Source organism: Aquimarina algiphila, assembly GCF_007489275.1.
GTDB lineage: Bacteria > Bacteroidota > Bacteroidia > Flavobacteriales > Flavobacteriaceae > Aquimarina > Aquimarina algiphila.
Window position 1 is genome coordinate 1 of record NZ_VLNR01000012.1, and the last position, 108,435, is coordinate 108,435.

Annotated in this window: 92 protein-coding genes and 1 pseudogene; 60 read left to right on the forward strand and 33 right to left on the reverse strand. The window is 32.3% G+C overall.

What is annotated here, in order from left to right; genetic code table 11:
• A pseudogene (locus tag FOF46_RS07695) lies at positions 1 to 193 on the reverse strand (alginate export family protein); the annotation flags it as partial.
• A 316-nt stretch (positions 194 to 509) separates the two neighbouring features.
• Here FOF46_RS07695 and FOF46_RS07700 point away from each other — a divergent pair.
• Entirely contained in the window at positions 510 to 1,187 is a 678-nt protein-coding gene (locus FOF46_RS07700; protein WP_143916061.1) for a response regulator, read from the forward strand.
• Between the two features lie 17 nt (positions 1,188 to 1,204).
• On the opposite strand, the gene FOF46_RS07705 is transcribed toward FOF46_RS07700, so the two are convergent.
• The gene (locus FOF46_RS07705; protein ID WP_143916062.1) at positions 1,205 to 2,056 is read right to left on the reverse strand and encodes a type IV pili methyl-accepting chemotaxis transducer N-terminal domain-containing protein; all 852 of its coding nucleotides are present in this window, start codon (positions 2,054 to 2,056) and stop codon (positions 1,205 to 1,207) included.
• Between the two features lie 379 nt (positions 2,057 to 2,435).
• Here FOF46_RS07705 and FOF46_RS07710 point away from each other — a divergent pair, with 379 nt between their 5' ends.
• The 5 genes from FOF46_RS07710 to FOF46_RS07730 all read left to right on the forward strand — a co-directional run bounded on the left by FOF46_RS07710 (position 2,436) and on the right by FOF46_RS07730 (position 8,397).
• The gene (locus FOF46_RS07710) at positions 2,436 to 3,836 is read left to right on the forward strand and encodes a CmpA/NrtA family ABC transporter substrate-binding protein (RefSeq protein WP_109436474.1); all 1,401 of its coding nucleotides are present in this window, start codon (positions 2,436 to 2,438) and stop codon (positions 3,834 to 3,836) included.
• A 109-nt stretch (positions 3,837 to 3,945) separates the two neighbouring features.
• Positions 3,946 to 5,043 (forward strand): ABC transporter permease, encoded by a 1,098-nt coding sequence (locus tag FOF46_RS07715; protein WP_143916063.1) that lies wholly within the window; start codon positions 3,946 to 3,948, stop codon positions 5,041 to 5,043.
• A 9-nt stretch (positions 5,044 to 5,052) separates the two neighbouring features.
• Positions 5,053 to 5,916, forward strand: a complete 864-nt coding sequence (locus tag FOF46_RS07720) for an ABC transporter ATP-binding protein (protein WP_143916064.1) — start codon at positions 5,053 to 5,055, stop codon at positions 5,914 to 5,916.
• A 12-nt stretch (positions 5,917 to 5,928) separates the two neighbouring features.
• Positions 5,929 to 6,753 carry an ABC transporter ATP-binding protein gene (locus tag FOF46_RS07725; protein WP_109436477.1) on the forward strand — a complete coding sequence of 275 codons (825 nt, stop codon included), beginning with the start codon at positions 5,929 to 5,931 and terminating at the stop codon, positions 6,751 to 6,753.
• 243 nt (positions 6,754 to 6,996) lie between these two features.
• Positions 6,997 to 8,397, forward strand: a complete 1,401-nt coding sequence (locus FOF46_RS07730; protein WP_109436478.1) for an MFS transporter — start codon at positions 6,997 to 6,999, stop codon at positions 8,395 to 8,397.
• A 371-nt stretch (positions 8,398 to 8,768) separates the two neighbouring features.
• On the opposite strand, the gene FOF46_RS31440 is transcribed toward FOF46_RS07730, so the two are convergent.
• From FOF46_RS31440 to FOF46_RS07770, 9 genes are read right to left on the reverse strand one after another with little or no spacing between them, the layout of a single operon-like run.
• Positions 8,769 to 8,945, reverse strand: a complete 177-nt coding sequence (locus tag FOF46_RS31440) for a hypothetical protein (RefSeq protein WP_167571771.1) — start codon at positions 8,943 to 8,945, stop codon at positions 8,769 to 8,771.
• A gap of 34 nt (positions 8,946 to 8,979) precedes the next feature.
• A complete protein-coding gene (locus FOF46_RS07735; protein WP_143916065.1) occupies positions 8,980 to 10,548 on the reverse strand; it encodes a cytochrome c biogenesis protein in 1,569 nt (522 codons plus the stop codon).
• Complete coding sequence (locus tag FOF46_RS07740) at positions 10,545 to 11,930, reverse strand: cytochrome c biogenesis ResB family protein (protein WP_244299587.1); 1,386 nt, start codon at positions 11,928 to 11,930, stop codon at positions 10,545 to 10,547. Before FOF46_RS07740 ends, FOF46_RS07735 begins: the two co-directional genes overlap by 4 nt.
• 18 nt (positions 11,931 to 11,948) lie before the next feature.
• Positions 11,949 to 12,308 carry a hypothetical protein gene (locus tag FOF46_RS07745; protein WP_143916066.1) on the reverse strand — a complete coding sequence of 120 codons (360 nt, stop codon included), beginning with the start codon at positions 12,306 to 12,308 and terminating at the stop codon, positions 11,949 to 11,951.
• Positions 12,309 to 12,320: 12 nt separating this feature from the next.
• Entirely contained in the window at positions 12,321 to 13,043 is a 723-nt protein-coding gene (locus FOF46_RS07750) for a cytochrome c3 family protein (protein WP_143916067.1), read from the reverse strand.
• A gap of 8 nt (positions 13,044 to 13,051) precedes the next feature.
• Positions 13,052 to 14,092: a ferredoxin--NADP reductase gene (locus FOF46_RS07755; RefSeq protein ID WP_143916068.1), complete on the reverse strand. Its 1,041-nt coding sequence runs from the start codon at positions 14,090 to 14,092 to the stop codon at positions 13,052 to 13,054.
• A gap of 12 nt (positions 14,093 to 14,104) precedes the next feature.
• Entirely contained in the window at positions 14,105 to 14,584 is a 480-nt protein-coding gene (locus FOF46_RS07760) for a hypothetical protein (RefSeq protein WP_109436484.1), read from the reverse strand.
• Positions 14,585 to 14,598: 14 nt separating this feature from the next.
• Positions 14,599 to 15,459, reverse strand: coding sequence for a c-type heme family protein (locus FOF46_RS07765; protein WP_143916069.1), 861 nt, complete (start codon positions 15,457 to 15,459; stop codon positions 14,599 to 14,601).
• A gap of 57 nt (positions 15,460 to 15,516) precedes the next feature.
• Positions 15,517 to 15,945: a globin family protein gene (locus FOF46_RS07770; RefSeq protein ID WP_143916070.1), complete on the reverse strand. Its 429-nt coding sequence runs from the start codon at positions 15,943 to 15,945 to the stop codon at positions 15,517 to 15,519.
• A gap of 538 nt (positions 15,946 to 16,483) precedes the next feature.
• Between FOF46_RS07770 and FOF46_RS07775 the strand changes: the two genes are divergently transcribed.
• The 3 genes from FOF46_RS07775 to FOF46_RS07785 all read left to right on the forward strand — a co-directional run bounded on the left by FOF46_RS07775 (position 16,484) and on the right by FOF46_RS07785 (position 22,246).
• On the forward strand, positions 16,484 to 20,005 hold the full coding sequence (locus FOF46_RS07775) for a nitrate reductase (protein WP_143916071.1): 3,522 nt from the start codon (positions 16,484 to 16,486) through the stop codon (positions 20,003 to 20,005).
• Between the two features lie 38 nt (positions 20,006 to 20,043).
• Complete coding sequence (locus FOF46_RS07780; RefSeq protein WP_109436488.1) at positions 20,044 to 21,486, forward strand: rubredoxin; 1,443 nt, start codon at positions 20,044 to 20,046, stop codon at positions 21,484 to 21,486.
• Between the two features lie 430 nt (positions 21,487 to 21,916).
• A complete protein-coding gene (locus FOF46_RS07785) occupies positions 21,917 to 22,246 on the forward strand; it encodes a hypothetical protein (RefSeq protein ID WP_109436489.1) in 330 nt (109 codons plus the stop codon).
• 175 nt (positions 22,247 to 22,421) lie between these two features.
• Here FOF46_RS07785 and FOF46_RS07790 read toward each other — a convergent pair whose 3' ends face one another.
• Positions 22,422 to 22,934 carry a lipocalin family protein gene (locus tag FOF46_RS07790; protein ID WP_167571772.1) on the reverse strand — a complete coding sequence of 171 codons (513 nt, stop codon included), beginning with the start codon at positions 22,932 to 22,934 and terminating at the stop codon, positions 22,422 to 22,424.
• Positions 22,935 to 23,126: 192 nt separating this feature from the next.
• On the opposite strand from FOF46_RS07790, the gene FOF46_RS07795 reads away from it, so the two are divergent.
• Positions 23,127 to 23,315 (forward strand): hypothetical protein, encoded by a 189-nt coding sequence (locus FOF46_RS07795; protein ID WP_109436491.1) that lies wholly within the window; start codon positions 23,127 to 23,129, stop codon positions 23,313 to 23,315.
• 30 nt (positions 23,316 to 23,345) lie between these two features.
• On the opposite strand, the gene FOF46_RS07800 is transcribed toward FOF46_RS07795, so the two are convergent.
• The 4 genes from FOF46_RS07800 to FOF46_RS07815 form a co-directional block, all read right to left on the reverse strand.
• Entirely contained in the window at positions 23,346 to 24,800 is a 1,455-nt protein-coding gene (locus FOF46_RS07800; protein ID WP_143916073.1) for a S41 family peptidase, read from the reverse strand.
• 185 nt (positions 24,801 to 24,985) lie between these two features.
• Positions 24,986 to 26,287 carry a carboxypeptidase-like regulatory domain-containing protein gene (locus tag FOF46_RS07805; protein WP_109436493.1) on the reverse strand — a complete coding sequence of 434 codons (1,302 nt, stop codon included), beginning with the start codon at positions 26,285 to 26,287 and terminating at the stop codon, positions 24,986 to 24,988.
• 137 nt (positions 26,288 to 26,424) lie between these two features.
• On the reverse strand, positions 26,425 to 27,828 hold the full coding sequence (locus FOF46_RS07810) for an ATP-binding protein (protein WP_109436494.1): 1,404 nt from the start codon (positions 27,826 to 27,828) through the stop codon (positions 26,425 to 26,427).
• Positions 27,829 to 28,050: 222 nt separating this feature from the next.
• Complete coding sequence (locus FOF46_RS07815; protein WP_143916074.1) at positions 28,051 to 28,584, reverse strand: hypothetical protein; 534 nt, start codon at positions 28,582 to 28,584, stop codon at positions 28,051 to 28,053.
• Positions 28,585 to 29,071: 487 nt separating this feature from the next.
• Here FOF46_RS07815 and parS point away from each other — a divergent pair, with 487 nt between their 5' ends.
• The 3 genes from parS to FOF46_RS07830 all read left to right on the forward strand — a co-directional run bounded on the left by parS (position 29,072) and on the right by FOF46_RS07830 (position 32,254).
• Entirely contained in the window at positions 29,072 to 29,524 is a 453-nt protein-coding gene (gene parS, locus FOF46_RS07820) for a type II RES/Xre toxin-antitoxin system antitoxin (RefSeq protein ID WP_109436496.1), read from the forward strand.
• The gene (locus tag FOF46_RS07825; RefSeq protein ID WP_143916075.1) at positions 29,524 to 29,979 is read left to right on the forward strand and encodes an RES family NAD+ phosphorylase; all 456 of its coding nucleotides are present in this window, start codon (positions 29,524 to 29,526) and stop codon (positions 29,977 to 29,979) included. Before parS ends, FOF46_RS07825 begins: the two co-directional genes overlap by 1 nt.
• A 205-nt stretch (positions 29,980 to 30,184) precedes the next feature.
• Complete coding sequence (locus FOF46_RS07830; protein ID WP_109436498.1) at positions 30,185 to 32,254, forward strand: M13 family metallopeptidase; 2,070 nt, start codon at positions 30,185 to 30,187, stop codon at positions 32,252 to 32,254.
• Between the two features lie 58 nt (positions 32,255 to 32,312).
• Here the strand turns inward: FOF46_RS07830 and FOF46_RS07835 are convergent, their stop codons facing one another.
• Entirely contained in the window at positions 32,313 to 32,957 is a 645-nt protein-coding gene (locus tag FOF46_RS07835; protein WP_109436499.1) for a hypothetical protein, read from the reverse strand.
• A gap of 111 nt (positions 32,958 to 33,068) precedes the next feature.
• Here FOF46_RS07835 and FOF46_RS07840 point away from each other — a divergent pair, with 111 nt between their 5' ends.
• The 23 genes from FOF46_RS07840 to FOF46_RS07950 all read left to right on the forward strand — a co-directional run bounded on the left by FOF46_RS07840 (position 33,069) and on the right by FOF46_RS07950 (position 62,842).
• On the forward strand, positions 33,069 to 34,403 hold the full coding sequence (locus FOF46_RS07840; protein WP_109436500.1) for an aspartate kinase: 1,335 nt from the start codon (positions 33,069 to 33,071) through the stop codon (positions 34,401 to 34,403).
• Between the two features lie 522 nt (positions 34,404 to 34,925).
• Positions 34,926 to 35,663: a hypothetical protein gene (locus FOF46_RS07845; protein WP_109436501.1), complete on the forward strand. Its 738-nt coding sequence runs from the start codon at positions 34,926 to 34,928 to the stop codon at positions 35,661 to 35,663.
• A complete protein-coding gene (locus tag FOF46_RS07850; protein WP_143916076.1) occupies positions 35,660 to 38,422 on the forward strand; it encodes a carboxypeptidase-like regulatory domain-containing protein in 2,763 nt (920 codons plus the stop codon). Before FOF46_RS07845 ends, FOF46_RS07850 begins: the two co-directional genes overlap by 4 nt.
• Positions 38,423 to 38,444: 22 nt before the next feature.
• A complete protein-coding gene (locus FOF46_RS07855) occupies positions 38,445 to 39,641 on the forward strand; it encodes a DUF4249 domain-containing protein (RefSeq protein WP_160114183.1) in 1,197 nt (398 codons plus the stop codon).
• A 4-nt stretch (positions 39,642 to 39,645) separates the two neighbouring features.
• On the forward strand, positions 39,646 to 40,842 hold the full coding sequence (locus FOF46_RS07860; RefSeq protein WP_143916078.1) for a DUF4249 domain-containing protein: 1,197 nt from the start codon (positions 39,646 to 39,648) through the stop codon (positions 40,840 to 40,842).
• A 4-nt stretch (positions 40,843 to 40,846) separates the two neighbouring features.
• Positions 40,847 to 42,028, forward strand: coding sequence for a DUF4249 domain-containing protein (locus FOF46_RS07865; RefSeq protein ID WP_143916079.1), 1,182 nt, complete (start codon positions 40,847 to 40,849; stop codon positions 42,026 to 42,028).
• Positions 42,029 to 42,039: 11 nt separating this feature from the next.
• Complete coding sequence (locus FOF46_RS07870; protein WP_143916080.1) at positions 42,040 to 43,788, forward strand: hypothetical protein; 1,749 nt, start codon at positions 42,040 to 42,042, stop codon at positions 43,786 to 43,788.
• Positions 43,789 to 43,883: 95 nt separating this feature from the next.
• Complete coding sequence (locus FOF46_RS07875) at positions 43,884 to 45,422, forward strand: YifB family Mg chelatase-like AAA ATPase (protein WP_143916081.1); 1,539 nt, start codon at positions 43,884 to 43,886, stop codon at positions 45,420 to 45,422.
• Between the two features lie 131 nt (positions 45,423 to 45,553).
• On the forward strand, positions 45,554 to 46,684 hold the full coding sequence (locus tag FOF46_RS07880) for a DUF2891 domain-containing protein (RefSeq protein WP_143916082.1): 1,131 nt from the start codon (positions 45,554 to 45,556) through the stop codon (positions 46,682 to 46,684).
• Positions 46,685 to 46,706: 22 nt separating this feature from the next.
• Complete coding sequence (locus FOF46_RS07885) at positions 46,707 to 47,927, forward strand: Nramp family divalent metal transporter (RefSeq protein ID WP_109436509.1); 1,221 nt, start codon at positions 46,707 to 46,709, stop codon at positions 47,925 to 47,927.
• Between the two features lie 26 nt (positions 47,928 to 47,953).
• Positions 47,954 to 48,685 (forward strand): 5-oxoprolinase subunit PxpA, encoded by a 732-nt coding sequence (gene pxpA / locus FOF46_RS07890; RefSeq protein ID WP_143916083.1) that lies wholly within the window; start codon positions 47,954 to 47,956, stop codon positions 48,683 to 48,685.
• 4 nt (positions 48,686 to 48,689) lie between these two features.
• Positions 48,690 to 49,415, forward strand: a complete 726-nt coding sequence (pxpB, locus tag FOF46_RS07895) for a 5-oxoprolinase subunit PxpB (protein ID WP_143916084.1) — start codon at positions 48,690 to 48,692, stop codon at positions 49,413 to 49,415.
• Positions 49,412 to 50,263, forward strand: coding sequence for a 5-oxoprolinase subunit C family protein (locus FOF46_RS07900; RefSeq protein ID WP_143916085.1), 852 nt, complete (start codon positions 49,412 to 49,414; stop codon positions 50,261 to 50,263). The genes pxpB and FOF46_RS07900 overlap by 4 nt, the downstream gene beginning before the upstream one ends.
• A 660-nt stretch (positions 50,264 to 50,923) precedes the next feature.
• Entirely contained in the window at positions 50,924 to 51,319 is a 396-nt protein-coding gene (locus tag FOF46_RS07905; RefSeq protein ID WP_143916086.1) for a hypothetical protein, read from the forward strand.
• A 665-nt stretch (positions 51,320 to 51,984) separates the two neighbouring features.
• The gene (locus tag FOF46_RS07910; RefSeq protein ID WP_143916087.1) at positions 51,985 to 52,767 is read left to right on the forward strand and encodes a sensor histidine kinase; all 783 of its coding nucleotides are present in this window, start codon (positions 51,985 to 51,987) and stop codon (positions 52,765 to 52,767) included.
• Positions 52,768 to 53,003: 236 nt separating this feature from the next.
• Positions 53,004 to 53,651: a response regulator transcription factor gene (locus FOF46_RS07915; protein ID WP_109436696.1), complete on the forward strand. Its 648-nt coding sequence runs from the start codon at positions 53,004 to 53,006 to the stop codon at positions 53,649 to 53,651.
• 591 nt (positions 53,652 to 54,242) lie between these two features.
• Positions 54,243 to 55,919: a dihydroxy-acid dehydratase gene (gene ilvD / locus FOF46_RS07920; protein WP_109436516.1), complete on the forward strand. Its 1,677-nt coding sequence runs from the start codon at positions 54,243 to 54,245 to the stop codon at positions 55,917 to 55,919.
• A 126-nt stretch (positions 55,920 to 56,045) separates the two neighbouring features.
• Positions 56,046 to 57,779, forward strand: a complete 1,734-nt coding sequence (ilvB, locus tag FOF46_RS07925; RefSeq protein ID WP_109436517.1) for a biosynthetic-type acetolactate synthase large subunit — start codon at positions 56,046 to 56,048, stop codon at positions 57,777 to 57,779.
• 2 nt (positions 57,780 to 57,781) lie between these two features.
• Positions 57,782 to 58,315 (forward strand): acetolactate synthase small subunit, encoded by a 534-nt coding sequence (gene ilvN / locus FOF46_RS07930; RefSeq protein WP_109436518.1) that lies wholly within the window; start codon positions 57,782 to 57,784, stop codon positions 58,313 to 58,315.
• 140 nt (positions 58,316 to 58,455) lie between these two features.
• Positions 58,456 to 59,931, forward strand: coding sequence for a ketol-acid reductoisomerase (ilvC, locus tag FOF46_RS07935; RefSeq protein WP_143916088.1), 1,476 nt, complete (start codon positions 58,456 to 58,458; stop codon positions 59,929 to 59,931).
• Between the two features lie 107 nt (positions 59,932 to 60,038).
• Entirely contained in the window at positions 60,039 to 61,304 is a 1,266-nt protein-coding gene (gene ilvA, locus FOF46_RS07940; protein WP_143916089.1) for a threonine ammonia-lyase IlvA, read from the forward strand.
• Between the two features lie 168 nt (positions 61,305 to 61,472).
• The gene (locus tag FOF46_RS07945; protein WP_109436521.1) at positions 61,473 to 62,048 is read left to right on the forward strand and encodes a hypothetical protein; all 576 of its coding nucleotides are present in this window, start codon (positions 61,473 to 61,475) and stop codon (positions 62,046 to 62,048) included.
• A gap of 218 nt (positions 62,049 to 62,266) precedes the next feature.
• Entirely contained in the window at positions 62,267 to 62,842 is a 576-nt protein-coding gene (locus tag FOF46_RS07950; RefSeq protein WP_109436522.1) for an outer membrane beta-barrel protein, read from the forward strand.
• Between the two features lie 78 nt (positions 62,843 to 62,920).
• Here the strand turns inward: FOF46_RS07950 and FOF46_RS07955 are convergent, their stop codons facing one another.
• From FOF46_RS07955 to FOF46_RS08025, 15 genes are all read right to left on the reverse strand, one after another.
• Positions 62,921 to 63,601, reverse strand: coding sequence for a bifunctional 4-hydroxy-2-oxoglutarate aldolase/2-dehydro-3-deoxy-phosphogluconate aldolase (locus FOF46_RS07955; RefSeq protein ID WP_143916090.1), 681 nt, complete (start codon positions 63,599 to 63,601; stop codon positions 62,921 to 62,923).
• Positions 63,601 to 64,605, reverse strand: coding sequence for a sugar kinase (locus tag FOF46_RS07960; protein WP_143916091.1), 1,005 nt, complete (start codon positions 64,603 to 64,605; stop codon positions 63,601 to 63,603). Before FOF46_RS07960 ends, FOF46_RS07955 begins: the two co-directional genes overlap by 1 nt.
• A 118-nt stretch (positions 64,606 to 64,723) precedes the next feature.
• Entirely contained in the window at positions 64,724 to 65,485 is a 762-nt protein-coding gene (locus tag FOF46_RS07965; protein ID WP_143916092.1) for an SDR family NAD(P)-dependent oxidoreductase, read from the reverse strand.
• A gap of 45 nt (positions 65,486 to 65,530) precedes the next feature.
• Positions 65,531 to 66,832, reverse strand: a complete 1,302-nt coding sequence (locus tag FOF46_RS07970; RefSeq protein WP_109436526.1) for an MFS transporter — start codon at positions 66,830 to 66,832, stop codon at positions 65,531 to 65,533.
• A 244-nt stretch (positions 66,833 to 67,076) separates the two neighbouring features.
• Complete coding sequence (locus FOF46_RS07975) at positions 67,077 to 67,784, reverse strand: FadR/GntR family transcriptional regulator (protein ID WP_109436527.1); 708 nt, start codon at positions 67,782 to 67,784, stop codon at positions 67,077 to 67,079.
• Positions 67,785 to 68,033: 249 nt separating this feature from the next.
• Complete coding sequence (locus FOF46_RS07980) at positions 68,034 to 69,002, reverse strand: polysaccharide lyase family 7 protein (protein WP_143916093.1); 969 nt, start codon at positions 69,000 to 69,002, stop codon at positions 68,034 to 68,036.
• A gap of 3 nt (positions 69,003 to 69,005) precedes the next feature.
• On the reverse strand, positions 69,006 to 69,902 hold the full coding sequence (locus FOF46_RS07985) for a polysaccharide lyase family 7 protein (protein ID WP_109436529.1): 897 nt from the start codon (positions 69,900 to 69,902) through the stop codon (positions 69,006 to 69,008).
• An 8-nt stretch (positions 69,903 to 69,910) separates the two neighbouring features.
• Positions 69,911 to 70,915 (reverse strand): PKD domain-containing protein, encoded by a 1,005-nt coding sequence (locus tag FOF46_RS07990; protein ID WP_208746762.1) that lies wholly within the window; start codon positions 70,913 to 70,915, stop codon positions 69,911 to 69,913.
• 18 nt (positions 70,916 to 70,933) lie between these two features.
• Complete coding sequence (locus tag FOF46_RS07995) at positions 70,934 to 72,376, reverse strand: RagB/SusD family nutrient uptake outer membrane protein (RefSeq protein ID WP_109436697.1); 1,443 nt, start codon at positions 72,374 to 72,376, stop codon at positions 70,934 to 70,936.
• A 19-nt stretch (positions 72,377 to 72,395) separates the two neighbouring features.
• Positions 72,396 to 75,521 (reverse strand): SusC/RagA family TonB-linked outer membrane protein, encoded by a 3,126-nt coding sequence (locus FOF46_RS08000; protein WP_109436531.1) that lies wholly within the window; start codon positions 75,519 to 75,521, stop codon positions 72,396 to 72,398.
• A gap of 476 nt (positions 75,522 to 75,997) precedes the next feature.
• Positions 75,998 to 76,345, reverse strand: coding sequence for a cupin domain-containing protein (locus tag FOF46_RS08005; RefSeq protein WP_109436532.1), 348 nt, complete (start codon positions 76,343 to 76,345; stop codon positions 75,998 to 76,000).
• 24 nt (positions 76,346 to 76,369) lie between these two features.
• On the reverse strand, positions 76,370 to 78,646 hold the full coding sequence (locus FOF46_RS08010; RefSeq protein WP_143916094.1) for a heparinase II/III domain-containing protein: 2,277 nt from the start codon (positions 78,644 to 78,646) through the stop codon (positions 76,370 to 76,372).
• Between the two features lie 2 nt (positions 78,647 to 78,648).
• Entirely contained in the window at positions 78,649 to 80,985 is a 2,337-nt protein-coding gene (locus FOF46_RS08015; protein ID WP_143916095.1) for a polysaccharide lyase 6 family protein, read from the reverse strand.
• Positions 80,986 to 81,230: 245 nt separating this feature from the next.
• A complete protein-coding gene (locus FOF46_RS08020; protein ID WP_109436698.1) occupies positions 81,231 to 81,947 on the reverse strand; it encodes a FadR/GntR family transcriptional regulator in 717 nt (238 codons plus the stop codon).
• Positions 81,948 to 82,113: 166 nt separating this feature from the next.
• The gene (locus tag FOF46_RS08025) at positions 82,114 to 83,391 is read right to left on the reverse strand and encodes a polysaccharide lyase family 7 protein (RefSeq protein ID WP_143916096.1); all 1,278 of its coding nucleotides are present in this window, start codon (positions 83,389 to 83,391) and stop codon (positions 82,114 to 82,116) included.
• Positions 83,392 to 84,110: 719 nt separating this feature from the next.
• Between FOF46_RS08025 and FOF46_RS08030 the strand changes: the two genes are divergently transcribed.
• The 13 genes from FOF46_RS08030 to FOF46_RS08090 all read left to right on the forward strand — a co-directional run bounded on the left by FOF46_RS08030 (position 84,111) and on the right by FOF46_RS08090 (position 97,088).
• Positions 84,111 to 84,752 (forward strand): GNAT family N-acetyltransferase, encoded by a 642-nt coding sequence (locus FOF46_RS08030; RefSeq protein ID WP_143916097.1) that lies wholly within the window; start codon positions 84,111 to 84,113, stop codon positions 84,750 to 84,752.
• A complete protein-coding gene (locus tag FOF46_RS08035; protein WP_109436536.1) occupies positions 84,740 to 85,930 on the forward strand; it encodes an argininosuccinate synthase in 1,191 nt (396 codons plus the stop codon). Before FOF46_RS08030 ends, FOF46_RS08035 begins: the two co-directional genes overlap by 13 nt.
• Positions 85,927 to 86,904, forward strand: a complete 978-nt coding sequence (argC, locus tag FOF46_RS08040; RefSeq protein ID WP_143916098.1) for an N-acetyl-gamma-glutamyl-phosphate reductase — start codon at positions 85,927 to 85,929, stop codon at positions 86,902 to 86,904. The genes FOF46_RS08035 and argC overlap by 4 nt, the downstream gene beginning before the upstream one ends.
• A gap of 2 nt (positions 86,905 to 86,906) precedes the next feature.
• Positions 86,907 to 87,701 (forward strand): pyrroline-5-carboxylate reductase, encoded by a 795-nt coding sequence (gene proC / locus FOF46_RS08045; protein ID WP_143916099.1) that lies wholly within the window; start codon positions 86,907 to 86,909, stop codon positions 87,699 to 87,701.
• A 5-nt stretch (positions 87,702 to 87,706) separates the two neighbouring features.
• Positions 87,707 to 88,852 (forward strand): aspartate aminotransferase family protein, encoded by a 1,146-nt coding sequence (locus FOF46_RS08050; protein ID WP_143916100.1) that lies wholly within the window; start codon positions 87,707 to 87,709, stop codon positions 88,850 to 88,852.
• Complete coding sequence (locus FOF46_RS08055) at positions 88,849 to 90,048, forward strand: glutamate-5-semialdehyde dehydrogenase (RefSeq protein WP_109436540.1); 1,200 nt, start codon at positions 88,849 to 88,851, stop codon at positions 90,046 to 90,048. The genes FOF46_RS08050 and FOF46_RS08055 overlap by 4 nt, the downstream gene beginning before the upstream one ends.
• The gene (gene proB, locus FOF46_RS08060) at positions 90,032 to 90,820 is read left to right on the forward strand and encodes a glutamate 5-kinase (RefSeq protein WP_109436541.1); all 789 of its coding nucleotides are present in this window, start codon (positions 90,032 to 90,034) and stop codon (positions 90,818 to 90,820) included. The genes FOF46_RS08055 and proB overlap by 17 nt, the downstream gene beginning before the upstream one ends.
• Positions 90,813 to 91,760: an N-acetylornithine carbamoyltransferase gene (locus FOF46_RS08065; RefSeq protein WP_143916101.1), complete on the forward strand. Its 948-nt coding sequence runs from the start codon at positions 90,813 to 90,815 to the stop codon at positions 91,758 to 91,760. Before proB ends, FOF46_RS08065 begins: the two co-directional genes overlap by 8 nt.
• Before the next feature lie 46 nt (positions 91,761 to 91,806).
• The gene (gene argB / locus FOF46_RS08070) at positions 91,807 to 92,589 is read left to right on the forward strand and encodes an acetylglutamate kinase (RefSeq protein WP_143916102.1); all 783 of its coding nucleotides are present in this window, start codon (positions 91,807 to 91,809) and stop codon (positions 92,587 to 92,589) included.
• 3 nt (positions 92,590 to 92,592) lie between these two features.
• A complete protein-coding gene (locus FOF46_RS08075; protein WP_143916103.1) occupies positions 92,593 to 93,657 on the forward strand; it encodes a M20 family metallo-hydrolase in 1,065 nt (354 codons plus the stop codon).
• 106 nt (positions 93,658 to 93,763) lie between these two features.
• Complete coding sequence (gene argH / locus FOF46_RS08080) at positions 93,764 to 95,041, forward strand: argininosuccinate lyase (protein WP_143916104.1); 1,278 nt, start codon at positions 93,764 to 93,766, stop codon at positions 95,039 to 95,041.
• 192 nt (positions 95,042 to 95,233) lie between these two features.
• Entirely contained in the window at positions 95,234 to 96,124 is an 891-nt protein-coding gene (locus FOF46_RS08085; protein WP_143916105.1) for a carbohydrate kinase family protein, read from the forward strand.
• Positions 96,125 to 96,194: 70 nt separating this feature from the next.
• A complete protein-coding gene (locus tag FOF46_RS08090) occupies positions 96,195 to 97,088 on the forward strand; it encodes a hydroxypyruvate isomerase family protein (RefSeq protein ID WP_143916106.1) in 894 nt (297 codons plus the stop codon).
• Positions 97,089 to 97,097: 9 nt separating this feature from the next.
• On the opposite strand, the gene FOF46_RS08095 is transcribed toward FOF46_RS08090, so the two are convergent.
• Positions 97,098 to 97,460: a hypothetical protein gene (locus FOF46_RS08095; protein ID WP_109436547.1), complete on the reverse strand. Its 363-nt coding sequence runs from the start codon at positions 97,458 to 97,460 to the stop codon at positions 97,098 to 97,100.
• A 352-nt stretch (positions 97,461 to 97,812) separates the two neighbouring features.
• Here FOF46_RS08095 and FOF46_RS08100 point away from each other — a divergent pair, with 352 nt between their 5' ends.
• The 11 genes from FOF46_RS08100 (at position 97,813) to FOF46_RS08145 (ending at position 108,203) form a co-directional block, all read left to right on the forward strand.
• Positions 97,813 to 99,168, forward strand: coding sequence for a polysaccharide lyase 6 family protein (locus FOF46_RS08100; RefSeq protein ID WP_143916107.1), 1,356 nt, complete (start codon positions 97,813 to 97,815; stop codon positions 99,166 to 99,168).
• A gap of 252 nt (positions 99,169 to 99,420) precedes the next feature.
• Positions 99,421 to 101,106: a CBM96 family carbohydrate-binding protein gene (locus tag FOF46_RS08105; protein WP_143916108.1), complete on the forward strand. Its 1,686-nt coding sequence runs from the start codon at positions 99,421 to 99,423 to the stop codon at positions 101,104 to 101,106.
• 389 nt (positions 101,107 to 101,495) lie between these two features.
• Positions 101,496 to 102,236, forward strand: coding sequence for a DUF6503 family protein (locus FOF46_RS08110; RefSeq protein WP_143916109.1), 741 nt, complete (start codon positions 101,496 to 101,498; stop codon positions 102,234 to 102,236).
• Between the two features lie 45 nt (positions 102,237 to 102,281).
• Complete coding sequence (locus FOF46_RS08115) at positions 102,282 to 103,199, forward strand: hypothetical protein (protein WP_143916110.1); 918 nt, start codon at positions 102,282 to 102,284, stop codon at positions 103,197 to 103,199.
• A gap of 101 nt (positions 103,200 to 103,300) precedes the next feature.
• On the forward strand, positions 103,301 to 103,981 hold the full coding sequence (locus tag FOF46_RS08120; protein WP_143916111.1) for a 2'-5' RNA ligase family protein: 681 nt from the start codon (positions 103,301 to 103,303) through the stop codon (positions 103,979 to 103,981).
• Positions 103,982 to 103,991: 10 nt separating this feature from the next.
• On the forward strand, positions 103,992 to 104,534 hold the full coding sequence (locus tag FOF46_RS08125; RefSeq protein WP_167571773.1) for a GNAT family N-acetyltransferase: 543 nt from the start codon (positions 103,992 to 103,994) through the stop codon (positions 104,532 to 104,534).
• A gap of 125 nt (positions 104,535 to 104,659) precedes the next feature.
• Positions 104,660 to 105,877 (forward strand): DUF418 domain-containing protein, encoded by a 1,218-nt coding sequence (locus tag FOF46_RS08130; RefSeq protein WP_143916113.1) that lies wholly within the window; start codon positions 104,660 to 104,662, stop codon positions 105,875 to 105,877.
• Between the two features lie 75 nt (positions 105,878 to 105,952).
• Positions 105,953 to 106,294, forward strand: coding sequence for a Crp/Fnr family transcriptional regulator (locus FOF46_RS08135; RefSeq protein ID WP_143916114.1), 342 nt, complete (start codon positions 105,953 to 105,955; stop codon positions 106,292 to 106,294).
• A gap of 92 nt (positions 106,295 to 106,386) precedes the next feature.
• Entirely contained in the window at positions 106,387 to 106,530 is a 144-nt protein-coding gene (locus FOF46_RS31445; RefSeq protein ID WP_167571774.1) for a cyclic nucleotide-binding domain-containing protein, read from the forward strand.
• 76 nt (positions 106,531 to 106,606) lie between these two features.
• Positions 106,607 to 107,281, forward strand: a complete 675-nt coding sequence (locus FOF46_RS08140; RefSeq protein WP_143916115.1) for a hypothetical protein — start codon at positions 106,607 to 106,609, stop codon at positions 107,279 to 107,281.
• 169 nt (positions 107,282 to 107,450) lie between these two features.
• On the forward strand, positions 107,451 to 108,203 hold the full coding sequence (locus tag FOF46_RS08145; RefSeq protein ID WP_143916116.1) for a LysM peptidoglycan-binding domain-containing protein: 753 nt from the start codon (positions 107,451 to 107,453) through the stop codon (positions 108,201 to 108,203).
• The last annotated feature ends 232 nt before the right edge of the window (positions 108,204 to 108,435 follow it).

Below are 108,435 nucleotides of genomic sequence, written 5' to 3' on the forward strand. Positions count from 1 at the left end.
TATATCCAAATTTTAAACGCGAACGTTGTTGTACAAATAATCCTGCATCAACTCCATCTGGTAAAAGGCTTCCAAAACCATTTAAATATTCTAACCGAGGCCTGATATCTGCATCAATACTTAATTCTTGACTTTTTCCTCTAAAAGCAAATACTACAAACAGTAATGTTGTTATCAATAACTTGTTTTTCATTTCAATAATTTTAGATTAGTTTAAAAATAGAACCTTAGGAAGTTAATTTATGTTTTGATAAAAGTACCCCCTGATTTAAATGTAAATTATGACTGATATCATTTTGTATTCCTCTGATTGTATTATTAATGATAATGTCATTTACTGAAATCAAAAATAAGTATTAATACTTATTTTTTATTGTTTTTATATGTAAAAATACTTAGTTTTATTTTTCAAATTTATAAAATTACTTAAGCGTTTTTGAAATATTCATATATTTGGATGCAGAAGAAGTTGCATTTTATGCTACATTTTAAATAAATAATACGCGATTATGATAAAAATAGTATTGGTTGACGATCATTTTATGGTAAGAGATGGCATTCGTGCTATTCTGGAAGATGAGGAACAATACAGTGTAGTGGGAGAAGCGTCAAATGGTCCAGAGGCTATTGAATTAGTTCAGTCTTTGAGTCCTGATATTGTTATCTGTGATATAAGAATGCCTCAGATGTCAGGTATAGAGGTTGTTCAAAAAATAACAGCACTAGATAATTCAGTAAGAACTATCATGTTGTCAATGCATGATTCTGATGAGTACATATTACAATCCATTAATGCGGGGGCAGAAGGTTATTTACTTAAAGATGCTGGCAAGGAAGAATTTCTTAAGGCCATTTCTGTGGTTAGTAAAGGAGATAAATATTTTAGTGGAGATGTATCTTCTATTTTGGTTAGAAGTATAAAAGGTAGTGATTCTTCAAATATTTCTGCAATAGATACTAATGTTGCAAAGAAACAATCATCTAAAGATTTGTTTGAATTAACTAAAAGAGAAGCTCAGATACTGCGCCTTGCTGTTTCTGGAATGACAAATAAAGACATAGCGCAGGAACTTAATATAAGTAAAAGAACAACAGAAGTACATCGTTTTAATCTTATGAAAAAGATGGGAGTTAAAAATGTATTGGAGCTTAATAATAAAGCTAGGGAATATGGAATGATTCCCTAGCTTTTTGAAGTAAAGTTTCAGAGGCTTTTGGATATTATTTCATAAACCCCTGTTATTTTATTAAAACTTTTGGTTAAGCTGTTAGTGGTATTAAAAACATCTTCAAGTGAAAAAGTTCCATTAAGAAATCCTTTTTTGTTAGCTTGAAATTTTTCCCATGTTGCCATTACATTACCAAGTTCTTCTTCGATTTCAGTTGTATTATAGCTATTGATTAATAAATCTCCAATAACCGAATCAAACTCATCAAAAATTTTATTCATTACATTTTTGTGCTCGTTTTTTTGATCAGGAAACATTAAAGAAGCTGTATAGTATAAGCAAAGTCTCTGTGATAACATTCGTTGCTTACCAGAGACATTAATTGTATTTGCAAGATCTTGATTTTTATTTTTAAAGAATTGATTATTGTATTTAGAACTTGTCTCTATGCTTAAAACTAGTTCATGAGATTTGCTTAGTAATGATGTATTTAACTTCATAACCTCTTCTGAGTTCATATAATTAGGTGGGGAACTTATAACTCCTTTAAACTTCACCCATGACTTTTTCACATCTTTTATAGAGAGCTTGATTGCTGAACTAGGCGCATTTTTACTTAATATATCTAATTGTTTTTCAAAAATAAACTTACTCGAATTAAGTTCCTTTTTGATTTCTTCGCTATCAATTCCTTTAGAGATCAATAAAAATGCTTTAGACATTTTTTGTGATAACATTCGTTGTTTTCCTGATATGTTTATGGCTTTATTGTAGCTAATTGATCCATAATCTTGAGATTGAGAGAATGAATTAGAGGTAATTAATAATATCGTAAAAATAGAAATGAATAGGGTTTTTGGTTTTTTGAGTAAATATTTTAATGTCATATAGAATGATTTAGGTTTTAATATTTTTTAAGTAAATATACTTATTTTTTAATTCCTGTCAAATAATTATTTTTTTATTATTCATGAGAGTTTAGAAGGAGTAATCTGCTAGTGCTTATTTAAGACTTGTTTAACGGAAAAACCATGTTAAAAGTGGAAAAAGACCTTATTTTATTGATAGTTATGCTATTATTTTGGTAATGAGTATTGATCGATTTATAATTTTTTTCGACTCAAATTATCGAATACTCAATTTGTGATACCGAATATTTTGTAATAGATAATAATGAGTCAAATACGTGTTTTTTGTTATGTAAATTAAGTAATAATACTTAGTTTTGAATAATCCTATTTAATAAAATTCTCAAAACACAGAATTATGAAAAAAGTACATTTTAAAATTATAATAATTATTACCACTATGGCATTAATGTCTTGTGGGGGAGAAAAGAAAAAGGAAATAGCTTCAAGTGATTCTTCTGTAGAAGAATCATCAAAATTGCTTATAGAAAAGCCTCAATTGACTTTTGGTTTTATAAAATTAACCGATATGGCACCTCTTGCTATTGCAAAAGAAAAAGGTTTTTTTGAAGATGAAGGTTTATTTGTTTCTGTTGAAGCACAATCTAACTGGAAAAATGTATTAGACCGAGTGATCGATGGTCAATTGGATGGCTCTCATATGTTAGCGGGACAACCAATAGCAGCTGGTGCAGGATTTGGAAGGCAAGCTGAGTTGGTAACTCCATTTTCTATGGATTTAAATGGAAATGGTATTACTGTTTCTAATGATGTTTGGTCAAAAATGAAGCCTAATGTTCCTGTCGGAGAAGATGGTAAACCGATTCATCCGATATCGGCAACCGCTCTTAAACCAGTAATTGATTCTTATAAAGATGAAGGAAAAGCTTTTAAGATGGGAATGGTGTTTCCTGTATCAACTCATAATTATGAAATTAGATACTGGCTCGCGGCAGCCGGAATTAATCCAGGGATGTATTCTAAAGAAAATATACAAGGACAAATTGATGCTGAAGTGTTATTGTCTGTAACTCCACCACCACAAATGCCAGCTACACTTGAAGCGGGAACAATTTATGGATATTGTGTAGGTGAGCCTTGGAATCAACAAGCTGTTTTTAAGGGGATTGGTGTGCCTGTAACTACAAATTATGACATCTGGAAAAACAATCCGGAAAAAGTGTTTGTGATGACTAAGAAATTTATTGAGAAATACCCTAATACGGCTGTAGCAGTTACAAAAGCATTAATTAGAGCGGGAAAATGGCTGGATGCTCCTGGTAATCGTAAAGAAGCTGTTAAGATTTTATCTATGCCCGGATATGTAGGTGCAGATGAAGTAGTATTGGCTAATTCAATGACTGGTACATTTGAATTTGAGAAAGGTGATAAAAGAGAAATGCCAGATTTTAATGTATTCTATCGCTATGATGCAACATATCCTTTCTATTCTGATGGAATTTGGTTCTTGACTCAGATGAGAAGATGGGGGCAAATCCCAGAAAGTAAACCAGTAGAATGGTATGAGAAAACAATCAAAGATATTTACCGACCAGATATATGGAAAAAAGCTGCTAACCTATTAGTGTCAGAAGGGCATTTAGAAGCATCAGAATTGCCAGAAACAGATGGTTATAAACCAGCAACGACAGATTTTATTGATGGTAAAAAGTTTGATGCCAAAGATCCTATAGGGTATATAAACAGTTTTAATATAGGAAATAAAGAAAGTGAAGAAGGTGTTTCGAACATCGAATAATGAAATGATGCGTCACTAAAATATCAAATATAGCAATCGATCATTAAGTATCATATATAAACTTAATGGTTGATTGTTAGAAAATTTAAAAATATAAAAACGACAACAGATGAAAGATAGATCAATCCATGTCCTAAATTTTGTGGGATTAGGTTTTTTTGAACCAGCAATTAGATTGGCGACAGGTGAAGAAGTACAGAAAAATTTGGTCATATTGTTTAAGAAAGTGTTTTTGCCAATCTTATCGGTGGGATTATTTTTGATCGTGTGGCATTCTGGAGCAACGTATTTGTATAATATAGAAAAGGATGCACGTATAGAAAAGGCTCTCGTAGATAGAGGAGAAGCAGCGGCTAATGAAATGAGAGTATGTATCGAATCAGGAGATGTTAGTTGTCAGCCTAATACATTACCATCACCAACTCAGGTATGGACAGCTTATAAATCATTATTAGCAGATCATAGAATTATTGCAGAAAAGAAATCTGCTTTTGCTGATAAGGTCGCAGCTACTAATGAAAAAAGAGAAGCGCAAGGTCTCGATGCTATTAAATATACTGGTAGGCCATCATTTGTAGACCAGATTTTCACAAGTTTGAAAACCGTTTTTGCTGGATTTTTATTAGCTTTTTTTATAGCAGTTCCTATTGGGATTATGTTAGGATTAAGTGAGACATTAAGGTCTTCAGTGAATTGGTTGATACAGATTTTTAAACCTGTTTCTCCAGTGGTGTGGTTACTCTTGGTTTTCATGATCGTAAAAACGTTAACAAAAAACTCAGATACAGACAGCTCATTTATTATTTCATTTATTAGTGTAGGACTTTGTTCTATGTGGGCGACATTGGTAAATACCAGTATGGGGGTTTCGTCGGTGGATAAAGACTATATTAATGTTGCTAAGGTTCTTCAGCTTAGTGTTGGTCAAAAAGTATTTAAAATCATTTTACCATCTTCTTTTCCATTAATTTTTACTGGATTGCGAATTACATTATCTGTAGCTTGGATGGTGTTAATTGCTATAGAATTATTAGCACAAAGCCCGGGATTAGGATCATTTGTTTGGGAAGAGTTTCAGAATGGAGCAAACGATTCAAATTCTAAAATCATAGTAGCGATGTTCGTAATAGGTGTCATAGGATTCTTATTAGATAGAATTATGCTTACGATACAAAAATTCGTAACATTTACAGAAGAAACTGCTTAAGAAAAAAATATGGCATACATAGAATTAAGAAATGTATCAAAATCTTTTGGTACCGGAAAAAACAAGACACAGGTATTGTCTAATATCAATCTCGAAATCGAAGAAGGTGAGTTTGTGGCAATTGTCGGATTTACAGGAAGTGGAAAAACAACATTAATTAACATTATTTCCGGATTAATCATGCCAGATGAAGGTGAAGTGCTGTTTAAAGGTGAGCCTGTAACAGGACCTAGTCATGAACGTGGAGTGATTTTTCAGAATTATTCATTATTGCCTTGGCTTAATGTCAAAAATAATGTTGGTATGGCTGTAAAAGAAGCGTTTAAAAAAATGTCAAGAAAAGATAGGACTAAGCGTGTCGAAGAATATGTAGAGATGGTAAGCCTGTCTCCTGCAATTCATAAATTACCAAAAGAACTATCCGGGGGAATGCGTCAAAGGGTTTCGGTAACCAGAGCATTATCGATGAGTCCAGATGTGATCCTTATGGATGAACCTCTTAGTGCACTAGATGCTCTTACAAGGGGAAATCTACAGCAGGAAATCCTAAAAATTTGGAATAAAGATAAGAAGACAGCTTTGTTGATTACTAATGATGTAGATGAAGGAATTTTGATGGCTGATCGAATTATACCTCTTAAACCAGGGCCTAAAGCTACATTGGGACCAGAATATAAGGTTAATTTAGAACGCCCAAGGGATAAAACCGCATTAAATCATAATGAGGAGTATAAAAAATTGCGTAATAGTATTATGGAGTACTTGATACAAATAGGAGAACAACGTAACTCTAAAAAAGAGAATAATTATGTGTTACCCGATATCAAGCCTAGAATCAAACCAATACCTTTCAGAGGATTAATTTTTAATTAAAACACAACATATATGAAAGAAATACTGGAAAAACCTGTGATAAGAAGAACTGATAATGGGTTGTTTGAGGATAAATATATGATGGATATTTCTCAACTCACAAAAATCTATCCAACACCTAATGGAGATTATGTCGTCTTAGACGATTTGGATTTGAAAATTAAACATGAGGAATTCGTTTCTATAATAGGTCATTCAGGATGTGGTAAATCTACATTGCTCACTATGATTGCAGGACTTAATCCTATTTCCAGAGGTACAATTGTTGTAAATAATCAAACTATAAAAGGACCAGGTCCAGATAGAGGGGTGATTTTTCAATCTCCAAGTCTTTTACCTTGGATGACTGCTTATGAGAATGTAATGCTTGGTGTAAAGCAGGTTTTTTCGCATGGGACAAAAAGAGATAGAGATGATATTGTAAAGTACTATTTGGCCAAAGTTGGACTTGAAGATGCAATGTATAAAAAGGCAAAAGAACTCTCACAGGGTATGCAACAACGTGTGGGTATTGCAAGAGCATTTGCAATAAAGCCAAAGGTTTTGTTGTTGGATGAGCCTTTCGGGATGTTGGATTCTTTAACAAGAGGAGAATTGCAAGATGTATTGATCGAAGTTTGGAATCAGGAAAAAATTACAGCTATTATGATTACTCATGATGTTGATGAATCCATATTTTTGGCAGATAGAGTGATTATGATGACTAGTGGTCCAAGAGCAAAAGTGGGTGATATTCTGGAAATAGATTTTGAAAGACCACGACTTAGAAAAAATGTATTAGACCATCCTGACTACTATAAATATAGAGAGCATCTTATTAATTTTTTAGAACATTAATATGTATGGGTTTGAAATTTTTTGCAAATGAGTAATTACGATATTTGAAATATATAAACCTTATTATTTTGTTTCTTTTAAATTGTATCCTTAGTACTTATGAATATCATAATAATAGATAGTATTACGTAATTATAAGCCCTTCTAAATTTTTATTTTAAGTATTTGTACTTAGTTTTGATTTGAATTTGTTCATTTAATGCCTTTGATACGAAAAAATCAAAGAATCAAAACTAAGTAATCATGAATATCGAGAATAAGTCTACTACATTACAACTGTTAAATTTTAAAAGTCTACCGATCCGAACGTTTTGGATCACTTCAATTGCATTTTTTCTATGTTTCTTTGCATGGTTTGGTATTGTGCCATTTATGCCTGATGTAGTTAGAGATTTAGGATTGACTCCTGATCAAAAATGGAATTCTATAATTGTAGCCGTTTCTGGAACAGTGTTTGCCAGATTATTGATTGGTAAATTATGTGATAAATATGGTCCTCGAATTTGTTATACATGGCTGCTAACTTTGGGGGCTATACCGGTGATCTTACTTGGTTTTGTACAAACGCCTATACAATTTATTGTTTGTAGATTGTTTATAGGTTTTATTGGTGCTTCGTTTGTGATTACACAATTTCATACTTCTATAATGTTTGCACCAAATATTGTTGGTACAGCTAATGCTACATCGGCTGGATGGGGTAATTTGGGTGGTGGAGCTAATCGCTTGGGGATGCCTTTAATTGCAGCAGCTGTTGTGAGCTTTGGGATAGCAGAAACAGAGGCATGGAGGTATAGTATGATTGTTGCAGGAGTGGTATGTTTTTTAATGGGAATTGTGTATTTTTTCTTTACAAAAGATACGCCTAATGGTAACTATAAGGAGTTAAAGGCAAAAGGAGAAATACTACAGTCCAAAAAGGATGAAGTTCGTTTTTTGGAAGCAATAAAAGATTACCGAGTTTGGTTGCTTTTTTTGGTGTATGCTGCTTGTTTTGGGATGGAGTTAACAGTGTACGGTACTATGGATGATTATCTTCAAAATACATTTCAATTAGAAAGAATTACAGCAGGTAACTTAGTGATGTCGTTTGCACTAATGAATATTTTTGCCAGAACTTTAGGTGGTTTCTTCGGTGATAAGTTTGGTAAATTAAAAGGTTTGAAGGGAAGAGTTATATTTTTAGCAATTATTTTGGGAGTTGAAGGGCTTATGTTATCTTTGTTTTCGGGTATGACAGGACTGACCTTTGGGATTGTTTTTCTGGTTGGTTTTAGCTTGACAGTTCAAATGGCCGAGGGAGCTACTTTTTCAGTTGTTCCTTTTATTAATAAAAAAGCTATAGGTTCTATTTCTGGTATTGTAGGTGCTGGTGGAAATGTAGGTGCTTTTGTTGCCGCATTGGTGTTAAAGTCAAAATCTGCTTTTGCAGAAAAAGTTGCGATAGCAGAAAACCAAGATCTCGGAGTTGATGCTGTGAACGCAGCACAAGCGTTAGCTTCATCAGAGGCAGTTTCGAGTGGGTATTTTATTATAGGAATTTTTGTTGTGTTTACTGCTGTTATGACACTTGCAATTAAATTCTCAACAGAAGATGAAAAAGAAGTGCAAAAGGAAATGAAAAATATTCCTGCGTACAATTAAAGTATAAAAATTTAGTGTTGAAACCTTAAAGAATAAGTAGCTTTAAGTGTTTCTTGTGTTGCCGGTCACAGTTTGTTTGTGACCGGTTTTTTTGTTTGATGTATTTAGAGTTAATTGTGATCAAATCACTGTAATTCTTACATAAGAATATTATCTTGTTAATAACCTAACAAAAGGTTTTAACTTCAGTTTTAAATAGCTATTGTATCCTTCCTTTTTGAAATTAAAAACTGCTTCTAATGAATGGCTTTTCGTTAGTTTATTAATGCTTTATAATAATTACAAAATTTGTTTTGTCCTTAACAGAGTTGAAAATACGGTTATAGTTTTTAAGTTTGTTTTGTTTTGATTGTGTATTGTAGTTAACTTTTTTATTCATAGTTTACAAGAATCTCTTTCTTAACTACAGGTTTTTTAAGTAATGGAATAATGATAATTATAAGGATAATTGGAATTATGATATAAATCCATTTAGGGATAGGAAATGGATCACCTTTTGCATAAGAATGTAATCCTGATAGATAGTAATTTACTCCAAAAAAGGTCATAATAAGGCTACTTAATGCTAGCAGACTACAAACATTATATATATAGATAATTTTTAGGAATAATAATTCTGATGTGTAGTACAAACGAATATATGATTATACTTATTAAAGCCCAGGTTTCTTTAGGATCCCAACCCCAATATCTTCCCCAGGATTCGTTAGCCCAGACTCCTCCTAAGAAAGTTCCGATTGTAAGCAAGTATAAACCAATTGTGCTAGTAAGTTGATTGGTATTGGTTAATTCTTGAATTGTATTTTCTGTTTCTTGTTTATGTATTAACGTGCTAATACACATTATGAGCAAGGTAATTAATGAAAGTAAAGATCCTAATGCAAGAAACCCATAACTGGCTGTTATCACCGCTACGTGAATTAAAAGCCAATAAGATTTTAGAACAGGAACCAAGTTTGTAATTTCAGGGTTCATTAGACTACCATGTGCTATTCCAAGTAAGCATATTGCTAATATTGCTGCTGCTGCAGGAGTAAATGAGTTGTTTTTTGAAAAAATAAAACCTGCTAACATTCCTATCCAAGCAATAAAAATACTAGCTTCATACCCGTTACTCCACGGAGCATGACCTGATATATACCATCTTAATCCAATTCCAAGTGCATGTAAGATGAATACACTTATTAATAAAAAGATGACTACTTTAATAATTTTTTGGATTGTTGATTTATGTTTTTTTAATATTCTTACAAAACACAATAGCATCAGTATACTGCCAAAGCAAGTATATCCTATAAGAGACCATAAAAAGATATGATTTTTGTTGAACCAAATTTCTGTATTTACCTTTTTTTCGGATAGTAAAATAGCTTTTCCATTTTTTTGCTGAAAACTTTTTATCAGTTCGATGACTTCATTTGCTTTTTGCCAATTTCCTTTTTCAATTCCTAAATCCAGGTAAGAAAAATAAGTAGGAATTATTTTACTAATAAAATGTTTATCGTCTTTGTTAAATTCAATTTCAGAAGCTACAGGGGAATACCAGGTTAAGTCTGGATCATCTATTTTTGGAAAAATTTTTAAGAATTGACCATTAAAAATACTCCAAACAATATTTAGTCTTTCGTCTATTTTAATGATATCCTTATCAAATATTGTTCTTTTTCCGGGAGGTTTAGCATAGGCAGAAGAAACTAATGATTTCAATTTATATATTCCTTTGAAATCAAAAAATTGCGAAGCACTAACATGTCCGGACGGATTGATTTTTATTAAATCTTTTAAAGCAGGGATCGCTTTTTTTTCAATTTTAATAAAATCTAATAACTGCCAGGAATCTGGTTTATATTGCATTCCGATGAACACTTGTATGGGGGTCAATTGCTTTTTTTGATTTTCTTTATCAACATAGATAAAACTATTTTTTCCATGTATTTTTCTTATTAATTCTAGGGCTAATGTGCTGATAGGTTTGATTCGACCTTGAAAATCCTGAACCTGGATCGCTGCAAATTTTTCAGAATGCTGGGTGTCAATATATTGTCTATTGACAAGCTCATATGGTTTTAGCCTATGCAATTGTTGTCCCTGTAGAGTGTTTAATGTTGCTAAAATTAAACTTATGATGCTATATATAATGGTTTTTTTCAACGTAGTAGTTTTAGTGTTAATCCGAAATGAGAATTTTTCCAGAATAGACTTAATAGCATACCAAAGGCTAATAAACTATAACCTATATAGGTAATAAATGTTCCCCAATAATCACGATTTACAGAAAGGATAGTACCACTTTCGTCGGGTAAATATGCAGATTGAAAAAATCTATAACCTTTATAATTCAAAACGTTATTCATAAATATTGAATAATTCAACAACTTGTTTTTTTCTTGAATTTCTATATCGCTATAAAATGCTGATGGACTATTTGATCCCGGATAACGTTCTAGCTTGAAATCTTTTAAAAAAATTGAAAAAGGAAGTTTAATGGGTTTGGCACCATATCTTAGCTTTAGATGAATACCATTAATGAAAAAAGTATTGAAGGGGTTCATATAACCGGGACCACCAAATAATGTAATTTCTTTATGGTCGGCTCCAGATGTTGCAGAAATAATAATAGCAGCCTCAGGATTCTTTATTTTTGAGTTTTTTTCCTTGGAAACAATGATTCGAACTTTGTTTTCGACTATTTCATTAAATACAACGGGAGTGTTGTTTATCTGGCTGAGTGCTTTAAATTGAATAGGAGTAAGTTGATCTTTTGGGTAAGAATCGATTTTATTAGTCAACATGGAAAAATAATCGGTAACCTCTGGAAAAGAGGCGTGCCAAATTTCCTTTTTTTTGGTAACGAGAATATCAGTTTTGAGTTTGTTTTGTGTATTAAAGGCAATAGATATTCCATAAATGGTTTCACGAGTTCCCTCCTGGATATAAAAATCTTTTCTATTTTCGTTTTCAGCAATTACAATATGTAAATAGGTATGCCCAGAGATTGTGTCTTTCAGTTCATATTTAGCTCTGGGAATATATTTTTTTAATTTGAGTTCGATTTTTTTTTCTTCAAGATCAATACTTTCTGTTATATTGTTAAAGCCTAATTCGCTCATTAGTATTGGTTTGCTGATGTGATTTTTATTTATAGTACCATTACCGGCAATTACCTGAAGATAATTATCAATAGAGATCATTCTGTCATTAGATTCTCCTTCTTTGATAGTAATTAATGCCTCATAACCTCTATAACGAGTAATTCCGGCTCCCAAGATGATGATTATAAAAGCAAGATGAAATAGTAATATTGGAGCTTTTTGTACACTAAAAAGATTATATTTTGTGATATTACCTATAAAATTGATTACCAATAGAAGCAATAATATTTCGAACCATTTAGCATGATATACCAAAGCTTTTGCAGTTTCTGTGTTATAATCGTTTTCTAGAAAAGTAGCTATAGCCATTGATATTGCGAATATGAGTAGTAATAACCCACTAAATCGACTAGAAAAAAGAGTATTTAATATGTATTTCAATTAATTCGTAATTAGTTGTTAATTGTGCATTCCTGTTTGTACCCATTTCTTGATGAGTTCAATATTGCAGCTATCTATTTTGACACCTTTTTTATAAGGCATGGCGATATAACCTGTGGCATGGGTAATAGACCCAATAAGAACTCCAGACTCCCCCATTTTTTTTAGACTTTCGTAGTCAAATATTTTATTTCTGGAAGCTTTTGTTTTATAAACATCCTGGGCATGACATAAAAAACAATCTGTTTCTATAATAGTTTTGATCTGTTTTGTATAAGTGATTTTTTCTGGAATCTGGCAAGAAACTTTTTCTTTACAAGAGTTTAGAATCGATATAGTTAAAAAAAGATAAAGAAAAATGACTTTTTTTGAGTTCATAATAACATGCTTTTATTTTGAATTGGTATACTTGGTTTTTATTTTTAACCATTCATCTTCACTAAGAGGTAAATGCTTTTTTTTCGAAGAAAAAGGATCTTTTCCTCCTTTCAGATAATTTTGTATTTCTTGTAGTGGAATAGTATCTTCTATTTTTTCTGCTAATTTGTATAGGTGATTACCATGAAAGTCATGACATTGTAAACAGGTATTCCACTGTTTATTAGAGATAAGAGTACTGTGAGGAACATCTATGGGGTCATTTTTGACTTCTAAATCGTAGTGGCAATTGATACAAAAGTTAGCCTCGGCAAGAACAACTCTTGTGTCATTGTGCTCTCTATGGCAAGTTTCGCATTGTGTGGCGTCAATATTGGCAATGGCATCTTTGAATTTGGGTTCTAGAAATCGATGTGTTGGGTGTCTGTCATTTGGACGATCATGGCATGCTATACATTTCTTATTATCAACATTTTGTGTTCCAAAATCAACTTTAGTTTTTCTGGCGCCAAAAGTGTAAGCCATATTGGACTGTAACTGCTGAATTAAACTCCCTTTAGCATCAGTATGGCAAGCACTGCAGGATAAACCTTCGTGACCAGTATTAAGAGGTCCTAAACTTAGAAAATCTTCTGTCTGCTTTAAAGGGAGAATTATATATGCAACAATTGTAATTGTAATTCCAATTAGTGTACCTATGTATTGTCTTTTCCGTAATGGGTTTCTGTTAAGCATGTGTTTGTCTAATCGTTAATAAAACTTATGCTTACATTATTTGATCTAGGAAAACTTATACAAGTAAGTATATGTCCTTCTGCTACTTCTTCTTCTGAAAGAAAATGACCATCTATCATTTTTACTGAACCAGATATACATTTTGCTTTGCAACTATTACACATCCCTGATCTACATGAATAAGGTAGCATAATATTATTGGACATTGCAGCTTGCAATATTGTTTTATCTCCTTTGACATCAAGTGTATGTTTGTTGTTATCATGATATATCGTTACAGAGCTTTCTAGTTTTTTTGCATCACTTGATGTAATGAGAGTAGTGCTGAAAGCTTCTAGTTTGATTTTGTCTCTGGTAATTCCTTTTTCTAAAAGAATTTCTTTAGCTTTATCCATAAACCCATGAGGTCCGCACATCATATATTTACCATCTTCATATGTTGTATGATGTTTTTTTAAGATACTATCGACAAGCTCTTTGTTTAATAAGTCTTGGTGATAATTAGGCTTGTCTGAATTCTTTTTTTCCAGGATATGTTCTACGACAAAGGAATTAGGGTGTTTCTTTTCTAAGTTTTCAATTGCTTTTTTGAAAATAGTAGATTCCTCATTTCTATTGGAGTAAATTAGAATTATTTTTGATAAAGGTTCTTTTTCTAACACTGTTTTAATAATAGAAAAGATGGGGGTTATTCCGCTACCTGCGGCAAATAGTATGTAGTTGAATTGAGTATTTTTGTTTGGTACTACATAAAAACTACCAGCAGGTTTTTCTACTTCTATTTTTTGCCCTGGTTTTAGTATATCACAGATATAATTAGAGACCAGACCTTTTTCAACTTTTTTCACAGTAATTTTTAAAAAATCATCTGTTACAGGGCTGCTGCTAAATGAGTAAGCTCTTTTTTCAATTTTGTTTTTAATGGGGATTTTTACAGTAAGAAATTGACCGGCTTTGTATTTTATTTTATTAAAAAAAAGATTGTTTTTTAATATTACGCTTACAGCATCTTTTGTTTCCGGTATTATATCTTTAACAGTTAATAACATGTGATTTATTTTTTATTTATAATAAAAGACTACACCTATATGAAAAAGGACTAAAAAAGTAATGAAGAACGAAAGTGCTACATGTGTTATCATCCAAGATTGAAATACCCAGTTTTTTGTACTTTTTATAATATCTAAATTAATAGTTCCTAGTATCATATTGATGAAAAATATATAGGATAAAAGAGCTAAATAACCGTATCCAAATTCCATAGCGTGGAGATAGAAAAAAATGGGAGATAAGATACCGATCCACTTATGAATGTATGTGAATTGTATCGCATACATTCTTAGTTTTTTTGATATTCTTGTAAACGTAAGTATCCATTGAAACAGTATGAATGCGCTAACAAATGCTCCAGACCATCGCTTATAATTTTCATTAAGCTGTAAGTCATATAATATAGTCCATCTAATATTAAGAATGTATTGCAGTATATATGCTAAGAATAGTATACTGCCAATAAGTACAAAGCTCCCTGTTTTTTTCACTTTTGTTGAATTCGTTAATTAGAGACTAGATAATGGCTCTTTCTCTTGTTAGAGTCTACTAATAATTTTTCAAAACTTTTATATGAAGTTAATTTTCTAACACTATCAATGAATACCTCAGCAGTTGGAAGATAAAATCCTTTAGAAGGCCACTTATCTCCTATAGATGGTTTTGTACTATCTATTTTAAAACCTGCTATTTCGTCAAGATATGCTGTGTATATTGCTTTTGTTCCGTTTCGATATGCCTTAATAACATCAATTGCTTCTTTATATGAGAGAGAATCTGAAGGATATTGCCAGGTGGTTGCACCCATTACATCTCCAAGTTTCCAATCAGTCTTTGTCGTGTTTTTATGTTCATTATGACAATTTACACAAGGAGCAGCAACTGCTAAATCTGCAAACATGGATGTATATAGTTTTTGATCTTCCTCAAAAAAATGTTGAGGCTCTTTGTCAGTTTTTATTTTTTCAAAGAGTTCTGCTTGTTTTCCTGTGAACTTATTTGATGCATTGATAGGAAAATCTGATCCTAAATAGAGACCTAAGGGAACTGCACTTTTTCTTATGTCTGATGATATTCCTCTTAAAAATAAAGCGGGAAGAGGACCAGCTTCTATTTCGTCATCTTGCCAGTCTTCATCAAATTTTAATCCTTGTTTTTTACCTGCTCCAACAATCCCTTTGGTGTATAATGTTCTAGTAATATCATTTTCTTCTGCTATTAGAGTCAAAATTTCTGAAACAGCAAATACTTTATTAGATTGGGTAGTTGAAGATTTTTCTTCTGGAACACCGCCACATGATTGAAGGAACACAATGCTATTTATTGCCAAAAGAAAAACCAAATTTTTAATACCGTAACGATTCATACATTTGTTTTTTTAGATGAGTGTTTTTATTATTTTGTAGCTATAAAGAGAGTTGTGTTAAACAACTTCTCCATATGCAGCTGTTTTCATTACTGAAGCCATTACGGTATAAGTATCAGTCCAAGCTTCTTTTACTTCTGGAGTAAAATCTTCTCCAAGTCCTATGGATAAGGTTTCTAGTAATGCAGCACCAACAGTATCATAGTGAGAGGCTTCTACATTATAGCTAACATGGTTTTTTCCTAAGTTCTCTAGTATTGGGATTAGTTTATCTAGATTAGTTAAGCCTGCAACAGCCGAAGCAAGCATAGTCATTAGTTTATTGCCTTGTCCCTTCATAGCTTCAGGATTTGCGGTAGGAAATAACTTTTCTAAATCAGAATCCAATTCAAAAAGCTTATCATAAAATATTTTTGCAGCTGTCTCTGCTATTGGGGCAATTTTTTCAAAAGAGGACTGTACTAATTCAATTGTTCTTTTTTCCATAATTACATTGTTTACAATTTTAAAATAAATACTTAAGTATTAATACTTAATTTTGATCAAATATATCTGAACTAAACATAAATAACAAATATGAAATATTCAATAAAAGTTGATTTTTGATGTGTTTTATCTTCTTTTTGGTTTAATTTTTGCTGATTTTTATGGTTTTTTAGTAAAAAATATGATAATAGTTTAAATTCTTGTTTCTTAATTTTCGATAATCGTAAAAATCAAGTTTTTTAAAATTTTGTAATATCCTTAGAATCATTTACTTGAAATATGTTTTCTCTAAATTAGATACTAAATAAAACATAATCTGGTTTTCTGAAATGCCTATGTAATATGATGTTTTCTTATTATTTTATATTTAATATTTTTGAGTTAGGCTACCTTTTTATTTTTGATTTTTCTTTTTTTTGCACTTCTTTTATCAATTTCATAATTAATTTGTCTTTCATCTATTTCGCTGTTATTTATAATTATTTTTACGTAATTATACGTAATTTTGATTTTCAATAGAAACTAGATAAAACTCTTTATGTCCGTATTCAAATCATATAAAACAACGTGTTCATATTGTGGTGTGGGCTGTGGAATTATTGCTAAAAAAGATCCTAAGGGTGCAATCACGGTAGAAGGAGACCCAGATCATCCTGTAAATCGTGGAATGTTATGTTCAAAAGGAATGAATCTGCATCATGTGGTACAGGATAAGAGTGATCGAATCTTGTATCCAGAAATGAGATGGAGTAAAGGGCATGAGCGTCAACGGGTATCTTGGGATCAAGCTTTAGATAGAGCAACCTCAGTCTTTGATACAATAATTAAAAAATATGGACCAGATAGCGTTGGTTTTTATGTGTCAGGGCAATGTCTTACAGAAGAGTATTATCTGGTTAATAAGCTAACAAAAGGTTTTATAGGAACCAATAATATTGATACAAACTCTAGATTGTGCATGAGCTCTGCTGTAGTTGGGTATAAACAGGCACTTGGTGAAGATAGTGTTCCTATTTCTTATGAGGATATAGAATTGGCGGATTGTTTTATGATTGCTGGCGCTAATCCTGCTTGGTGTCACCCTATACTGTTTAGGAGAATCGAAGCACATAAAGAAAGAAAACCTAATACTAAAATTATTGTAGTTGACCCCCGCAAAACACCATCTTGTGATATTGCCGATTTACATTTGCAGATTTTTCCCGGTACAGATGTGATATTGTATAATGCTATTGCTAAGCGATTGATTGATAGAAAAAAAATCGATAAGCAGTTTATAACAAATCATACAGACGATTTCGAAAAACTTAAAACAACTTTACAATCAGTTTCATTAAGTGATTCTGCTAAAGCTTGTGGAGTAACCGTTGCAGATATAAAAAAAGCAGCTACATATATTGCTGATGCAAAAGGGTTTATTACACTTTGGGCTATGGGACTTAATCAAAGTTCTATTGGAGTGAATAAAAATAATGCGTTGTTAAATTTGTCTTTGTTAACAGGTCATATAGGAAAACCGGGATCAGGACCATTTTCATTAACTGGGCAGCCAAATGCAATGGGGGGTAGAGAAGTTGGAGGTATGGCGAATCTTTTGGCAGCGCATAGAGATTTAGGTAACGATGAGCATAGGAGAGAGGTGGCGAATTTCTGGGGAGGTAAAGAAATATCTCCAAAACCAGGGTATACTGCTACCGAAATGTTTGATGCTTTAGAAAATGGTAAGTTAAAAGCAGTTTGGATTATATGTACAAATCCATTGGTGAGTTTACCTAATTCTAATAAAGTAGAAAAGGCCTTACAAAACGCAAAATTTGTAGTAGTTCAGGATATATCACATCGTGCTGAGACTTTAGAATTTGCAGACTTAGTACTTCCTGCAGCAGGATGGGCAGAGAAAGAAGGTACGATGACGAATAGCGAACGACGTATAACGTATCTCAATAAAGTGGTGGATCCCCCTGGAGAAGCTCTACCTGATGTCGAAATCTTATGGAAATTTGCACAGCGAATGGGATATAAAGGATTTGATTATACTTCGGCAGAAGAAGTATATAAAGAACATTGTAGATTAACAAAGGGAACCTCTATTGATGTATCAGGTCTTTCTTACAGCCGTCTTAAGATGGAAGGAAGTTTTCAGTGGCCAGTGCCAGAATCTAATCATTCGGGTACACCAAGATTATTCGAGGATAAAAAGTTTTATACAGATACAGGTAATGCTAAGTTTATTGTTCCAAAATTTAATAAACCCACCTCAGAACTTCTTACAGAAAAACACCCTTTAATTCTCACAACAGGAAGGGTGAGAGATCAATGGCATACTCGCACAAAAACGGGTAAAGTAAATAAGTTGATTACACATATTCCAGATCCGTATTTGGAGATTAATCAAGTAGATGCCTTTTTAAGAAAATTAAAGGATGGTGATATTGCTGTGGTAGAGAGTAGAAGAGGTAAAGTACAGGTAAAAGTAAAAGTGTCTGATAACATAGGAAAAGGAGTGGTTTTTCTTCCTATGCATTGGGGAAAGGTGATGGGTAACGATTATGGTAGAGCAAATAACCTTACTACAGATATCTTAGATCCAATTTCTAAAGAACCAGATTTTAAATATTCTGCGGTTCAGGTTTCTAAATTTGTGAAATCAAAACAAAAGATTTGTATTATAGGAGCTGGTACAGCCGCGTATCGTTTTATACAGACATATAGAGAGTATAATACCGAAGATGAGATTGTAGTGTTTTCAAAGGAGCCTTATCCGTTTTATAATCGAGTGTTGCTTCCTGAGTATGTTAGTGAAGAATTAAAATGGGAGCAATTGCAGAAAATGCGAGAAGGAAGCATGGAATCTCTAAATGTGAACTTGTGTACTAGTAATCCTGTTGCAGAAATTAATAGAGAAGATAAATTTATCATAGATAGCAAAGGAGATAAACATGATTACGATGTTATTTTAATGGCAACCGGTAGTCGTGCATTTGTGCCAAAAGAAGTACCTGTTCATTTGCCAGGGAGATTTACAATGCGGGACAGAGGGGATGCTGATAAATTAAAAACATATCTTAATGAAACTGGCCTGCCAGAAAACGAACAACATGTAGCAATAGTAGGAGGAGGGCTGTTAGGGTTGGAACTTGCAGCTGCATTACGTAAAAAACAAGTTAAAATAACTATTGTACAAAGAGGAAACCGATTAATGGAGCGTCAATTAGATATTGTAGCGAGTCGTTTATTAGCAGAGGATGTTCTCGAGAAAGGGATTCAGATTCATTTTGATAATGAAGTGGATACTGTGTTTAATCAAGAAGGAGGAGATCTTTTGGTAAACTTAAAATCAGGAAAATCATTTGGTTGTAATGCGGTGGTATATTCAATTGGTACAATTCCTAATATTGACTTGGTAAAGAAAACAAATGTGGATTGTCGTCGCGGAATTCTTGTAAATCAGTATTTACAATCTAGTGATCCCAATATATTTGCTGTGGGTGAAATAGCAGAATTTGAAGGTGATTTATATGGTATCACAGCTGCTGCAGAGCAACAGGCGGATATCGTTGCGAAGTATTTATTGGGAGATTATAGTGCAATTTACAGAGGATCTGTATTTATGAATATCCTTAAGTTTGAAGATCTTGATCTATGCAGTATTGGTAGTGTTGATATACCAAAAAATGATTCATCCTTTGAGGAGGTTGTTTTGATGGATGTTCGAAAGCGTTTTTATAAAAAATGTATTGTAAAGGATGATCGATTAGTTGGAGCTATATTAATGGGAGATAAGAGTGAATTTGCTGATTTTAAGAATCTTATTGAAGGGAAGATCGAATTATCAGAGAAACGGGAAGAATTATTAAGATCTGCTACATCTAATGAACCCGTGATTGGTAAACTCATTTGTTCTTGTAGTCAAGTTGGAGAAGGTAACTTAGAAGAGGCAATTAAGTCTGGATGTGAAGATTTCTCAGAATTGTGCACTAAAACTGGAGCAGGTCTGGGATGTGGTAGTTGTAAACCCGAAGTTAAAGAAGTGTTGAATTCTGTATTACAATTAGCATAGTGTTAAAGTGTTTTTTGAAGATTTAAAACTGAATAAAAATGAATAAAGAACAGTCTTTGCAAAGAATTGATGTAAAAGGAGGTGTGCTATCTCCTATAGAGTTACAGCGTATTATAAGCTATGCACAAAATCTTGGATTGGAAACATTTCATTTTGGGTCTAGACAAGATATTATTTTTCCGTTACAGGATGGTAATGGAGATTTAATTATCGAAAAAGAATCCTTTGACCCCTCTTTTTTCACTTCTGAAATACAGCAAAATATAAGCTGTTCTTACGTTTCAATAGATATTTTTAATGCTACAGTATGGTTAAGAGGAACGACCTATTTATATATTTTAGAAAATTTTAGATATAAACCAGAATTGAAAATAAATATTACAGATCCTAAACAACAAATTGTACCTTTATTTTCTGGAGATCTTAATTTTATTGCATCTTCACATGAAGATTATTGGTATTTGTTTCTAAAATTACCAGGCTGGGAAGAGGAATATTATCCTGTGCTAATTTATACTTGGGATATTGCAAAGGTGGCAGAAGCGATTGAGAACGCCTATAAAAAGGTAGGAGATGTTAATGAGCTTTTTTTGTTTTTAAATGAAAATTTGGATACTAATAATAGAGTTATAGAGAAACCGCTTCGAGTTGCTTTTAATCCTTTTCCTTACTATGAAGGAATGAATAAAATGGGGATTAACCAATACTGGTTAGGATTGTATTGGAGAAATAATCAATATGATTTAGAATTTCTTAAAACACTATGTGATTTTTGTGTAGAACATAGAATCGGAAAAATCTGCTTAACACCATGGAAATCATTTATTATTAAAGCGATTCCCAAGGAGAGTAAATTAGCATTAGAAAAGCTATTAGGACAGTCTGGAATAAATGTTCGACATTCTTCGTTAGAATTAAATTGGCATCTGCCAGTTAATGATAAAAAAGCTTTAGATCTGAAAAAATCTTTAGTGATGAATTTTGATCAGAATGATATCAGTACGTATGGATTGACATTTGGAGTTACTGCCAGTAAAAATAGAAACCGGTATTTTACTTCAATAATGATAGAAGAAAATAAAATATCTCAACCTATAGAGGATTTTGTAGTACGACCGACTTATAATGTCTTGTATGCAAGGAATTTTAATCCGAATTCAAGAATGTATAAAGTATATGCTCAGGATATTGATCAGATGGATCTGCCTAGACTACTAATTGAATTAACTAAAACTTATTTTCAGAACCTGGGAACAGAGGAGGATGAACAAGTTCAAAATTTTATAGCCAAAAGAGAGAGTATTGAAATAGAAGTGTATCAATGTAAAGATTGTAAAACCATTTATGATCCCTCAGTGGGTGATGTAACTTTAGAAATTCAGGCTGGTATCGATTTTCATGATTTGCCAAAAACTTATTCTTGCTCCCTATGTGAGGCTACTAAGGATAATTTTGAAAAAATAATTTTAGAAGTTGTCTAAATATTTTTTCAAATCAATACATTCCGGTTAAAAAAAATAGGGGTAAAAAAAAGACTCTTCTATCTCTATTGGTATGTGATCAAAACTTTTTAGGGCTTATTATTAGTTGATATGATGTTTTTTTTCTATTCATTCATTGGAAAAAAAAGAATTTTCCTAATACTCAATTAGCAAATACTCAATTTGGATAATCTAAATTTCATCAAAATGTAAATTTTCAACACATACCCTATATTTTATAGGGTGTATTTTTAATTTTTGACTAATTATATATAGATTTGACTTGTTTTTATAGGGTATGGTTTAATTTAAATGTGTTTTTATAAAATTAGACCCTATAAAAATAAGGGTATTATGTTTTTAATAAAAAAGTAAAGAAAATATTTTAACATGTAGTGTTAGATATTATTAATCACTAAAATTTATGCTTATGAATTTAGAAGAAGTAATTATGGCCTCGATTGCAGAGTTTTTGGATGTAGAAGTACATAGGGATACAGAAACCTTAGATTTAGCTTCAAAAATAGAAATCGTTCAAAAAAGGATGATGGACAAAACAAAGAATAGTCCATACCCTTCTTTCAATGATGGGAGATCCAAAGAGTATGAATACGAAATGTTTTTTAGCAGTAACCCTAATGACATGATCAAAATTGATGGATGGGTACCAATAGAAACAGAAAAAATAGGTAAAGCTGATAAAATATTAGAATATATAGAAATAGGTCTTTTGCGAAAAATTGAAGTTAGTTATAGCTAACAAACATTAGTTATATTGATTTAACTAAGTTTGAAGAAAAGCTTTTTTTGCCCCAGGTTTACTTACGTTTTGTGTCTGATTAAAATCAGTCATATGTTTTAAATTAACCGATTATAATATTTAGAGAATATTATGATCGGTTTTTTTATTTGATTCTCTCGAAACAAAAAATATTCTACCAATGAAAATCTCTATCCTCGATTTTTATATGTTCAGAAACAAAAGTGTCGACAAAAGTACTTTTAGAAGAAAATTGCTTGTGTCTGAATTGAATTCTAAGCGTATCCTTATCGAGTTTTAAGATTTTGAAAAACTTATAATTCTTATCAATGTGCATGATATCCGGAAGCTGATCGCTAGTTAATTTTATGTATGGATTTCCTTTTTTATCCTTAGTGATCTCCCAATTTCCTAATAAAGTTAGACCACAATCTTGATGATCGCCATTATTATCCCTAAACATCATATCTGGAGAATAAGTAGCTCTATATGAAAGAAAACAACCTCTCATGTTCATGCGAGTACCATTATTATATCTCCATGCTAATTTCCAGGTTTTTCCTGTTTCTCCTGCCAATAAGGATATGGCATTGTCTGGAAGGATGTATGGCTTTTTTGAAGATTTTGTGCAAGATGTAAAACTAAGTACCACAATGAGAATAACTAGTGATGACGAATATATTTGCATAATACATATTTTGATTTCTATAATATCAAAAATCATACCCATAGTTTATAAAGGATAAATTGTTAATACTTCTGTGCAAAAGTATTCGACATACCTTCTGTTTTACATATGTTTTAAACTTACTTTTACTTACAAATTCTACCAGTCTTGTTAGGATGTATTTATAAAAATTAAGATTAGATAGATTACCATATGACAGAATATGTACTTTTAACAGATGAGCAAAGTTATTTTGTAGAATATCTTATTGGTGAGCTTGTTTTGTCTACTAGTATAAGTGAAGCAATGAAATTTGATGATGAACATATCGCTTTAAGATTTAAGCAAATGCTTCATAACTCATGTAAGTTAACAACTAGTGTAAATACTTACATAGGATAATACATGATTTTAAAATTTGTATTCTTATTCTCATCCTCCTATAAGTCGTAAAACATAATCTAGTTCTGGATCTCTACCCGATATTAGATCTTCTACGGTTAGAATTATATGTTTATCTGGAGGTACACCAGATCCTTTAGGGATGGTTTTATCTTTAACATAGTGATTAACTTTTTCCATAGACATGGACATAAGTATTTTGGAGTTTGGGAATTCATAGAAAACAGGAAATTCAGCATTAAAGAAATAATAACCTCCACCATTTTCTTCTCCTATCAATAGCATATCGGGATCATTTTTTACATTTAGTGTAAACGTTGAGCCTGCAGCAAAAGTTGCTCCTCCTGACAATACATAAACTTTCCCTTTAAAACGATCTTTATCAGGTACCATAACAGCTTCCATATCATCAAATGCGAGCTTCCAACCATCATATATAGGGTGATTATTAAATTTATCTTTTAAAAATTCTTTTTCATTAAGAAATGTTTGTGTTACGTATTTTCGTTCAGGGATAGAAAGAGAAGTAACATATTCACTAGTAACTTGCTTAAAGATACTTTTTGTGATAAAAGAATATAAATGAACTGCGCTAGATCTGAAACCTCCATTATTTTGACGAACATCGATAATAAGATGACGAATCTTTTTCTTATTGATTTCTTTGAAAATTTTTGTCAACTTCGATTTAAATATTCTTGTATCACCTTCAAAAGTATTTACGACTAAAATTGCTGTATTAAGTTTTTCCTTATAATAAACAAAAGGGTCTTTATTACTGATATATGTATTAAAAAAATCAAAGTCATTTTCTTTGTTATGATATTTGGCAAAGTATGAATTGCGCTTGGTATTTCTTAATCTAACTTTTGCAAAAGATTCTGCTGGGAGGGAGAGTGTCTTATTTATTCCATTGGGTTCTGTATAGTTGATATTAAATTGTTTTTCTATACCATATTCGTAGGCAAAATACAAACCAAATTTTAATTCAATATCTCTATATTTTTTAGTTAAATTATATCCATCACTGGCAACATACTTTTTCATTCTTTCTAAAACTTCAGAAATCTTTTTGCCATTAATCTCATGAATTTTTGAGCCAACCGGAATTCCAAAATCCTCTGTATCAGTATAAAATTCGGTGTTTATTATTTTCAAAATTAAAGGAAAATAATATTGATCTGTTTTTATTGTATTTGGAGCATATAATATAAGATGCCCATCTTTGATCTTATCTGTAATGTTTAACATTTTTTTATACAGATCTATATCAGAATTTTTAGAACCAAGTGATTCTTTGGTGTCTTTAAAAATATAATTCAGAGAATCCTCATCAATAAATTCATATAAGGTTGGGTGTCCTTTTTTCAAGATGCTTTCAAAAATCTTAAAATCTTCCTTAACTCCTAAAGAGTCAACATGTCTTTGGGCAGATACTACATAAGAAAATATATAAAAAAGCACAAAAAACTGTGTTTTCTTCATTTGATAATTTTGAAAAATGATTCTTTACTTAATTAACTTCTTTAGATTGGTAATTGTTGCAATCTTTTTGATTTCCCAGATGTAAAAGTAATAAAATTGTATGTTGAATTGATTGATAGATGTTGTAAAAAAAAAGGGCACGCTATAGCGTACCCTTTTAAAGAAGTTTATTTAGACTTATTTTGTTAGTTCAATTTTCGCAATTGTTTTTTAATTTTTTTAATTGCCGATTCTATTGACTTTTCGGGTTCTATCACGTTATACTCTCCCCAGAATTGAGGATCAGAAAACCCAGAAGCTTCATCACTAATCACCACAGATGATTTTAACCTATCTTTTGGTTTAAGCGTTTCGTTGTCAATATTCTTTTTCCAATCGGTAATCGCCATTTCAACATTTAACCTATAATTTGAATTAAATAATTTCTTTTTCCAATTTATTTTTACCGCAAGATCAATTCTGCCGTATCCATAATACCATTTACCATTCTTTTGTCGATAATCAATATTATAAGTGGCTTCTGTAAAATATACTTTGGCTCTATTAGGTTTTTTACGAACAAACATTTTACTGACTTCTTCTTTGTTTTCTGTATTCAGGCTAAAAATAGCCTTTGTCATAGCCAAGGTTTCTGCATCTATATATAGTTTACCAAAGTATAAAGGTTCTTCGATTGAAGGAAGCTGTTTAAATTTTAGTACGTAAATGTATCGATCATTAATTTTGGTCGATTTATCAAAACTAAAATCATAGAATTTTAGCATCTCTTCGGTAAATATGTTTTCAGGATTTTTCATTACGTCTATGTACAGTGTACTAGTCGGTCCTCCTTGTAGTTTTAACGTTAGTGTGTCTAGTTTTTTATAGTCAGCGCTTTTTCTAGCCTTAAACAGCTTAATAATGTCCGTTTTTTTTGATTCGTATGGGTTTTTATAGATATCAACTACAGCTTCAGAAAGAGAAACATAAGTTCTTCTTTTCTTAATTGTTTCTCGATAAAAAGCGGTCATTATTGTATTATCATTAATATAGTTGACCCCTTTTCGTTTTATAACTTCACGTATAAGGGCTTCAGGATCTCTTGGATCAATGGTAACTTCTGATAGTTCTGTTACTGATAAACTCAGTTTTATTTTTAATTCCTGACCTTTAAATTCTGATAGTGAAACTATTTTGTCTAAGTAACCAAGATGTGAAATAGTAATTTTACCATCAGCCATATTCTTAGGAACTTTTAATAAAAACTCTCCTTCATCATTTGTAACGGTAGAAATATTAGTTTCATTTACAGTTATAGAAGCAGATATAAGAGGTGTATTATTTTCTTTATCTACAGCTACTCCTTTGTACTCATTATAATTTACTGAATTTTGAGAATCGATATCTTGATAATATGTAAATGCGTGCATATGTGTTGAATATCCGATAATCAATAAAACAAACAGTATAAGAGCCTGATGCTTTTTGTAAAATAAAATATTTTTCATAGCTATTTTTTTTGGTTGTAAATTCTATGTATTGAGTTTAATCCTAACTTACAAGGTAAGAAATTTTCTTGATGTAATTTGCTGTAGATACGTTAAAAACAGAGGTGAGAAGTCAATTGATTTAGAATTTATGACTTTTAATGATATTCATGGTGATCTCCAAACCAGTTCTTAAGTTTAATGTTTAGAATTTCTGTTGTAAAAGGTTTTGTGATATAATCATCTAGACCTTTGGCAATGTAACGTTCTGCGTCACCGGGAAGTGCATTTGACGTAAGTGCAATTATAGGTGGGATTTTGGTGTATTTTTCACGAATTAGATTGCAGGTTTGTACTCCGTCTAATTCTGGTAGGTTTATATCCATTAAAATAAGATCATACGTATCTTCTTTGAATATTTTTAATGCTTGTTTTCCATCTTTCGCAATATCAGAAGTACATCCTAAGTATTTTAATATTTGTTCAGAGACAAGTATGTTAGTGTCTGAGTCTTCAACTAATAAAACATGTAGGTTGTATTTTTGATTTTGTTTTTTTAGAGAAGGAGTATTCTCTTTGGTTATTGTTAAATTAGATCGAGTCGTTTTAAAGGTAAACCAAAAATTACTTCCTTTGCCTAATTCACTTTTGACTCCTAATTTTCCTTGCATAAGACCTACTAGTTTTTTACAAATAGTGAGCCCAAGACCACTTCCTTCTCCGGCTGTGATAGAAGCTTCATGAAATTGACTAAAACGAGTAAAAAGAGTCTCCTGGTCTTTTTTATTAATACCAACCCCAGAATCTATAACCTCTAATTTTATCACTAAATCATCGTTCTTTTTTGATGATAAAGAGGCTTTTATGTGTATGTCACCTCCTTCGGTAAATTTAATAGCATTGCCTATAAGATTAGAAATAATTTGAGTTAAACGATTACCATCTGCAAGAATAGTAGTTGGTAATTCTTCTGAATAATCGAGAAACATATCAATTTCTTTTGCCTTAGCTGTTGCTAGAAAAAGATTCATGTTTTGATGTATTGTTTTTTTAAAATCAATATGTGTCGGAGTTAAATCAAATTTTCCTGCTTCTATTTTTGATAGATCCAAAATTTGATTTAAAATATCTAATAAGTTTAGAGAAGATTGATGAATGATATTTACATATTCTTTTTGTAAACTATTTAGGGGTGTGTTTTTAAGAAGCAAATCTATCATACCTATTACGCCTACCATAGGTGTTCTTATTTCATGACTCATATTTGCAAGAAAATCTTGTTTGAATTTTGAAGCCTTTAATATTTGATGGTTTTTTTCTTTTAAACGATCTAGGTTTCTTCCACCAAACATGGCAAATAGTCCAAGAAATAGAGGAGCTGTATCTATAATATAATGAATTGGATAGTTCTTTTGAACAAAGATTGCAGATTTCCAGGAAAGTTCCATATCCAGTCTCATTATATCAATACACGTGGCTAGAATAGGAAACATAAGTCCAAATAGTACTCCGTAAAAAGTATATTTTGCTACCTCAGATTTGAACCATGATATATGAACCATATGAATTGATTTGGTTGAGTTCTTACGTTAGTTTAGTGTTTAACAACCTGGAGGTAAGGAAGTAAATTTTTATAGGGGATTTCTTGTTAAATATAAGTCTTTTTTAAAATACAAAACTTAATGTTTCTCTAAAATTAAGAATTTTTGGTGTAAATAGATGCCATAAAAAAATCCGAAACAGAAGATCTGCTGCGGATTTTAAACCTTACTTTAGTGTTAAAATTATCCTTTGAAAACTATTTGCTTTAATTTATATCCTTCTATCTTAATTAGATAAGTTTTTGGATCTAAATAATTCTGAATATAGTCGTCAACTTCTCCTTTGTCTAATAATCTTCCAGACATATTATAAAGACTGTAGTTAAGACCTTGGGGAACTTCTTTTATATCTTTAAAAGTTTTTAAATCAGTACTTTGTTGGCAAGTGTCATCTGCCAAAAATCTGTCTATAAAGGTAATTCTTCCTTGTTCTTGTCCTTCAAGAGTAACGGTTGCAGTATCATCAATGTCGATTATACCATTACCAGTTAAATCACCAAGGATGATAAGACATGCATTTCTAACTTTAATACGAACACCATCTTCTAGATGTAAACTTTCTGTAATAAAAATAACACCTTCTTCTGTATTTTCATCCAAACCATTCACAATAGTGTTTTCTGTGACCGACATTAACTTATATGAAATATCGATTTTAGTATTTGCCAATGTAACGCTTGTTATAAACAAGACTAATAAGGGTAAAAGTGTTTTCATATAGCTTGGGGTTTTAGGGTTAAACCTTAATTTTAAATTTGTAAGAAATTTCTTTCTTGTTTTGGTTTTTTATCGTTGTAAAACATAAAATCAACGACAATATACAATAAATTATGTTAAAAACGTAACTTTTTTGCGCGGAAGATTGAAAATTATTTTTGTTTTAGCAGTATAAATCTTGAATACCCCCGTAATCACTGGAAGTTTTAGAAATAGAGATATTTTGTTTTTTTTAACAAATCTAACTTGAGTTTTATAATTCTATTGATTTTTACAGTATAAAAGTAAAGTTTGTATGAACTAAGTATTAAAGTTATACGTTCATTATAGTAATGATTAATAATTAGGTACTTTATTAGGTCAGAGGATATAATGTAATCATCAAGTATGTTATGAAATACGGTAAAACCATAATTTAACTCAATTTTATCAGTAATATTTGACAGTTGTCATTTTTTTTTGTATTTTTGTCGTAAAATAAATAGCCATGAGTGCAGTATCTCCTTTGGATTTTGATAGTTTTGAGAATAAAGGTTTATTACGATATCTAAATATAGATATTCCATTACGAAATATGTATGATTTTATTGAATTATCAAGAAATGGAATAGATAAAAAAGCATTGTTACATTTAGCCAAAACTATTGGTTTTGATCTCAAAGAATTAGCACATGTACTACATATGTCAGAACGTACTATCCAACGTTATGATTTGAATAAAAAATTAAGTACTGAGGCAAGTGCAAAGGCGTTACAATTAGCAAAACTTTATGCAAAAGGGGAAAATATTTTTGGAGACCTTATTCGTTTTAAGAATTGGATGGATCACCCAAGTGTTGCATTAGCTATGAAAAAACCAAAAGAACTTCTGGATACAACTTTTGGTTTTCAACTGCTTAATGAAGAATTAGTTAGAATCGAGCATGGAATCTTTGCATAATGCAAGTATATAGAATAGCAAAGCAAAAATACATTAAAGACCTTTCTGGAATTGGTGCAAAAACTGTAGGTGGAAGGTGGAATCCCAAAGGTATTGCGGTACTTTATACAAGTGCGTCTGTAGCTCTTTCGGCCTTAGAAGTATTAGCACATTTACCAGCTGCTTATTTCCCGGATGATATGGCAATTGCTACAATAACCATTCCTGATGAGCTGGTAACTACTATGCGTATAGAAACATTACCTGATAATTGGAATAAAATTCCTGTACCGATAGAAATTCAAAATTTTGCAGTTCCATGGATAACAGAGGAGAAATACTTAGGACTTAAGGTCCCTAGTATAATCATACCAAAAGAAGAAAACCTTCTCATCAATCCTTTGCATCCTAAATTTGGGGAAATAAAACTTGTGGACATAGAACCATTCTCTTTCGATACCAGATTGTTGAAATAAGAATTGTTTTTTTTGAGAAGCTAACTGTTTTATTTTGAATTTATTACTTTTTATAAATCTTATTTTTTAGTTAAAACTCTATATAAAGAGTATTAACATCTATCATTTTCCATAAATTACGCGCTTAATATGCGTAACAAATTCTCAATTTATACGTCATATTGCAGATAACTAATCTTAATTTACTAATAGAATGAGTATAAAAATGAAAAATGTTTATTTTTTAGCTGCATTTATTTTCGCTTTTGTGAGTTGTAAAAACGAAACAAAAAAAGATGATAGCGAGAGTGAAGTGGTAGCAGAGGTAGAAAAAATCCCCGGGATAGTCCTAGAAAATATGGATACGACCGTGAGCCCTAAAGAAGATTTCTATAACTATGTTAATGGAAGTTGGATGAAAACCACCGAAATTCCGGCGGACAGAACAACTTGGGGAGGATTTGGAGTGCTTCGTAAGTCAACAGATAAAGATGTACTGGAAATTTTGGATAAAGCTAAGAAAAGCGGGAAATACGGTGGAGATACCGATCAAGCAAAAGCATTAGCCATTTTTGATACCAAATTAGACACGGTAACAAGGAATAAAGCAGGTCTTACACCATTACAGTCAGCACTTGATGATATTGCATCGATTAAGAATCTTAATGACTTACAAACTGTACTGGCCAAAAACCCATCAGTTTCGTCACCATTCATAGGATTAGGTGTACAGGCAGATTTAAATAACAGTGCTATGAATGCGGTTTATCTTGGAGCAAATGGATTGGGATTACCAGATCGAGATTACTACTTAGATCAAGATGGTAAATCAAAAGAAATTCGTGTAGAATATAAAAAGCATATTGTTAGAATGTTGCAAATGTTGGGAGATTCAGAGTCCGACGCTACTGCAGCAGCAGACAAGATACTTGATTTAGAAACTAAACTTGCAGAACCAAGACTAAATAAAGTTGAAAGTAGAGATGCTCGTAACTATAATAATCCAAGAACAATAGCAGAAGCTGATAAAATGTTAACTTCAATAGATGTTAATAAAATGCTTAGTGATCTTGGTGTAACTAAGAAATTTGATACCATAATAGTTGCTCAATTACGATACACTAAAGCTTTAGATGGTTTCTTAAAGGATACGTCTATCGAAGATTTAAAGACTTTGATCAGATGGGATACATTTAATAATGCAGCTGGTCGCTTGACAACAGATGTTGAAACTGCTAATTGGGAGTTTTATAGTAAATATTTAAGTGGTCAAAAAGAACAACGTCCAGCAGATGAGCGTGCGCTTGCTACTGTAAATAGAACAGTTGGAGAAGCTTTAGGACAACTATATGTGGATGAAAAATTCCCGCCAGAAGCTAAGGCCAAGGCCGAAAAAATGATTGCTAATGTAATTGAAGCATATAAAGCTCGTATCCAGAAATTGGATTGGATGAGTGATGAAACCAAGGCAAAAGGGATTGAAAAACTGAATAAGTTTACTGTTAAAATTGGATATCCTGATAAATGGGAAGATTATTCTAAAATGGAAGTGTCTTCAGATAAAACCTATTTTGAGAATATGGCCGCTGTAGATAAGTGGGCAAGGGATAAGAATTTTGAGGATATAGGAGAACCTGTTGATAAAACAAAATGGGGAATGTCACCACAAACGGTGAACGCATATTTTAATCCACTTAATAACGAGATTGTATTCCCTGCAGCGATTTTACAACCACCTTTTTATAACTACACTGCTGATGAAGCTGTTAATTATGGAGGTATCGGTGCGGTAATTGGTCATGAGATTTCACACGCTTTTGATGATTCTGGAGCTCGTTTTGATGCAGATGGAAACCTTAAAAATTGGTGGACAGAAGAAGATCTTAAGGCATTTACAAAAAGAGGAGATGCATTAGCAGAGCAATATAGTGCTATAGAGGTATTGGATAGTGTATTTATCAATGGAAAATTTACCCTTGGTGAAAATATAGGTGATTTAGGAGGTGTATTAGGAGCTTATGATGGATTACAAATGCACCTTGCTGAAAACGGAAGACCAGAAGATATTGATGGGTTTACGGCAGAGCAGCGTTTCTTTATGTCTTGGGCTACAGTATGGAGAACAAAAATGCGTGAAGATGCATTAAGAACAAGAATCAAAACTGATCCACATTCTCCAGGCTTTACAAGAGCAATTCAACCGTTGTTAAATGTTCAGGCATTCTACGATGCATTTGAGATAAAAGAAGGTGATAAAATGTATTTAGCGCCAGAGAAAAGAGTTCAAATCTGGTAATACGTTTATTTATAATAGTTATATAATAAGACCCTGCTATCTGGCAGGGTTTTTTTATTCAATCTTCTTTAATTTCATTCATTAAAAGAAAAGCCTTGTTTACATATTCTTTTTCTAGAAACAAAGTAAAATAATTTGAAGTAGAAATAACCTCAAAAACAGGAATGCCTTCATATGCTAAGAGTTTAAAAATGTAAAAGTATAGTCCAATGGATTTAGAATTATCTTCGGGTAAGGCAATAGAAATAGAAGATAAATTATCTGCAACAGAGATACAGGTTTCAGCTTTAAAATGCTTTTCTACAATACTTTTAAGTGAAGATGTTACTAAAATATTACTCTCCTGGAAGTTGCTGGAATAAGTGAAATATGCTTTAGCTTCGTTTTTTACACTTTCTAAGAGATTACTCTGACTTGATAATATAGTGTTAGAATTTAAAAAGGTATATTCTGTTATTCCAGACCTTACTACAATATCTCCAAGGTTCCTCAAATTGTCAATATGCTTAATACGTCTGGGATGATAGCGCCTTAATGCCATTACAATAGATCCTGGTTTAACAGGTTTTTTCATAACTTTTTCTACTCTTGGCAATAAATCAATGGCCAAAGAACTAAAGTTTATAATATCTCTTGATAGAGCGTCCTCAAGAAAGGGTTGATGTCTAAGTATATTGTGTACGCAATCAGTAATTGTTTTCATTGTTATATATTTAACATTCTGTGCAAATTTATGCTTTTTCTTTTAAAATATTTATTATCTGTTCGTTATTAACTAATTATGCAACGTTAAAAAACAGTAAAAGTAAGATTGATGAAAATTTTAAAGTTTGGAGGAACTTCTGTAGGATCTGTTGAAAATCTAAATAGAGTTAAAGAAATTTTGACTTCTGATCAAGAAGATAAAATTGTAGTTTGTTCTGCAATGTCTGGAGTTACTGATCAATTGATTAGATTGGTAGAAAGTATAAAATTTAAAGATACAGATGCTATAACAAGAAATTTACATCGACTTGAGAGTAAACATAGTGATGTTATTGATGAGTTAATTGAAAACCAGGAAGTAAAAAATACACTTAAAGATGGTTTATCATCTATGATAACAGAAATGTTTGAGATATCTAGTCAAGATTATTCTGAAATTATTAATTCTAGGATTATTACATATGGAGAGACATTATTAACGTATATATTTTCTGGATTTTTAAATACTGTTGATGTGCCCAATGTACTTTTAGATGCCAAAGAATTTATGTATGTTGATTCTGTAGATAACCCCAATCTTGAGAAGGTTTCAAAAAAATTGAACAGGATATTAGAAAATAATATTCAATCTTCAATATATATTACTCAGGGATTTGTTTGTAGAAATACTAAAGAAGAGATTAGTCATTTAAAAAGAGGAGGTAGTGATTATACTGCTACAATTATTGGAGGAGCTATAAACGCTTCTGAGATACAAATTTGGACAGATATAGATGGCCTGCATAATAATGATCCACGATATGTGGATGAAACGCATCCAATATCTCACCTTACATATAACGAAGCTGCGGAGTTAGCATATTTTGGAGCAAAAATTCTTCACCCACAAACTGTTTCTCCTGTAGTAGATAAAGATATCCCTGTATTATTAAAAAATACTTTTGATCCAGAAGCCTCTGGAACAGTAATTTCTAATAAGACATACAGAAAAGGATTGAAAGCAATTTCTGCAAAGGATGGAATTACCGCGATTAAAATAAAGTCTAATCGAATGCTAATGGCGCATGGTTATCTTAGAAGGATTTTCGAAGTATTTGATAATTATCATACATCTATTGATATGATTACAACTTCAGAAATCGCCATATCATTAACTATTGATGATACTACCAATTTAGATAAGATTGTAAAAGAAATAGAAAACTATGCAGAAATAACAGTAGAACAGGATCATAGTATTATATGTATTGTTGGGGAATCTGTTATTAATGATAAGAATTCATATAAACTTTTTGAAATATTAAATTTTATTCCGGTTCGTATGGTTTCTTATGGAGGAAGTAATAATAATATATCTATTCTGGTAGATACAAAAGATAAAATTCCAACATTAAGATTTTTAAATGAAAAACTGTTTCAGGTTAAAGAAGAGGCAGTAGTATAATTGTTTGTTATGTAATTTGTACATAAATAAGTAGGGCATGAGCTTTGATATCATACGTAATATATATCTTAACAAAGTGTAAGCCCTACTTTATTAGTTTATAATAGATTGCTAATCATTATACAAAAAAAGATATAAGTTATCAACAAGAAAAAAGTCCTAGATCTTCAACTTTCTATATATACAGGACTACTAGATAGTGTTTTTAAATTATACTTGTTTATTTAAAATCATATTCCAGAAACTATGGAGATACTCGAAAGAAGAAAGAGGAGATTATGAATTTTTTATAATTCAACTATTTTCTTCTTTTTTAAATAATTAACATTATTTAACAGTGAAGGGTGTTTTTTAGCTTTTCAAAATATGTATTTTTAGAAAAAAATAAGAAATCTCTATTAATTCATTACAATTATCTAAATCCTGGGTTTAATTTAACTATCTAAACTATAGATATTCCTTTTATAGTTATTGGGCTAAAAGTTATTGTGGTTTTAAAAGAGTCTAACTAATCAAAACTGCATGAAAATACGGCTACTATTTTTTTCCTCACTTTTTTGTTTCATATCCTATGGTCAGTTACTCAATAAAAATAATCCAGACTACTATAATTGGTTTGATACATTTATAGGTATAGAGAATACAGGACTATATAATGGTGTATTATACACAGAGAAATATAATCTTATACATAAAAAACATCAATTTTTTAATTCATCTGATTTTATTCCGGGATCAGTTTCGTATGAAGGTAAGGAATACTATGGATTGATGATAAAATATAATATTTATGAAGATAAGGTACTTATTAAATTGTCAAATAAATTTGGAGTAAGAACTTTACAGCTTATTTCCAGTAATGTGGATAATTTTAGTATTGGTGATCATAAATTTGTTAATATTCGTTCTGGAATAAGTACTACAAAAGAATCTGGATTCTATGAAGTTCTAACAAGTAATGATCGTTTTGTTTTTTATAAGAAACATCATAAAATTAAGAAAGAGCTCTTTAAAGAAGACCGGTTGTTATATGATTTTTTGGATAGAGAATCATATTTTCTTTTTTATAATGATAGTTACTATTTAATACGTACAAAAAGCGAATTAAACAGAGTTTTTCCAGAACTCAAGAAAGACATCACTACTTTTTATAACGCTAATAAGACAGTACGTAAATCAAATTCAGATATGTTTTGGATACTTCTAATGAAAAAAATCCATTCACTGATTTCTAACAATAATAATAGTATAAAAGAATGAGGTTTTTAATACGAATTATATTCTTTTTCGGGCTTACCGTTATATACGCACAAGATAATCAACCTAAGGTGTCATTGTCGTTCGATAACGTTAATCTCAAAAATGCATTTAGTCAAATAGAAGAAGTAACAAATTATCGTTTTTATTTTGTCGATGCTTGGTTAGGAGATAAAATTGTTTCTGGTAAGTATGAAAATACTCCGCTTAATGAAGTTTTAGAAGATATCTTTAAAGACACCATTTTGAACTTTTTTATTTCTAATAAAAAAGGGATTATAATAACTCGTAATAGTGTTATTTATGATGAATTACCGAAGGGGTTTTTTGGAAATGAAAAAAAAGAAACTGTTGATAGTGGAGAAGAAATAAAGGTGAATCCGGTTTTTCAGATAAAAGATGGTATTTCAAAAAAGAGAAGAGCACAAACTATTCGAATAGGAAGAGAAAATAAAAATAGTGATCGATCTAGTTTTACTCTAGAAGGATATGCTATAAATAGTAGAACAGGTGCTCCAGTGTCTAACCTCTCGATTATTGTAAAAAATAAAAATACAGGAACCGATACAGATAAAAATGGATACTATGAGATAGAACTCTCTCCAGGTCTCAATATTTTAGAAACAAGTGCTATGGGAGTTGCAAATCAAACTAAAAGGATTATTATTTATAATGACGGTGAGTTGGATTTTAATCTCGAAGAAAGTTTAGAAGTTCTTGATGAAGTAATTATAGAATCAAATGTCAATGAAAATGTTAAAAGTGCAATAACAGGAGCAGAGAAAGTTGATGTAGAAGAATCAAAGAATATACCATTGGTACTTGGAGAACGTGATGTTTTAAAAGTAGCTACTACATTACCAGGAGTTACTACTGCTGGCGAAGGAGCCGTTGGATTTAATGTTAGAGGGGGTAAATCAGATCAGAATCTAATCTTACTAGATGACGCAGTGGTTTATAATCCTCAACATTTTTTCGGAGTATTTTCTGCATTAAACCCATTTACTCTTGGTGAAGTTAATATTTATAAAGGGAGTATACCAGCAGAATACGGAGGTCGATTATCTTCTGTATTTGATATCAAAACAAGAGATAGTGATGCTAAGGAGTTTAAAGGAGAGGCCTCTATTGGTCCTGTTACCGGTAATGTAGTATTAGAAACACCAGTGTTTAAAGATAAGTCTGCACTTATGGTTGGAGGAAGAGTAGCTTATGCGAATTGGATTTTAAGATCTCTGGATGAAGAAAACCTACAAAATAGTGAGGCATCATTTTATGATGTTGTGGCAAAATATAATCATAAATTCAATGAGAATAATAAAATTAGTGCAACAGGCTATTTTAGTAGAGATGACTTTAGTATTACTTCTGATTCATTGTATATTTATAAAAACAGAGCATTATCTCTTAACTGGGAGCATAAGTTTAATGAGAAGAATAGAGGTAATTTAATAGTAGTAAATAGTGCTTATGAATTTGATATAGAGTTTGATGGAGATACAAATGGTGATTTTAAACTAGGGAATAGTATTGAAGAAACCGAATTAAAATTAAAAATGAAATACTTGTATAGTGATCGATTAAAGTTTGATTATGGTATTTCAAGTAAGTTATATGCATTGCGACCAGGAAATAAAAAACCGGATGGTGCAGAATCTATTGTAACGCCTGTAAACGTTCCAAAAGAAAGAGGTTTAGAATCAGCTGCTTTTCTTTCTGGAAAGTTTGATGTAACCAAAAAATTATTATTGGATGCAGGGATTAGATTTTCTGTGTTTAATACATTGGGAGAATCATCACAGCGAATATATCAAGAAGGATTACCTAAAAATGATGGAACTCTAATTGAAACAAGAGAATTTGACAAAAATGAAGTAGTCGAAACATATGGAGGACCAGAACTTAGATTGTCTGCGAGATATTTGATATTACCAGATTTTTCGGTCAAAGCAAGCTACAATAACACAATACAATATATACATAGATTATCTAATAATACCACAGCCTCTCCAATAGATACATGGAAACTTTCAGATTTAAATATAGAACCGCAAAGGGCAAATCAATATTCTATCGGGCTATATAAAAACTTTAATCAGAATGCTTATGAGCTAAGTCTAGAAGGGTTTTATAAAAGATTAGATAAGATTTTAGATTTTAAAACAGGTGCACAAACATTACTAAATCAAAATATAGAAACCGAAGTTTTACAAGGGGATGGAAAATCATATGGTGCAGAATTTTTAATAAGAAAAAACAAAGGAAAGTTTAATGGATGGTTAGCATATACTTATTCACGTTCTTTTATTAAGTTGGATAGTCCATTTAGAGAAGAACAAGTAAATGATGGAGATTTTTTTCCTTCAAATTTTGATAGGCCTCATGATATTAGTATGGTTACTAATTATAAATTTACAAGAAGATTTAGTCTATCTGCAAACTTTGTATACCAGACAGGTAGACCTGTAACTTTTCCTATAGGGAATTTTAATTTTAATAATTCTGAATTTGTAGTGTACAGTGATCGTAATAAATTTAGAATACCAGATTTTTATCGATTAGATATTGGTTTTAATGTTGAAGGCAATCACAAAAAGGGAAAAGTGGCCCATAGTTTTTGGACAATTTCTATATATAATGTATTGGGAAGAAATAATCCTTTCTCTGTCTTTTTTGTTACGGATGAGGGTGAGATTAAAGGATTACAAAGTTCAATTTTTTCGGTACCCGTGCCGTCGATTACTTATAGTTTTAAATTTTGATGAGGTATTCTATATTATAGCTATGAAATACTATAAGAAATATTATATGTTATTTGTAATCATGATCATATTTTCTGCTGTAAATTGTACTGAAGAATTTGAACCCAAAACAGAAATTTTTGAAAGTCTTTTGGTAATTGAAGGAAACATTACAGATGAGTTAAAACGACATGAAATTTTGTTGTCAAAAACATTTCGTTTTGAAGAAGAAAATAGTTCTTTAGGAGAAAGTAATGCTGAAGTTATGGTTGTTGATAATAAAGGAAACGAATTTATTTTTGAAGAAACTACTCCTGGGGTATATAGGTCTATATCTCCTTTTCAAGCTGTTTCTGGTCGAGAATATACGCTATCAATACGAACTAATGATGAGAAGTCCTATATTTCCAGCCCAATGATATTACCAGTGAAAAATGAAATAGATAATCTTTATGTAGAACGTATGACTAATGATGAAGGATTAGAAGGAGTTGGTATTTTTGTGGATAATTTCGATCCAAGCGGTAATGCTTCTTTTTATAGATACGAATTTGAAGAAACATATAGATTTAATGCACCTAGTTTTAATGACGAGGATATTGTTTTGGATTCTGAAGATCCTTTTGTTATTGATTTTGTTCCAAGACCTCAAAATAAGAGAACTTGTTATAAAACCGATGTTTCTCAAGGGATTATAATTACCAAGACCGAAGATTTTGATGAAAATAGAGTGTCTAAGTTTTTAGTTAGATTTATCGGGGTGGATGATTACAGAAATAGTGATAGATACTCTATTTTGGTGCATCAATTTGTTCAATCTAGAGAAGCGCATTCATTTTATGAAAATGTTAAAAGCTTTTCTAGTTCAGTAACTTTGTTTTCTCAAACTCAACCAGGATTTATTGAAGGAAATATTAATTCAGTCGATAACTCTGATGAAAATGTGTTGGGTTTTTTTCAGGTTACATCAACCACTACAAAACGCATATTTTTTAATTATAGGGACTTTTTCCCAACAGAGCCTATCCCTCCATTCTTTGTAGGATGTGAATCATTTGCGCCTATTATAGTTCCAATTCCAGTAGCTCTAATTAATGAGTTAAATGCGGATAGGTATTTATTTGATGGAGAAACAGGGGTAAATAATATTTTTGAAGGGCCTTATTTATTAGTGCCCAAGATATGTGGAGATTGTACCGTTTTGGGAACTAATAAAAGACCAGATTTTTGGGAAGATTAATAACATGAATTTAAAAAATAGAATACATCGTTTTTTTCTAGGATTAGTAGTCATTTGTTTAACAAATTGTACAGAAGAATTTGTACCTAAAACCGAAACTTTTGAAAGCCTTTTGGTAATAGAAGGAAACATTACGAATGAATTAAAACAGCATAAAATTCAATTATCAAAAACATTTCGTTTTGAGGATGAAAGTGGAACATTTGGAGAAAGTAATGCAGAGGTAATAGTTGTTGATAGTGATCAAAATGAATATGTTTTTGAAGAAACTGACTCAGGGGTATATATATCTACGACATCTTTTCAAGCAATTTCTGGGCTAGAATATACATTGTCGATACGCACAAGCGATGGGAAATCATATGTCTCTGATCCTGTTGTTTTACCGGCAGAAACAGAAATAGATAACCTTTATGCAGAACGTATGACTAATGATGATGGGTTAGAAGGAGTAGGTATTTTTGTAGATAGTTTTGATGCTACAGGGAACGCCTCGTTTTATCGGTATGAGTATGCCGAGACATATAGATTTGTTGCGCCGTCGTTTTCTTTTATTGATCTCGAAGTGATTTCAGAAGATCCTTTTGTGGTTGATTTTACACCAAGACCAATCGAAAAAAGAACATGTTATAAAACTGATCTTTCAACAGATATAATTCTGGCAAAGACTGAAGGACTTAATGAAAATCGAATTTCTCGTTTTTTGGTTCATTTTGTAGGAACAGATGATTATAGTATTAGTGATCGTTATTCTATACAGGTTAATCAATTTGTGCAGTCCAGAGAAGCTCAGGTGTTTTATGAAACGATAGAAGACTTTTCTGGTTCAGAAACCTTGTTTTCGCAAATACAACCAGGGTTTATAGCAGGTAATATTGAAGCTATTGAAAATCCTGACGAAAATGTACTTGGGTTTTTTCAAGTATCATCAGTATCATCAAAACGTATATTTTTTAATTATAGAGATTTTTTTGTAGTAGAGGATCTACCACCATATTTTTTTAGTTGTGAAGGTATTGCTCCGCCAATTATGCCTTCTCCAGGCATTTTTACGAACACATTTAATACAGGACTTTTTTTATTTTTAGAAGAAACAGGATCAAATGATGTAGAAACTGGACCATATCGTATAGTGCCTAAGGAATGTGGTGATTGTACAGAGGTAGGAAGTAGTGAAGTACCAGAGTTTTGGGAGAATTAATATAATGAAAACGAATAATAATACATATCGTATACTTTTAGGAATGCTCATCTTGTTTTGTATAACAAATTGTACAGAAGAGTTTAAACTACAAACAGAGACTTTTGAAGATATTATTGTTATCGAAGCTAATATTACAGATGAGTTAAAACACCAAGTGGTTAAGTTGTCAAAAACCTTTCGGTTTGAAGATGATAATTTATCGGGAGAAAAGGATGCTGAAGTGAAGATTAGTGATAGTGAAGGGAGTGAGTATCTCTTTCAGGAAACAGATTTAGGGGTGTATACATCAGTATTGCCTTTTCAGGCATTATCCGATAGAGAGTATACTTTATCAATTCAAACCAATGACGGTAAATCATATATATCTGATTCGGTAGAATTAACACCAAAAACAAGTATAGACAAACTATATGCTGAGCGAATTATTAATGAAAAAGGTAAGGAAGGAATAGGGATTTTTGTAGATAGTTTTGATGCAACAGGTAATGCGTCTTTTTACAGATATGAATTCGAAGAAACATTTAGATTTGTAGCTCCAGAATTTAATGATTTTGATTTAATTTTACTTTCTGATAACCCATTAACGGTGGATTTCGTTAGACGACCTTTAGAAAAAAGAGTATGCTATAAAACAAACCCTGCTTTAGATATTTTAATTACAAAAACTGAAGATTTTGATGAAAATAGAGTGTCAAAATTTTTGGTTCGTTTTATTGGTATCGATGATTATACAATAAGTGATCGCTATTCAATTCTAGTACATCAGTTTGTGCAGTCGAGAGAAACATATGAGTTTTATCAAACACTGAAAGAATTTTCTAATTCTATAACCTTGTTTTCTCAAACACAACCTGGATTTATTGTAGGTAATATCAAATCGCTTTCTAATGAAAAAGAAAATGTTTTAGGGCTTTTTCAGGTTTCTTCAATATCATCAAAACGTATTTTTTTTAATTATAGAGACTTTTTTCCAAAAGAAGACTTACCTCCTTATTTTGAAGATTGTAATATTGGTGCGCCACGTATAAATGGATTTTCTAGTATAATAAGGTCGGGATTGTTTTTGTTTGCTGGTCTTAATGATGACCCAGAACAAGGAGGTCCATATAAGTTAGTAGAAAAGGAGTGTGGTGATTGTACAGAGATAGGTAATAGTGAAATCCCAGAATTTTGGGAAAATTAATTATGAAAATTATGAATAGACATAGTATGAAATTAGTGGTGATCTTTCTTTTATTTTATTCATTGGTTAATTCTCAATCAAATACCGAAGATAAATTACAATCTATAGACTATAAGGATATACCTCAAGAAAAAGTTTATATACATTACAATTCATCATTATTATTCACAGGAGAATATTTATACTATAGTTTATACTGTATTAATGCTAAGCTTAACCTCTTGAGTGATTTGAGTAAAATTGCATATGTGGAGTTAGTAGGAGAGGATAAAAAAAGTATTTTCCAACATAAAATAAATTTGAATAAAGGAGTAGGGCAAGGAGATTTTTTCCTTCCAGTTACTATTCCTTCTGGGAATTATAAACTTGTAGGATACACGCAATGGATGAATAACGGGGTTAAGAATAATTTTTTTCAAGGAGATATTAGTGTCATAAATCCTTATCAAGGTAATCAAAAAAACATTTTAGAGACTTCAGATAAGAAAGAGATAAATAGTGATTCGGATCTGATTCAAAATGATAATACTAATGTAAAACTGATTCTGAATAAGAAAAAATTTACTAAAAGGAGTAAGGTTCAATTAACCATAAAAGATATAAGAAGCAATCTTGGGTATGGAAATTATTCAATATCAGTTAAAAAGAAGGATACATCCTTTCAAGAAGCATCAAGATATAGCACCAAAACATTTTTTTCTCTGTATGAATCACAACAAAGTGGTAGTCCTAAAAAAATTGTTCCACCAGAACTTAGAGGAGAGCTTATATCGGGAAAGATTACTCCTGTAGATTCGGGAACTTTAGTATCTAATAAGAAAGTAGCTATATCAATACCTGGTGAGAATTATGAATTAAAAATAGCAGAAGCAGATGGGGACGGAGTGTTTTATTTTAATGTAGACAAGGCCCACATTGAGCAGGATGCCTTAGTTCAGGTATTAGGCGATAAAGAGAAATTCAGAATAACCTTGGATGATCCTAAATCCCCTGATTATTCTGATCTTGTATTTAATAAATTTTCATTGTCTTCAGAATCTAAATCATCCGTTTTGGAACGCAGTGTGTATAATCAAATACGCAATGGATACTTCTCTGTTAAACCTGATACACTGGCTTTAAATGATGATAAGTCTCGTTTTTATGGAGATATTGCACAGGTTTTTAATTTAGATGATTACACAAGATTCCCTACAATAAGAGAAACTTTGGTAGAAATTGTAAATAATGCATGGATTAAAAAGATTGATGAAGAGCAATATGTTTTTCAGGTTCGTGGCTATGAATCTTCTTCAAATTATGCATTTCTACCACTCGTTATTATTGATGGCGTCATAATTCAGGATCATAGTACTATAGTGGATTATAATGCAAACAAAATTAAAAGTATTAAACTTATAAGAGATTTGTATTTTCTAAATTCACAAATGTTTCAAGGAGTGATAGATATAGAAACAATAGATGGGGATTATTATAAATCATTTAGAAGTGAAGGGGTGTATAGCTTGACTTTATCAAAACCATTGCCTATAAAAAAATATTATCACGAACAATATGATGAAGCTACAAAGTCTACAACAGATCATATTCCGGATTATAGACATCAATTACTGTGGATACCCAACCTTAAATTTGATGCTAAAGAGATGGTAATTGACTTTTTTACATCAGACAATGTTGGGCAATATGAAATCTCACTAGAAGGATTTACTGATAAAGGAAAACCAGTCTCTATTCGAGAAATATTGATAGTCGAATAATTTATTTTACCATTCTATATTTCGGAATACAAAAATCTAGTTTCATTTTTTGAAACTCATTCTGATTATGTTTGCATGTATGAAAAAAGGAATATATGCTGACAAAGGTCTTTGGTAGTGCTGTTTTTGGTGTTGAAGCAACATCAATAACTGTAGAAGTAAATATTGATAAAGGGATTGGGTATCATTTGGTAGGGTTGCCTGATAATGCGATAAAGGAAAGTAGTTATCGTATCGCAGCTGCTTTACAAAATAACGGTTACAAATTACCAGGAAAGAAAATTACTATCAATATGGCGCCTGCAGATTTAAGAAAAGAAGGATCTGCATATGATCTTACTTTGGCATTAGGAATCCTTGCTGCAAGCTCACAAATCAAAGGAGATACTGTTTCTGATTATCTAATTATGGGGGAACTTTCTCTAGATGGAAGTCTGCAACCGATAAAAGGAGCTCTTCCAATAGCCATTAAGGCCAGAGAAGAAGGTTTTAAAGGTTTTATACTTCCAAAACAAAATGCTAAAGAGGCTGCAATTGTAGATCATCTAGAGGTGTATGGTGTTGATAATATTAAAGAGGTAATTGATTATTTTGATGATAAAGGACAATTAGAACAAACTATCGTTGACACTAGGGAAGAATTTTATTCGGCGCTTGCTAATCCCGAATTTGATTTTGCCGATGTAAAAGGGCAAGAAAGTATAAAACGTTGTATGGAAATTGCGGCCGCGGGAGGTCATAATATTATATTGGTAGGTCCTCCGGGTAGTGGAAAAACGATGTTAAGTAAGAGGTTACCAAGTATTCTTCCGCCTATGTCTTTGCAAGAAGCATTAGAAACGACCAAAATTCATAGTGTCGTTGGGCGTATTAAAGATAATGTTGGATTAATGGCACAACGACCATTTAGAAGTCCACATCACACGATCTCAAATGTAGCTTTAGTTGGAGGAGGAAGTTATCCACAACCAGGAGAAATATCCCTATCACATAATGGAGTTTTATTTTTGGATGAGTTGCCAGAATTTAAAAGAGAAGTGTTAGAGGTAATGCGTCAACCTTTAGAAGACAGAGAAGTAACAATTTCGAGAGCAAAATTTACAGTCACTTATCCATCTAGTTTTATGTTAGTGGCGAGCATGAATCCGAGTCCGGGAGGTTATTTTAATGATCCTGACGCGCCTGTAGTCTCTTCTCCTGCAGAAATGCAACGTTATCTAAGTAAGATTTCCGGGCCTTTATTAGATAGAATTGATATTCATATTGAAGTTACTCCGGTTCCATTTGATAAACTTAGCGAAGAAAGAAGAGGAGAGCCTAGTGTCGATATTCGGAAACGAGTGATTGTAGCAAGAGATATTCAGACCAAGCGATTTGAAAAGTTACAGAGTATTCATTACAATGCACAAATGGGGGTAAAACAAATACGAGAATTTTGTGCACTTGATAAAAATTCAAAAGAATTACTGAAAACAGCAATGGAAAGGTTAAATCTATCAGCAAGAGCTTATGATCGTATTCTAAAAGTTTCAAGAACTATTGCAGACCTTGAAGGTTCTAAGGATATAAAAGGAAATCATATCTCTGAAGCCATACAATACAGAAGCCTGGATCGGGATGGTTGGTTAGGCTAGTTTAATAAGTCCAATAATGGGGTATTCGATAACTTATAAACTATTTGTGGTTCTTATCAACAATCCATTTACTATCCCTTCTGAAATCAATATTTTTAGGAAAACAGACATTGAACTTTTAAATATTGACTATGAATCGAATACTTTTTTTGATTTTAATACTAGCTTTCATAAGTTGTAATAAAGATGCTGAAAATCAGAAGAAATTATCAGACGATAAAGCAGCTCAAAATCAGCAAGAACATCCAATTCAAAAACCTTTGCAACTTACATTAGCCAATGCTAATTCGTTGGCAGAATTACCATTAGCGTGTTTACAAATTGAATATCCTAACAAGCTTAATCAAACACTGGGAGGAAAAGAAAATATTGGAGAGCCTAAAGAATTGCATCCTACATTTTATGGTTGCTTTGACTGGCATTCTTCTGTTCATGGTCATTGGTCATTGGTGAAGCTTTTAAAAACCTTTCCCGACCTCGAAAAAAGAGAAGAAGCTATAAACAAATTGCGCCAAAATATTTCAAAAAATAATATAGCAATAGAAGTTAAATATTTTGAAGAGAAACATAATAAATCTTATGAGAGAACTTATGGTTGGGCTTGGTTGCTTAAACTAGCAGAAGAATTGCATACCTGGGATGATCCAATAGCAAGGGAGTTGGAGGAAAATTTAGAACCTTTAACAATTATGATTGTTCAAAAATACATTGATTTCTTGCCAAAACTTAATTATCCTATTAGAGTGGGAGAGCATACCAATACAGCATTCGGATTATCATTTGCTTGGGACTATGCGAATACGGTTAATCATCAAAAATTAAAGGAAAGTATTGAAGGTAAAGCAAAGGAGTTCTATCAGAATGATCAGAACTGCCCTATCGGATGGGAACCAAGTGGCTATGATTTTTTGTCTCCTTGTTTTGAAGAAATTGACCTAATGAGAAGAATACTTAATAAAAAAGAATTTGATCATTGGATTTCTGCTTTCATGCCTCAACTAAAAAATAAAAACTACACAATAGAAGTGGGTAAAGTATCTGATCGTACTGATGGTAAACTAGTACATTTAGATGGGCTCAATTTTAGTAGAGCCTGGGTGCTATATGGATTAGCAAAACAATACGAGGACTATGCGCATCTTTTTTCGGTAGCAAATACGCACATCAACTATTCATTACCCAATCTGGTTGGAGATAGTTATGAAGGAGGGCATTGGTTAGGGTCATTTGCGATATACACCTTAGATATAAATACAAAATAAATGATTAAAAATAGGTGAACGCATGAAAAAGTGGTTTTCTAATATTGGTCCGGGGACTTTGGTTACAGCAGCATTTATTGGTCCGGGTACAGTCACAGTATGCACAATAGCAGGAGTGAAGTTTGGGTATACATTATTATGGGCTTTGGGACTTTCTATTATAGCTTGTATGGTATTGCAAGAAATGGCAGCAAGGCTAGGTGTGGTAACTCAAAATGGACTTAGTGAAGTGCTTAAATCTCAGTTTGATAATAAAATTGTAAAATCAATACTTCTGGGTATTATTATTTCTGCAATTTTTATTGGTAATGCTGCCTATGAAGCAGGCAATATAAGTGGTGGTGTCTTAGGGTTATCAACAATCATTGAATCGCCAAATATAAGCTTGGGAGGGTTCGCTTTTAACTATTTGAGTTGGATAATTGGAGTATTGGCATTTGTGGTTTTGTACATAGGTAATTATAAAATACTAGAAAGAAGTTTGATAGTGTTAGTACTTTTTATGAGTTTGGCTTTTATTATTACTGCTATTGTGACCAAACCAGATATTTCTTTAGTTGTTAAAGGGTTTGTTCCCGATTTTTCTTCAGAAAAACTATTTACAGTTATTGGGTTAGTGGGTACTACAGTCGTTCCTTATAATCTGTTTCTTCATGCTTCAGTGGTAAAAGAAAAATGGAATACTCCAGAAGAACTACCATTAGCAAGAAAAGATACCATTATTGCTATTTCGGCTGGTGGGTTAGTGTCTATGGCTATTATTATTGCGGGTGCTGCAATACTTAGTAACGAAGTAAATAATGCAGCTGATTTAGCAAAAAGTCTGGAACCTGTTTTTGGACCTGCAGCAAAATATGTACTTTCTTTAGGGCTTTTTGCAGCAGGAATTACCTCGGCTATAACTGCTCCTTTAGCAGCTGCATATGTAGTAAAAGGATGTTTAGGATGGCAAGGAGGATTAAAGAGTAAACAATTTAGATCAGTTTGGATGTTTATACTTTTTCTTGGTGTAGTATTTTCATCTCTAGGGATAAAACCAATTAAGATTATACAATTTGCACAAGTAGCAAACGGACTCCTTTTACCTGTAATTGCAGGCTTCCTTTTATGGGTTATGAACAAGAAAAATATTTTAGGAAAATACACTAATTCTAAGGTGCAAAATGCTATTGGTTTTTTGATTGTATTGATTGCCGCTTTTTTAGGATGTAGAAGTATTTGGAAGGTAGTAATTAATTTGTAGGATTTATTTTTATTTTTTGTAGGAATATGAAAGAAATAATTTTTAATGCAGATGTTGGAGAAGGAGCTGGTTTTGATGCTCTGATAATGCCATTTATATCTTGGTGTAATATTGCATGTGGGAGTCATGCAGGTGATCAAGAAGAGATCCAGAAAACTATCCGGTTAGCAAGTGCACATAAAGTAAAGATTGGAGCACATCCATCATATCCCGATCGAGAAAATTTTGGAAGAGTTAAGATGGCCTTGGCATATGATGATTTAGTGAAAACAATTGTTGCTCAAATAGAAGAAGTTAAATTTTACGTTGACAAAAAAGGAGAGGAGTTGCATCATGTAAAGCCACATGGAGCGCTCTATAATGAAGTAGTCAAAAATGAAGAGGTAGCTTCTGCAGTACTTGAAGCAATAAATAATATCGATAAAAGTTTATTTATAATAACGTCAAAAAATTCTAAATTATCGTATCTTGTGAAAGATAAATTTAGATTAAAATTTGAAGTTTTTGCAGATCGAAATTATAATGACGATTTGACTTTGGTTTCTCGTTCAGAAAATGAAGCTGTTCTTACAGATGTAAAACAAGTTTTTGAACATGTAAAAAGAATGGTTTTAGAAGATAAGGTGAAAACGAAAAAAGGAGAGGAGTTACCAATTTTTTTTGATACAATTTGTGTACATGGAGATAATCCAAAATCGGTTGATATTTTAAAATATTTACATCAGGAATTTTTGAAATTGAACATAAGTATTGGATAAATTCATGAGTTACGAATTAAGATATTGGCAGTATTCTGAAAAGGCTATTTTAATCGAATGGCCTTCAGTAATTGACAAAAATGTCCTTTATGACCTTCTTTTTTATAAAAAATCAATTGAATCTTTTTATGGTAAACTAATTGTTGAGGTAATTTCTGGATATAACTCGTTGTTAATTTACTATGTGTCTACTATATGGAAATTCTATGATACCGTTTTTGAACTAAAAACCTTGTATTCATCTAATGTGTTACCAGGACAACAAGAAAATCGACTGTGGAAAATCCCAGTGTGTTATTCCCCTGCTCTGGCACCTGATTTGAACACGTTTGCAAAAAATAAATCATTGTCTGTAGATGAAATAATTGCGTTGCATACTGCTCCTCGTTATACTATTTTCTTTATAGGTTTTTTACCTGGATTTTTATATTTGGGTGGTCTTGATTCAAAGCTTCATTTGCCTCGAAAAAATACACCCTCTTTAGAGGTGAAAAAAGGATCTGTAGCTATAGGTGGAAATCAAACCGGAATTTATCCGGTTACAAGTCCCGGTGGTTGGCATGTAATTGGTATGTGTCCTCTTGATTTTTTTAATCCAAATACTAAAGAGTTTACTGTTTTTGAACCTGGAGATACTATTCAGTTTATGTCGATAAAAGAATATGAATATAACGATATCAGATCAAAGTGTGAAAAAGATAGTTTCTTATTTAAACCGATCACGATATGACTGGAGGAGTTAAAATTCTTAAAGCAGGTTTTTTTACCACTATTCAGGATGGAGGTCGTTTTGGGTTTTCAAAATATGGTGTTCCCAGAAGTGGAGCTATGGATAAATTATCATATGGATTAGCAAATTTATTGTTGGGGAATGATAAAAATTCGGCATGTATAGAATGGACTTTCCAACCTCCAGTTTTACATTTTTTTGAAAATACAGAAATTGTTTTAACAGGGGCTGAAGCGGATGCCTTTTTAAATGATCTGAAAATTGATATGTATAAAAAAATTCGTATTGTTAAAGATGATATTTTAAAATTTAAATCATGTAGGAAAGGTGTGTATGGTTATGTAGGAATACGTAAAGGTTTTTCTACTTCACTTATCTTAAAAAGTAGATCTTTTTATAAATCAATTACCTCTGATTATCGATTAGAAAATGATGCTGTTTTACCATATGAAATGAGCAATATTTTTGATCGTCAATTGTCTACTATTTCCATTCCAATATTGTTCGATAGTACCCAAAAATTAGAAGTGTATAAGGGACCAGAATTTGATCATTTATCAAAAGATCAACAGTCGTTTTTATTTGATAATTCGTTTACCATTTCGAATACAATAAATAGAATGGCAATTCAATTAGAAGAGAAATTATATAACGATTTACCATCGATGTTAACTTCTCCGGTTTTACCAGGTACAGTTCAATTGACTCCATCGGGGACTTTGATAATTTTGATGAGAGATTGTCAAACCACAGGAGGATATCCAAGAGTTTTACAATTAAGTGAAATGTCAATCAATAGCATTGCACAAAAAAGAATGAAAGAAAGATGTAGTTTTAAGTTGATATAACAATACCGTTAAGTATGATAAAATCAAAATTGTCATACTGAGCCCTTCGACAAGCTCAGGACAGGCATTGTCGAAGTGTAGTTTCAGAGTGATAATGTAATTTTTTCATCTATTATTTGCCTATATATTTAATTAGTTGTTTTTAGTATGATGAACGAGTATTCATTGTTTTTTGTCATTCCAGCGTAGGCTGGAATCAATTTTTGGTAGTACACGTATTAAGTAGATTCCATTTTTCAACGGAATGAAAAATCAACTTATTTCTATATTAATGAAATTCGTTTTTTTTAAATCTTATTTAACTGAGAATTAAATGTTGTAAGTTATACTAATTCAACAGAGTCCTATTTTACGCCTCAATCCTTGAGGGATTTCTTATTGTTCGACCTACTGTATAGTCCATAATCTTTCTATAGGTAACACATTTGTATAATCAAAAACCATAAGAATGAAACAGGGGAAATGCCCCTTTTTGCTATGGGGGGAAAATCCCCTATGTTCTTTTTTTATGGTATTGTGTTTAATGTGTTAAGGTATTGTAATCCAGTTTTTTAATAGTGGTTGGTCTTCTTTTGGTTTTGTGGTTGATGGTATGTTGTATTTGCTTTGCACCAGGTTTTTTGGATATATTAGCATCAGTTAACCTAAATAAAAAAAGTTATGGGAAAAAAAAGACCCGAAAAATGTATTAGTATAGAAGAAGCAAAAGATCTTCAAAAAACATGGTGTGATACCAGAACACCAGAAATCGATAAGTGTCTTGGATTTGAAGATACACGAGAATTTTGGTGGAGTGTTGAGGAATTAGAGAAATATCTTAAATACGTAAAAAAACAATCTAAAAAACAAGGGATCTGTAATCCGGGGATTAGAATGTATTTTGGAGCTTATCCTAAAGAACAATGTAAAATGGATAGAGGATATGCTACTGTATTTTTAGCACCTACGGGAGCACCTGCTGGTGAAATGGGTAAAGGAGGAGATCACGCACAAAATAATTATAATTTGGAACCTTATAATAGCGGGTCAAGTGGTATTCCTCCTGTGGCTTTTTGATATATGATATTTTTATTTTCATATTTGCTATTTGAACTAATAGCTGCATTATCTGGTAGTTATTACGTAAAAAAATACCGAGAGGATACAGCTTCTCGGTATTTTGTTTATTTCTTATGGTTTACATTTTTAATCGAGTTTTTTGGAACCTTACCAGGGCTTATTTATTATGCTGATATGTTTCCATCACTAAAAGGTACTTTTTTAGAAAAAAACCATTGGCTGCAAAATATTTATTTAATAATTAATTTTTCGTTCTATGTTTTATACTTAAGTTATCATTATAAAACTTATAAATTCAAGTTTTTTATGAGAACGCTTGTAAGTCTTTTCGTTACAGGTGCCATTCTTAACTTGATCTTTTCTAATGTTTATTTTAATGCTATTGCATCATTTACATATATAATAGGGACCGTTTTAATTTTAATCGGTGGTTTTTTGTACTTGTATGAAATGCTTCAGAGTGATAAAATATTAACTTTTTATAAAACAATATCATTTTATATAACAATTGGCGCGATGGGTTTTCATTTAATAGCAACGCCAATATTCATTTATAGTAGGTTTTATAGTCAAGAAAGTCCAGATTTTATAAATATTCGCATGATAATTTTAAATACTGCAATCTTTTTTCTTTATACTTGCTATACCATAGGTTTTATAGTATGCTTGAAAAAGAACAAATCTTATTAATAGTTTATTTTACCGTAATTATTCTTTTTTTTATAATATTCGGTATTATCTTTTTTGTTGCTTTTCAACGACGAAAAAATAAATTACTTCTAGAGAGGTTAAGGGCAGAACAACGTTTTGAAGATGAGATTTTTAAATCTCGTATAGAAATACAAGAGCAGGCTCTTAAAAATGTAAGTTGGGAGTTACATGATAATATCGGTCAGTTATTATCTACTGCGGTCATGCAAATCAATATTATGGGTACTACCATTGATGCTCAGTCTTCAGATTCTCTGCAGGATGTTCGTAAACTGGTAGGAGATAGTCTCCAGGAAATCCGAAATTTATCCAAAACCTTAAATCATGAAGTGATTGAGAATGTGGGATTAGAGAAATCCATTCGGGTAGAACTAAAACGTTTTGAAAAACTTAATTTTTTAACACCTACACTAACGATAAAAGGTGAAGAGGGGTATATTGATCCCAAAGATGAGATTATCTTATATCGCATTATTCAAGAATTTTTCTCTAATACCATTAAACATGCAGAAGCATCTAATCTCAATGTAGAACTGGAGTATACAGCAGAAGCACTTCGTATTAAAATACAAGATGATGGGGTTGGTTTTGATATGAAATCTGTACAGGCAAACTCAGGATTATTAAATATGAAAAGTCGGGCTTCATTGGTCAAAGCAAAACTGGACTATAAATCTTCTCCAGGAAAAGGTGTCTTACTTACCTTGTCATATCCTATGCTAGATAGAAATTGATTTAATACATTTGTAGTATTGAGAATTGTTTTCTCAATATAGATGGCTATATAATTTAAACCTGGTTTAATGGTATAAATAATGTGTTTTGTCATCCCAGTGTAGACTGGGATCTATTTAGGCGTAGTGCCATTAATATATGGATTCCGTTCTTCAACGGAATGACAAATCAACTCATTTCTATATTGTATAACTTTTTGTCATGTATTTAAAAATGATTATTAAAATGTAAACTTGTGAAAAAAAAGACCATAGTAATTGTTGATGATCATCTTTTATTCGCGCAGTCGCTAGAAAGTTTGATTTCTAAGCTTGAAGCATATGAGGTATTAGCGATTCTAAAGAACGGCAAAGAACTTACACAATATTATCTTCATAAAAGAAAAACACCAGACCTTATTCTTTTAGATGTAAAAATGCCAGTTATGGATGGTGTGCAAACCATGCAATGGCTTAAGGAAAATAAACCAGATCAAAAAGTATTGGCTTTGACCATGGAAGATGATGAAGAAACCATTATCAAAATGCTTAGAGCTGGAGCAAAAGGATATTTGCTTAAAGATATTCATCCAGAGAATTTTGAGTTCGCAATGAAGATGGTAATAGAACAAGGGTTCTATTATTCAGGTAAAATAGAAAGTGCATTAAGAAATTCTGAAGGTGTTGATACTAGTAAAAACCTACAAGATAAATTAACAGACAAAGAAAGAGTCTTTTTAAAATTCGCTTGTTCAGAACTTACCTATAGGGATATTGCTGGAGAAATGAACCTAAGTCCAAAAACAATAGAAAATTATAGAGAAACTGTTTTTAGAAAGCTAGAAGTGAAAACAAGAGTAGGGTTGGTGATTTATTGTATGAAAAACAAATTATTTAAAATCTAGTGAAACGCTAAATTTTCAAAAGTTTACATATAAAAATATAGGACAATAGAATATTTTGCTATATTTGACCATATAAATGGGTATAAAAAATATAAATATCAACGCGGTCATTAGTATTGAGGTAATTATTTTACCTTGATAAGGGATCATATTTGATATTCAAAATATAAAAAATCCCTTTACCTCAGTAAAGGGATTTTTTTTGAACCAAATTTAAAAAATGAACATGTTTAACAACAATAATATCAATGTCATTATTAGTATTGTGATTAGCTCACCATGATGAGGGATATTGATATGTTAAAAATATAAGAATCCCTTCAAGTATGAAGGGTTTTTTTTTAGACCAAAATGTAGAATTAATTAAAAATTAACAAATAGTGATTGTAAAAAAAATGAATATAAATACTTGTTAATCAGTGTTTAAGAAAGGTAAAGTGAGTATTGGATATTGTAAGGGTATTGAATAATCTTTACCCGTTTAGCCATAAGGAAATAATTTTATACTGTGGTTTATTCAATACGATACAAATGTCGTAAAAGAATAGTTAAAATTTTATCAAATTAATAAAAAACTGGTATTCAAACGTAATGAGCATCAATAAATATAGTAAACAAGTCACTCAAGATGACACACAGCCTGCAGCGCAAGCAATGCTTCATGCAATTGGTTTAACCGATGAAGATTTTAATAAGCCTTTAGTCGGGATTGCAAGTACAGGATATGAAGGAAATCCTTGTAATATGCATCTTAATGATCTCGCTAAATTAGTGAAGAAAGGAACATTAGAAGAAGATGTTGTAGGACTCATTTTTAATACTATTGGAGTAAGTGATGGGATTTCTATGGGAACTCCGGGAATGCGTTTTTCATTACCTTCAAGAGATGTGATTGCAGATTCTATGGAAACTGTGGTACAAGCCATGTCTTATGACGGAATGGTAACTGTTGTAGGGTGTGATAAGAATATGCCGGGTGCTTTAATGGCTATTTTACGATTGAATCGACCCTCAATTCTGGTGTATGGAGGTACAATAGCTTCAGGACATCATGCAGGTAAAAAATTAGATGTGGTTTCAGCTTTTGAGGCCTGGGGAGAGAAAGTGGCTGGTACAATTACTCAAACAGAATATAAAAGTGTGATAGAAAAAGCTTGTCCGGGAGCAGGAGCTTGCGGAGGTATGTATACTGCCAATACAATGGCATCTGCAATAGAGGCTTTGGGTATGTCATTACCTTATAACTCTTCAAATCCTGCAATTAGTAACAACAAAGAAGAAGAGAGTATCGCTGCAGGTCGTGCTATGCGAGTACTCTTAGAAAAAGATATAAAACCAAAAGACATTGTAACTAAGAAATCCTTAGAGAATGCAATACGGTTAGTGACTATCCTTGGAGGATCTACCAATGCAGTATTACACTTCTTAGCCATTGCAAGAGCTGCAGATGTAGATTTTACACTTGCAGATTTCCAGAGAATTAGTGATGAAACTCCATTCTTGGCAGATTTAAAACCAAGTGGAAAGTACCTTATGGAAGATGTACATGAGGTTGGAGGTATTCCTGCAGTATTAAAATATTTATTAAAGAAAGGGTTATTACATGGAGAATGTTTGACTGTAACCGGAAAAACATTAGCAGAAAATTTATTAGATGTTCCTGATCTTACCGAAGGTCAAGACGTTATAAAACCTTTGGAAAACCCTATCAAACAAACAGGGCACTTGAGAATTATGTTTGGAAACCTATCTGAAAATGGATGTGTTGCAAAAATAACGGGTAAAGAAGGGTTGCGTTTTCAAGGAAAAGCTAAAGTGTTTGATGGAGAGTATGATGCTAATGATGGGATTAGAGATGGAAAAGTACAAAAAGGTGATGTGGTCGTCATTAGGTATGAAGGTCCAAAAGGAGGTCCAGGAATGCCAGAAATGCTTAAGCCTACCGCCGCGATTATGGGAGCAGGTTTAGGTAAAGATGTAGCCTTGATTACCGATGGAAGATTTTCGGGAGGAACCCATGGGTTTGTTGTAGGACATATTACTCCAGAAGCACAAGAAGGTGGTTTGATAGCATTAGTAAAAGATGGAGATATCATTACAATTGACGCAGAGACTAATGCTATTACTGTAGATATTGATAAAGAGGAAATAGAAAAAAGAAGAGCTTCTTGGGTACAACCAGAATTGAAATTTAGTAAGGGTGTATTGTATAAATATGCAAAAACGGTTTCATCGGCATCGCAAGGATGTGTAACTGATGAATTCTAAAAAAGTATTCCAATGCTTTATGAGGTATTGGTTTCTATTAATTGTCATTTCGGTGAAAACCGAAATATATAAAAGGATCTAAGTCTTGATTGAAATAAAATCCAGACTCTAAATAAAAAAACGCGTATGGAAACACAAACGCAAACAGTGAAAAAACAAAAGGTAGTAGCAACAGAAAAAATGACTGGTGCTGAAGCGGTAATACGATGTCTTTTGGCAGAAGGTGTAGATTTGATTTATGGATATCCGGGAGGGGCAATAATGCCTGTCTACGATGAACTCTATAAGTATCAGGATCAGTTACATCATGTATTAACCAGACATGAGCAAGGTGCAACACATGCTGCGCAAGGATATGCCAGAACCAGTGGTAGAGTAGGAGTAGCAATTGCAACCTCTGGACCGGGAGCTACTAATTTTGTGACTGGAATTGCGGATGCGCAGATCGATTCTACCCCTATGGTTTGTATCACAGGCCAGGTAGGTTCTCATCTTTTAGGTACAGATGCATTTCAAGAAACAGATATTATTGGAATTTCCATGCCAATTACAAAATGGAATTGCCAGGTAACGAAAGCTGAAGATATTCCAACAGTACTGGCAAAAGCTTTTTATATTGCTCGGTCGGGTAGACCAGGACCTGTTCTGGTTGATATTACTAAAGATGCTCAGTTTGGTGAATTAGATTTTATATATGAAAAATGCAAAGGAGTACGTAGTTATCAGGCAATACCAGAAACAGAACCAAAAAGTCTTGAAGCCGCTGCTAAACTCATAAATGGAGCAAAAAAACCAATGATCGTTTTTGGTCAGGGGGTAATTCTTGGAGAAGCAGAAGAAGAATTAAAAAACTTTATAGAAAAAACAGGAATACCTGCAGCATGGACAATACTAGGACTTTCTGCATTGCCGACATCACATCCATTAAATGTTGGTATGGTAGGTATGCACGGTAATTATGGTCCAAATAAATTAACTAATGAGTGTGATTTATTATTAGCCATCGGAATGCGTTTTGACGATAGAGTAACAGGAAATCTGGAAACATACGCAAAACAAGCTAAAGTTGTTCATTTTGAAATTGACCCAGCAGAGATTGATAAGAATGTGAAGGCTGATGTTGCTGTAATGGGAGATGTTAAAAATACACTTGCCAAAATACTTCCTTTGGTAAAATCAAATACACATGATTCGTGGTTTCAGGAATTTAAAGATTACGATGCTATAGAATATGATAAAGTAATCAAAGATGAGCTATATCCTAGTAAAGAAGGATTGTCTATGGGAGAAGTGCTTCGAGGGATTAATGAAGAAACCAAAGGAGATGCAGTTATCGTATCTGATGTAGGACAGCACCAGATGATTGCATGCAGATATGCAGAGTTTACTAAATCCAAAAGTAATGTTACTTCTGGAGGGCTAGGTACAATGGGATTTGCATTACCTGCTGCTATTGGTGCAAAAATGGGAGCTCCGGATAGAGAAGTTGTCGCTATAATTGGTGATGGAGGATATCAAATGACGATTCAGGAGTTGGGTACAATTTTTCAAACCAAAGTACCTGTAAAGATAGTTGTTTTAAACAATGACTTTCTGGGCATGGTAAGGCAATGGCAACAACTATTTTTTGATAAAAGATACGCCTCTACAGAAATGGTAAATCCAGATTTTATAAAAATAGCAGAAGGATATCACATAAAATCCACAAGAATAACCAAAAGAGAAAATTTACAAGATGCAATTGCAGAAATGATCGCGTGTGAAGGCCCTTATTTTTTGGAGGTATGTGTTGAAAAAGAAAATAATGTATTTCCGATGATTCCGACAGGAGCATCAGTTTCTGATATAAGATTAGAGTAATTATGGAAAAAGAAAATTTTACGATATCGGTATATACCGAGAATAATATAGGATTGCTAAATAGGATATCGGCAATATTCCTGAAGCGTCACATCAATTTGGATAGTATGACAGCTTCTGCTTCAGAAATCAAAGATGTGTTTCGATTTACTATAGTGGTGAAAATAACCGAAGAACAAGTAAAAAAGTTAATTGGTCAAATCGAAAAGCAGATCGAAGTTATAAAAGCATTTTATCATAAAGATGAAGAGACTATTTATCAGGAGACAGCATTGTTTAAGGTAGCTTCAAAGTTATTGTTTGAAGATCGCCAGATTCAGAATGTAATTAAGAATAGTAATGCTAATATTGTTACTGTGACTCCAGAGTTTTTTGTGTTAGAGAAAACAGGAAGACGAAGAGAAGTAGAAGCTTTGTATCACAAATTAGAACCTTTTGGGCTGATGCAATTTGTGCGTTCTGGCAGAATTGCAGTTACAAAAGATAAAATGCATATTTCTAAAATATTAGAAAGTTTTGGATCAGAGACTGTGTAAGGGATAGAAACGACATCCTCTGAACTTGTTTCAGGGATAAAGTGGATAGCCTGTCCCGCAAGGGGACACCATAAAAGAGAAACAACTATAAATCAAAATTAAATCAAATTTCCGAACGGAAATCACAAATTAGGAAGGAAATGGCAAATTATTTTAATACGCTATCATTAAGAGATCAATTAACACAATTAGGAAAATGTAGATTCATGAATTCTGAAGAATTTTCAGGAGGAATTGATGCACTAAAAGGAAAAAAGATGGTTATCGTTGGATGCGGTGCCCAAGGTCTTAATCAGGGACTAAATATGAGAGATTCTGGTTTAGATGTTTCATATGCACTTCGTGAAGGAGCTATAAAGGAGAAAAGACAATCTTTTATCAATGCATCTGATAATGGATTTAATGTTGGAACTTATGAAGAATTAGTACCTCATGCAGATGTGGTTATTAATCTTACTCCAGATAAGCAGCATACTCAAGTAGTAAATGCGGTAATGCCTTTAATGAAACAAGGAGCTACTTTATCATATTCTCATGGTTTTAATATTGTAGAAGAAGGTACTCAGGTAAGAGAGGATCTTACTGTAATTATGGTAGCACCTAAATGCCCAGGGTCAGAAGTAAGAGAAGAATATAAAAGAGGTTTTGGGGTGCCAACATTAATTGCGGTACACCCAGAGAATGACCCTCAGGGACATGGTTTAGAACAAGCAAAGGCATACGCTGTAGGAACAGGAGGAGATAGAGCAGGAGTATTAGAATCTTCATTTGTTGCCGAAGTAAAATCTGACCTCATGGGCGAGCAAACAATTCTTTGTGGATTGTTGCAGACAGGGTCAATTTTATGTTTTGATAAAATGATAGAAAAAGGAATTGATGCAGGTTATGCTTCTAAATTGATTCAATATGGATGGGAAACCATTACCGAAGGGTTAAAATATGGTGGAATCACCAATATGATGGATCGATTATCCAATCCTTCAAAAGTGAAAGCTTTTGAATTATCAGAGGAATTAAAAGAGATTATGCGTCCACTATTTCAAAAACATATGGATGATATTATTTCTGGTCATTTCTCTAAAACAATGATGGAAGATTGGGCGAATGATGATAAAAACTTATTATCATGGAGAGCCGCAACGGGAGAGACAGCATTCGAAAAAACTCCTGCTGGTGATGTAGAGATTTCTGAACAAGAATTCTATGATAACGGTGTGTTAATGGTTGCTCTTGTAAGAGCAGGTGTTGAGTTGGCTTTTGAAGCTATGACAGATTCTGGAATCATAGAAGAATCAGCATACTATGAATCTTTACATGAGACTCCTCTTATTGCCAATACTATTGCACGTAAAAAGTTATTTGAAATGAACCGTGTTATTTCTGATACTGCAGAGTATGGATGTTATCTTTTTGATCATGCATGTAAACCATTACTTACCGATTTTATGAAGAAAATCGATACCGACGTAATCGGAAAAAAATACGATGAAGGAAGAAATAATGGTGTAGATAATGCTAAGTTAATAGAAGTAAATGCGGCATTGCGTAATCACCCTATCGAAGTTGTTGGAGCTAGACTTAGAGCGTCTATGACCGCAATGAAACCGATAGTCTAATTCACTAAATTTTGTTCGGCCGGGTCTGTTGAAGTTTTGAGATGTGTATTGTGTAACCTTCGATGGATCCAGGCTAACAAAGTTTTAATGAATAATAACCTATAAGTATGAGCTCTGTCATTACTACATATTTTCCTGAATTAGAAGATATCCAGAAAGCAGCTTCTATAATCAAAGAAGTAGCCATGGTCACTCCACTAATGGATAGTATTCGTTATTCTCGTAGATATGAAGCTAATGTTTTATTAAAGAGAGAAGATCTCCAGAGAGTTCGATCTTATAAAATTAGAGGAGCTTTTAATAAGATTAGTTCACTTACCAAAGAAGAGTTAGAAAAAGGAGTGGTATGTGCTAGTGCGGGTAATCATGCTCAGGGAGTTGCATTTGCATGTAATCATTTGGGAATCGAAGGTACCATATATATGCCTTCGGTAACTCCAAAACAAAAAATTGCTCAAACAGAAATGTTTGGTGGAGACTATGTAAAAATTGTTCTTGAAGGAGATACTTTTGATGATTCATTTAAAGCTGCTATGGAAGCTTGTAAGTCTCAAGGGAAAACTTTTGTTCATCCCTTTGAAGATCCTAAAACAATAGAAGGACAAGGGACAATCGGCCTCGAGATTTTTAAGCAAGCAGATGTGACTATAGATTATATTTTTGTAGCTATTGGAGGAGGGGGGTTGGCATCAGGATTATGTGGTGCTATGAAAGCTTTATCACCAAAAACAAAAATTATCGGAGTAGAGCCTAAAGGGGCACCATCTATGTTATCTTCTATACGAAATAATAAGAATACAGAGATTTTTGATATTGATAAATTTATTGATGGAGCCGCTGTTCAAAAAGTAGGAGATCTTAATTTTGAAATTTGTAAAGAATACTTATCCGATATGTATACAGTACCTGAAGGATTAGTATGTCAGACTATCTTAGATCTGTATAATAGAGATGCTATAGTCGTCGAACCGGCTGGAGCTTTAACTCTTGCTGCATTGGAGTTTTATAAGGACAAAATTAAGGGTAAAAATGTCGTGTGTATTGTAAGTGGAAGTAATAATGATATTACGCGTACAGCCGAAATTAAAGAAAGAGCTCTATTATATGCAAACTTAAAACATTATTTTATTGTTCGCTTTCCACAAAGAGCGGGTGCTCTAAAACAATTTGTAGGCGAAGTATTAGGCCCTAACGATGATATTACACATTTTGAATATTCAAAAAAATCAAGCAGAGAGAATGGCCCTGCTGTGGTTGGAATAGAATTAAAAGACAAAAAGGATTTAGAGCCTTTAATCTCCAGAATGAAAGAGCTTAATTTCTTTGGAGATTATCTAAATGATAAACCAGATTTGTTTCAATTTCTCATTTAATACCTTATTTCGTTACACTAAACAACAACAATTCTTGTCTCTTATGTTGTTAAATACTTGATTTATAGGTTTTTGTTGTTATTATGTTAATTTTTTTTTAAAATAATTTGTTAATTCGTGTTTTTTATCGGTATATTCGTGCACTTAAACGATAAAACTTAATCAATTATGAAAAAATTTTTACTCTTTGCTGCGATTGCTTTGTTAGGAATTACAGCTACAAATGCACAAGTTAAGCTTGGTTTTGGTATTGGTTATGCTCTTCCAACTGGAGATATAGCAGACTATACTGATGGCGGGGTTTCTGCCCATTTAGAATTGGGATATGGTGTTACAGAAGATATTGATGTATCTATTTTAGCACAAGGAGACTTCTTAGTAGGAGGTGATCAAACTATTAATGGTCAAAATGTATCTTTTGGAGCTATTGCCCTAAGTAGTTATCTTTTAAATGGTCGTTACTATTTTAGAAAAGAAGGATTTAGACCTTATGGTAGTTTAGGTTTAGGTCTTACTTCTATCGGTTCTGTAGAAATAGAAGCAAATGGCGTTACCGGAGATGTAGAAGCGGCGGAAAGTACATCAAATTTTGCAATTCGTCCAGCACTTGGTTTTAAGTATGGTGTTCTTAATATGAATGTAGCATATTTGAGCGCAGGTAAAACTGGAGAAGGAGATTTTGAACAATCGGTTAGCGATTTTACAATAAACCTTGGTCTTTTATTTACTTTTGGAGGAAACTAATTCAATCAAATATATAATATAAAAAGACGATCTGAAAAGGTCGTCTTTTTTGTTTTAAATACGGTCTAGAAATAAATTTATATAAAAATTAAGTATTTTAAAGTGTTGTTTTTTAGCGAGTTAAATAGGTTTGTGAGTGTTTTGTATTGCAGTGATGCGTTTTTGGTCTGATAGTTGGTTAGTAAGATATTCAACATAAATTAATTAATATTTCAATTATGAGAAAATTTTTATTATTAGCTGCAGTTGCATTATTAGGAATGACTGCTGCAAACGCGCAAGTTAAACTTGGTTTTGGTGTTGGATATGCTCTTCCTACTGGGGATATAGCAGACTATACCGATGGAGGGGTTTCTGCACATCTAGAATTAGGATATGGCGTTACCGAAGATATTGACGTATCTATTTTGGCGCAAGGTGACTTCTTAGTAGGAGGTGATGAAACTATTAATGGGCAAAATGTATCTTTTGGAGCTATTGCATTAAGCAGTTATCTTTTAAACGGTCGGTATTATTTTAAGAAGGAAGGGTTTAGACCTTATGGAAGTTTAGGTTTGGGTATTACTTCTATTGGATCAGTAGAAGTAGAAGCTACAGGAAATACAGGAGATGTAGAAGTAGCGGCAAGTACATCAAACTTTGCAATTCGCCCTGCAATTGGTTTTAAATATGGCGTTCTTAATATGAATGTTGCGTATTTGAATGCAGGTAAAACAGGAGAAGGAAACTTTGAACAATCTGTTAGTGATTTTACAATAAATCTTGGCCTATTATTTACTTTTGGAGGAAACTAATTCAATTCATTTATAGTATTAAAAAAGACGATCTGAAAAGATCGTCTTTTTCTATTTGTATTAAAAGATACTCAAAAGTTATAGATTCTGATTTCTCAAATCTTTTACAATCGTTATAGATTTGGCAGTGAGTTTAGTGATTTGATCATAGTCAAAAACACCATGTGCATCTTTAGTTATAAGTTTAGAACCCATACCTACACAATGTGCTCCTGCTTTAAACCAGTTGGATAGATTTTCTTTTTCTGGTGTAACTCCGCCACTAGGCATGATACTAGACCATGGACAAGGCGCTTTAATACTTTTGATAAAATCTGGACCACCTATTTGTGCTGCAGGAAAGATTTTGACAATCTCAGCTCCTAATTCTTCTGCATAATTAATTTCAGAGAGGGTTCCACACCCAGGTAACCAGGCTATTTTTCGGCGGTTACATACTTTTGCTATATCTGCATTAAGAATAGGAGAAACTATAAAATTAGCCCCTTTCTGAATAAATATAGAAGCTGTGCCAGAATCCACTATAGATCCAATACCCAGAATCATACCAGGAAGTTCCTTAAATACCCATTTAGAAACATCAGAAAATATATCCTGAGCATGATCTCCTCTATTTGTAAATTCAAATACCCTTGCACCACCATCATAGCAGGATTTTATTACTTTTTTTACGATTTCTATATCTGAATGATAAAATAAGGGAACGATCCCTGTGTCTTTCATCACTTTTGCAACTTCTATTCTTGTATATTGTGCCATTATCTTATAATTCTTCCAGAAAGATTACCTTCAATAATATTTATAATTTCTCGCTCAGTTGCCAAATTTGCATCGCCTTCTATTGTATGTTTAATTGCGCAAGCAGCGTTTGCAAATTGTAATGCCTTTGTATCATCATAATGCAATAGACCATGAATCAATCCTGCAGCATAGGCATCTCCTGTTCCGATTCTATCTATAACATGGGTAATTTCTAGTTCATTTGTTTCTAAAAACTCTGAACCGTTCCACATTCTAGCTTGGATTTTATGCCAATTTGCGTTTATTGAATTTCTGGTTTTATCAAATACTTTTTTAATGTTAGGATGTTTTTCAATTAGTTGTTTACTACCTTTTATAAAATCATCATTTTTATACAAAAATTTTGTATCTAATAATTCATTAATTTCATTAGGTCCTCCTATAAATATAGTAGATAATTTTACCAACTCATTTAATACTTCTCTAGCATCTTTTCCGTAGTTCCATAAATCGCTTCTATATGCTGGATCTGCAGAAATAGGAATTCCTTTTTGGCTTGCAATGGTTAACCCATCCTTTAACGCCTGATACGCGTTAAGAGATAGGGCAGGAGTGATTCCTGTCCAATGAAACCATCGACAATCTTCTAAAACTTTGTGCCAATCTATTTGTTTGGGATCTATATTAGAAAACGCAGAATGTTTTCTATTGTATGTAATAGTACTAGATCTCATAACGGCTCCTACCTCAAGGAAATATAATCCTAGTGGGTGTTGAGAGCTGTATATTGAGTGTGTATTAACTCCAAATTTTTGTAAAAAACCTTTTGCAGCATCACCGATAAAATCATCAGACACAACACTTACGTGTTGTGTCTGATTTCCTAATTGTGAAAGCGATATAGCTACATTCGCTTCTGTACCTCCAAAGTAGTACTCTAGTTGGTTGGTTTGTTTTAATTTTTTATTTCCCAAAGGAGCTATACGCATTAAAACTTCTCCAAAGGTTACTACTTTATTCATTGTTAAATTAATTTAGGTCGTTAATAGTGGAAATTTGCCAAAAACTTACGTTTCTATTTATGATCGTACGATTTCCTTTTAATAAAGATAAATAATAGCTAGCTAAATATGCTATTATTTAAATTCCTAACGCTTGTCCTCCACCAATTTGAATAGTTTCAGCTGTTATAAAAGCAGCATCATCACTTGCTAAGAAAGAAACAACAGAAGCTACATCTTCTGGTTGACCTAATCTTCCCAATAAAATATTGTTTTTCCACGATGCAAAAACTTCAGGCTTTGTTGATTTGATTTGTTTATGGAATGGGGTATCAATTGTACCAGGAGATACTGCATTTACTCTAATGCCATACTCTGCCAGATCTTTTGCTAAAGCTCTGGTTATTGCATTAACTGCGGCTTTAGATGTACCATAAATTCCTGCTCCAGGCCCTCCAGCAGTCCATCCTGCATTTGATGTGTAGTTAATGATAGAAGCATTTTCTCCTTTTTTAAGGAATGGAATAGCAGCTCTTGAGGCAAAAAATGTTGAGTCAAGGTTTAACGCCATTACAGAACGATAAAATTCTGTTGTCATTCCTTCAAATCTTGATCGTCCGCCTAATCCACCAGCATTATTTACCAGGATATCAATTTTACCATATTTTTCTCCAATTGCATTTATGTTTGAAGTTACAAGATCTTCGTTTGTAACATCAAATCCATAGTACTCTGCAGTTATTCCAAGAGCAATAAGTTCTTCTATTCTTTGAGCTCCTTTATCATCCTCTATACCGTTTAAAATTACAGTACATCCATCATTACCTAATCTTTTTGCAACTTCGTAACCGATACCACCGGTAGCTCCTGTTACTATAGCAACTTTTCCTTTTAATTTCATTTTTTTTTAAGTTTATTGTTTAATTGATTACTTTTCTAATTGGTTTTATTTTTTTGCTTTTAATGGTTCGATTTTAGGACATAAGATCCATACACTCGCTAATACTATTAAGGTCAAAACAGCTCCAACTATAAATGCAGGGGTGTAATTTCCTCCCATGGTTAAAGTGGATACTAATGCAGTAAGACCTACACCAGCAAATTTTGCTGACATTCCAGATAAACCAGCTAGGGTTCCAACTGTCTTTTTACCAAATAAGTCACTTGGTAATGTTTGAATGTTTCCAATGGCTGTTTGAAATCCAAAAAGAATAACTGCCATAATGAGTACCGCATTAACAGGGCTTCCAGGGTCAGATAGTAACCAGAAACAAGGCAACATAATTAGACAACCCAGCGTGATAACAAACTTTCTGGTTTTATTAATATTCCAACCTGCTTTAATACGATTCTGTGCTAGAAGTCCTCCAAACCATGCACCAATCATTGCACCGACATAAGGAACCCATCCATAAATGCCTATTGACTTTACATCCATATTATATACTTCTACAAGGTATGTTGGAATCCAAAAAACAAATAGCCACCAAATAGGGTCAATTGCAGCAGAAGCTATCATTACGCCCCAACTCTCTTTATGAGATAACATTTTGCCAGTAACGGGATTATAGTCATCATTTTTATTTTCGTCTTGATTTTGATCAATATTTTCTGATTTATCAAGAATATATTTTCGTTCTTTTTCTGTAAGCCATGGATGTTTTTCTGGTGGTGCTTTCATTATTAACATCCATGGAACTAACCATAGTAGTCCTATAATTCCAACGATAATGAATATCATTTGCCAACTAAAATGAATCGTCATAAAAGCAATTGCAGGAATCGAAATGATACCCCCGATAGCGGCACCTGAGTTAAAAATACCTTGAGCAAAGGCGCGTTCTTTGGATGGAAACCATTCTGCATTTCCTTTAGCAGCGCCTGGCCAGTTTCCAGCTTCAGCGACACCTAATATGGATCTAAAAATCGAAAAACTAAGAAAACCTTTTGCTAAAGCATGTAATGCGGTTGCTATAGACCAAAACCCTATTGAAAATGCAAATCCTAGACGTGTACCTATTTTATCGAAAATCTTTCCAAAAATTGCTTGACCAAAAGCATAAGAGAATAAGAAAATTGATGATATCCAACCAAAGATATCTTTTCGTTCATCCATAGATTTATCTGGATATAATTCTTCTGATATTTGTGGCCAAAGAACATTTAATGATTGCCTGTCAATATAATTGATAACGGTCGCTAAAGCTATTAACCCTATAACCCACCAGCGTAATCCTTTTAATTTCATATTGTTTTTTTTAATTCAAGAGAATCTTAATAATTAGTATTAGATACACGCAGTTATTAAAAAACATTAATGCAAACTAATCCTCATTTCATTTACTGAAAGTCATCAAAATCTTGAAGTGGTGTAAGTATATTATGTACTTATAAAAACTTGTAGTAAAATGGTTTAAGTAAGATTCCCTCCTAATATTTTTATAAGAAGATAAAATTGTGCACTTTTATCTTCTGTGTTCTTAATTTTAAATTTAGTCTTTGAGATTATAACAATATTGGTATAATATCTTAAAGTGTTTTTTCATGTTTTCTTTAGCTAATTTTGGATCTTGGTTTTTAATAGCTTCATAAATATCTGTGTGTTCTTGAATTCCTGAAAAAGCCTGATTTGTATCACATACATGATACTTTTCAAAATTGGTAATGATCTCTGGAGTAATGATTAACATAAAAGTATTCATGGTACTATTTCTACTTGCTCGAGCAATTGCTAAGTGAAATAATAAATCTTCCTGAACGGCATCTTCGCCTTTGAGTACTTTATTAGAATATGCATCTAATGCTTCTTTTAAGAGCTTTAAATCATCATCTGTTCTTCGGATAGCCGCCAACCTTGCTGTTTTTAATTCTAATAAAATACGTGTTTCAACTAAGGATTTAAATTCTGGATCATCTAATCTTAGAATATCTTCGATCATACCATTCATGGCAATAACTCCAATATTAGCGACAAAAGTTCCACTTTGTGGTATAGATTTTAATAAACCATAAAATTCTAACTTTTGAATCGCTTCTCGAATGTTACTTCTACTAACTTCAAATTTTTCAGATAAGGTTCTTTCTGAAGGTAATTTATCTCCAGGTTCCAAATTTTTATGATTAATCAAATCCCTTATATCAGAAATGATTTTCTTTTGGATTTCCTCGTTCTCATTCTTTGTTAGTATTTCTAATTTCATAGTTAAAATGTGTATTAGATAAAATTGGTTAACCAGATTGGTTTGCCAAATTTATGAAATTATTCGGTATAATAAAAATATATCAAAGAGACATGAATTAATTATTTAGAATAGTCTTTTTGGGTACTACTGGAGTCTGTCAACCCTATACAATATAGGGCTAACAAAATCCTAAAACAATACTAATTCAAATCTAAATTTTTATTTTTTTTGGTTTATAATAGATAGGGATCACGTATTTATTATTATTTAATGAAATACTTCAAGGTTATAATATTTAACTTTTGCATTAGATCCTTCATCTCTGGTTATTAAATAATTTCCTGCTTTAAAATAATTTTCAAAAATTCCCCATTTTTGGATATTTATATCATCATATACCACAGTCTCATTTTCATTAAGTATAATTTCCATTCTTCCTTCTGATACTTTTACCTCCAGGGTGAATTTTTCAAACCCTACTTCTTCTTTAAATGTATGCCCCTCGTCATCTGTCCACGCATCTGTTTTTAGTATCTCTGTCTCAGAGACATTTTGATCTTTAAGAATTTTTGTTTTTACACGAACTTTTCCTTGATTCCAGTATATTTTAAGAATAGGAGGGGCGTTATTATCATCTTCTCCTATCAAATCTCTTTGCGCATCTGTTAGTCTACCATGAATTTGCATAATGATAGCTCTATGGTATTTACCATCATTATCTTTTGTGATTTCATTCATTGCCAAAGTACCTTTCATTCGTCCTCCTTGAGCAAATGTCCAATTTGTGTTATTGCTTCCGGGAACCATTTGTTCTCTTAATTCTGTTCTTGAATAGGAAGAATTTGCGGTAGATGAACTTGGATATGTATAAAAAACTAAAGATCCATCTATAGAGTCATTATACATAAAAGGTTTTAATGTTTCATTGGTCGCATATGCTAAAATAGCTGGTGGTTTTACTTCAGTTGGATTTCCTATAGGCAAGGTAACTTTCCAATGATTCAAATCAATTTCTGGTAATTTGAAATTATCAGAGACTGGATTATTTTGATCTGTATTATCATTCTCATCAGTACTTATAGTCTCATTTTGAGGGGTTTCTGTGTCTGAATTATCTTTTTGGCAACTAGTATTAGATATTAAAAGAAATAATCCTAATAATAATTGTATACTCCAGATTTTATTAATTATCAATTTTTTTGGGAAGTACTTTGATATGTTTTTTTTCTTATTCATGATTTAGTGGCTAACATTTAATTCATAATACATCACTTTTGCAAAACCATTTTTGTCTTTAGTACCTAAATAGTTTCCGGCTTTAAAATAGTTTTCAAAAACGCCCCATCTCTTGATATTTATATCTTTGTAAACGGCAAATTCGTTGTCGTTTAACGAGATGACCATTTTTCCTTTGGTAACTTTTACTTCTAATGTGAATTTTTTAAATCCTACTTCTTCCTTAAAAGTATATCCTTTATCATCTGTCCAGGCATCGGTTCTTAGAATTTCTGTATTTGATGCATTTGGATTTTTTAATACTTTGGTTTTAACTCTAACTTTTCCATTTTTCCAATATATTTTTAATATTGGAGGAGCGTTATTATCTTTTTGACCAATTAAATCACGTTGTTCATTGGTTAGTCTACCATGAATCTGCATGATTATGGTTTTATGATATTTTCCGTTTTTGTCTCGGGAGATTTCCCCCATTTTTAATCGCCCTCGCATTTTTCCTCCTTGTTCGAATGTCCAGTTTACACTATTATCTCCAGGCACCATTTGTTCACGTAATTCTGATCTGGAATATTTAGTATTTGCGGTTTGAGATCCTGGAAAAGCGTAGAAAACTAAGGCTCCACTAGTAGAGTCATTATACATATACTTTTTAAGGACGTCATTATTTGCATAATCTAATATTTCTGGGGGACTTACTTCATCTGGTTTTCCAACAGGTAAAGTCACTTTCCAGTGACTTAAATCAATCTTTGGGAGTTTGTATTTCTTTTTGCGTTTTTTCTTTTTTTCTTTTTTAACATTCGAATCTGTAATACTACTTGTCTGAGATTGACAAGTAGCATTAACAGATAGAAATACTATTACTAAAAAAGGTAATATGTTTTTTTGAATGTTTTTCATTTTACAAATTAATTAACAGCTGTAATAGTAACAGAATCAACTCGTATTTCTTCATCTCCACTAGAATATCCGTACATAGCAAAATCGGCAGGATCTTCTGGTCCAGAATTACCAATACCTCTTATGAAGAGAGCAACACTATCATTAGCTCCAGAATTAAAGGTGAAAGCAAAAATACGGTAGTCAGAATCATTAGGATTATCTATAACCTCAATTAATAAATTATTATCAGCGTCTTCAATTTGAGCTACAGACGTGTATCCAAAACCATTTTGTGGAATTGCGGCGGTATCTGTGAAGTAAGTAGGTGTGTAACTACTTACATAACCTTCTCCTGCCAAAACTCTTATTTCTAACTGACTTGGTAAACTTCCGGCTTGATCTGATTCGAAACGTAAAGGGATTTCAATTCTGTAATCGGCATTTGGAGTAACCGCAAACTCTTGATATGCGTGGTCAGGTTCAGCGTTATCAAACTTGATAACATCAGAACCATTACCGCTGCTGGATTCGCCTTGTTCTCCAATACTTGTATTGATCCATCCAGAACAAGTACAATCAGTACCTGAAGATTTAGGAAGCCTGTCAAAATCAGCATTTAATAATACTGGATCTGGAACAGCTGGCACATCGGGTTCAATTAATTCTATTGTTTCTGAATAGGTAGAAGTTTGATTTAATGCATCTGTAACAGTTAATGTAACTGTGTAAGAACCTTCTCCTGGATAGGTATTCTGCGGATCTATTTCAGTCGAAGTATTTCCATCTCCCAAATCCCAGTTATAACTGGTTGCATTATTTGATTGGTTTGCAAAAGTAACTTGTGTAAAGGTTTCAATTTCTACACCATTTGTAAAGGTAAAGAATGCATTTGGTGGTGTCTCATCTGCAATAGAGTTTTCCTCTGGTAATTCGTCTATAAAATCACAAGAGACAAATACCGTTACAAAAACTAAAAGCATAGCCATACTAGTTTTTGATATCAATCCGTTGTTTAAAACTATTTTTCTCATAACGTTATGTTTAATTTTTTAATACCCATCGTTTTGTGTTAATACCCCTTGGCTAATAGCAATTTCTGCACCCGGAATAGGTAACAATAAATCAGTAGCTTGAAAGTCAAAACTGTTTGCTTCTGAAAAGGCAGATAAGACTTCTTGCGCTACTTTAAAACGTTTTAAGTCTAAAAAACGATGATTTTCAAAAGCTAATTCTACACGTCTTTCGTCCATCAATGCTTGCTTGGTTATACTTGTGATAGGATCAGTTATGCCTGCTCTTTCTCTAACCGCTTGAAAAGATGTAATTGCTGCAGGAGCACTAGTTTCTTGACCACCTGCAAGAATAGCTTCAACATGTAGTAGTAATACATCTGCATATCGTGTGACAATCCAGTCATTACCAGCGATTCTTGGATTAGCAGGGGCGGATGTTACACCTACATCTGCGTCAGCTATTGGTAAGTATTTTACTGTTTGGAATAAACCTGGATTTCCTGGATCTTCTCTAAAAGTAAATTGCCCTCTATTACCTCCAAAAGTACTGAAAGCTGCTACGAGTTCAGCTGTTGCATAATTTGAACCTGTACCACGACCTACAGCGTCTAAAAATTCTGCAGAAAAACCTTGACTATCATCAACTATAGTATCATCAAAACCAATTGAAAATATTGTCTCCTCATTAGCTTCGGTATAAAAAATATCAAGGAAATTAGGTTCAAGACTATAGTCACCGCTGTCAATTACAGCTTCCAACAAGCGTTGCGCTTCTAAATAATTAGTTCCTAAGGTAAGATATACTTTGGCAAGAAAGGTTTGAGCTGCAGCCTTTGATGCTCTTGTCCTAAAGCTATTATCCAAATCACTGTCTACAGCAAACTGAAGATCACTGATAATTAAATCATAAATTAGATTTTCATCAACCCTGGTAAAAGAAGTTTCTATATCTTCTGCCACAGCAGATTCAAGGACTCTGTCAACTAAGGGAACATCACCATAAAAACGTACCAAATTAAAATAAGCATAAGCTCTTAAAAAACGTGCTTCTGCTTCAAACCTGTTTGCGTTTTCACTGGAGGCATTTTCTAGGTTCTCCAAAACGACATTAGCAGAAAAGATAATTCTGTACATACTTCGGTAATATGTAGTTACTGCTGCTGTTTGTGGAGTAACCGTAAAGGTTTCAAAATCGAAACCTTGCGGGGATCCACTTTTCGTTCTTGAATTATCGCTTAAGGTCTCAGCCATTTGATATTCTATTTGAATAGCTAAATGTGGGTTGTTAAAACCACCGTCACCTTCGAGAGGGTTGCTTCCTTGCAAAGCATCATAGATATTTATGATCCCCGCCGTTATTTCGTCATCATTTCTAAAAAACTCATCAACAATACCAGCGGAAGTTGGCACCGGATCTAAATCGCATGACCAAAATAAAAGGGTCAGGCAAAACAATGAATATATTTTTGTTAGTTTCATAACTTTTGTTTTTGGTATGTTAAAATTCAACATTTACTCCTAAGGTTATTGTTTGTTGTATTGGCGTACCACCTCTTTGATAACCAAAGGTTAAAGGCGTTAATTCACGCACATGTTCTGGGTTCCAACCTGTATAATCATCAGCTGTGATGAATAATAGGTTTTGACCGGTAGCATACAATCTAAGACTGGTCAAATTCAATTTAGAAGTAACATCTTTAGGAAAATTGTATCCCAAACTTACCGTACGCAAAGCTAGATAACCTGCATTCTGCACCAATTGGTCTGTAAATATACGCTGCACCAAAAACTCTTGATCAGGTGTGCTAGCTCTATCAAAATCTACAGTATTACTATTAAAAAAGTCAAAAACATATTGATCTCCTAAGTTATAAGTCTTGGCTCCATGACTACCTTGAAATAAGAAACTAAAATCCATATTTCCATATCTAAAATTGTTGCTAAGACTCCAAACTACATCTGGATAAGGATCACCTAAAATAGTTTTATCATCTTCGTCTATTAAACCATCACCGTTCAAATCTTTTGCATAAGCGAATTGAGTTCTGTTACCTACTTGTCTAAAAGGATCGTTTAGAAATTCAAAATCAATATCCCTATCATATACATAACCATAAAAGGATGAAATAGGCTGACCTACTAAGTTGATCCATTCAACTAATCTACTACCGTCATTAGTATTCACTACTTGACCGTTTGAATCACCAAAATCAACCAAAGTATTTTCATTAAATGAACCTATTACGGTCGCATCCCATCTGAATTTTTCTGTACTTACTAATCGTGCACGTAATTCTACTTCAAATCCTTCATTTTCAACGGTACCAAGATTCACAAGTGCAGAAGTAAACCCTGTGGTTCCAGCTACTGGATTATCCAAAAGTAATTCATCACTGGTTCTTTTATAGTAATCAAATGAACCAGAAATTGCATTGTTAAAGAAACCAAAGTCAACCCCTGGATTAATTTCTTCTGATTGTTCCCATTGTAATAAAGCGTTAGGAATATTAGCTGGATTGAAGCCATTGGTTATAGTACCATCAACAACAGCACTGGATCCTTCTAATAAGGCTAGAGAAGGGTAGTTGTCGGTTAAGAAAGAACCGGTATCAAGAGCATTAGTACCTGTAATACCATAACTAACTCTGAATTTAAGTTGATTAACCCAGTCTGCATTATCCATGAATTGTTCGTTTGAAACCACCCAACCAGCGGATACTGCGGGGAAGTTACCGTATTTTACGTCTCGTCCAAAAACAGAACTACCATCTCGTCTAATACTGGCGTTAAACAAATATTTATCGTCATAAGAATAAATAACTCTGGCTAAGAAACCATTTAAAAAGTTTTCATACTCAAATGCAGTTGCATCATTAATAATAGAACCTCCACCAACATTTGGGATCAAATCTGAAGTAAATCCACTGGTCTCTATTTGAGACTCTTCAAAAAATCTATTTTCTAAAGAAACACCAGCAATCGCATTGATCGCATGTTTTCCTATTGTTTTGTTATAGCTTATTATATTATCAGAAATTAAAGCATATCTGCTACGTGTATCATATGAGGAGTTTGCTGCGGCAGCACCATTTCTTGATGAATTAACACCGCGGTAGTCTGTGCTTATTCTGTTTTCATAAGTAGCAGTGAATGTTGATTTAAAACTTAAGTCATCTGTGAATTTATAATCTGCGTATAGGTTACCATAAAAATTATACCTATTTTCAAAACGTTCACGTTCAAGTAATTTTGCCAATGGATTGGTATTACTTGTATTACTAATATCTACACCACTACCCACAGGGACTCCTTGAAAATTACCAGCACTATCAAAAATACTTGTTGCTCCAGTAGGGTATTCGAAATCGTCAAACATTCTTTGTAATGCATAGTCTCCAATCTGTGCATCAGCATATCTACCTCCATCTCTAACACGATTCACAAAACCGATGTTACTCTCATCCAAACGAGTAGGTACCCAAGAAGGTTGTCTTATAACATCGTAAACACCAGTTGCACTAAATCGTCTTCGTTTTGAGTAAGAAGGAGAGAAACTCGCTCCTATTTTTAGTTTATCGGTTACTTCTGTACTAAGCTTAAGTTGTGCTTGGTATCTTTCAAAACTATCTGTTAACAATACACCATCATCAGAAACATAACTTAAGTTAACATTGTATTTTGTTTTTTTAGTACCTCCTCTTATGCTAAAACTATGACTTTGGATTATACCTCCGTCTATAACGATGTCTTGCCAGTCGTTTTCGGCATTTATCAATTGTCTGAATTGACTTCCTAAAGAAAGTCCACCTGTTATTTGCCTCTCTCGCTCCAGTTCGCCTTCAAAATCAATGTCATATGCATCACTTCGTCGACCTTTCTTAATTCCTGTAAAGGTATTATACGTAAATTTTGCTTTACCCTCTTTACCTTGTTTGGTTGTAATTTGAATTACACCATTAGAACCTCTAGAACCAAAAATGGCAGCAGACGCAGCATCTTTTAATACTTCAAAAGATTCTACGTTGTTCATATCAATGTTGGTTAAAAAATCAGAATCAACAACAGCACCATCAACTACGACTAAAGGTCCGTTATTTGAAGATATTGATCCAATACCACGTATACGAATTGTGGGTGCAGAACCAGCTTCACCCTCAGAATTTCTGATGTTTACCCCAGAAACTTGACCAATTAAGGCTTCATCTACCCTGGATACCGCTATTTGATCCAAATCTTCATTAACAACTTTTGAAATTGCTCCGGTTAGTAAAGATTTCTTCTGGGTACCATATCCAATTACTACAACTTGCTCTAGCTCTGCAGCATCTTCGTCTAATTGAATATCTATAACTGTTTGTCCAGTTATTACGACACTTTTTGTTTTAAAGCCTACATATAAGAATTCGAGAATATCTCCTTCTTTGACTTTGATTGAGTATTTACCATCAAAATCAGTTGAAACTCCTTTTTGTGTCCCTTTGATAATAATATTTACCCCAGGTAGAGGAGTTTGTACTTTTAAATCTGTGACTGTTCCTGTAACGGTATAATTACCATCCTGTGCAAACAAAGAAATTTGAAAAACAATCAGGATAATAAATACTAATTTACCTTTAAAATTCATTTTGATTATGTTATGTTCCTTACAATTTAGTTTGATATCTTATGTAGATATCCTAATGAAGAATAAATGAGTATTTCTTATTCTCCCTTTTAATTAATCACATATCATAACAGTGTAAACGAAATTTCGTATTTTTGTTAAGCATGTGATCTATAAAGTGCATGCGTGTTAAGTATTACTTCCCTCCGAAAGAAGTAATTTCTAAAAGGATAGGTGTGCACCTGTCCTTTTTTTGTTTTCTAGTAATCAATTAGTTTCATGTTGTTTGTGATTTGAAAATGAGTAAAAGATTTGATGTTTTTTTGGTAAACCAAACTGGAAAACCAATTTGGTTTACCAAATATATGTTATTTTAATGTTAAACAAAAAATTATTACAATATTTAATGTTAAAATTTTTGAGATTCTTTATTTGACATATAAAATGGTTGAGATATTCTCTTTTTGAAGTGATAAATACGAATTTAATAATAACACTTACTCCATAAAATCTTCTCGTATAGGACTAAATACATCAATAAGGAAACCAGATTCTAAACAAATCGCACCGTGCATTACATTTGGAGGTATATAAAAAGAATCCCCACTTTTTAATATTTTGGTTTCGTTACCAATGGTAACTTCAAACTCTCCACTCTTTACATAAGTAACTTGAGAATGATAATGTTTATGCATAACACCAATTCCTCCTTTGTCAAATTTTACATTGACTAGCATAATCTTGTCGTCATATCCCATAATTTGGCGTTGTACTCCTTCACCAACAGTTTCCCATTCAATTTCTTTTCCGATGATAAATTCTTTGCTTGATCCAAAACTTTTCATTTGATAATTATTAAGATGTAAAAATTAATTTTCTTTAGTATATGAGTAGGGGCCAGACCATGTATAGGTTTTACCATTTAGACTCAAATTATGTGTGCTCTTTTTATTTGTGTCAGAAGTGCATAAAATAAAGGTGTGTGTGTTCCCTTTTTTGGTAATGATCGCCCAGGCTATGTATTTTTCATTTTGAATTGAAAATTTAGTAATTCCTTTAATATTACTATATGCATTATTTGCTATTTCAGTAACAGGGTCATATAGACCATGCGTTTCGATAACACTAATAAAAGCTCCGTTTTTAGTTTTAGGTTTTCTTACAATAAAAGAAGGGTCTCTACGTAGATTAAATTTAGGATCATTGGCACCAATTCTGGCAAATAAAAATTCATCTTTTGCCTTGATTATAGTGGATAATGTATAAAATGTGTTTTTTGATAACCAGGTGACTTGAGTGGTTTCATCATTTTGAAATTCTTTTTTTCCTTCTAACCATAAATGTTGATATCCATTTTTATTTCCCAATACTTCAAGGCTACTTGGGGTGATATATTCAAAATTTGTATCTATAATTTGTCCATTGTAGTAAAAGGGTAGATCAAATTGATGTATTGTGTTAGAGTCAAACTGCATAACATCAATGAGTATTGGCTTTTCAAAATCTTCATCCTCCAGCATAATCATAGTCCTATGTAATTTTGTATCTGGATAGGCGTTTTGATCTTTTGCACTTACCACTTGTAATTTTGGATTTGAACTATCAAAAAGATACTTTTCTGAATGATGTTTACTGCCTATTTCAAATTTACCTCCAAAGTGAGATGTTTCATCTTGAATAATAGTATTATGAGCAATAGTTTGCTTAGCCCATGTTTTATTTTCCTTTAGATATCCTCCTCCATTTTTTTGTTCAATATTTACAAACCTTGCCAGACCATAATCCTGAAATATTTCTGTGTCTTTGTTGTAATAGGAAAAAGATAATTTGTCATAATGACCATGACTTAGACCTTGCGCAGTATATTTCATGAGTAATTCTAAATGTTGATCCTTTGAGCGTAAAATCCCCACACTACCTTCTGAACCATCAGAACCATCTCTGAGTTCTATTGATTTTTTTATAAACTCAGTCGTTTTTCCTTGTTGGATTCCTAAAGCAATAGCAAGACCAGTGTCATCTAATTGAACTTTGTTTTGTTTTTTAGCAATACTTAATAATGAGGCATCGTTTCCGCCAAAATGATATGCAATATCTACTGCGGATACTAGCTCTCTAGAATAATATGACATTCCTTTTTGACCATCATTTAGTGGGAAGAATTCACCATTGGTTTTGGTTAAATTTAGTAATGCATACACTGCTTTTATTAATACACCATCTTTATATTCGAAAATTTTTAATTCTGGCTTTACATTTTGTAATGCTTCTGCAAATACCATAAAAGGATACATGGCATAACGTTGATAATAGGGACCTTCTGTATAATATCCATCTGGAGAAAAGGGTTCATCTAAATTTGCTAAAAACCCTGTTTTTTGACCTTTAGCTTTAATAAAACCACCGTCGTTATCTTTTTGGTTAGGATCAATGTTGTCACTCTTTAATCCATATAAAGCATTATTAATTAGTTTTTCATTATTCATTACAAGACCAATCATACCAACGGCTACATTTCCCCAGGTACTATGGTTGTGGATGCGATTAAAAAATTGAGGACTCCCTTCTGAAAGGAAATTTGCATATGGTACGAATAAATTTTTCTCTAAATATTCACGTTCTTGTTTTGATAAATATGTATAGATGCAATCATAAGCCTGACTTACATAGACCAACCAATTAGCGTCATTTAAACATTGCCAAAATATTTTCCCTCGAGCATATGATCTTGTCTGAGGGTGCAGTGGAAGTGTAGGATACATTGCTGCATAGGCTTTAAGGACATCATGTACGTAAATAGCATATTTTTCATCTTCAAGAAGCTGATAAAGGATACCTGCTTTTTGGAGTATTAACCAATTTTTTTTATGCCTGTCATGAGTATAACCCCCTGCCATGTCTTTGGGAATAGGGACGTGAATACCTGAAGCGATTTCTGCATCAACTTCTTTTTTGGTGGCAGCTAATGTTTGATCAAAAATAGGGATTTGCCCTAAGTGTTTTCGAATATCGGTTACTCCTTTTTTTGTTAAAATAAGATTTGGATGATGTTCTTGAGCATAACCATGCAAACAGAACATGATAGCGAAGACAACAAAAAACTGTTGTAAAATTCTTATTGACAAGTGTGGGATTAATTTTTGCATACCTATTTATTAATGACGCCAAGATTTTGTCCATCATCTGCTTTTTCTTTAAGACTTGAATTTTCTTCCAATTTGTATGTGGTGTCATTTTCAAATTTTGGATCTAAAGACCAAATAGAGCTAACCTCGTATTTCTGATCACCTGTAACAGTAACTTTTTCTGAATTAAAAAAGTTTGTGTGATGTACTTTTGCTATTGGTCCACCTACGACCAAATGTATTTGAATTCCTTTACTGTTATTAAAGATGCTATTCTTAATGTTAGCATTTTGGACTCCGATTAAAGAGATAGCTTTCTTGTTTTTATTTCTTTTCCCGTTACCTACATTGTCAACAATATTATGATCGAAGGTCAGAAAAGGTCCAAAAGTACTCTCATCTCGTCCGTCTCTTACAAGATTAAGTATTGCCCCGTCTATGTTAGAGAAGATATTGTTTTTTAAGACTACAAATTCAGCATTAAAGATTCCGTTTTCTCCAATTTCTTTATCTAATGAAAGTACATTACCTGATATATTGTTAAAAGTTGAATTTTCAATTCGAATTATATCTGCCATTGTGTTTTTAGAAACCTTTACCACATCATAAGAATGATTAATGTTTAGGTTTTTAAAATCACAATTATCTACAATCAATTTGTAATTCTTGTTCATAGAATATTTACTTGTTCTTATTACAGAATTACCAGAATAGTCCGGAGCTTCTTTTCCATCAAAGATCAAATTTTTTAATTGAAGACTCCCTCCGTTTAAAATGTCAAAAAGTGATTTTTTCTCAAAAGTAATTATCGATTTTCCTGAAGCAGATTTTACTGTGACAGGGTGATTGATATCAATGGTTTTTGTAACTAAATATTCATTAGGAGAAGTAAGTTCTATGATGTCTCCGGGAGCAGAATTTTTTATGGCATCAAATAGTGTATTGATCCCAGGAGATACTTGAATGTTTTTACCAGAATTAAACTCTGCTACTTTATCTATTTTGGGATACCAGGAAGTTCCTGTACTTTCTTTAGTAGGGATTTCTCCTTTGATTACAGCACCGGCAGTAAGGTCTTTTTGCGAAGGAACTAATAATCCGGCAGTATTATTTGATAACTCTAATTTTTGTTGAATAAATCCTTTGTCAGTAATAGGTTTTGTATTTGGGCTTATGATATTATTGTTAAAACGAATTCCATTAATATCATCATAAACTGTGAATGTATCATTCTTTTCTGGGTTGTAAAAAATGTTATTTTCCATGACTGAGTTTATCGGAGTTGCGCTTCTCTCTGCATCACTACCAGCACATAATTGAATATAATCACAGTTGATGAATGTATTATTTTTGATTTTTGCATCAGTAACCTGAAAATACCGATTTAAAGGAGAATTTGGTACTCCGTTCATAACCACCAATGCTCCACCAAAACGATACCCTGTGAGTCCAATAGCATAGTTGTTTTCTACGGTTTGTTTTCCGTTAATTACACGTATTCCCCCAGTGCTTGGGACACCATTTCCAATAAATACATTATTATTTACATTAGTTTCATTACCATGGCGCATGGTTAAAGTTCCTCTGCATTCAAAAAACACATTATTGCGATAAGTGTTTTGACATGATTTACTTGAGATTATTTCTAATTCACCACTGCAGCGATCAAAATAATTATGTTCTACAATAGTATTTGAATTGCTTAAAGAATGGTGACTTGTTCCTATTCTTAATGTTTCACCTCCATTTGATCCTAAAGTTTGTCTGGGACCAAAATAATTATGATCAATTTGATGATGGTTTTCAATAAATTGTTCTGAATTTAAGCGGACAGCCATTGTAACTCCAAGGTTGCTTTTTCCTTCGATATGGTTGTGATCAATGCGATTGTTTTTTCCATAAATACCAATCCAATAATCTTGTTCTCTTCGTTCTGGATTACTATAATTATCGATTACACATTCTGTTAATCGACAATTTGAAGCAAAGTTATCTTTGTCCTTTTTGAAAGAAATAACCTCAGAAGTAGGGGTAAAGCCATTTTTAAATACTAAGCCACTAACTATAAGGTGTTCTCCTGCGATACGTAAATAAGAAGCTCCTTCAAATGTTGTAGCTCCTTTTTCTTCTACCGTCAATGTAATTGGTAACTCTTTGGTTCCTTTAGCTTCGAATAATAGTTCGGCATCTTTCCATATGCCTTTAGCTAATATTATAGAATCTCCTGGTTGTGCAGCTTTAACCGCTTCGTTAAAGGCATCAATAGTTTCAATTGTGCTAACGTATTCTTTTTTCGTTTGATTATTACAAGAGTATAACGAAATTAAAATAAGTATAAGATAAAATACTTTTCTTTCCATGAATGAATTTGGTTTACCAGTTTGGTTAACCAAAAATAAACATATAAATTAATATTCAAAGAAAGTATCTCTATTTTTTAAAGAAATCTTTAAAAAACCTTTTAAGACTATACATTTTCTTTAAAGAAAATCCAATAAAATTGTCTATTACATAATAATGAATAAACAGCATGATGATATTATGAAGTTTAGGTTTTTATAAAAACCTGCTTCAATTAATGTTTTTTTGAATGAATAAGAGTGAACTACTGTTTATTACAATACTTGTAAAGTTCTTTAAAGTGGTCATTTAAACTGGCAACTGCTTTATCCGCATTTTTTTCTTCAATAGCATCTACTATAGCCTGATGCTCTTTAATCAAAAGAAAATTCTCCTCCTTATCGCATATTTTATTTTTTACAAAATGAGCAATAATTTCGGGAGTTATAATAAGCATTAGAGAATTGATCACGCTATTATTACTTGCTTCAGCTAATTTTATATGAAACATTAGATCTTCTTCTATGGCATCAAGTCCTTGTATCGCTTTTTCACTATACGCTTCATGCGCTTTTTTTATTTGGTGAATTTGTGATTCTGTCCTTCTGGTAGCGGCTAGACGTACTGCGTTTTTTTCTAAAATTATTCGGGTTTCTACCAAAGATTTGAAATCAGGATTTTGTAGTTGCAAGATATCTGACATCATTCCGTTTAATGCGGTTACTCCAATGTTTGAAATACGAGTACCACTCTGAGGATATTTTTTGACAAGTCCATAAAATTCTAATTTTTGAATAGCTTGTCGCAATTGATTACGGCTTACACCAAATCGTTCAGCGAGGTCTCTTTCTGCGGGAAGCCTGTCTCCAGGTTCTAAATGTTTAGAAACAATAAGTTCCCTGATTTTAGAAATAATTACCTCTTCGACATTTTCTTTGTCTTCTGGTAATTTTTCAATCTTTTCTAGTCCATTTAACTTCATATCAATTTTAATTAGCTGATTGATGAATATGTTTTTAAACATATTTTCAAAAACGTAACACTAAAATTATTAATATAAATCTAAAAAGACTGGATTTTTCTAAAAAAACAAAGCTATTCAGAAAATCACTGGATAGCTTTGTTTACGATGTGTACTTTTTTAGGTATTAATGAAACACCTCTAACTTATTGATTGCTACCCTACCATAGTCAGAACTTTTATAGCTTTTTCCTTTCATGGATTGCAAATAATTTCCTGCTTTAAAGTAATTTTGTTTGGCTGGCGCGCTCTGAGAAGTGAATATGGTATTTACTCGATTACCACTACTATTTAGTTCATATAGTTTTACTATACTATTTTTATATGTTAATTCGAAATACAGTTCTTCTCCTAAGTTAAAATTGCCTACAGTTTTACCACCGCCTTCGAGTTCTTCGGTTACATAACCATTAATTCTTAATTTTACACTTCCGCTGGTTTGGTTGGCACTTCCTTGACATTGTACTCTAACTACATCATCAAAAAAATCAGTTTTATCATGAATTTGTCCAAAACAAACTTTTCCAGAACTGGGTAAACGGTCCACTCTAACCTTCCATTTCATTCTATGTTCTTTGCTGGTTGTACCATCCCAGAAAATATTGTTGTTACCATTAGCGGTTAATTCTCTAAGTTCCATTCTTGGATTGCCAGAACCAGAAGATGTGTCGCTACCTGCCCATACCTGAAATATTGCCCAATTGTTTTCTACAAAAAACCAATTGTTATTAGTATAATTACTTAAGTTTGGGATTGCATCTACATAATCATTATTAGATGGAGATCCTGATAAGCCATTCAATTTCCAATTTTGAAGACCAAGAAGATCGTATGGCGTATTTCCTGATGGTGGAGGTGGAGGGTTGCCACCGTCAGTATTACCATAAATTTCGGTTTCTGTGAGACTATTCCAACTATTGCTAGAGTTGCCAAAACAAGATATACGAACATATCGGGCGCTTACTTCGCTAAAATTATAGGTTTCTAGTTGAGTTGTGGATCCACTACTTCCACTTGATTTTTTATCGACAACAGTAGATAGACTTGAAGTAGAGTTTCCAACCCTAATTTTAAAAAATGCTTTTCGTTGATTCCCCTTATACCAGGCTAATTTTACACTAGAGATTTTCTTTGAAGAACCTAAATCGTAAGTGATGTATTTTCCTGTTGCTCCATTTGAAGACCATCTGGTGTTCAAATTTCCATCTAAAGTATTGGCAGGAACATTACCGTCATCTCCATTTGCAGAGACAGATGAAACTGATAATTCAGTTAATGCCTTTAAGGTGTTCTGTTGTTCAATTAGACTAGGATCGTCTAAAGATTCTGTTTCGGTAGTACAATTGGATAACAATCCAATAGATACAATTGCCAAGAGATGGCAAAATAATTTAGTAGTTTTCATCGTTTTGTTGTTGAATTTATGTGTTGATAAAATTGGTCAACCAATTTGGTTGACCAATTTAAGATAAATTCTTAAAAAAAACTAATTAAAATAATATATTTATCATTTTTATTGTTAAAAAAATAAGAATTACAAAGTTTAGGTAAAGTATGGTAAGAAGTATGCTTTTTGAATTTTATAGTATACATAGGGATTTGTAGAAATGATATATAGCTATTGCTAAGTAAGCCTTACTTTTTATAAATCAAGAAAAATATTTATCAAATCTCTAAATCAAGAGGCGTAATTTTATCAAAATGACATTTTTATTAAATTTTGTGAATTGTTTTGCAATCGATATTTAGTTTTTATGTATTATTGCACTATCTAGTTAACGAAAGGGGCTACGGCCGACGATTTAGAGTTACTATTATGAAAACGGCAAATTACATTTTTACAGAAGTTAGAGTTCAGTTATTGAACACATTAGATAATACAATTATTCCTGTACGCCGCTTTCGTCGCCCCTTGGGGGTCTAATTTTCTTCTGAAGCAGGTGCGTCCTACTTCCCCTATAAACATCGAATCCATTTAATGAAATCCAAATTCTAAGAATTACTTTTATAAGTATATTTATTTTTTTGGGAGATATAACTTCATGGTTACTTCAGTTTTATCCGGATTCAAAACAATCAACTAGTATTCAATTTCAAAGCTTCTTTAATAAGCGTAATTCGTTTATGAAAAAAGTAGATATCATAATTGCTGGCGAAAGCCATCTTAGATACGCACAAGAAATATGTGAAGTAATATCAGAATCTGCCAAAGTCAGAGGGACAGGTATTGCTAGACGTACGCCAGAGTATGTGCAAACCAAAATGCAAAATGGTAATGCAATTATAGCATTATCCGGAGACCAATTTGCTGGATTTTGCTATATCGAGGTTTGGGGACATGAAAAATATGTAGCACATTCTGGGTTAATAGTTCATCCTGATTTTAGAAATAGAGGGTTAGCTAAAAAAATCAAAGAGTTTACATTTCATCATTCTTTAAATAAATACCCAACAGCAAAGGTGTTTGGAATTACTACAGGACTGGCAGTAATGAAGATAAATTCAGACTTAGGTTATAAACCTGTTACATTTTCAGAACTGACAGATGATCCAAAGTTTTGGGCCGGGTGTAAAACATGTACCAATTTTGAAATTTTAACATCTAAGGATCACAAAATGTGCTTATGTACAGGAATGCTATACGATCCTACACAAAAAGTTAAGAAAAAAGAAAAATGGTTCAATAAAAAAGTATTAAAAAGATTAAAAAAAATCAAGCAATCTATGCTTGAAAATAATAAACAATTATTAGTATGGAAAAAGTAGTATTAGCATATAGCGGAGGTTTAGATACTTCATACTGCGTAAAATACCTTATTCATGAGAAAAATCTTGAAGTACATACCATCTTGGTAAATACAGGAGGTTTTTCAGAAAAAGAATTAGAAGAAACCGAAAAGAGAGCATACGAGCTAGGTAGTAAGGATCATGTTAATAAAACAATATTGGATGATTTTTATAATAAAGCAATTAAGTATTTGATTTTTGGAAATGTATTAAAAAATAACACCTATCCTTTGTCAGTTAGTGCTGAACGAATTTTTCAGGCTATAGAAGTAATTAACTATGCAAAAAAGGTAGGAGCAAAATACATTGCTCACGGAAGTACAGGAGCAGGAAATGATCAAATCAGATTTGATGTAATTTTTCAAACATTAGCTCCAGAGATTGAAATTATTACTCCGATAAGAGATCTAAAACTTTCTAGACAAGAAGAAGTAACCTATCTGGAAAAACATGGAGTGCACTATAGCTGGGAAAAGGCACAATACTCTATTAACAAAGGAATATGGGGGACTAGTGTAGGAGGAAAAGAAACATTAACATCTCATAGTGCATTACCTGATACAGCATATCCAAGCCAATTAAAAAAGGAAAAAGAAGAAACAATTACCCTTCATTTTGAAAAAGGCGAACTTACCGGGCTTGATGGAGTACAAGATACTCCCGTAAAAAATATTCAAAAACTGGAAGAGTTAGCAAGTGCATTTGCTATCGGAAGAGATATCCATGTCGGTGATACTATAATTGGAATTAAAGGAAGGGTTGGGTTTGAAGCCGCTGCACCAATGATTATTATAAAAGCGCATCATTTATTAGAAAAACATGTATTAACCAAATGGCAACAGTATTGGAAAGAACAATTGGCTAATTGGTATGGAATGTTATTGCATGAAGGGAATTATTTGGATCCTGTGATGAGAAATATTGAAGTATTTATGGAAGATGCTCAAAAATCAGTAACAGGAGATGTAAAGGTGAAGTTAAAACCTTATCACTTTATTTTAGAGGGTATAGAATCTGATTATGATATGATGAAATCAGATTTTGGGCAATATGGAGAAATGAATAATTCATGGACGTCTGATGATGCCAAAGGTTTTATCAAAATTTATGGTAATGCCAATAAAATATATCATAATGTAAATCCAAATGAATTATGATACAGGTAGGGATTATAGGAGGATCAGGATATACAGCAGGAGAATTACTAAGATTATTGGTGCATCATCCTGAGGTGAAATTAGACTTTGTATATAGTACAACCAATGCAGGTCTTTCAATTTATAAACAACATCCTGATTTGATTGGAGAATTAGATCTGGAATTTACAGATACAATACATCCAGATGTAGACGTATTGTTTTTATGCCTTGGTCACGGAAGGTCTAGATCATTTTTAGAAACACATACATTTTCTTCAACCACAAAAGTGATTGATCTGGGTAATGACTTTAGATTAACAAAAGATAAACAATTCTTAGGAAGAGATTTTGTGTATGGCTTACCTGAGTTACAAAAGGAAAAGATTAAATCTTCAAAGAATATTGCTAATCCAGGATGTTTTGCTACGGCTATCCAGTTGGCATTACTTCCTTTGGTTTCTGAGGGGAAACTTACTGATGCGGTACATATAAATGCTACCACTGGGAGCACAGGGGCAGGAGTAATGCCAGGAGGAACAACCCATTTTAGTTGGAGAGATAATAATTTCTCTAGCTATAAAGTGTTTACTCATCAGCATCTGGATGAGATTGAGCAAAGTCTGAAGCAGTTGCAAACCGATTTTGACTTTCCTTTATTTTTTATTCCGAATAGAGGGAATTTCAGTAAAGGGATTTATGCCACAATATATACAAGATATGATGGAAGTGAATCCGATGCTAAAACACTGTATAAATCATTTTATTCTGACGCAAAATTCACGGTAATTTCTGATGAAGAGATTCATTTAAAACAAGTGGTAAATACAAATAAATGTATTCTGCATGTATGCAAGAAAGATGGAATGTTATTGATTACATCAGTGATTGATAATTTGATAAAAGGAGCTTCTGGACAGGCTATTCATAACATGAATTTGATGTTTGGATTAGAAGAAAAAACAGGATTAGAATTAAAAGCAAGCGCATTTTAAAGATGAATAAAATAACGATCATAGGAGGCGGAAATTTAGGTAAATCAATCATATCAGGATTAGCGGGTAGCGATTTGTTTGAAGCTAAGAATATTACCGTAGTTGATAAGTCCATATATAACCTAAAAGAAGTTGAAGATAAATTAGGAGTATCAACTTCACAAAATATAGCGGAGTCTATAGAAAATGTGAAATGGGTAATTCTTTGTGTACAACCTAGGCAATTAGATGCGGTATTAGAAAAAATCAAAGATATAGTGACTACTGACCAAATATTGATTTCGACTGTAACAGGGACATCTATTACAGAAATTAATGAGATTGTTCCAAGCAATAAAGTAGTTAGGGTTATGCCAAATACTGGTGCAGCAAAGAAACTTTCTATGACATGTATTGCAGCAAATGATGATGTAAAAGAAGAATTAGAGATAGTGAAAAAAATGTTTGATACTATAGGAGAAACCTTAATTATCGAAGAACGATTAATGCAGGCTGCAACAGTTTTAGGAGCGAGCGGTATTGCATTCTTTTTAAGGTTTCTAAGAGCTATGATCCAAGGAGGAATTCAAATGGGATTCCATCCTCATGAAGCGCAAATTATAGCAGTACAAACTGCTATAGGAGCAGCAACATTAGTAGCAGAAAATGGTACTCACCCCGAGCGAGAGATCGATAAAGTGACAACACCTCAAGGGTGTACAATAGAAGGGTTAAATGAAATGGAGCACCAGGGGTTAAGTTCCTCTGTAATAAAAGGAGTAATGGCTTCTTATGAGAAAATTAATACCATAAAATAAAGAAGATGAAACTATTTGATGTATATCCCCTTTATGATGTAGAACCAATTAATGCTTATGACTGTATCGTAGTCGATAAAAACGGAATTGAGTACTTAGATATGTATGGGGGTCACGCCGTCATTTCGGTTGGGCATTCTCACCCTCATTATGTAAAAAAACTTAAAGAACAAATAGAAAAAATAGGCTTTTATTCTAATGCAGTTCAAAATAGTTTGCAATCAAGATTAGCAAAAAAACTAGGGGAGTTGTCTGGATACGACGAGTATCAGTTATTTCTTTGTAATTCTGGAGCAGAAGCAAATGAAAATGCGCTGAAATTAGCCTCTTTTTATACAGGAAAATCAAGAGTTATTGCTTTTAATAATGGTTTTCACGGAAGAACTTCAGCAGCAGTTGCAACAACAGATAATACTAAAATTATTTCGCCCTTAAATGCTCAGCAAGACGTCACCTTTTTACCGTTAAACGAAATTGAGTTGGTAAAGACTGAATTAGAAAAAGGTGATGTTTGTGCTGTTATTGTTGAACCTATTCAAGGAGTGGGAGGATTAGATGAAGGGACAACAGAATTCTTCACAGCATTAGAAACTTTATGTCATGAATTTGGAGCGGTTTTGATTTTAGATGAAGTCCAATCCGGATTTGGACGAAGTGGAAAATTCTTTGCGCATCAATACCATGGGATTACTCCTGATATTATTTCTATAGCAAAAGGTATGGGAAATGGTTTTCCTATAGGAGGAATTATGATCGCACCACATATAGAACCAAACTACGGAATGTTAGGAACTACTTTTGGAGGGAATCATCTCGCTTGTATTGCAGCATTATCAGTTCTAGAAGTAATCGAAACCGAAAACCTAATAGATAATACCAGGTTAACCGGAGAATATTTCTTATCACAAGTACAGCAGATTCCGGGATTACAAAAAGTAAAAGGAAAAGGATTGATGCTGGGATTAGAGTTCGATTTTGAAGTTAGTGAACTGAGAAAAAAAATGATCTATGATGAACATATTTTTACAGGAGGAGCAATGAATAAAAAACTATTAAGAATACTTCCTCCATTAACTATAGGTAGAAAAGAAATTGACCAATTCATTAAAGCTTTACACAATGTTTTGGTTGAAGAAAAAGTTGGGTTATGAGTAGTATAACATTAAACATATCACAAAGAAATTTGGTTTTAGAGAAAATGGCAATTCTTGTAGATCAAAATAGAACATCGATTATTCAGGCGAATATTAGAGATATGGACGGATATTCTGGTAATGATCTGGCGATGAGAGACCGACTTAAGGTTGATGAGCATAAAATTGACGGTATGATTACCTCGCTTCAACAATTGGCAGGTCAGGAGGACCCAGTGGGTGTAGAGCGATTTAGGTTTCATCATGATAACGGGATGGAAATATTTAATAAAACTGCTTCTTTTGGGACGGTATTGATTATCTATGAATCTAGACCTGATGTGACTATAGAAGCAGCTGGAATTGCTTTCAAATCTGGTAATAAAATATTACTTAAAGGAGGAAAAGAATCATTACATTCTAATCTGGCTATTGTAAAACTTTGGCACCAGGCACTTTTAGAAAATGATATTACAACAGATTGGGTCGAATATTTGAATTATGATAGACAGAAAACACAGGTATTTCTAGAAAAACCAACGCAAAAAGTAGATTTAATTGTTCCTCGCGGGGGAGAAAAATTAATTGAATTTGTAAAAGCTCATGCATCCTGCCCGGTCATTGTAAGTGGTAGAGGTAATAACTTTGTATATGTACACAAAGAAGCCGATAAAGCATTAGCGTTGGATAATATCATTAATGGAAAAACAGATAAGATTTCTGCCTGTAATGCTGTAGATAAAGTTTTAATAGATAAAAATCTTCCTAATAAAGAAGATTTTGTAAAAAACCTTATTGCAACACTTCATGGATATAATGTAGAAATTTTAGGGGATGAATCTCTATCTCAATATGAAGAAGTAAAGCCAATACAAAAAAATACAGTTTGGTTTGAAGAATTTTTGGATTACAAAATTGTTATTGGAGAGACCGAAAACATTCCCGAAGCAATTTCCAAAATCAATAGATTTAGTGGGGGACACTCTGCAGCTATAATCACCAAGGATAAATCTGCGGCAGAAGTATTTATGTCTTCAGTCGATTGTGCAGCCGTATATCATAATGCATCTACTCGATTCACCGATGGTTTCCAATTAGGCCTTGGAGGAGAACTAGCTATAAGTACAGATAAATTACATCAAAGAGGCCCGATCGGTTTACAACATTTGGTAACTAATAAATGGTATATACATGGAGATGGGCAGACGAGATAAAAAAAGAATTGTACTCAAGGTAGGATCAAATGTCTTAACCAAAGGAACAGATCATATTTCTAGAGGAAAGATTGAAGATATAGGTCGACAAATAGTGGCACTTCAGGATACATATGAATTTGTTATTGTGAGTTCTGGAGCAATTGCTGTAGCCAAACAATTTGTAAACCTGGAGAGTAATGGAGTAGCAATAGACGTAAAACAAGCCTTAGCGTCTATAGGGCAACCACATTTAATGCGAATATTTCAGGAAAGCTTTAGGGATCTTGGATTGCTAACCTCTCAATGTTTGTTGTCCTATTCAGATTTTGAAAGAGAGCAATCCAAAAAGAATATTATAAATACAATTAATGTATTAGTTGCCAATAATTATATCCCGATCATTAATGAGAATGATACTGTAGCCACCGATGAGATTCAATTTGGTGATAATGATAAACTAGCCGCATTGACAGCTTCTTTACTTAATGCAGATCTGTTGGTTATTGCAACAAATACGAATGGAATATGCACTAAAGAATCGGTAGAAAATAATACTTATCAAACAATTGATGAAGTAAATGATATTGAGATGTTAGAAAATGAAATTGTTGCAGAGATTTCTAGTCATGGTACGGGAGGTATGAAATCGAAAATAGAAGCAGCAAGAATAGCTCAAAATGCAGATATAGAAACTTGGGTTATCAATGGATTGAAAGATAATTTTGTAATCAATGCAATCCAAAATAAAACTTTATTTACCAAAATAGTTAAAGCAGTATATAATGAATAATTACTTTTCTATAGAAGATATAGATTCACTACCTGATTGGGTAAGTGAAGCTATAGAAATGAAGAAAACTCCAATGTCGAATAAAACTTTGGGAGTGGATAAAACTATTGGACTTTTGTTTTTTAATCCTAGTCTTCGTACGCGTTTGAGTACACAAAAAGCAGCTTTAAACCTGGGGATGAATGTAATTGTTATGAACTTTACAGGAGAAGGATGGTCTTTAGAGTATGGTGATGGTACTGTTATGGATCAGGGTAGTTCAGAACATGTTAAAGAAGCAGCACAAGTAGTTTCTCAATACTGTGATGTATTGGCAATACGGGCCTTTGCAAAGTTAGAAAATAGAGAAGATGACTATAGCGAGAAGGTCCTTAAAAGTTTTATACAATATGCCTCTATTCCTGTAATTAATATGGAAAGCGCTACAGGGCATCCATTACAAGCATTAACAGATGCAATAACGATAACAGAACATAAAAAAATAGATAAACCCAAAGTTGTACTATCATGGGCACCGCATCCAAAAGCCTTACCACAGGCAGTTGCTAATTCTTTTGTAGAGATGATGCAAAGAATGGACGCAAATTTTGTAATTACCCATCCTGTGGGATTTGAGTTAGCCAGTCAGATTACTAAAGAGGTGCCCATTGATTACAATCAAGAGAATGCACTAAAAGATGCAGATTTTGTTTATGTCAAGAATTGGAGCGCTTATGAGGATTATGGTAAAACATTGACAGATGATCCTTCATGGAAAATTTCTCAAGAGAAGATGAACCTGACCAATGATGCTAAATTTATGCACTGTTTACCTGTAAGAAGGAATGTTGTTGTTGATGATGATGTCATCGACAGTGAGAATTCTATTGTTATTGAACAAGCAAACAATAGAACATATGCAGCACAATTGGTGTTAAAGAAGATTTTACAAAATAATTGAAAACTTTAAGTCTTTGCATTTTTTGCAAAAACTTAAAAAGGTAGATATGGAAAAACAGAAGTTATTGGTTGCCAAAATTGGTGGAAATATAATAGAAGATGAGGTTGCTTTGCAATCCTTTCTAGAGAATTTTTCAAAGATAAAAGAACCTAAGATTCTGATTCATGGAGGAGGGAAGTCAGCGACACAACTTGCTGCTAAGCTTGGAGTAAAGACAGAAATGATTGATGGACGAAGAATTACATCAGCAGAAAACTTAGATATTGTTGTGATGACATATGCTGGATTGTTAAATAAAAGAATTGTTTCAGGATTACAAAAGTATAACTGTAATGCTATGGGATTAACAGGAGCAGATGCTAATGTGATTAGAGCAGAGAAAAGACCTGTTCAGTTTATAGATTACGGGTATGTTGGAGATGTAGTAGAAGTGAATGATACAATAATAAAAGGCTTTTTGAATCAAAAAATAACTCCAGTTTTTTGTGCAGTAACACATGATTCAAATGGACAATTGTTTAATACAAATGCTGATACAATAGCATCTGAAATTGCTTCTGCGATGAGCCCTCATTATGAAGTTTCATTGTTTTATTGCTTTGAATTAAAGGGTGTTCTAGAAAATATAAAAGATAAAGATTCTGTAATCGAACATATAAACTTAGAAAAATATAACGAATTACGGGATGCTCAGGTGATTGCAGATGGTATGTTGCCTAAACTTCAAAACTGTTTTGAAGCATTACAAAAGAAAGTGAGTAAGGTACATATAGCAAATGCAGATTTTATAAAAGATAATACAACTAAACATACGACTTTGAGTCTATAAACAATGGTAGAACAACTAACAAATCAGGCAATAGAGCTTTTGCATAACCTAATAGAAACCCCATCTTTTTCTTCAGAAGAGGATAAGACGGCTAAGTTGATAGAACATTGGTTTGTCAAAAATGATATTCCTTTCGAAAGAGAGAATAATAATATCTGGGCTTATAATGCTCATTTTGATGAATCAAAGCCTACTATTTTATTAAACTCACATCATGATACGGTAAAACCTAATGGAAATTATACTAATGACCCTTTTAAGGCTTTTGTAGAAGATGGAAAATTATATGGATTAGGGAGTAATGATGCTGGTGGATGTTTGGTGTCATTACTAGCCACATTTACTTACTTTTATAAGAAGGATGGTTTAAAATACAATTTTGTGATCGTGGCCTCAGCAGAAGAAGAGAGCAGCGGACCATTGGGATTAAAAAGCGTATTAAAATATCTAAAGAATGTAGAATTTGGGATTGTAGGAGAACCTACTTTGATGCAATTGGCAGTCGCAGAAAAAGGATTATTGGTTTTAGATGTATCAGTAAAAGGAACTGCAAGTCATGCTGCACATCCAAATGACGATAATGCTATTTATAATGCCTTGCAGGTTATACAATGGTTTGAAACCTATGTATTTGATAAAAATTCAGAAGCTTTGGGAAAAGTAAAGATGACTGTAACACAAATAAATGCAGGAAATCAACATAATGTAGTACCAGCGAGTTGTGATCTGGTAGTGGATATCAGAGTAAATGATAAGTATAAAAATGAAGAGATTTTGGAACTGGTAAAACGGGCAATGCCAGAACAGGTTGAGGTTCGTCCAAGATCATTACATCTAGGATCTTCATCGATACCTGTAGATCATCCAGTGGTAGAATCAGGCATAGCACTAGGAAGAACAACATATGGATCACCAACATTATCAGATCAATCAGTATTAAGCTGCCCATCTTTAAAACTAGGGCCGGGAGATTCAACACGATCGCATTCTGCTAATGAATTTATTTACGTGAATGAGATTAAAGAAGGAGTAGAACTATATATAAAGATTTTAGAAGGAATTGTATAGAAAATTATGATTCTATACTTAATTTGTTAAATTTAAAATAATAATTTAAAATGTAGCTTCAATATGTATTGGAAATGCATTAAGGAATAAAAATTATAATAATGTTATGAAGCTTTGGGATAAAGGATTACCAACAGACCAGAAAATAGATATGTTTACCGTAGGTAACGATAGACAACTAGATTTGGTAATCGCCAAATATGATGTAAGAGCTACATTGGTACACGCCAAAATGTTGCATAAAATAGGTTTACTCTCTGATGATGATATTGCTGGGATAGAGAAAGAGTTAGATGTACTTGCAAAGGAGATAGAAGAGGGTGTGTTTCTAATAGAAGATCAGTTTGAGGATGTTCATTCTAAGATAGAGTTTGAACTAACCAAAAGAATAGGAGATGCTGGTAAACGAATCCATACGGCAAGATCACGTAATGATCAGGTTTTAGTAGCAATGCATTTGTATTTAAAGGATGAATTGCTACAAATTAAATCACAAGTCAAAGAATTATCGTCTAACCTGCTAACCACAGCAGAAAAATATAAGGATGTTCTTTTACCAGGATACACACATTTACAGATCGCAATGCCATCTTCTTTTGGGTTATGGTTTTCTGCATATGCAGAAAGTTTTATAGATGATCTTCATTTTGTGAACGCTGCTCTCAAAGTGGTCGATCAAAACCCGCTGGGTAGTGCGGCAGGATATGGTAGCTCATTTCCTATAGATAGAGAGTTCACAACCAAAGAACTAGAATTCGAAACATTAAAGTATAATGTAGTAGCTGCTCAAATGAGTAGAGGTAAATCAGAGAAATCAACTGCTTTTGCAATGAGCAGTGTTGCAGGAACTTTATCAAAGTTGGCAATGGATGTATGTTTGTATATGAGTCAGAATTTTGATTTTATGAGTATACCTTCAGAATTTACTACAGGATCTAGTATTATGCCTCATAAAAAGAATCCTGATGTTTTCGAATTGATTAGAGGGAAATGCAATAAAATTCAAGCATTACCATATGAGTTAAGTCTATTGACAAACAATTTACCTAGCGGATATCACCGCGATTTACAGTTACTTAAAGAAGGAGTTGTGCCTGCTATCCAGGATTTAAAAGCTTCTTTAGAAATGGCGATATATGCATTAAAAAATGTTACTTTAAATAAAAATATTCTTAATGATAATAAATATGACTACCTTTTTAGTGTAGATACATTAAATGAATTGGTAATGCAGGGAATGTCATTTAGAGACGCATATGTGAAAATCGGTTTAGATATCGAAAATGGAGATTATAAACCAGAAAAGAATACAAAACATAGTCACATAGGTAGTATTAATAACCTGTGTCTGAATAAAATTGAAGAGAAGCTGAAGCAAGTTTAATTGAGTGTAAGTTGAGTTAGTTTAATTTTATCGCTTCGGCCTAGACCCTCAGAGGAGTTGTTAACCACTGAGGGTTGTTTTCAATATACACGAATAATACATTGTGTATAATCAGTCGTATTAATTATCCAAAATTTCATAATAAGTATATTAAAAAGAGCAGGCAGATATATAAATTAAAACCAATATCTAATGAAAATCACTTGTTTTGGAGAAGTACTTTGGGATATTTTTCCAAAGCATAAAAAAATAGGAGGAGCTCCTCTTAATGTAGCCTTACGATTAAAATCTATGGGTATAGATTCCTGTGTTGTTTCAAGAGTTGGAGATGATGATTTGGGTAAGGACATCATGAAGTATGTTGCAGAAAGACAATTACCATTAGATACATTTCAGATTGATCATCAATACAAAACAGGAGAGGTTGAAGTAACTCTGGATGAAGAAAACACAGCTACTTACAACATTAACCACCCTGTGGCTTGGGACTTTATTGAATATACAGAAGAGGTTATACAAGTAGTAGCGCAATCTGATGCTATTATTTTTGGCAGTTTAGCAAGTAGAAATGAAACATCAAGAGCTACATTGCTAAGAGCTCTAGACAAAGCTAAATTTAAGATTTTGGATGTTAATCTCAGACCTCCGCATTATGATGCTGAATTATTATTGGAATTAATGAAAAATACGGATTTCATAAAACTCAATGATGAGGAATTGGATGAAATTTGTACGATATTCAAAATCGAAGAGAAATCTATTGAAAATAAAATCAAAGCTGTTGTAAAACATTGTGATACAGATCAAATTTGTATAACCAAAGGAGGAAAAGGAGCAATATTATGGTATAAAGGCACATTTTACCATAATGAAGGATATAAAATAAAAGTTGTAGATACCGTAGGTGCCGGGGATTCTTTTTTGGCTACTTTAATTTCGGGACTACTTCAGCAAGAAACCCCTCAGGTGGCGATTGATAATGCATGTGCTGTAGGTGCTATGGTAGCAGCTAGAGAAGGAGCTAATCCTGTTTTTAGCACCAGTGAAATCAGAAATTTTGTTAGAAGCCAAGTAAAGTATTAAATCAATAATCAGAATATTTATTATTATAAATTATTATCTTTAATAAGATCATATCATCATTCTTTTAGTCATGGCAAGAGATAAAATCAATCGTAGACAAGCAGTTAAAAATATATCACTAAGTATTGGGGCTATAGGGTTAAGCGGATCAATAGTTGCAAATTGTGTAGAAGACCAAAAAACTAACATTCAAGAAGATTTAAAAGGAAACATAAATCATTCGGCATGCAGGTGGTGTTACCAAGATATTCCTTTACAGGAATTTGCAAGAAAAGGAAAGGAAATGGGACTTAAGGCAATTGATTTATTAAAGCCGGATGAATGGAAAATAGTAAGAGAGGCTGGATTAGAATGTTCTCTGGCAACTGATACATTTGCAAGTATAACAGACGGCTTTAATGACCCTAAAAATCATGAAGCACTACAAAAACAATATCTTACCCTAATTTCAGAAGCTTCTAATGCAGGTATAAAACAAGTTATCGTTTTCTCTGGTAATCGAAATGGTATTTCTGATGAAGAGGGTTGGGAACAGTGTGCTAAAGGTTTGGATGTGTTAGTTAAACATGCCGAAAAAAATAATGTTACCCTTATTATGGAATTGCTAAATAGCAAAGTGGACCATAAAGATTATCAATGTGATTTGACTCCATGGGGAGTTGGTTTAGTTGATAAAATAGGGTCATCTAATTTTAAATTACTCTACGATATCTATCATATGCAAATTATGGAGGGCGATATTATTGCAACGATAAGAAAGTATACTGAATATATTGCACATTATCATACGGGTGGAGTACCTGGCCGCCATGAGATTAATAGGAGTCAGGAACTTAATTACCCAGCCATAATGCAAGCTGTATTAACCACTGGTTTTAAAGGGTATGTAGCTCAGGAATTTATCCCGACTTATGATGATAAATTAAGTGCTCTACAAGAAGGAATTATGATTTGTGATGTCTAAAAGAATATATTATCCTGAAATTAATGCTTTTAAGTCATTAATAACATTGATGTTATGCCTAAGGTTAGCATAAAGAATAAATAGAATAATTATGGCGACAATAAAGCCAAGCAACATTCCATTATTTCTACTCGATAGTTTTTTGGAAGTTTTTAAATACACTTTTGACAATTTTTTTGCATAACTCGTTACCAAAGCAAAAGCGGGCGCAAAAATTAGTACGACAACTAACATGTCTATCAGAACAAGAAGATACCCTTGTTGATCAATATGTCTCTTTACATATTTTAAAATGAACCCGTTAATTAGAGCAGCCGATAAAACAGCAACTGCATAAATAGCATATTTGGTAGATTGTCTATTATTACTCATGGAGGCTAGTTTCTTATTTTGGAGTTGAAATCTAATAAAAAATTATGATTTATCACAAACGAATCAAGGTCATAATTTTCTTTGTTATCATAAGTATATAGATTGTTTTATTGCTTTTTCGGATATACAACCCAGTTTATGTAAGTGATACAGGATCAATAAATCGAATAGTATTATGAAGTAAATAAAAATAGATTAATATCAATTATTCAATATATGGCTGTTTGTTTTAGAAATTGTTTATTTTTTTAACATTTTGCCTTTCTAGTTGATATAATGTTTTATCTTTATAAGAATTAAATTGGTCAACCAATTTAATTTTAACTGATTTTACACAAATTCAATCTTCAAAATGAAAACTTTTACGTATTCCAAACTATTACTTTTTTTATGTACATGTTGTTATCTTAGTACTTATGCACAAACTACTGTAAGTGATGATAAAGAACTTAGAGACCTGGTTAATTCTGCTTCTGCGGGTTCAGTTTTTATAATTCCGAATGGAACATATAGAGACTTCGAAGCGCGTTTTTCTGATGCAAAAGGAACTCCGGGAAATCCAATTATTATCAAAGCCGAAACGATAGGTGGAGTAACATTTACCAAAGAATCGGTTTTTTCTTTAAAACGGTGTGAACATATTGTTTTAGAAGGGTTTGTTTTTGATTGTGAAGGCGAAAATACGCTTGTAAAACTCGAAGGATCTAATAATATTCGAATAACGAGAAATGTTTTCGAATTAAAAACTACTGTACCTATAAAATGGGTTTTTATTGGTGGTATTTATAATGACTATACTTTTCAACATACAAGCCACCATAATAGGATAGATCATAATATTTTTCAAAATAAGACAACTCCCGGACATTATATTACTATAGATGGGACGAGTAATCAGGATGAAAGTGATTCTAGACAATCCCAGTATGATAGAATAGATCATAATTATTTTAAGAACAATTCACCAAGAGCTAAAAATGAACAAGAATCTATACGTATTGGTTGGAGTCAAATGTCAAAATCTAGCGGATTTACTATTGTAGAACACAATTTATTCGAAGATTGTGATGGGGACCCAGAAATAGTGTCTGTAAAATCATGTGATAACATTATTAGACATAATACTTTTAGAAAAAGTTATGGAACATTATCATTTAGACATGGTAATAGAAACAGAGCAGAAGGGAATTATTTCTTTGGAGATAATAAACCTAATGGAACTTTTGAATCATCCACAATACATACTGGAGGGATACGTATATATGGTACCGATCATGTTATTGTAAATAACTATATGGAAGGGTTAAAAGGAACTATTTGGAATGCTCCAATTGCATTAACCCAAGGGGATGCGATAGATGGAAACAGTACAAATCTTACTAAACATTTTAGAGCAGAGCGTGTCACTATCGCATACAACACTCTCGTAAATAATACATATGGTATTGAGATTGGTTATGATAAACCAGGAAGAAACCCTTATAATGTAAAGTTAAAAGATATTACTATTGCCAATAATATTGTGACTGGATCAACAAATAGTATGATTAGTTATATCAATGGTAATGACCAGGGAGGAGAAGTAAAATTCTTTAATAATATTATGTATCCAACAGGTAGCGCAAATCTTACTAGTGATGGATCAACATTTGCCGCTAATCAGGTTAATGAAATAAACCCAGGTTTAACCTTTGACGGTACTGTATGAAGGTCTACAGATTCTTCACCAACCATTAGTTGTGCTATTGCGGGCTTAAATATTGATGAAGATATAGAAGGACAACCCAGGCCAGGTACCAGTAATGCTGGTGCAGATCATTTTAGTACTGCCTCTGTAAGATATAAGCCTTTAACACCTAGTGATGTTGGACCAAATGCTGGTGAAGATCCCAATCCACCAACTAACACGCTTACTGTAGGCACAATTAGCGATTTTGCGGATAGTAAAACGTTATCAATAATGTCTAATGTAAATTGGTCAGTTTCTGATAATCAAAACTGGATATCAATTAGCCCTAATAATGGATCAAATAATGGTACAGTAGAAATTACGGTAACTGAAAATACAGAAACAACAGCGCGTACAGGAGTTGTTACAGTATCAGGAGGATTAATAACAAGAACTATAAATATAACTCAAAATGGAGTGGCTCAACAACAAGATGAGTTAACTGTTTCTAATTCTACGATTTCTTTTGGCTCATCTATAGATAATAGTACATTTACTATTAATTCTAACCTCAATTGGACAGTTTCTGATAACCAGAATTGGTTAAGTACATCGCCATCATCAGGAAGTAATAACGCAACAGTTACAGTAAATGTAAATGCTAATGCCACTACAAATACCAGAACAGGAATAATAACAATCACAGGAGGAGCAATAACCAAAACAATTAGTGTTTCACAAAGTGGAACGAATCCAGGCACCGGTAATGATATGTTATTAAACGTTTCTAGTGTAAACGCAAGTACTTTTCAATCTGGTAATGGTCCAGAAAAAACTTTAGATAAAGATTTAAGCACAAGATGGTCTGCCCAAGGTATAGGAGAAACAATAACATATGATTTGGGAATTGTATATGATATTAATACAATTAAAATAGCATTTTTTAAAGGAGATCAAAGAACTACAACTTTTGATATTGCTATATCAGAGGACGGAACCAATTTTGCAACCCTCATATCAAATCAATCAAGTAGCGGTAATTCTAATGATCTGGAAGATTTTGCCTTGAGTGGGCAAGCAAGATACGTTAGAATTATTGGAAAAGGGAATTCATCAGGGAACAACTGGAATAGTTTAACTGAGGTTGAAATCTGGGGAAAAGAAATGAGCACAGGAACTGTAACCGAATCTACTTTAATTCCAACTATAGATACGTATATAAGAGGAGGAAGTTTTGATGCTGTAAATTATAATACGAGTACTGATCTTTGGGTAAAAGAACCTAATTCTGATGATTACAAAAGAAGAGCATTATTCAAATTTGATATTTCTGCGCTTAGCGGAAACATAACTTCTGCAAAATTAATGTTAACTCCTGTTCAAGTGGGAAGCACAGCTTCAGATTTAACAACTCATGTATATGAATCTGATGATTTTAATTCAAATGTAACATATAGTCAAACTCCAGGAATATCAAAGCTTTTAGATACTAAAACTGGTGGATATGTAGTTGGAGAACCAAGCGTGTATGATATTACAGACCTTGTTAATGATGGTGTTTTGAATAGTTTAAATCAAATCTCAATTCATGTGAGATCAAATGGAGGAGATGCAAGTAAGACATATGTTAAATTTGCCTCTAAAGAAAACTCTACTATTTCCTACCAACCAAAGCTTATGATAACAGCTACTAATGCAGTTAATCGATCTTTAGGTGAAGTGTTAACTCTTAATAATAACCAAGAAATAATGCTATATCCTTTACCAGTAAAAGATATGCTGCAAGTAAAAGGAATTACAAAAGGATATGATAAAGTTATTATTTTTAATTTGACCGGGCAGATCATGTATGAGTACAAAGTAGATAATGATAAGGAAGTAATACCAATGAGTAACCTAAAACAAGGTATCTATATTATTAAAATAACCGGAGATAATGTATCGAATATCACTAGGAAAGTGGTAGTGAAAAGATGATATAATCTTTTCTATTACAAATAATAATTCCATGTTTAAGATTACAAAAAACCTCAATTACAATTGGGGTTTTTGTATTTAACCCATTTACATGCAATCAAAAAGAGAATTGCGCTTGAGGCCCTTTTAATGTAGAAGGTTTACCTATTCAATTTTTAAATTATTATACAAATGATAAATGGACCGAAAGGGGAGAACCTATCCAAAATGAATTTGTAGAAAAATAAATACATCAATGCTGATCAATGTAAATTGATTGTAATTTAAAGTAAAGTATCACTTGCTAAAAATGAGTTAATTAGGTTTTCTTTATGATATCTGAAATAACAATGATTGAGGGAATTTTGTTAGTTTTATGTATTCTGTTTTTTTATTCTAAAATTTTCGATATGCTCAGAAAGACAAAAAGCATCATCTATGTATTGTGTATACCCATAGTATTACTTTCATGCAAAGTTAAAGAGGAAAGCTTATCTGGTCAAAGTATAATTGAGCAAAGTATTACTAAACATGACCCCAATGCTTCATGGGATACGATAGATTTAAAAATTCATATTCAGGAGCCTAGATTATCAAACCCTGGGAGATATTCGATAGTAAGTATAAATAATGCCACCAATGCGTTTAAATTGATAAGAAATAGAGATACGCACCTTGCTGAGTATAGTATTGATGACAAAGGAAATGCTCAAGTAGCATTGGATGGGATAAAAGATATAGATAAAGAATTAATCGAAAAATATAGATTGAATCCTAAAAGAAATAAAGGATACCAAGATTTTTATAGGATTATGTATGGATTACCAATGAGCCTTACTTCTGAAACGATAGAAAGTATAGGTAAGGTGAGTATAGAAACCTTTAATAAAATTGATTGTTTTAAAATAGAAATAAAATTAAAAGAAAAACTATTTTCAAAACACTGGTATGTCTTTATTTCTAAAATGGATTATGAACTTAAAGGAATAGAAATTATTTTTCCAGATGATACTACCAAAGGAGAACGACTATATTTTGATGGAAATATCGAAATAAAAAACATAAATATCCCCAGAATAAGACATTGGCATGAATATTCTGATAATGCTTACTTGGGTTCAGATATTATTGTGAAAACAATTATGGATTAGAATATTTATAATAAACACATGAAATATCCTTGTATAATAGTATTAATGATACTGTTACTTTTGTTTGGTTGTAATGTAAATAAGAGAGATTACATTCTAAAAGAAAAAGATCTTATACCAGAAGGTACTGCATTTAATACTGAAACGAATATGATTTATATTGGTAGTATTTATAAGCAGAAAGTAATTGGAATTACTTCAAAAGGAAAAATTCGCGATATGATAGGTCAAGAATCATTCGGAAGATTAAGTCCAATAGGTATGGAGATGAACGTATCTAATAAAATATTATGGATCAATATGGCAGCTGCACCTATAGTAAATCAATCTAATGTTAAAAATTGGGAAACTGCTATTATGGCCTTTGATATAGTGAATCAGAAGATTAAAAAAACATACACTATTGAAAAAAGGGAAACAAGATCATTTTTTAATGATATTACAGTAGCAACAAGTGGAGATGTATACGCTACTGAGACAATGAATGGTAAAATTTATAAAATAGATAAAAATACAGACACATTAGATATCTTTATTGATCTGGAAAAGTATACGTTTCCTAACGGAATTGTTTATTACAATCCTCTTAACTGCCTGTTTGTAGCTACAAACGAGGGAATCCTAAAAATAGAGTTGCAAAACAAGATGATCACATTACTCAATACTACTAATATTGATACTAAAGGGATTGATGGGTTGGCTATTTATGATAATTATTTTATAGGACATCAAAGCTCTAAAGTTTCTAAGTTTTATTTTAATGAAGATATTTCAGAAATAACAAAAGTAGAAGTTTTAGACTCTGGAGAAGAATTTGATTCAAGTACTACAGGAGAAATTGGAAATGGATATTATCACTTCATTGTTAATTCTCAAATTAAAAGCGGAATCAATCAAAAGGAAAAAACGATAAAACCAATCGATAGTTTAGAAAAAATAATCATTAGAAGTATAAAATTATAGTATTAGAAATGTCATAAAGAAGGAAATATTGATCATAAACGATATGTCACCTAATTTTATACCTTCATATCTTAGCTAACATCTGGTATTAAAAAATAAGAATGGAATTGAATATTCATTATGATAATTTGTGGTCAGAATCTTTAGCAAAGTTCAATCAAAATGAATTTAATATTGATCCGTTAATCGAATCAACATCTGATTTAAGAAGAGGAATCACTTTATTGGTACGACCTAATAATAAGGTCAAAAGATTAATTTCAGAATTTATTGAAGAACTTAAACATATAGATCCTAATCAATATTATTATCCGTCTACAGATATACATGTTACGGTGATGTCAATAATCTCCTGCTATCAGGGGTTTGATATCAACGCTATAGATATTTCAAAATATATAGACCAGATAACAGATAGTCTTCAAACAACATTAAGAGATAGCATTACTTTTAAAGGGATTACTGCTTCTAGTTCCTGTATTATGTTAAAAGGGTTTACTAAAAATAATAGTTTGGACACTACGCGAATGAACTTGAGGTCAAATTTTAAGAAAACAACCTTAGAACATTCTATAGATACTCGATATAAAATAAGAACAGCACATGCTACAATAGTACGATTTAAATCAGAAATTACAGATCCAAAAGAATTCATTAAAGTATTACAAAAATATAGAGATGTTGATTTTGGATCTTTCGAAATTGATACCTACGAACTGGTATATAATGATTGGTACCAAACTAAAAAGAACACTAAGGTTTTATATAAATTTGAGATCTGATTTAAGAAATATGGAAAATCTATTCGCAGTTAAAGAAATTGAGAAAAAAGATATTCAACATATAGTACAGTATTGGAGTACTATTTCTACATCCCATTTAGAATCTATGGGTATAAAAAGGGAAGAATTATATATCTATGCGAATCTAGGTGAGTATATAGAAAAACAAATTAGCCTTCCATACGAACAAAAATCTGCCTTGTTTATGATAGGGCTAATAGATGGGAAACCTTATGGGCATTGTTATGTGAATAGTATAAAATTCAGAGAAGAAGCACATATGCATTTGCACATTTGGAATTCGGATAGAAGACAGAAAGGTTTGGGTAGTCAAATGGTTAAAAGATCGATACCTTATTTCTTTAAGAACCTAGAAATAAAAAATCTTATAAGTGAACCATATTATTTAAATAGTGCTCCTAATAAAACCTTGGTAAAACTAGGCTTCCAATTTGAAAAATGTTATGTATCCAAGCCTTCTGGATGGAACTTTGAATTAAAAGTACATCGATGGAAATTGACAAAACCCGTTTTTAAGGAAAAATTTATGTGAATCTGTAATACATAGATTTATATCTTGAAGAAGTTTTTTTAACGTATATTTGTAAACAATTATAGTAGAAATAAACCGAATCAGATTTATGTCTCTATTAGATACAATACAAAACTTTATCAAAATTGAACGAACAACCCGTCAAAGTAAAAAAAAGAATTGATGTATTAGATGTTTTCCGAGGATTCGCAATTCTCGGAATTTTTGTTGTCAATATTGTAATAATGAATTCAACTTTTCTTAATCAAGATGAATTTGCGAAGCAATGGACTTCAGGTATCGACCAAATTTCCAATAAAATCTTACAACTGTTTTTTTACACAAAATTCTTTCCTATTTTCTCATTGCTTTTTGGATTAGGAATTTCAATGCAAGCCTTAAAAATGTTGGAGAAAAATAAACTCTCATTTTCATTTTTTGCAAGAAGAATGTTTATACTTTTTCTTTTTGGCGTTTTACATATTGTATTTTTATGGTCGGGGGATGTGTTAAATCTGTATGCATTACTAGGGCTTTTAACCACACTTATGTTGAAAAAGTCAAACCAATTAATTCTCATTCTATCTGTAATTTTTCTCTTTTTTCCCTTTTATGACCAACTTTTTGAATATCTATTCAACCTTTTAAATTTTAAACCAGAAATTTATTTGAGTGAGTATACAGGAGAAACAGTCAATCAAATAATAAAAAATGGAACTTATCTTGAAGGCCTACAAATGAGGTTACTAGAGTATCTGTCAAACATACCTATGTTATTTGGGTTTTTAGCACCAGTTGCTATTTCAATGTTTCTTCTGGGACTCTATCTGGGCAAAAACAAAATTTATGATTCTTTGGATGCTTTCATTCAAAAAGTAAGAATACCGATATTGATTATTGCAATTTTAACCAATGCTTATAGAGTTGTTTTCTTATTTGTATTACCTAATTATGCAATTTATTCTACGAGAACCTTTAGACCTATATTCATAAAATTAATGGTATTCTCGGATATTGCAATGGGCTTGTTTTATCTGTGGGGTATTGGTTGGCTTTGGTATAATACCAAATGGAAATTTATTTTATCCCCATTAAAATATGTGGGTAGAATGGCTCTTACAAATTACCTTATGCAAAGCCTTATAGGTTTAATTCTATTTTCATCGATTGGATTTAAACTGTATGAGACGTTAAGTCCTTCGGTAGCGTTATTTACAGCGATTGTCGTTTTTGTTTTTCAGCTAATATTGAGTAAGGTTTGGTTAAATTATTACCGATTTGGACCATTAGAATGGATTTGGAGATGCTTAACATATAAAGAGTTATTACCAATAAAGAAAAATAATGTATCTAATAAAACATAAAAACCAGGTTCTACGATAAGCGTAAAATGTAGTATTATTTACATTATATACAAACCGTTAATTGTTATATATTAAATGAATACCAGAGATCTACTCATAAAATTTATACTTAGTATAGTTCCTATAGCAAGGAACGAGGCTCAGGAAATTGCTAATACCTTTCATCCAATTAAATTGAAAAAAGGAGAGTTTCTTCTTCGAGAGAATCAAACAAGTGATGACTATTTTTATTTGGAAAAAGGATTGATGCGTACTTTTTTATTTGATTTAGAAGGGAATGAAATAACAACTGATTTTTTCACTGAAGATAATATTGTATTCGAAGTTACTTCTTTTTTTAATCGTGTACGTTCTGAAGCCAATATCCATGCAATTACCGACTGCTATGGTTTTTCTATATCTCTTATGAAGAATTAAATACTCTTTTTCATGACAGACCGGCCTTTAGGGATTTTGGGCGTGCCATTTTAGTTAAAGAATTTATGGCTTCAAAAAAGCGCAATTATGGAATGATTAATCGGACAGCAGAAGAGCGTTATCAAAATTTGTTAACTGCAAAACCACAAATTTTACAATATTCTCCGCTGAAATATATTGCATCCTATTTAGGAGTTACAGATAGTACATTAAGCAGATTAAGAAAAAAAATATAATCGTTCCATTTCTTGCCTTTTGTCAAGTAATATGTATTGATTTCATCAGAAATTTACATTTATAAATACATAACAAATGGCAGATATATCAAATTTTATAATAATAGGTTTTGTTTTAACAACAGTAATTACTTTATGGAGCTTTTTTAAAGCTTCCAAAAATAAAAAAATAATTATAGGAATTATTTTGTGGATGGTCGTTCTGAGCATTCTGGGAATATCAGGGTTTTATAAAAACGCGAATGCAATTCCTCCTCGATTACTATTTTTATTAGGACCAGGTATTTTTTTCGTACTGATCGTTTTTTTTACTCGTAAAGGGAGAAGGTTTTCTGATAATCTTAATTTAAAATGGCTTACATTATTACATACGATAAGAATTCCGGTAGAGATTATTCTTTTCTACATTTTTGTAGAAGGATTAATACCTGATCTCATGACATTTGAAGGGTTAAATTTTGATATTCTTTCAGGGATTTCTGCTCCGATTATATATTATTTGGTTTTTATAAAAAAATGGATAGGTAACAAAGGACTTTTGATTTGGAATTTTATCTGTTTAGGGTTACTCATAAACATTCTAGCGATAGCAGTGTTAAGTGCCCAAACTCCTTTACAAATAATGGCATTTGACCAACCAAATATAGGAGTAACTTACTTCCCTTTTATATGGCTTCCAGCAGTAATTGTACCTATTGTTTTGTTTTCTCATTTGGCAAGCATAAGGCAATTGTTATCTTCAAGAAAATAAAAGAAGGTTAGGGAGTATAGTTTTAGATTTGAAGGTTTATGCTAAGCTTTTATTCGTCTACCCAGTATATAAAACAAAATATTTATATTTGACTTAGTATCGATTTTAAACATATTGTTGATCTATCATTTTGTTTTTCAGATATTTCTAAAACTGTAATAAAAAAAACATGAGAAAAATAATGTATTTGACTGCAGTTGGTCTGATCTTCTTTTCATGTAAGAGTGAAAAACCTGTTGAAGATAACAAACTAAATAAAGAAATTGAAGTTGTCAATGATAGTCTATCTGATGATGTACAAAAGAACCTTCAGAAACCTGAGGTTACTAATGAACCGATAGTAAAAGATACTATACCAACCCATGTTTTTAAATCAGGAGAAACTTTGTGGTATTTATGCAGGACATATTATGGAAACAGACATTATTCTTCGATTTTGTCAATATATAATGAAATCGAAAATGTTAACGATATTAAGAATGGTACAATTTTAAAAGTACCATCAATGCATAATCTACTTAAAGATCCTAAATTGAAACTTGATCCAATAATTCGAGTAGAAATTGAAAAAGTTTTGGAAGCAAGAGAAAAGTTCATGAAACATGAAAAGACACTTGGTGAGTCAAGAAAAAATGTTGAAGGAAGGGCACCAATCAAACTATCACAAAATACCAAAGTAGATCTTCAAAGTGCTATTGATTTGATTGATGAATCGATAAGCACCCTTGCAGAAGTGAAATCTGATTCAATTAATGCACCAATAAAAATGATTGGTCAATTAAAAAGCCTTTCAGCTAACCTTACTAATTTATCTAAAGGAAATCATGATGGGCCTTACCAATATGATTTGGATATGGTGCATCAAAGATTAGTTCACGCTATAAGAAATGCAATAACTTGGGCACAAAACAATTATCAATGAATAATTCTTGACAAAATATAAATAAGCCAATTCTCTTTTACCATATTTATTTTTAGCATATGAAAGATAAAATCGAAATAGAATTAAGTAAGAAAAAAATATTTCTATTAACCCGTTGTGCATTTAGAAAAAGTTGCGCAAACTGCTAAAAGGCAGTAAATTGTAGTTACGACACTATAATTCATATGCACAACTTTCAAGCAAATTACGATAAAATACTCAAGGTTTTAAA

What these genes read in the sequence shown, in the direction of transcription:
- FOF46_RS07710 (WP_109436474.1), top strand. Translation starts at nt 2,436, where the DNA reads ATGAAAAAAGTACATTTTAAAATTATAATAATTATTACCACTATGGCA.
- FOF46_RS08095 (WP_109436547.1), bottom strand. Translation starts at nt 97,460, where the DNA reads ATGAGTAATAATAGACAATCTACCAAATATGCTATTTATGCAGTTGCT.
- FOF46_RS07865 (WP_143916079.1), top strand. Translation starts at nt 40,847, where the DNA reads ATGAAAACGAATAATAATACATATCGTATACTTTTAGGAATGCTCATC.
- FOF46_RS07705 (WP_143916062.1), bottom strand. Translation starts at nt 2,056, where the DNA reads ATGACATTAAAATATTTACTCAAAAAACCAAAAACCCTATTCATTTCT.
- FOF46_RS08005 (WP_109436532.1), bottom strand. Translation starts at nt 76,345, where the DNA reads ATGAAAAGTTTTGGATCAAGCAAAGAATTTATCATCGGAAAAGAAATT.
- FOF46_RS07765 (WP_143916069.1), bottom strand. Translation starts at nt 15,459, where the DNA reads ATGAATCGTTACGGTATTAAAAATTTGGTTTTTCTTTTGGCAATAAAT.
- FOF46_RS07825 (WP_143916075.1), top strand. Translation starts at nt 29,524, where the DNA reads ATGCAAGTATATAGAATAGCAAAGCAAAAATACATTAAAGACCTTTCT.
- FOF46_RS07975 (WP_109436527.1), bottom strand. Translation starts at nt 67,784, where the DNA reads ATGAAATTAGAAATACTAACAAAGAATGAGAACGAGGAAATCCAAAAG.
- FOF46_RS07850 (WP_143916076.1), top strand. Translation starts at nt 35,660, where the DNA reads ATGAGGTTTTTAATACGAATTATATTCTTTTTCGGGCTTACCGTTATA.
- FOF46_RS08075 (WP_143916103.1), top strand. Translation starts at nt 92,593, where the DNA reads ATGGTAGAACAACTAACAAATCAGGCAATAGAGCTTTTGCATAACCTA.
- FOF46_RS07755 (WP_143916068.1), bottom strand. Translation starts at nt 14,092, where the DNA reads ATGTTATTAACTGTTAAAGATATAATACCGGAAACAAAAGATGCTGTA.
- FOF46_RS07770 (WP_143916070.1), bottom strand. Translation starts at nt 15,945, where the DNA reads ATGGAAAAAAGAACAATTGAATTAGTACAGTCCTCTTTTGAAAAAATT.
- FOF46_RS08065 (WP_143916101.1), top strand. Translation starts at nt 90,813, where the DNA reads ATGAATAATTACTTTTCTATAGAAGATATAGATTCACTACCTGATTGG.
- pxpB (WP_143916084.1), top strand. Translation starts at nt 48,690, where the DNA reads ATGAGTTACGAATTAAGATATTGGCAGTATTCTGAAAAGGCTATTTTA.
- FOF46_RS08025 (WP_143916096.1), bottom strand. Translation starts at nt 83,391, where the DNA reads ATGAAAACTACTAAATTATTTTGCCATCTCTTGGCAATTGTATCTATT.
- ilvB (WP_109436517.1), top strand. Translation starts at nt 56,046, where the DNA reads ATGGAAACACAAACGCAAACAGTGAAAAAACAAAAGGTAGTAGCAACA.
- FOF46_RS07790 (WP_167571772.1), bottom strand. Translation starts at nt 22,934, where the DNA reads ATGCAAATATATTCGTCATCACTAGTTATTCTCATTGTGGTACTTAGT.
- FOF46_RS07870 (WP_143916080.1), top strand. Translation starts at nt 42,040, where the DNA reads ATGAATAGACATAGTATGAAATTAGTGGTGATCTTTCTTTTATTTTAT.
- FOF46_RS07910 (WP_143916087.1), top strand. Translation starts at nt 51,985, where the DNA reads ATGCTTGAAAAAGAACAAATCTTATTAATAGTTTATTTTACCGTAATT.
- FOF46_RS07880 (WP_143916082.1), top strand. Translation starts at nt 45,554, where the DNA reads ATGAATCGAATACTTTTTTTGATTTTAATACTAGCTTTCATAAGTTGT.
- proC (WP_143916099.1), top strand. Translation starts at nt 86,907, where the DNA reads ATGAATAAAATAACGATCATAGGAGGCGGAAATTTAGGTAAATCAATC.
- FOF46_RS08055 (WP_109436540.1), top strand. Translation starts at nt 88,849, where the DNA reads ATGAGTAGTATAACATTAAACATATCACAAAGAAATTTGGTTTTAGAG.
- FOF46_RS07845 (WP_109436501.1), top strand. Translation starts at nt 34,926, where the DNA reads ATGAAAATACGGCTACTATTTTTTTCCTCACTTTTTTGTTTCATATCC.
- FOF46_RS08110 (WP_143916109.1), top strand. Translation starts at nt 101,496, where the DNA reads ATGCTCAGAAAGACAAAAAGCATCATCTATGTATTGTGTATACCCATA.
- FOF46_RS08085 (WP_143916105.1), top strand. Translation starts at nt 95,234, where the DNA reads ATGAAAATCACTTGTTTTGGAGAAGTACTTTGGGATATTTTTCCAAAG.
- ilvA (WP_143916089.1), top strand. Translation starts at nt 60,039, where the DNA reads ATGAGCTCTGTCATTACTACATATTTTCCTGAATTAGAAGATATCCAG.
- FOF46_RS08135 (WP_143916114.1), top strand. Translation starts at nt 105,953, where the DNA reads ATGAATACCAGAGATCTACTCATAAAATTTATACTTAGTATAGTTCCT.
- FOF46_RS08140 (WP_143916115.1), top strand. Translation starts at nt 106,607, where the DNA reads ATGGCAGATATATCAAATTTTATAATAATAGGTTTTGTTTTAACAACA.
- FOF46_RS07795 (WP_109436491.1), top strand. Translation starts at nt 23,127, where the DNA reads ATGACAGAATATGTACTTTTAACAGATGAGCAAAGTTATTTTGTAGAA.
- FOF46_RS07885 (WP_109436509.1), top strand. Translation starts at nt 46,707, where the DNA reads ATGAAAAAGTGGTTTTCTAATATTGGTCCGGGGACTTTGGTTACAGCA.
- FOF46_RS07810 (WP_109436494.1), bottom strand. Translation starts at nt 27,828, where the DNA reads ATGGTTCATATATCATGGTTCAAATCTGAGGTAGCAAAATATACTTTT.
- FOF46_RS07730 (WP_109436478.1), top strand. Translation starts at nt 6,997, where the DNA reads ATGAATATCGAGAATAAGTCTACTACATTACAACTGTTAAATTTTAAA.
- FOF46_RS07700 (WP_143916061.1), top strand. Translation starts at nt 510, where the DNA reads ATGATAAAAATAGTATTGGTTGACGATCATTTTATGGTAAGAGATGGC.
- FOF46_RS07855 (WP_160114183.1), top strand. Translation starts at nt 38,445, where the DNA reads ATGAAATACTATAAGAAATATTATATGTTATTTGTAATCATGATCATA.
- FOF46_RS07945 (WP_109436521.1), top strand. Translation starts at nt 61,473, where the DNA reads ATGAAAAAATTTTTACTCTTTGCTGCGATTGCTTTGTTAGGAATTACA.
- FOF46_RS08000 (WP_109436531.1), bottom strand. Translation starts at nt 75,521, where the DNA reads ATGAATTTTAAAGGTAAATTAGTATTTATTATCCTGATTGTTTTTCAA.
- FOF46_RS08030 (WP_143916097.1), top strand. Translation starts at nt 84,111, where the DNA reads ATGAAAAAAGTAGATATCATAATTGCTGGCGAAAGCCATCTTAGATAC.
- FOF46_RS07835 (WP_109436499.1), bottom strand. Translation starts at nt 32,957, where the DNA reads ATGAAAACAATTACTGATTGCGTACACAATATACTTAGACATCAACCC.
- FOF46_RS08105 (WP_143916108.1), top strand. Translation starts at nt 99,421, where the DNA reads ATGTCTAATGTAAATTGGTCAGTTTCTGATAATCAAAACTGGATATCA.
- FOF46_RS07840 (WP_109436500.1), top strand. Translation starts at nt 33,069, where the DNA reads ATGAAAATTTTAAAGTTTGGAGGAACTTCTGTAGGATCTGTTGAAAAT.
- FOF46_RS07785 (WP_109436489.1), top strand. Translation starts at nt 21,917, where the DNA reads ATGAATTTAGAAGAAGTAATTATGGCCTCGATTGCAGAGTTTTTGGAT.
- FOF46_RS07720 (WP_143916064.1), top strand. Translation starts at nt 5,053, where the DNA reads ATGGCATACATAGAATTAAGAAATGTATCAAAATCTTTTGGTACCGGA.
- FOF46_RS07995 (WP_109436697.1), bottom strand. Translation starts at nt 72,376, where the DNA reads ATGAAACTAACAAAAATATATTCATTGTTTTGCCTGACCCTTTTATTT.
- FOF46_RS08020 (WP_109436698.1), bottom strand. Translation starts at nt 81,947, where the DNA reads ATGAAGTTAAATGGACTAGAAAAGATTGAAAAATTACCAGAAGACAAA.
- ilvC (WP_143916088.1), top strand. Translation starts at nt 58,456, where the DNA reads ATGGCAAATTATTTTAATACGCTATCATTAAGAGATCAATTAACACAA.
- parS (WP_109436496.1), top strand. Translation starts at nt 29,072, where the DNA reads ATGAGTGCAGTATCTCCTTTGGATTTTGATAGTTTTGAGAATAAAGGT.
- FOF46_RS07905 (WP_143916086.1), top strand. Translation starts at nt 50,924, where the DNA reads ATGGGAAAAAAAAGACCCGAAAAATGTATTAGTATAGAAGAAGCAAAA.
- proB (WP_109436541.1), top strand. Translation starts at nt 90,032, where the DNA reads ATGGGCAGACGAGATAAAAAAAGAATTGTACTCAAGGTAGGATCAAAT.
- FOF46_RS07830 (WP_109436498.1), top strand. Translation starts at nt 30,185, where the DNA reads ATGAAAAATGTTTATTTTTTAGCTGCATTTATTTTCGCTTTTGTGAGT.
- argC (WP_143916098.1), top strand. Translation starts at nt 85,927, where the DNA reads ATGATACAGGTAGGGATTATAGGAGGATCAGGATATACAGCAGGAGAA.
- FOF46_RS07875 (WP_143916081.1), top strand. Translation starts at nt 43,884, where the DNA reads ATGCTGACAAAGGTCTTTGGTAGTGCTGTTTTTGGTGTTGAAGCAACA.
- FOF46_RS07805 (WP_109436493.1), bottom strand. Translation starts at nt 26,287, where the DNA reads ATGAAAAATATTTTATTTTACAAAAAGCATCAGGCTCTTATACTGTTT.
- FOF46_RS07980 (WP_143916093.1), bottom strand. Translation starts at nt 69,002, where the DNA reads ATGAATAAGAAAAAAAACATATCAAAGTACTTCCCAAAAAAATTGATA.
- FOF46_RS08015 (WP_143916095.1), bottom strand. Translation starts at nt 80,985, where the DNA reads ATGGAAAGAAAAGTATTTTATCTTATACTTATTTTAATTTCGTTATAC.
- ilvD (WP_109436516.1), top strand. Translation starts at nt 54,243, where the DNA reads ATGAGCATCAATAAATATAGTAAACAAGTCACTCAAGATGACACACAG.
- FOF46_RS07985 (WP_109436529.1), bottom strand. Translation starts at nt 69,902, where the DNA reads ATGAAAAACATTCAAAAAAACATATTACCTTTTTTAGTAATAGTATTT.
- FOF46_RS07725 (WP_109436477.1), top strand. Translation starts at nt 5,929, where the DNA reads ATGAAAGAAATACTGGAAAAACCTGTGATAAGAAGAACTGATAATGGG.
- FOF46_RS07900 (WP_143916085.1), top strand. Translation starts at nt 49,412, where the DNA reads ATGACTGGAGGAGTTAAAATTCTTAAAGCAGGTTTTTTTACCACTATT.
- FOF46_RS07775 (WP_143916071.1), top strand. Translation starts at nt 16,484, where the DNA reads ATGTCCGTATTCAAATCATATAAAACAACGTGTTCATATTGTGGTGTG.
- FOF46_RS08050 (WP_143916100.1), top strand. Translation starts at nt 87,707, where the DNA reads ATGAAACTATTTGATGTATATCCCCTTTATGATGTAGAACCAATTAAT.
- FOF46_RS31445 (WP_167571774.1), top strand. Translation starts at nt 106,387, where the DNA reads ATGATTAATCGGACAGCAGAAGAGCGTTATCAAAATTTGTTAACTGCA.
- FOF46_RS07745 (WP_143916066.1), bottom strand. Translation starts at nt 12,308, where the DNA reads ATGAACTCAAAAAAAGTCATTTTTCTTTATCTTTTTTTAACTATATCG.
- FOF46_RS07955 (WP_143916090.1), bottom strand. Translation starts at nt 63,601, where the DNA reads ATGGCACAATATACAAGAATAGAAGTTGCAAAAGTGATGAAAGACACA.
- FOF46_RS07950 (WP_109436522.1), top strand. Translation starts at nt 62,267, where the DNA reads ATGAGAAAATTTTTATTATTAGCTGCAGTTGCATTATTAGGAATGACT.
- FOF46_RS07750 (WP_143916067.1), bottom strand. Translation starts at nt 13,043, where the DNA reads ATGCTTAACAGAAACCCATTACGGAAAAGACAATACATAGGTACACTA.
- FOF46_RS08145 (WP_143916116.1), top strand. Translation starts at nt 107,451, where the DNA reads ATGAGAAAAATAATGTATTTGACTGCAGTTGGTCTGATCTTCTTTTCA.
- FOF46_RS08010 (WP_143916094.1), bottom strand. Translation starts at nt 78,646, where the DNA reads ATGCAAAAATTAATCCCACACTTGTCAATAAGAATTTTACAACAGTTT.
- argH (WP_143916104.1), top strand. Translation starts at nt 93,764, where the DNA reads ATGAAGCTTTGGGATAAAGGATTACCAACAGACCAGAAAATAGATATG.
- FOF46_RS08100 (WP_143916107.1), top strand. Translation starts at nt 97,813, where the DNA reads ATGAAAACTTTTACGTATTCCAAACTATTACTTTTTTTATGTACATGT.
- FOF46_RS07990 (WP_208746762.1), bottom strand. Translation starts at nt 70,915, where the DNA reads ATGAGAAAAATAGTTTTAAACAACGGATTGATATCAAAAACTAGTATG.
- FOF46_RS31440 (WP_167571771.1), bottom strand. Translation starts at nt 8,945, where the DNA reads ATGACCTTTTTTGGAGTAAATTACTATCTATCAGGATTACATTCTTAT.
- argB (WP_143916102.1), top strand. Translation starts at nt 91,807, where the DNA reads ATGGAAAAACAGAAGTTATTGGTTGCCAAAATTGGTGGAAATATAATA.
- FOF46_RS08090 (WP_143916106.1), top strand. Translation starts at nt 96,195, where the DNA reads ATGGCAAGAGATAAAATCAATCGTAGACAAGCAGTTAAAAATATATCA.
- FOF46_RS08120 (WP_143916111.1), top strand. Translation starts at nt 103,301, where the DNA reads ATGGAATTGAATATTCATTATGATAATTTGTGGTCAGAATCTTTAGCA.
- FOF46_RS07965 (WP_143916092.1), bottom strand. Translation starts at nt 65,485, where the DNA reads ATGAAATTAAAAGGAAAAGTTGCTATAGTAACAGGAGCTACCGGTGGT.
- ilvN (WP_109436518.1), top strand. Translation starts at nt 57,782, where the DNA reads ATGGAAAAAGAAAATTTTACGATATCGGTATATACCGAGAATAATATA.
- pxpA (WP_143916083.1), top strand. Translation starts at nt 47,954, where the DNA reads ATGAAAGAAATAATTTTTAATGCAGATGTTGGAGAAGGAGCTGGTTTT.
- FOF46_RS08035 (WP_109436536.1), top strand. Translation starts at nt 84,740, where the DNA reads ATGGAAAAAGTAGTATTAGCATATAGCGGAGGTTTAGATACTTCATAC.
- FOF46_RS08125 (WP_167571773.1), top strand. Translation starts at nt 103,992, where the DNA reads ATGGAAAATCTATTCGCAGTTAAAGAAATTGAGAAAAAAGATATTCAA.
- FOF46_RS07860 (WP_143916078.1), top strand. Translation starts at nt 39,646, where the DNA reads ATGAATTTAAAAAATAGAATACATCGTTTTTTTCTAGGATTAGTAGTC.
- FOF46_RS08115 (WP_143916110.1), top strand. Translation starts at nt 102,282, where the DNA reads ATGATACTGTTACTTTTGTTTGGTTGTAATGTAAATAAGAGAGATTAC.
- FOF46_RS07815 (WP_143916074.1), bottom strand. Translation starts at nt 28,584, where the DNA reads ATGAAAACACTTTTACCCTTATTAGTCTTGTTTATAACAAGCGTTACA.
- FOF46_RS07780 (WP_109436488.1), top strand. Translation starts at nt 20,044, where the DNA reads ATGAATAAAGAACAGTCTTTGCAAAGAATTGATGTAAAAGGAGGTGTG.
- FOF46_RS07960 (WP_143916091.1), bottom strand. Translation starts at nt 64,605, where the DNA reads ATGAATAAAGTAGTAACCTTTGGAGAAGTTTTAATGCGTATAGCTCCT.
- FOF46_RS07715 (WP_143916063.1), top strand. Translation starts at nt 3,946, where the DNA reads ATGAAAGATAGATCAATCCATGTCCTAAATTTTGTGGGATTAGGTTTT.
- FOF46_RS07800 (WP_143916073.1), bottom strand. Translation starts at nt 24,800, where the DNA reads ATGAAGAAAACACAGTTTTTTGTGCTTTTTTATATATTTTCTTATGTA.
- FOF46_RS07970 (WP_109436526.1), bottom strand. Translation starts at nt 66,832, where the DNA reads ATGAAATTAAAAGGATTACGCTGGTGGGTTATAGGGTTAATAGCTTTA.